The organism is Kineococcus rubinsiae (assembly GCF_011839805.1).
Classification (GTDB): domain Bacteria; phylum Actinomycetota; class Actinomycetes; order Actinomycetales; family Kineococcaceae; genus Kineococcus; species Kineococcus rubinsiae.
The window spans coordinates 1-115,343 of record NZ_VWPY01000004.1 but is presented as its reverse complement, the minus strand read 5'-3'; the positions used below and the strand labels follow the sequence as shown (position 1 = coordinate 115,343).

Sequence of the window (115,343 nt, the reverse complement as noted above, 5' to 3'; positions counted from 1 at the left end):
GGCGGCCAGGTCGATGAGCGGGCTGCGCTCGGGCGTCGGCGGCTCGGCGGCCGTGACGACGTCGTGCCCGCGGCGCTGCATGAGCTTCAGCAGCCGCACGACGTGCTCGCTGACGAGGTCGACCTTCAGCGTCCACGAGGCGTTGGTGTACCCGAGCGCGAACGCGAGGTTCGGCACGCCCGAGAGCATCATCCCCTTGTAGACCACGCACGCCGCGGGGTCGACGTCGCGGCCGTCGACGGCCAGCCGGATGCCGCCGAGGAACAGCAGGTCCAGGCCCGTGGCCGTGACGACGACGTCGGCCGGCAGCTCCTCGCCCGAGGCGAGGCGGATCCCGGTCTCGGTGAAGGTGTCGATGGCCCCGGTGACCACGGAGGCCTTCCCGGCGCGCACGGCCTTGAACAGCTCCCCGCCCGGGACGAAGCACAGCCGCTGGTCCCACGGGTCGTAGGACGGCACGAAGTCGCGGTCGACGTCGTAGCCGGTGGGCAGCTGGGCCGCGACGCGCTCGCGCAGCAGGCGCCGCACGAAACCCGGGGCGCGGCGGCTGAGCTGGAACGTCGCCGTGGCCGCGGCGATGTTCTTCCACCGCACCAGGGGGTAGACCACCTTCTCGGGCAGCCGCCCGCGCAGCCGGTCGGCCAGGGCGTCGCGGCGCGAGAGCGACAGCATCCAGCTGGGAGAGCGCTGCAGCATCGTCACGTGCTCCGCCTCGCCCGCGACCGCGGGCACGATCGTGACGGCCGTCGCGCCGCTGCCGACGACGACGACGCGCCGCCCGGCCGTGACCAGGTCCGCGGGCCAGTGCTGGGGGTGCACGACGGTCCCGGTGAACCGGTCGCGCCCGGGCAGCTCCGGTTCGTAGCCGTGGTCGTAGCGGTAGTACCCGGTGCAGGAGAACAGGAACCCGCACGTGAGCTCGACCGTCTCGGTGCCGTCCTCGGTGGTGCGCTCGACCTCGACGCTCCAGCGGCCCTCGGCCGTGGAGAACTCGGCGCGGACCACGCGGTGGCCGTAGCGGACGAGGCGGTCGACGCCGAACTCCCGCGCGGTGTCCTCGACGTAGCGGCGGATCGAGGGGCCGTCGGCGATGGCCTGCGGCGACGTCCACGGCCGGAAGCTGTAGCCCAGCGTGTACATGTCGGAGTCCGAGCGGACCCCGGGGTAGCGGAACAGGTCCCACGTCCCGCCGATCGCCGCGCGCGACTCCAGGACGGCGAGGCTGCGCTGCGGGGACTCCCGGCGGAGCCGGCACGCGGCGCCGATGCCCGACAGGCCCGCCCCGACGACCAGCACGTCCACGTGCTCTCGTGTCATGGCGTCACTCTTCAACGCCGCGTCGAGACTGTCAACAGGGTGTCGAACGATAGGCTGCGCAGGTGCCCGCCGACCCCTCGCCCGACGTCTCGGCGCCCGCCGTCGCTGCCCCCGACCCCGCCCCGGCAGCCCCGGCCGAGCCGGGCCGCGGCCGGCGCACCCCGCGTCCCAGCGGCGACGACCGCGAGCGCGCGATCCTCGCGACGGCCGAGCAGCTGCTGACCCGGCGCCCCTACGCCGACGTCTCGGTGGACGAGCTGGCCCGCGGTGCGGGCATCTCCCGCCCGACGTTCTACTTCTACTTCCCGTCCAAGGAGGCGGTGCTGCTCGCGCTGCTGGACGCCGTGGTGGCCGAGGCCCGGTTGCGACGCGACACCGCGCTGCGCCACCCCGCCCCCGACCGGGAGGGCCGCTGGCGCCAGGTCATCGCCAGCGTCCAGGAGCCCTTCCGCTCCCACCGCGCCGTCACCCTCGCCGCGGCCGAGGCCCGCGCCTCCAGCCCCGCCGTGCGCGACGTGTGGAGCGCCCACATGGAGCGCTTCGTCGAGGAGGCGGCCGCCGAGATCGACGCCGAGCGCGCCCGCGGCGCCGCCCCGGCCGGGCTGCCCTCCCGCGACCTCGCCACCGCCCTGAACTGGATGAACGAGCGCGTCCTGCACACCACCTTCGCCGGGCACGGCCCCGCCGTCGCCGAGGCCGACGTCGTCGACGTCCTGCTCGGGGTGTGGCTGCGCGCCATCTACGGCGAGCCGCACCCGCGGTAGGGCCCACCCGCGACCGCGGTCGCACCCCAGGAGGCGCCCACGCCCTAGACTCACCGGTCGTGTCCGTCATCTCCCGTTCCGAGGTCGAGCACCTCGCGCGCCTGGCGCGCATCGACATGACCGACGAGGAGCTGGACCGCATGGCCGGTCAGCTCGGCGCGGTCCTCGACGCCGTCGCGCAGGTCGCCTCCGCCGTCACCGACGACGTCCCCGCGACCTCGCACCCGGTGCCCCTGACCAACGTCACCCGGCCCGACGTCGTGCGTCCCGGCCTGAGCGCCGCCGACGCCCTCGCCGGCGCTCCCGCGTCCGAGGACGGCCGGTTCCGCGTGCCCCAGATCCTCGAGGAGGACGCGTGAGCAGCAGCGTGAACGAACTGGTGCACTGGAACGCCTCGCGGCTGTCCGAGGCGCTCGTCGCCAAGGTCGTGTCCTCGGAGGAGGTCACCCAGGCCCACCTCGACCGCATCGCGGCCGTCGACGGCCCCGCCGAGACGGGCGTGCACGCGTTCCTGCACGTCGCCGCCGAGTCCGCGCTGGCCCGCGCCCGCGAGATCGACGCCGACCGCGCGAAGGGCGCCGTCCTCGGAGCCCTGGCCGGGGTGCCGATCGGGGTCAAGGACGTCCTGACCACGCGCGGCATGCCCACCACGTGCGGCTCCCGCATGCTCCAGGGCTGGGTCCCGCCGTACGACGCGACCGTCGTGCGCGAGCTGCACGCCGCGGGGCTCGTCGTCCTCGGCAAGACGAACATGGACGAGTTCGCGATGGGCTCGACCACCGAGCACTCCGCCTACGGGCCCACCCGCAACCCCTGGGACCCGACCCGCATCCCCGGCGGGTCCGGCGGCGGTTCCGCCGCGGCGCTCGCCGCGTTCGAGGCCCCGCTGACCATCGGCTCCGACACGGGCGGCTCGATCCGCCAACCCGCGGCCGTCACCGGCACGGTCGGCGTCAAGCCCACCTACGGCGGCGTCTCGCGCTACGGCCTCGTCGCGCTCGCGAGCTCCCTGGACCAGGCCGGGCCGTGCGCGCGCACCGTCTTGGACACCGCCCTGCTGCACGCCGTCATCGCGGGCCACGACCCGTACGACTCGACCTCGATCCCCGCCGACGTCCCCGACGTCGTGGGCGCCGCGCGCCAGGGCGCCTCGGGCGACCTGACCGGCGTCCGCGTCGGGGTCGTCACCGAGCTCTCCGGCGAGGGCTACGAGGCGGGCGTCACGGCGCGCTTCACCGAGGCCGTCGCGCTGATGCGCGAGGCCGGGGCCGAGGTCGTCGAGCTCAGCCTGCCGAACCTCGTGCACGCGCTGGCCGCGTACTACCTGATCCTGCCGAGCGAGGCGTCGAGCAACCTCGCCAAGTTCGACGGCATGCGCTACGGCCTGCGGGTCACGCCCGAGGGCGAGCACGTGACGGCCGAGCAGGTCATGCGCGCCACCCGCGCCGCCGGGTTCGGCGACGAGGCCAAGCGCCGCATCATCCTCGGCACCTACGCCCTCTCGGCGGGCTACTACGACGCCTACTACGGCAGCGCCCAGAAGGTCCGCACCCTGGTGCAGCGCGACTTCGCGCGGGCCTTCGGCCAGGTCGACGTCCTCGTCTCGCCCACCGCGCCGACCACGGCGTACCGGCTGGGGGAGAAGCTCGACGACCCGCTGGCGATGTACGCCGGCGACGTCGCGACGATCCCCGCGAACCTCGCGGGGATCCCCGGCATGTCGCTGCCCGCGGGCCTGTCCGACGACGGCCTGCCCGTCGGCCTGCAGGTCCTCGCGCCGCAGCAGGCCGACGACCGGCTGTACCGGGTCGGGGCGGCCGTCGAGGCGCGCTTGACCGCGCAGTGGGGCGGACCCCTGCTCGCGCGGGTCCCCGAGTGGAAGGGAGCGACGGCATGAGCGCCGTGGACCAGACGATCCCCTACGACGAGGCCATCGCGCAGTTCGACCCGGTGCTCGGACTCGAGGTGCACGTCGAGCTGTCGACGGCGACGAAGATGTTCTCGGGTGCGCCGACCGAGTTCGGCGCCGAGCCGAACACCCAGGTCGACCCGGTCTCGCTCGGCCTGCCGGGCGCGCTGCCGGTGCTGAACGCGAAGGCGCTGGAGTCCGCGATCCGCATCGGCCTCGCGCTGAACTGCTCGATCGCGAGCTACTGCCGCTTCGCCCGGAAGAACTACTTCTACCCGGACATGCCGAAGAACTTCCAGACCTCGCAGTACGACGAGCCGATCGCCCACGACGGGTTCCTGGACGTCGAGGTCCCGGCCAGCGAGGACGGCACGAAGCCGGCGTTCACCTACCGCGTCGACATCGAGCGCGCGCACATGGAGGAGGACACCGGGAAGTCCCTGCACGTCGGGGGTTCCACGGGCCGCATCCACGGCGCGGAGTACTCCCTCGTGGACTACAACCGCGCGGGCATCCCGCTCATCGAGATCGTGACGCGCCCGCTGACCGGTGCGGGGGACCGGGTGCCCGACGTGGCCCGCGCCTACGTCGCGACGCTGCGGGACCTGCTGCGCGCCCTGGACGTCTCCGACGTGAAGATGGAGCAGGGCTCGCTGCGCTGCGACGTGAACCTGTCGCTGCGCCCGACGCCGCAGGACCCGCTGGGCACGCGCTCGGAGACCAAGAACGTGAACTCGCTGCGCTCGGTCGAGCGGGCCGTGCGCTACGAGGTCGGCCGGCACGCGGCCGTGCTGCTGTCGGGCGCGAAGGTCGTGCAGGAGACCCGGCACTGGCACGAGGACACCGGCCTGACGACGTCGGGCCGGGAGAAGTCCGACGCCGAGGACTACCGGTACTTCCCCGAACCCGACCTGGTGCCGATCGAGCCCGACCCGGCGTGGGTCGAGTCGCTGCGCGCGACGCTGCCGGAACCCCCGGCCGAGCGCCGCCGCCGGCTGACCACCGAGTGGGGCTTCTCCGAGCCGGAGATGCGCGACGTGCTCAACGCGGGTGCGCTGGACCTCGTCGAGGCCACCGTCGCCGCGGGCGCCTCGCCCGCGACGGCCCGCAAGTGGTGGATGGGCGAGCTGGCGCGCCGCGCGAACGTCGAGGGCACCGACCTCTCGGCGCTGCCGGTCACGCCCGCGCAGGTCGCGGAGCTGCAGGGCCTCGTCGACGCGGGCACGCTCACCGACCGCCTGGCCCGCGAGGCGCTCGAGGGTGTCCTGGCGGGGGAGGGGTCGCCGACCGAGGTGGTCGCGTCCCGGAACCTGGCGATGGTCTCCGACGAGTCCGCGCTCATCGCGGCCGTGGACGCCGCGGTCGCCGCGAACCCCGACGTGGCCGACAAGATCCGCGCGGGCAAGGTGCAGGCCGCCGGCGCCCTCATCGGTGCGGTCATGAAGGACATGCGCGGCAAGGCGGACGCGGCCCGCGTGCGCGAGCTGGTCCTGGAGCGCGTCGGCAGCTGACGCTGCGCGCGCACGTCCCGGCCGCCGGTGGTCCCGACCACCGGCGGCGGGCGGGCGTCAGGCGCCGCCGTGCACCAGGGCGTCGATGACGGCCTGCACGGCGGGGGCGACGCGGCCGAAGGCGATGCCCAGCTCCGCGCCGCCGCCGCCGCCGTCGCGGTAGCGGGTGACGGACCCGGGCGCCAGGACCTCCTGCGTGCCGATGACGACCCGCAGGTCCCCGGTCGCCCCGGGCCGCAGCTCGGTCGCGCCCGGCAGCAGGCAGCGCAGGCCGCTGACGCTGAGGTCGGCGAGCGTGGCGTCCACGCGGGTCGAGCCCACCTTGAAGGTGACGCGCCCCGCGACCGGGCGCCGCTCGGCCGTGCGCCGCTCCAGGCGGTCGCCGAGCGAGGCCAGCTCCTGCACCCGCGTGATGGTCGTGCCCAGCGCCGCGTGCAGCGTGTCCACCAGGGCGTACTGCTCGACGGCGACCCCGCTGAGCGCGGCCGTGGCCTCGTCGAGCAGGCCGATGTCCGTGCCGACCTTGCTGATGGCCCGCCCGACGCGCGCGGCGTCGGCGTCCAGCGCCGCGAGGGTCGTGGTGATGGTGCCCGTGGAGCTGGCGGTCGTCGCGGCGAGCATCTTGACCTCGTCCGCGACGACGCCGAAGCCCGCGCCCGCCTCGGCGGCCCGCGCCGCCTCGATGGTCGCGTTGAGGGCCAGCAGCTTGGTCTGCCCGGCGACGCCGGCGATGAGCTGGGCCATCCCGCCGACCTCGGCGAGGCTCGTGCCCAGGGCGACGGCACCGGCGTCCGCGTCGGCCGTCTCCGCGCTGACGCTGCGGGTGACCGCCTCGGTCGTGGCGACCCGCGCCTCGATCGAGCGGGCGCAAGTGCGTACGGCCTCGACGTGCTCGCCCAGCGCGCTCAGCTCGGCCAGGACGGTGGCGGCGCTCTCGTCGATGATCGCCTGCGCGCGCTCGCGGGTGTGCCGCTCGGACGTGCGCTGGTGCTCGAAGCCCTGCTGCAGCTGCAGCTCGCGCTCCTCGTGCGCCTCGCGGAGCGCCTCCCGCTGGTGCAGGAGCGTCAGCCGGGCGGTGGTGAGGGACCGGGCGATGTCGCCGAACTCGTCGCGGCCCGCGGGCAGCGGGCGCTCGGTGAGCTCGCCGTCGGCGAGGGCCGCGACGGCCGCGACGGTCGCCCCGACGTCGCGGCGCGTGCGCCACCCGATCCCGACGGCCGTCCACGTGGCGAGCAGGAAGCCGGCCCCGGCCACGGCCAGGACGACGTCGCGGCGGGTGACCAGCTCGTCCTCGCGGGCCCGCAGCAGGGACTCCAGCGCCTCGGAGGCGCCGGGGAGGGCGGCCTCGGCGGCCGCGACCACGGGCGCGGTGGCCGCGGTGGTGGCGGTGGTGGCGGTGTCCGCGGGTGCGGTGGTGAGCTGCGTCGCGCTCGCCGTCGCGACCGCGGCGACGGCCGCCAGGCGGTCGAGGGCGGCCAGTTCACCGTCGGTCAGGTCACCGGCGTCCGTGGCCCGGCGGGCGGTCTGCACGTCGGCGGTCAGCGCCTGCGCGGCCCCCGCCAGCGCGGCGGCCTGCACGGCGCGCGCCGTGGGGTCGGCGTCCGCGGCGGCGGCCGCGGCCACGAGCAGGTGCGGGACCTGCACGACCTCGGCGTCCATGACGTAGTAGGAGTCGAGGTCGGGGTCGAGGATCAGCCGCGACGCGTTGGCCACCTCGGTCGCGAAGGCGCCCAGCGCCTGCGTCCGCTGCAGCGCGCTCGCCGAGCCGGTGGTGGCGGCGGTGAGGGTGGCGACGGCCTCGTCGAGCTCCAGGCCCGGCTGCGCGGCGACCCCGGCGCGCACGGCCGTGAGGTCCACGGCCTCGCCGCGGGCCGCGGCGGTCATCGCCCGCAGCGCGGGGTCCAGGACCTCCTGCCCGGCGAGCTCCGCGCGGGTGGCCGCCAGCTCACCGCCGACCTCGACCGTGAAGGACCCGGTCGCCAGCAGCCCCGGCAGCAGCAGCAGCGCGGCGAGGACGGCGAGGCGCGGCCCGGTCCGCAGGCGGTCGCTGAGGGAGAGCACCGGGCGCAGGGCCCGCGGAGGCGCCACGGTCCCGGTCTGGTGCGTCGCGACGCTCATGTGCTGGTGCCTTCCCGGACCTTCGGCGGCGGCGCGCTGGTGCACCGTGGCCCTCCCCATCGGCGGGTGCGGCGACGATCAGAGCGGTTCCGCCCCCTCGTCGGCCGGGCGGCGCCGCGGCCGCACGACGCGCTCGAGGAACCGCTCGACGGCGAAGCCCAGGGCGAGGGCCACGACGATGCCCACCGCGGACCCCAGGAGCGGCCGCCCCCGCAACCACCGGCCGGCGACGGTGCCGATGAGCACGGCGTACGTCGCCCAGCTCACGGCCGCGAGCGCCGACAGGCTCGCGAAGCGGCCGCGGGGGAAGGCGACCGCCCCGGCGGTGAGGTTCACGGCGGTCCGGCCGATCGGGACGTAGCGGGCGGCCAGGATGGCCAGGGGTCCCCGGCGCTCCAGCTCTCGGCCCGCCCGGGCGAAGGCGCGCGCGAGGCGGGGGGAGCGGGCCGTCCAGCGCCGCAGCGGGGAGTGCCGGCCCAGGGTGTAGGTGAGGTTGTCGCCGACCCAGGCGCCCACGGCCGCGCACGCGCCGAGCAGCAGGAGGTCCGGGCGGCCCAGGGAGCCGGAGACGGCGGCCAGCGCGATGACGACGGACTCGCTCGGCAGGGGCGGGAGGAACGCGTCGAGCGCGGCGAGCGCCAGCACGACGAGGACGACCCACGAGGCCCCCGCGTGCGCGAGGGCCAGCTGGTCCAGGTGCTCCAGCACGGCCCCTCCCTCCGACGTGCCGACCCTCGCACGCGGGGGCCCGCCCGGCCGCCCCGGGCCCGGCGCCTCAGCCCTGCTGCAGCGCCGCCGGTGCCGCGGGGACGCGGTCGAGCTCGCGCCAGGCCGGCGCGACGAAGGGCAGCAGGGTCACCAGCAGGTAGGCGCCGCCCAGGACGAGCAGCAGCGCCGTCAGCGACCCGCGCTCCAGCCAGAACCCGGCCACCAGGGTGCCCAGCGGCATCCCGGCCCACGCACCGGCTCCGACCACCCCGCCGACGCGGGCGCGCGCCGCGGCCGGCACCCGCTGCAGCTGGGCCGCGCCGAGGATCGGGTTCAGCGCCCCGGCGGCCACCCCGGCGAGGGCGAGCACCAGCAGCAGCACGCCCAGGGAGGGCGAGGTCGCCAGCACGAGGAACCGCGGGCCGCCCGCGAGGAGGAAGGCGACCCCGAACACCGTGCGGCGGGAGAACCGTGCGCCGACGGCGCCGAAGACGACCGCGCCGACGACGGCGCCCCCGCCGAACGCCGCGACGAGCAGGCCCAGGGCCGTGCCGCCGCCCAGGTGGCGGGCGGCGTGCAGGGGCAGCACGACGCTGCTCCACGCCGCGTCGAAGGCGTTGGTGAGCAGGACCATCCCGACGATCGCGCGCAGCAGCCGGTCCTGGCGCACGAAGGCCAGGCCCTCGGCGAGGTCGCGCCGGTAGCCGCGCCACCCGCCGCCGGCCGGGGCCGGGGTGCGCGCGACGGCGGTCGCTCCGGCGGCGGTCGCTCGGACGGCGGGGACGGCGGCGGCGACGAGGAGCGCCGCGACGACGAAGGTGGCCGCGTCCAGCACGAGGACCACGGGGGCCCCGACGGCCGCGACGAGCCCGCCCGCCGCGGGCGCGCCCAGCAGTCGCGCGGCCCGCTCGGCCGCGTCCATCCAGCCGGTCGCCCGCTCCAGCGGCGCTCCGGCGTCGGCGGCGAGCTCGGGGAGCATGGCGTGGCGGGCCGCCTGCCCCGGGGTGTCCAGCAGCCCGGTCGCGACGACGAGCGCGATCAGCCCCGCGAACGGCAGTCCGGTCGTGGCCGCCAGCAGGGGGACCGCGCCGATCGTGACGGCGCCGACCGCGTCGGAGACCACGCTGGTGCGCCGGTAGCCGAAGCGGTCGACGAGGACGCCGCCGAACACTCCGCCCACCACGACGGGCGCGACTGCCGCGGCGCCCAGGACACCCAGCAGAGCGGCGCTGCCCGTGCTCGCGTAGACGTACAGCGGCAGGGCGATGAACGTGGCCGTGTTGCCCGTCGCGCTGACCGTGTGGGCCAGGAGCAGCCACCGCAGCCGCCACGCGGGCGTCACCGCGGGACCCGGGGCACGGCCGCGTAGACCAGCGCGACGCGGTGGGTGCCGGGGCGCTCGCCGTCGGCGGACAGCGCGTCCGAGCGCGCCTGCCACCGGTCGACGAGGGCCTCGAGCTCGTCGCTGAGCTCGCGCAGCTCGGTGGTGGTCAGGCGCAGCTGCCGGTCACCCGTCGTCAGGGCCGCCACGAGCTCGCGGGGCAGCGACGCCTCGGCGTCGAGGTGCTCCTGCAGGACGGCCGCGTGGCGGCGGGCGAACTCCCGGCGCAGCGCCGTGGAGGCCGCGTGCCGCTCGGGGTCGTCGAGGGAATCGGTGGGGGACACGGTCGTCAGCTGGTGCACCGCGCGCCACCACCGCTCGCGCCGGTCGCGCGCCAGGTCGGGGGCCTCCTCGACCAGGCCCGCGTCCACGAGGCGGCCCAGGTGGTAGCTGACGGAACCGGGGGCCTCGTCGAGCACCCGGCTGAGCCCGCCCACCGTCGCCGGCCCCTCGCTGCGCAGCTCCCCGAGCAGCGTGAGCCGGGTCGGGTGCGCGAGCACCCGCATGACGGCGGGGTCGGTCAGGCGCACGGCGCGGGAGTCGTCCACGCGTCGAGGCTAGGTCCACAAGAGCCGTTGTACAAGACTTCTTGTGAACAGCTGGCCTCGTCGTCACCTCTCCCTGGGGCGTCAGTCCATCCCGAGCAGGCGCGCCAAGTTCCCGCCGCAGACCAGCTGGCGCGCGTCCTCGGAGCCCGCAGCCCGTTCCATCTTCTCGAACTCGAAGGTGTAGTCGACGAAGGGCGAATCGGTGCCCCAGACGACCTTCTCGGGTCCGAGGCTCCGGATCGAGCTGGCCACCTCGAAGATCGGCACGCGCGCGGTCTCCAGGTAGAGGTTCGGCGTCTCGGCAGCCACCTCCACGGCCTGGTCGTGCGACCAGAAGGTGCCGCTGTGGGCCATCAGGAACGGGACCTCGGGGTAGGCACGGCAGATGCGGGCGAACTCCGGCGGGGCGTTGTACAGGTCCGAGGCTCCGTGGCAGATCACGACCAGCTCGCGCTCGCGGATGGCCTCGAGCACGGGGCCGACGAGGCCGAGGTCGGAGAGGTGGTAACCGTGGATGGTCGGGTGCATCTTGACGCCCCGGTAGCCCTTGTCGGCTCGTCGGTGCACTTCGGCCACCGCTTCCTCCCGCTGCCACGGGTTCACCGCGAGGAACGGGACGATGCGGTCGGGTGCGGCGGCGCGGGCACGGTCGACGTCGTCGTTGTCGAAGACCCCTTCGACGAAGGGGAAGGCGCAGGCGCGGTCGACGCCGGCAGCGTCCATGCGCTGCAGCAGTTCCTCACCTGTCTGGCTCGCGCCGTGGCGGAAGCCGATGTGGTTGTGGGCGTCCATCGTGGTGACCATCGTGGGTCCTTCCAGGGGGAGGTGGTCAGCGGCTGCTGCGCCGACGCAGCACGCCGAGGGCGAGGGCGAGCAGGATGAGGCCGCCGTTGAGGCCGTAGCGCCACGGGGCGCCGAGGCCCAGCAGCACCAGCCCGTTGGCGAGGAGGGTGACGAAGACTGCGCCGACGACCGTCCAGAGGACGGTGATGCGACCGCGGGGTGAGGCCGTCGCGCCGAGGTAGACGGCGGTGAAGGCGTCGAGGAGGAACGGCTGCGCTGAACCGGGGACGGCGAGTCCGGTGCGCGCGGTGAGCATCAGCCCTCCGCCCGCGGCCAGCAGACTGCACACCACGAAGCCCGAGGCGAAGGTCGAGCGGACCCCGATCCCGGCCAGCCTCGCCGCACGAGCGCTGCTGTCGACGAGGTCGACTCGCCGGCCCCACGTGGTGCGGGTCGTCGCGAACCAGGCCAGGGCTACGACGAGGAGGGCCGCCAGCAGGAGCAGCCGCACCGGTCCCCACGAGTCGGAGCCGAAGACGAGGAACGGCTTGACGAGATCGATCGGCGCGGTGAACAGCTGCTGCGGCGTGCCGTTGTCCGAGACGACGAGAGCGAGGGCGGTGAGCACCAGGTTCAGCCCGAGCGTGGCGACGATGGCCGGGACCCCGAGGTACCCGGACAGCAGGCCGTTGACGACGCCCACGACCAGGCCGACGGCGAGGGCGATCAGGACGGCGGTCAGCGCACCTTCTCCCTGCAGCAGGGCGCGGGCCGCCAGGTAGCCCGCGAGGTCGGCGGTCGCGGCGAGGGAGAGGTCGAGACCCTTCATGGCCATCAGCACGCTCAGCCCGACGGCGAGGACGACCAGCACGGTGGCGTCCACGGCGACCGCGGCGAGGTTGCGCGGGTCGATGAACAACGGCCGGGCCACGGCGATGACGGCCAGCGCCACGAGCATGCCCAGCACCGTGGCGTAGGAGCGCACGACGTCCAGGCGGTGGGAGTGCGGACCCGGGGTACCGGCCGGCGAGCCGCCGGTCCGCATCGCGGTGGGAGTGCTCATCAGAAGATCACCACTTGTCCGAGGTTGCGGTGGCGGGCTACGGCGACGAGGACGGCGAGCAGCAGCACGACGCCCTGCACGGCCCCCAGCCACTGGTCCGACAGCCCGTTGGCGATGAGACCTGCGGCGACGACCGTCACGAACAGCGAGCCGACGGCCGAGGCGCCCGGGTCGAAGAGGAAGGTGCGGGTCAGAGCAGAGCCCAGGAAGGCTGCCGCCAGGGCGGAGACGAGCAGGTCCAGCGAGGCGTCGCGGGCGGTCGACCCGCTGGCGTAGGAAGCCAGCAGCACGCCCGCCAGCCCGCTGAGCGCGGCGCTGAGGACGAGCGCGGTCACCGTGACCCGTCCGGTGCGGACCCCCCGCAGGCGGCTGGTGCGTTCGTCGTCGCCGGCGGCGCGCAGCCGCAGACCCGGTCGCGTGCGCCGCCAGAGGGCGAGGACGGCAAGCACGACGACCGCGGACGTCAGGACGATCCCGGGGACGGGCCCGACGTAGCCCTGTCCCAGCAGCAGGAAGCTCGTCCGCTCCACCGAGACGGCCAGGCCACCGTTCACCCCCAGCGTGATCCCGACCAGGAGGAAGAGCATCCCCAGGGTCGCCACGAAGGACGGGACTCGGAGCAGCGTCGTGACCGCGCCGTTGACCGCGCCGAGCCCGGCACCCACGACCACCCCGGCGAGCACCACGAGCGGGGTGGGCACCCCGGCGACGACGAGTGCCGCCGACACCGAGGCGGTGAGCTGGGCGACGGCTCCGACGGACAGGTCGAAGGCTCCGGCGCCCAGCGCCACGGTCAGGGCCGCAGCCAGCATGACGGGCGTGCCCGCCTGCCGCAGGACGTCCCACGCCCCGGCCGACAGCAGGAAGCCGGGGGAGCCCGCGACCAGGGCCGCCACGACCGCGATCATGGCCAGCCCGACCCCGATCTGGCGGGCCCACGGACGACGGGTGCGGCGGCGGGGTACCGCGACCGGTACCTCCGGTGTGGCCCGGGAACCTGCCGGGGCGGCCGCCGCACGTGCGGTGAGGCCGTCCTCGTCGATCGTGCCGCGCGCGAACTCATCGGTGACGCTCCCGTCGCGCACCACGAGGACGCGGTCGCAGAGGCCGAGCAGCTCCTCGAAGTCCGACGAGACGACGAGGACTGCGGCGCCACCTGCGGCGAGCTCGCCGAGGTGGCGGTAGATCTCCGCCTTCGCGGCGACGTCGACGCCGGCCGTGGGTTCGTCCACCAGGTAGAGGCGGCCTCCTCGGGACAGCCAGCGGCCCACGACGACCTTCTGCTGGTTGCCACCGGACAGGGTGGACACGTCCGCCACCGGAGAGGCGGGCACGATGCCCAGCCGCTGCACGAGGTCGTCGGCCGTCGTGGTCTCGCGTCTACGCGAGAGCACCCCACCACGCGCGTGGTGGGAGAGGCTCGAGGCCGTGAGGTTGCTCCGCACTGCGAGGCCGGGGAAGAGGGCCTCGGTCCGCCGTTCCTCCGGGACCAGAGCCACACCGTGGCGCACGGCGGCGCGGGGGCCGCCCGTCCGCGTCTCGCGGCCGCCCAGGCGCACCGAGCCGGAGCTGCGCCGGTCGCCGAAGAGGGCGAGCAGCGCTTCGCTGGCGCCGGAGCCGACGAGACCGGCGAGTCCCACGACCTCCCCGGCCCGGAGCCGCAGCGTCAGGTCCCGGACGAGCTCACCCGAGCGCAGGCCGTCCACCTCGAGCAGCACGTCACCCGGCGTGTGCGGCACGTCCGGGAAGAGGGCGTCGAGGTCGCGGCCCACCATCGCGGCGATGAGGTCCTCGACGGACATGCCGGCGGCGGGGGAGACGGACGTGCGGCGACCGTCCCGGAGCACCGTCACCTGGTCGGCCAGGGAGGTGATCTCGTGCAGGCGGTGGGAGATGTACAGGACGGCGACACCGTCGCTGCGAGCTGCGCGGATGAGGTCGAACACGGGCGCGGACTCGGCCGAGCCGAGCGCTGCGGTGGGTTCGTCGAGGACCAGCACGCGGGGATCGGCGGCGAGGGCGGCGGCGATGGAGACCTGCACCCGCTGCGTCGGCGTCAGGTCGCCCACGATGTCGTCGGGCAGGCAGTCCGCTCGCACGCGTTGCAGGACCTCGTGCGCCCTGCGCCGCATGGCCGTGCGGTCCAACAGCCCCGAGCGGGTGGGTTCGCGTCCGAGGAACATGTTCTCCGCCACCGTGAGGTGCAGCGCCAGCGGCTGGTCCTGGTAGACGATCTCCAGTCCGAGGCGACGGGCGTCCTCCGGGCCGGAGAGCTCGACGCGCGAGCCGCCGACCTCGACGAAGCCGGCTGCGAGCGGGTTGACGCCCATGAGGGCCTTCACCAGCGTCGACTTGCCGGCGCCGTTCTGGCCCACGAGGGCGTGCACCTCACCGGCGCGCAGTTCCAGGTCGACGCCGTGCAGCACGGTCGTCGAGGCGAACCGGACGACGGCGCCGCGCACGGCGGCGGCGACGGCGGCACCGTCTCCCGCACCAGGTGCGGGGGTTTCGAGGAGTTCGGTCACGGTGTCCTCCTTCAGCCGCGCGGCGACACGGGTTGCATGACGACGACCTGCTGGTCCTGTGGCCACTGCTCGGAGATGCGGTTCTCGTCGAGCTTGACGTCGGCCCAGACCCCGGCGCCGTAGCGCAGCTCGGCGGCGGCGATGCCGTTGTGCCGGGTCGCGACTCAGGCCGTGGTGAAGATGTTCGGTGCCACCGGCTTCCCATCGCGAGCGTCCAGCGCGGCTTGGGCGGCCAGGGTGCCGATGAGCTGGGCGTTCTGCACGACGGTCGCGACGAACGGGCTGTTCGGGGCGTACAGCATGGGGAAGGTGGCGCGGTCCCCGTCGATGGACGCCACGGCTATCTCGGACCGGTCCGCCTGCTGGATCGCCTGCACCGCACCGGATGTCATCTGGTCGTAGGCGCCCCAGACGCCGGCGATGGAACCCTTGTCGGGGTTCGCGGTGAGGACGGCCTGCATCTGCGACTGCACGCGGGCGGGGCTGAAGTCGGAGGGCTGCAGGTGCAGCCGCACCTGCGGGTAGTCGGCCACCATCGCCTTGAGGATGCGAAGTCGGGTTTCCAGGAGCGGGGCGCCGGGGACCCAGAACGCGTAGAGGTCACCGCGGTACCCCATCGCGTCCAGCAGGGACCGGCTCATCATCTCGGCCATGAGGTCCTCGTCGCCGCCGACGTCGGTCACCGCACCGGGCACGGTGGAGCCGACCCCGGCGGTGACCACGACGACGCCCTTCGCCCGCGCCTGGGTCACCACGGGGCTGAGCTGGGCCGGGTCACCCAGCTCGATGAGCAGGACGTTGACGCCCGAGTTCACCAGGGTCTGGATGTTGTTGATCTGCTTGGTGGCGTCTCCGCCGGCGTTGGTCGTCGTCACGGTCGCGCCTGCGGCGCGGAACGACGTGTCGGCGCCGGCGATGATGTCGCGGTTGTAGTCGTTGACGATCTCGCGGGCGGCGATGCCGACCTTGAGCGGTCCGCGCTGGAACGGGACGGCAGCCGGCGCGGCGCTGCCGGCGGCCCGGGGCCCCGCCGCGGACGCGTCGGTGACTGGTCCGTTGAGGGAGCACGAAGAGGCGAGGAGCAGCCCGCCCAGTGCGGTGGCCAGCACGGCGATCCGGCGAGCACCAGAGGTCGCGAGTCGATTCACGTCGGGTCCTTCGGGAGGGGGTGGGGTGTCAGGAGCCGTGCGTCGGTGCTCGTGCGGGGAGCGTCTCCCAGCAGCGAGCGAGCGGTGGAGGTGTCGGTCACCACAGCGTTGGCGAGTCCGCCGGAAAGCGCTGCGCGCAGGGGGTCGACCCGCTCGGGGCCGGCGGCGACGGCGACCCGCAGGGGTCGGGAGCGGATCAGGTCGAGCTCGGCGGACAGCGTCCGCTCGGCCAGCGCCCCGCCCACCGCCCGGCCGTCGGCACCGAAGAAGCGTCCGACCGCGTCGCCGACGGCCCCTCGGGCCTGCAGCTGCTCGAGGTCGCGCTCCTGGAGGTAGCCGTTGACGAAGAGGGGGGTCGTCGGGGACACGTGGCCGACCCCGAAGAGGCACGTGTCGGCTCGCGCGACGAGGTCCAGGGCGCTGCTGATCCCTCGGTCGGCACGCAGGCTGGCGACCGTCGCGGCGTTGTCGACGTAGAGCGGTGCGGCGATCAGCACGGGCCGTGCACCGAGGGCGTCGGCGACGGCGGAGACGGTCTGCGCCGGGTCCATCCGCGTCGGGTCGGTGGGCGAGGCCCCGGCCAGCTGCACGACGGTCACGTCCGGGATGTCGTCAGCGGCACGCCGCAGGGTCCGCAGCACCTCTGCGGTGCGGGCGATCCACTCGTCGGGGTTCGAGCTCCAGCCGAGCCCGACCACCGCCCCGGGGCGCAGCGTGCGGGCGAGGACATCCGCGCACCCCTGCCCGAGGTCGACGTGACCGGTGTCGTCCGCTTCGACCACGACCGCTTCCTGGAGGCCGAAGCGGCTCTCCAGGGCCAGCTCCGTCTCGACCCGGCGGGTGATGCCGGAGACGATCTCGATCCGCACGATCCCCACCGCCCTCGCCTGCGCCACGAGGCGGCCGGCGGTGGCGCGGCTGACGCCGAGATGCCGGGCGATGTCCAGCTGGGTGGCGCCTTCCACGTAGTACATGACCGCAGCGCGGACGAGCAGTCGCTGCTTGTCGACGCTGGGCAGTGGCACAACGAGCTCCTCGGTGAGCATATGCTCATGCATTGCGCATGTGTCACACGACGGTAAGCGTCCTCGCTGGAGCCGTCAAACCGGGTCTCAGCCGTCGCCGGGCGTCCTGGGGAAGATCCGAGTGCCCTGCTGGAGTCCCGCCGAGCGCGGTGGAGGGCCTCGCCGGGGGAGGGCAGGGCGCACTGGCGACCATCTCGGCCGGATCAGCCTGGCCTCACCGGCAGGCGACGGGCGGGGTCGTGTCACGCCGACGTCGCAGCTCGAGGCCGCGGGGAGTGGGCACCGGCGGCCGGGGGCCGCGGTCGTGCAGGGGTCCCTGCACGACCGCGGAGGAGCTCAGGCCTGGCGGATGAGCGGGACGACGTCCTTGGTGAACTGGTCGAGGAAGCGCGACTGGTCGTGGCCGGGGCCGTGGAACACGAGGTGGGTGAAGCCCGCGTCGACGTACTCCTGCACGCGCGCGGCCACGAACTCCGGGTCGGCCGAGACGATCCAGCGCTTGGCGACCTGCTCGATGGGCAGCTCGTCGGCGAGGCGGGCCATCTCCATCGGGTCGTGCACGTCGTGCTTCTGCTCCGCCGACAGCGACAGCGGGGCCCAGAACCGGCAGTTCTCCAGCGCGCGGTCCGGGTCCTCGTCGAAGGACAGCTTGATCTCGATGGTCCGCTCGAAGTCGGGGACGTCGCGGGTGGCCAGCGCCAGGCCCTCCTCGAGCGCCGGGAGCAGGGTCTCGGAGTAGAGGTCCATGCCCTTGCCGGACGTGCAGATGTAGCCGTCGCCCGCGCGGCCGGCGTACTTCGTGACCCCGGGCCCGCCGCCCGCGACGAAGATCGGTACCGGCACCTCGGGCTTGTCGTACACCGTCGCGTTGTGCAGCTGGTAGAACTCGCCCTCGAACTCGACGCGGTCCTCGGTCCACAGCGTGCGGATGAGCCGGACCGCCTCGCGCAGCCGCGCGAAGCGCTCCTTGGTCTCCGGGAAGATCGACCCGACGGCGGTCTCGTTCAGCGCCTCACCGGTGCCGACGCCGAGGATCGGGCGGCCGGGGTGCAGGACGCCGAGGGTCGCGAACGCCTGGGCGATGACGGCGGGGTTGTAGCGCAGCGTCGGGGTCAGGACGCTCGTGCCGAACTGCACGCGCGACGTCTTCGCGGCGACGTGGGCGAGCCACACCAGGGCCGAGGGCGCGTGGCCCTCCTCGTGGCGCCACGGCTGGAAGTGGTCGGAGATCCACACCGAGTCCAGCCCCTGGTCCTCGGCCTGCACCGCGAAGTCGGTGAGCTGGCCGGGGCCGAACTGCTCGGCGGACGCCTTGTAGCCCAGCTTGAGCCGCTGTCCGTGCGTGTCCACCATGGTGTCTCTCCCGAAGCGGTCGTCGTTGGCGAGTGCGTCCGGACGAACCCTAGGTCAGCTGAGCGGGACGCTGACGAGGCGGTCGTCGCCAGGGCGGGGCTCGCCGCGGAACGTGTTGCTGGTCAGCACCCACAGCGAGCCGTCGGGGCCGACCTCAGCCGCGCGCAGGCGGCCCAGCGTCCCGTCGAGGTAGGCGTCGGGGGTCCCGGTCGGGCCGTCGGGGTTCAGCGGCACGCGCCACAGCTTCTGCCCGCGCAGCGCCGCCACGTAGACGGCGTCGGCGGTGACGGCGAGACCGCTGGGGGACGCCTCGTCCGTGGTCCACGTCTGGAACGGGGCGACGAACCGGCCGCCGCCGTCGCCCGGCCCCTCGACCTCGGGCCACCCGTAGTTGCCCCCGGGGCGGATGACGTTGAGCTCGTCGAAGCGGTCCTGGCCGAACTCCGCGGCGATCATGCGGCCCGTGGAGTCCCAGCCGAACCCCTGCGGGTTGCGGTGGCCCAGGCTCCAGGTGCGCGAGCCCGGGAAGGGGTTGCCGTCGGGCACCGCGCCGTCGCGCGTGATGCGGAGGATCTTCCCGCCCAGGGCGTTGACGTCCTGCGCGGCCGGGCGGTTCTGCGCGTCGCCCGTGCCGACGTACAGCAGGTCGTCCGGGCCGAAGCGGATCCGGCCGCCGTTGTGGGTCGTGCCCTTGGGGATGCCCGTGAGGACCGGCACCGGGTCCACGAGACGGCCCCCCTCGTAGGTGAACCGGACGACCCGGTTGTCCTCGCGCGCCGTGTAGTAGAGGAAGACCTGCGCGTCCTCGCCGAACGTCGGGGACAGCGCGATGCCCAGCAGGCCGCCCTCGCCAGCGGGGACGACGTCGGGGACGGCGCCGTCGCGGCCCGTGGAGGGCACCTGCGCCAGCAGCCCCGGCCCGGCCTGCACGACCCGGGCGCTGTCGCGCAGGGTCACCAGGGCGGTCCCGTCGGGCAGGACGGCGAGGTCCCACGGCACGTCGAGGCCGGTCGTGATGTCCTGCGGCGCACCGGGTGTGCCCGAGGCGGTCGCGGCGGGGTCGCCGCTCGCGGACGGCGCACCGGGCGTGGGGGTGGGCGTGCCCGCGGGGCCGGACGTCGACGGGGTGAGCGAGGGAGTGACCGACGGTGTCGCGACCGTCCCGGTCCCCCCGGCGCCGCCGGGGTCCGAGCACCCGGCCAGGAGCAGGGTGAGGGCCAGCGCGACGAGGGGACGGGGTGCGGCGCTGCGGGTCGTGGCGGGCGGGCGCATCCCCCATCCTCACCCGCGCGCCCGGCCGGTGCCCGGCGACCCGCCCGGGGCGGCCACCCGGCCTCCGCGCCGGGCCCGGCCGGCTCGGTAGCGTGCGCGGGTGCCGACCACCGCCGCCCCGCAGCCCCTCGTCGTGAGCCTCCCCTCGGCCTCGTGGGTGTCCTCGGTGGGGGAGGTGCCCGGCGCCGAGCTGACGGTGTGGGACTGCACGGGCACCCCGGCCGGGCCCGCGCCGCACGTCGTCGTGCCGCCGTACCTGGGGCTGCCGCCGCTCACCGACGTGCTCGCGGCGCTGCCCGACCTGCGCGTGCTCCAGCTGCTGACCAACGGCTACGACGGCGTCGCCGAGCAGCTCCCCGACCACGTGACCCTCTGCAACGCGGCCGGCGTCCACGACGCGTCGACCGCGGAGCTCGCGGTGGGCCTGGCCCTGGCGTCCCTGCGCGGCCTCGGCGACGCCGCGCGCGCCATGGCGACGGGCGACTGGGCCGCCGCGCGCCGGCCCTCGCTCGCCGACCGGCGGGCCCTGGTGCTCGGCTGGGGTGGGGTCGGGCAGCAGGTCGCCGCCCGGCTGGCGCCGTTCGAGGTGGCCGTCACGGCGGTCGGCAGCCGCGCCCGGGAGCAGGACGGCGTCCAGGTGCACTCCCCGGACGAGCTGCCCGCCCTCCTGCCGCAGCACGACCTCGTCGTCCTGGCCTGCCCCCTGACGGAGGCGACGAGGGGCCTGGTCGACGCCGCGTTCCTCGCCGCGATGCCCGACGGCGCCCTGCTCGTCAACGTGGCCCGCGGACCCGTCGTGGTCACCGACGACCTCGTCGCCGAGCTCGCGAGCGGCCGGCTCCGCGCCGCGCTCGACGTCACCGACCCCGAGCCGCTGCTGCCGGGGCACCCGCTGTGGAGCGCGCCGGGCGTCCTCGTCACCCCGCACGTGGGCGGCAACACCAGCGCCTTCCGGCCGCGCGCCGTGGCGCTGCTGCGCGAGCAGCTGCACCGGCTGGTCGAGGGCTCCGCACCGCGCAACGTGGTGCGGCCCGGGGCCTGAGGGTTCCCGGCGGGTCAGCGGCACGCGGTCCGCGGTGACGGCACCGGGGCGGGACTGACCGTCGCGCGCGCTCCTTGCGCCCCGACGAGGTGGGGGGTGATCCTGGATCGTGCGGTCGACGGTGCGGGTGTTCGCGGTGGAGCTGGCGTTCACCCTCGTCCTGGTCCTCATCGCCGAGGTGCTGTTCCGCCTGTTCGGGTGGGACCGCTTCTGGGCGCTCGTGGCCGTCTTCCTGACCGGGCACGTCGCCCGGGCAGGGCTGGCGCGCCGGCGGCGCGCGGTCCTCGCGGGCGAGGCGCCGTCCCCGTCGCGCTGACCGCTGCGAGCGCCGTCGCGGGCCCCCGCGGCCCCGGTACGGTCGGGGACGTGCGACGACAGCTCCTGCCGGCCCTGCTGCTCCCCGCCGCCCTGCTCGCGGGGTGCTCCGGGAGCGACGACGCCCCGCCGGACCAGGACCTGAGCGCCCCGACGAGCGCCTCCGCCTCCGACGGCGGTGCGTCGGCGACCCCGTCGGCGGACGCCACCGTCGCCGCACCGCCCGAGGAGCCCATCGCCACGGTCCCCGGCGGTGAGCGCGGCATGGTCGTCGAGCTGTACGAGCTGGAGCGGTCCGGGAAGTCCGTGACCGCGACGATGGCCGTCACCAACGAGGCCCCCGAGGGCTTCCTGCTGGCCCGGCAGTTCGCCGCGACGGCCGAGGACGAGTACCTGGTGTCAGGCATCAGCCTGTTCGACCCCGCCGGGCTCAAGCGCTACCTCGTGCTGCGCGACACCGACGGCAACTGCCTCTGCAGCACCGTCGGCCTCGGCCAGCTCGAGCAGGGGGACCGCGTGTCCTTCACCGCGACCTTCCCCGCACCGCCGAGCGACGTCGACACGGTTACGGTCGAGACCCCGATGGGGGCTCTGCCGTCGGTCCCGATCTCGTGAGGCGGCGTCCGGCGCTGGTGTGCGCGGCGGTGCTCGCGGTGAGCTCCCTCGCCCCGGCCCCGGCGGGAGCCACGCCGGTCGGCGTCCGGGGAGAGGTCCTCGGCGTCGTCGCGACCGTGCTCGACGTGGCTCCCGAGGTCGTCGACGTCGCCGCCCGGACCGCCCAGGGCACCGAGATCGTCCTCGGCACCGACGTCCTCTTCGCGTTCGGCTCCGCCGAGCTGCCCGCGGGGACCGACGCGCTCCTCGCCGGGCTCCTCGAACGGGCGTCGGCGGCCCCCGGGCGCATCACCGTCGCCGGTCACACCGACGGCATCGGTGACGCCGCCTCCAACCAGGTGCTGTCGGAGCAGCGCGCCCGCGCCGTCGCCGACCGCATCGCGCTCCGCGTCGCCGGCGCCGCCGTCGAGAGCGTCGGGTTCGGGGAGACGCAGCCCCTGGTCCCCGAGGTCGACGCGGCCGGCGACGACGACCCCGCCGCGCGGGCCGCGAACCGGAGGGTCACGGTCGTCCTCGGCTCCTGAACCGGTCGGCGCGGCCCGCTCACCCCCTCGTCAGGAGGCGGACGGGACCTGCGCCCCGAGATCGCGCACCGCGGCGTCGAAGCGGTCCAGCACGAGCCGGACCAGCCCGGGGTGCGGGCCCATCGGTGCGGCGACCACGTCGGCGCCCGCGGCGGCCAGCCGGGCCGAGAACAGCTGTGGAGCGCGCCGGGCGTCCTCGTCACCCCGCACGTGGGCGGCAACACCAGCGCCTTCCGGCCGCGCGCCGTGGCGCTGCTGCGCGAGCAGCCGGCGCGTCTCGTCGGAGGCGAGGCGCCGCTCGACGTCGTCCGCCCGGCGGGGGAGCGGACCGGCCTCACCCCTGCTGGCCCAGGTTCGTGACGAGGTTGATGGCCACGGCGATCACCACCGTCCCGAAGAGGTAGGACAGCAGGGCGTGCCCGAGGGCCACCTTGCGCACCGGTGTGCTCCCCAGCTGGGTGTCCGGGACCGCGAAGCTCATCCCCACCGTGAACGCGAGGTAGGCGAAGTCGCTGTAGGCCGGGGATTCCCGCTGCCCGAAGTCGACCCCGCCGTCGGGCCCGTCGTAGTGCGTGCGCGCGTACTTCAGGGCGAAGACGGTGTTGACCAGCGCCCACGAGAGGATCACCACGAGGACGCCGAGCACCACGCTGGCCACGCCGACGGCGTCCTGCGCGGCGGAGCGGACGAGAGCCACCACGACGGCGGCGAGGCTCGCGACCGCCGCGCCCAGCACGACGGTGTCCGTGACCCGGGTCCGCCCCTCCTCCTCCGCCAGCCGCTCGGTCCCCCGCGCGTCGCGGGGCCAGCTGATGCGCCAGACCCAGACCAGCAGGGCGCCGGCCGCGAGGCACCAGCCGACGAGCACCGAGAGCTCGGGCGCCCCCGCGAGGACGGTCGCACCGCCGGCGACGAGGCCCGCACCCAGGCAGGTGATCAGGCGGCGCCACGACAGGATCGTGCCGCCCCGCACGGCGGGAGCCGAGGTCCCGCCCCCGGCCGTCACCGCCTGCTCCCGCCGCCGGAGGACGTGCACCGGCTCCGGCGCCGTCGCGGAGCCGGAGCCGGAGCCGGCCGCGGCCGGTCCGTCAGGCCCCGGGACGGAACACCGCGCGCACGCACCCGTCCTCCTTGTCCTTGAACATCCGGTAGCCCTTCGGTCCGTCGTCCAGCGACATGACGTGGGTCGCGAGGTGCTCGGTCCTCACCTCGTCCCGGCTCATCCGGTCGAGGATCTCGGGGACGTAGCGGTGCCCGTGCTGCTGGGCCCCGGTCAGGGTCAGCGCCTTGTTCATCACGGCCCCGAGGGGGAACTTGTCCACCAGGCCGGCGAACACGCCGAGCGTGAACACCGTCCCGCCCTTGCGGCAGGCGTAGATCGCCTCGCGCACCGCGGTGGGCCGGTCGCTCTGCAGCCGCAGCTGCTGCTTGACCTGGTCGTAGAGGTGCTGGGGGCCGGGGCGGTGCGCCTCCATCCCCACCGCCTCGATGCAGACGTCCGGACCCCGCCCCCCGGTCATCTCCCGCAGCTCGGCGGGGACGTCGGTGTCCGTGTAGTCCAGCGTCTCCGCCCCGACGTGGGTGCGGACCTGCTCGAGCCGGTTGTCGAACCGGTCGATCACCACGACGCGTTCGGCGCCCATGAGCGCGGCCGCGCGGGCGGCCATCTGCCCCACGCCACCCGCACCCCACACGGCCACGACGTCGCCGGGCTGGACCCCCGCCTGGTGCGCGCCCGTCCAGCCCGTGGGCGCGGCGTCGGAGGCGAACAGCGCCCGCTCGTCGGAGACGCCGTCGGGGATGGTGAACGCGCCCTGGTCGGCGTAGGGCACGCGGACGTAGCGCGCGTGGCTGCCCGCCCAGCCACCCAGGGCGTGGGAGTACCCGAAGCAGCCGCCGATGGACTGGCCCCACAGCGCCTCGGTGATCCCCGGGTTGGGGTTGGCGTTGTCGCACAACGACCACAGCCCCTGCCGGCAGTACCAGCACTGCCCGCAGGCGATGAAGGAGACGACGACCACGCGGTCGCCCACGTGGTGCTTCGTCACCCCGCGGCCGACCTCGACGACGGTGCCCATGAACTCGTGGCCGAGCACGTCCCCGGCGCGCATCGCCGGGACGTAGCCGCCCAGCAGGTGCAGGTCCGAGCCGCAGGTCACCGACAGGCCGACCTCGAGGATGACGTCGTGGTCGTTGAGGATCGTGGGTTCGGGGACGTCCTCGACCCCGACCTCGTTCACTCCGCGCCACGTCACCGCCTTCACCGCACACCTGCCCGGGGTGCGGCCTCGGTCCACTTCTCCAGCAGCACGCCGCCGGGGGTGGGTGTCCGCTCGCCGTGCGGGGCGGGATCCACCGCGAGTACCTCACCCACCTCGATGAGCTGCTTCGCCCGGCGCAGGGCCGAGCGCAGGTCCGCCTGCGGATCCCGGCCGCTGAGCCGCTGCGGGAGGGAACCCGCCGGCGGGCGCTCGCGCAGCCGCACCGCCAGCTCGGTGCCCTTCCCGCCGGCGGCCGGGCGGACGCGGACCTCGATCCGGTCGTCGAAGGCGGCCAGGGGGGCGGGCAGCAGGGTGGGGTCCACGTCCGTCACCGGGCGGAACAGGGTCACCGCGAGCCATCCGGACGCCGGCGACCCGCCGGCGGGCCGGTCCGAGGAGGGGGACACGACCGAGCGCACCCGGCGGACGACGCCGCCGCCGGTCCGGGCGGCCACGGAGGCCGCACCGCCGAGAGCGCCGCTCACGACCGGCCTCCCGCTCCGGCGGCCTGCGGGGCGCGGGCGAACTCCGCCACGATGCGCGCGCAGAACGCCGGCAGGTCCTGCGGTGACCGGCTCGTGGTCAGGTTGCCGTCGGTGACGACCTCCTCGTCGACCACCTCCGCGCCCGCGTTGCGCAGGTCGGTGCGCAGGCTGGGCCACGAGGTCAGCCGGCGACCGCGCACGACGTCGGCCTCGACGAGGGTCCACGGCCCGTGGCAGATCGAGGCGACCGGCTTGCCCGACCGCACGAAGTCGCGGACGAAGGCGACGGCCGCGGCGTCCGTCCGCAGCTTGTCCGGGTTGACCGTCCCCCCGGGCAGCAGCAGCGCGTCGTAGTCGTCGACCGAGGCGTCGCCGACGAGCCGGTCGACGGCGAACGTCCCGGCGTCGGCCAGGTCGTTCTCGCGCGCCTGCACCTCGCCCTCGCTGATCGAGAGGACGTCGGTGCGCGCGCCGGCGTCCTGCAGCGCCTGGCGCGGCTGCTCCAGCTCCACCCGTTCCACGCCGTCGGCTGCCAGGACGGCCACGCGTCGGCCGTCGAGAGTCGTTGCCATGTCACGCTCCTGTCGTCGGGTGCAGGACGACCTTGGTCCAGCCGTCGTCCCGCCGGTCGAAGTGCTCGTACGCCTGCGGCGCCTCCTCGAGCGGCAGCTCGTGGCTCACGATGAAGGACGGTTCGACCTTGCCGGCCGCGATGAGGTCGCGCAGCTGCCGGTTGTACTTCTTCACCGGCGCCTGACCGCTGCCGACGTGCTGGCCCTTGAACCAGAACGTGCCGTAGTCGAAGGCGACCTTGCCCTGCTTCGCGAGCTCGTCGTCCGCCCCCGGGTCCTGCGGCACGAAGACGCCGACGCTGCCGATCTTCCCGGTGAACCGCACCGAGGCCACCAGGCGGTTCAGCGTGAGGTTCGCCCGCTCCTGCCCGTCGGGTTCGTGCGCCTGGTAGCCGACGCACTCGCAACCGTTGTCGGCCCCGAGGCCCATCGTCTGCTCGAGGACGGCCTCGACCGGGTCGACCTTCGAGTCGTCGATCGCGATCGCCCCGATCGACTCGGCGAGGCGCAACCGGTCCGGCTGCCGGTCCACGACCATGACCTTGCCGGCCCCGCGCACGGTGGCCGAGAGGGCGGCCATCAACCCCACCGGGCCGGCGCCGTAGATCACCGTCTGGTCCCCGGGCTGGACGCCGGCGAGCTCCGTCGCGTGGTAGCCGGTGGGGAAGATGTCCGCGAGCATCACGTAGTCGGTCTGGCGCTCCTCGGCGTCCTCCCCGAGGCGCAGGCAGTTGAAGTCGCCCCAGGGCACGCGCAGCAGTTCGGCCTGCCCCCCGCCGTACGGGCCCATGTCAGCGAACCCGTACGCCGCACCGGCCATGGCCGGTTCCGGCTGCGCGGTCAGGCAGTAGTTCGTGAGCTGGCGCTCGCAGTTCTTGCAGTGCCCGCAGGCGATGTTGAACGGCAGGACGACCCAGTCGCCCACCCGCACCTTGTCGACGCCCTCGCCGGTCTCGACGACCTGGCCCAGGTTCTCGTGCCCGAACCAGCGACCGGGTTCGAAGTCGGTCCGGCCCTCGTACATGTGCAGGTCCGACCCGCAGATGTTCGCCGAGGTGACCCGGACCAGGACGTCGGTCGCGCGTTCGATCCGCGCGTCCGGTACGTCCTTGACGCTGACCTGCCGCGGCGCCTCGTAGACCACAGCCTTCACGATGCCTCCTCGTCCGAGTCCCCTCCCCGCCTCCGGGTCGGGCAGGGCCCGCAGTCAACCCGCCGCCGTCCGCGTCCGGTATCGGCAGGACTGCCGATACCGGTCCTGCACCAGGTGCGTGCACGGGTGGAGGTGGCGGCGCCCACGCGGTATCACTGGGGGCGGTCACCGTCGCAGCGGGTCCAGCAGGTGGCGCAGCGCGGCAGGGCCGGCCCGCTCCGGCGGTGACCCCGAGGGGGCGCGCGTGCACCCGCACCGAGAGGCAGAGCTGCTGGCCGAGACCGCCGCGTCGGCGGGGACCACCGCGGAGCGCGGGCGGGCCATGCTCGAGGTCCTGCGCCGGGTGGTGCCCTTCGACGGGGCCTTCCTGACGTTCGCCGATCCCCTGGGCGAGGGGTACCACCACCTCGTCGCCGTGGACCTGGACGATCCGACCGTCACCTTCCTCGGCGGCCCGCAGGTGGCGCGCGACATCGAGCTCACCGGGACCGACCGGGAGCGTCCGCCGCTGGGCCCCTCCGACCTGCCCTACGCCGCCGACGAGCTCCCGACGTGGGCGGAGTGCCTCATCCCCGCCGGCATCCACGAGGGCCTGGGGGTGGCCCTCTTCGCCCGCGGCCGCCGACACGTCGGCCACCTCGCCGTGCTGTCGGGCAGCCGGCAGCCCCCGTCGGCGCTCAGCCGCCGGCGCCTGTCGCAGCTGGCGCCGGTCGTCGCCCGCGGGATCGATCCGATGGCGTCGCTGGTCGCCGCCGCCCGTCTGGTCCGCGGCGCCCGGGCCGCCATCGTGCTCCGCGCCGACGGTGGCTGCCAGGAGCTCCCGGGCCTGCCGGCGGACCGTGTCCTGGGGTCGGGTTCGCCGGTGGTCGCGGCTGCGCGGGAGCGCGCCGTCAGGGGTGACGTCTGCTCGTCCTTCCTCTGGCCGCTGGGCGGTGCGCACGCCCCGGACGGGCACGTCCGCGTGACCGTCCTGGCCGCTCCCGAGGACGTGCCCGCGGGCCTGAGCGCGGTGGTCCTGCTGTCACCGGCGACCGGGCTGCGCGGCCTGACCCCGCGGGAGCTGGAGGTGCTCGGGTTCCTGGTCGAGGGGTGCTCCAACCAGGACATCGCCGCCGCGCTCGTCGTGGCTCCGCGGACCGTGGCGACCCACCTCGAGCACGTGCTCGACAAGCTGTCGGCGCCGACGAGGACGCTCGCCGCGGTGCGCGCCGAGCGCGAGGGCCTCTACGTCCCCGCCCCCTGCGGCGGCCGGGTGGCCCTGCGGGAGGCGGCCGCCCGGGTGTGAGGCGGCGGGGCACCTCCTCCGCCCGGCCCTCAGGAGGCCGGCACGGTCTGCGGTGCGAGCTGGGCCACGGCCGTGTCGAAGCGGTCCAGCACGAGCCGGACCAGGCCGGGGTGGGGGCCCATCGGTGCGGCGACCACGTCGGCGCCCGCGGCGGCCAGCCGGGCCGAGAACACGCCGGGGGCGAGCAGGTAGCCGGCCACGGCGACCCGGGACGCGCCCGCGGCCCGCGCCGCGGCGACCGCCTCGGGCACGGTCGGGGTCTGCGCCGAGAGGAACCCCGACGTCACGGGGCGGCCGAGGCGCCGGCCCAGGGAGGCGACGGCGGCGTCGACGTCCGCTGCGGCGCGCGCGTCGGAGGACCCGGCCGCGGCGAGGACGACGGCGCCGTCGAAGTCGGCCAGCGGGGAGCCCAGCGCCTGCTCGAGGCGGTCCACCACCACGTCGGTCACGGCGTCGCCGGGCCCGAGGGCGGGGGCGGCTACCGCGTGAGGTCCATTGTCCCGCAGCGCGTCGGCGATGTCGACGCGCACGTGGTAACCGCTGGACAGCAGCAGGGGGACGACCACCGAGGTGCGTCCGGCGGCGGTCAGCGCGGCCAGGACCGCGCCCAGCTCGGGTTCCTGCACGTCGACGTGCGCGGCGTGGACCTCCAGGCCGGGCCGGGCGCGGCGGACCGCGGCACGCAGCTCCTCGACGACCTCGCGGCCGGCGGCGGAGCGGGTGCCGTGGGAGCAGGCGACGAGGACGGGGTCGTTCACGCGGGGACCTCCACGTCGAGCCGGTACCCCCGCTTGACGAGGGTCTTGACCAGGTCGGCGCTCGGCAGCGCCGTGCGCAGCCGGGCGACGGTGACCTCCACGGCGTGCAGGTCACCGCCGGTCGGCAGCACCGCGAGCAGCTCCTCGCGCGTCACCACGGAGCCCCGGGCCTGTGCGAGGCGGCGCAGCACGGCGAGGGGGCCGGGGGCGAGCTCGAGCACGGTGTCGGCGAGCACCGCGGCCTGCGCCCGCACGACGAGCGTCCCCTGCCGGGTGCGCAGGCAGGCCTGCGGGTGCTCCGCGAGGTGGGCCGTGAGGGTGCGCAGCAGGGCGCCCAGGCGCCAGCGGTCCGGGATGAGCGGTTCGATCCCCTCCGCGCGCAGCGGTTCCGCGGTCACGTCGCCCACGGCGCAGGCCACCACGCCGCCGTCGCGCATCCCGGCCACCAGCTCGTCGAGGCGTCCCGCGGCGCGGCCCGCGGCCAGCAGGGCGACGGCGCCGGGGGCGCTCGTGAACGTGACGGCGTCGAGGCGGCGCGTGGCGACGAGGTCCACGAGGCGGTCGACGGCGGCCGGGTCGTCCGGCGGCAGCCACCGGTAGACCGACACGCCCCGCACGCGGGCGCCGGCCGCGACGAGCGGCGCGAGCTGGTCCTCGTCCGCCGCCCCGTGCAGCTGCACCACGACCGAGCGCCCGGCGACGCCCTCGGACACCATGTGCTGCACCGCCTCCGCGGTCTGCTCCGAGGCCGCCGACCACGCCTCGCGCAGCCCGTTGGCGCGGATGACGCCCGTCGCCTTGGGGCCGCGGGCGATGAGCCGCGCGCGGGAGAACGTCTCCAGCAGCGGCCCGGCCAGCCCCGCGGCGTCGGCGGCCTCCACCCACCCGCGCAGCCCGATGCCCGTGGTGACCAGCACGTCGTCCGGCGGGTCGTCGATGACGTCGCGGGTGTCCGCGACGAGCTTCTCGTCCTCGGTCAGCGGGACGATGCGCATGGTGGGCGCGTGCACGACGAGGGCGCCCTTGCGCTCGAACGTGGCGATCATGTCGCCGGAGCGGCGGTCGCTCGTGACGCCGATCGTGACGCCGAGCAGCGGGCGGACGTCGTTCGCGGTGGGCGGGGACTCGGTGGTGGGCTCGCTCACGAGACGTGACGGTAGAGGTCTCCGGGGTCGCGGGCGACGTGGTCCCCGCGGTCGGGGGCGGGCACCGGGGCGCTCGCGGGCCCCAGGACCGCCGCCAGGTCCACCACGGCCCCGACGACGACGACGGCCGGGTTGCGGACCCCCGCGGCCGCGGCGACGTCGGCGATGCGGTCCAGGCGGGCCGTGGTCGTGCGCTGCCGGGGCGACCAGCCGTCCTCGACGACGGCGACGGGGGTCGACGGGTCCTTGCCGTGGGCCAGGAGCCCCGCCGCGATCGAGGGGAGCATCGAGACGCCCATGAGGACGACCAGCGTCCCGTCGAGGCGGGCCAGGGTGGCGTGGTCGAGCGCGTCGCGGCCGTCCTCGCTGTGGCCGCTGGTCACGGTGACCGAGCGGGCGGTGCCGCGGTGGGTCACCGGGATGCCGGCCGCGGCGGGCACGGAGAACGCCGAGGTGACGCCGGGCACCACCTCGACGGCGACGCCGGCCGCGCGGCACGCCGCGACCTCCTCGCCGCCGCGGCCGAGCACGTAGGAGTCGCCGCCCTTGAGGCGCACGACGGTGCGCCCGGCCTGCGCGGCCTCGACGAGGATCCGGTTGATCTCGTGCTGCGGCACCGGGTGGTGGTCCGGGGTCTTGCCCACGTCGACGACCTCGACGTCCTCGCCCAGCTCGGCGAGGACGGCCGTGGGGGCGAGGCGGTCGACCACGACGAGGTCGGCCTCGCCAGGCGCCGCCGCCCGCGCACGGTCAGCAGGTCCACCTCGCCGGGCCCGCCGCCCACGAGGACCACGCGCCCGGGGCCGGGCCGCCGGCGGCGCAGGGGAGCGGCGCCGGAGTCCAGCCACCGCCCCAGCGCGACGCGGAGCGAGCGGGCGCGGCGGGGGTCACCGCCGGCGCTGACGGACACCGTGACGCCGTCGCGGCGGACGACCGACGGCGTCCACGCTGCGGACGCCTCGGCGTCGTCGGCGCGCACGCACCACGTGCGCTGCGCGTCCGCGGCGGCCGCGAGGGCGCCGTCCACGAGCGGGTCGCCCGTCGCGGTGTGCACCAGCCACGCGCCCAGGACGTCGGCGGCGACCGCCTCGCGGGCCTCCCAGGTCAGCCGGGGCAGCAGGTCGCGCAGGTCCTCGCAGACCTGGGGGGCGACCACGAGCACGTCGGCCCCGGCGTCGACGAGGTCTCGCGCGCGGCGGGCGGCCACGGGCCCGCCCCCCGCCACGAGGACGCGCCGGCCCGCGAGGTCCAGGTGCAGCGGGTAGGGGTTCCTCACGACGCGCTCCCGGTGAGCTGCACGCTGACGGTCCCGTCGGCGTCCACGGTGGCGGCGTGCACCGCGAGGGCGGGCTGGTCGCCGGTCGAGCCGCCCGTCGCCAGGTCGAAGGCGTTCAGGTGCAGCGGGCACACGACGACGCCCTCGTCGATCTGCCCGTCGGCCAGCGGACCCCCCGCGTGCGGGCAGCGCGCCTGCGTGGCGCTGACCCGGCCGCTGCGGTGGCGGAACACGGCGACCTGCTCGCCGGCCACGACGTACGCGCGGCCCTCGCCGACGGGGATCTCCGCCAGCGGGCAGACCCGGTGGCTGGTCGTGGTGGCGCTCACCGCGCGACCTCCGAGATGGCCAGGCCGCCGGGAGCCCCCGCGGGGCGCCGCGGCACCAGCGGCAGGTCGACCAGCGGCAGGGAGGAGCGGAACTGCCCGGGCGTGACGGGCTCCGCACCCTCCTGCCACGGGTCGCGGTAGGCGTCGACGGTCTGCTGCATCCGCTCGTCCAGACCCGCCACGAGGCCGTCGCTGTCGTCGACGAGGACGGCCCGCACGCGCTCCAGCCCGAGCCGCGGGACGAACTCGTACGTGCGCTCCAGCCAGTTGCCCCACTCGCGGTAGAACTGGATGAACCGGCCCGTCAGCGCCAGCACCTCCTCGGGGGAGTCCACCGTCGCGAGCAGGTCGCCCTTGCGCACCGACGCCCCTGCCGCACCGCCCACGTAGACCTCCCAGCGGCCTGAACCCACGGCGACCACGCCCACGTCCTTCACGTACGCCTCGGCGCAGTTGCGGGGGCAGCCCACCACCGCGAGCTTGAGCTTCGCGGGGGTCTCGACGCCCTGGAAGCGGGTCTCGATGTCGATGCCCAGCTTCGTCGAGTCGCCCAGGCCGAAGCGGCAGAAGTCGGTTCCCACGCAGGTCTTCACAGTGCGGAAGCTCTTGCCGTAGGCGTAGCCCGAGGGCATCCCCAGGTCCGCCCACACCTTCGGCAGGTCCTCCTTCCGGATCCCCAGCAGGTCGATGCGCTGCCCGCCCGTCACCTTGATCATGCCGACGTCGTACTTGTCGGCGACGTCCGCGATCCGGCGCAGCTGGTCGGCACTCGTGACGCCGCCCTTCATCTGCGGGACCACGGAGAACGTCCCGTCGCGCTGGATGTTGGCGTGCACGCGGTCGTTGATGAACCGGCCGTCGCGCTCCTCCTCGTCCAGGCCCTCGGGCCACATCATCCGCAGCAGCGAGGTGAGCCCCATCTTCGACTTCGCGTCCTCGGCGCCGCCCGGCGCGAGCTCCCGGAACACCGCAGAGACGGACTTCAGCCGGCGCTCGCGGATCGCGGTCATCAGCTCCGGCTTGGCCAGCGGAACTCCCGGGACGTACCACGAGGCGGACTCGTCGACGGCGAGGTCGCCGCCCGCGGCCCACTGCACGACCTGCTCCACGAGCGTCTTGCAGGACCCGCAGCCCTTGCCCGCGCGGGTCTTCGCCATGACGGCGCCGACCGTCGAGCAGCCGTCGGCGACGGCCCCGGCGATCGTGCCCTTGCTGACGCCGTTGCAGTTGCAGACCTGCGCGTCGTCGGCCAGCTCCGCGACGCCCACGTCGTCGGAGGGCGCGCCGAGGTCGAACAGCAGCGCCATCCGCTCCTGCGGCAGCGGCAGCCCCTGGTCGAAGGCCTGGGTGAGGAACGCCGTCTTGCGCACGTCGCCGAGCAGCGTGGCGCCGACGAGCCGCTCGTCGCGCACGACGACGTTGAGGTAGATCCCGCGGGAGGGCTCGGAGAAGACGACGAACTCGTCGCCGTCGCGCTCGGGCCCGGCCAGGCCCATCGCCACGAGGTCGACACCCGCGACCTTGAGCTTCGTCGACGTCCGGGTGCCGTGGTACTCCGCGTCCGGGCGCGTCCCCGTGAGGTGGTCGGCCAGCACGCCGGCCTGCTCCCACAGCGGGGCGACGAGCCCGTACGTCTGGCCGCGGTGCTGCACGCACTCGCCCACGGCGTAGACGCCGTCCGCAGGCCCCTCGTCGCCGTCCTCGCCGCTGCTGCAGCGCATCCGGTCGTCCACGACGATGCCGCGCTGGACGTCCAGGCCGGAGCGCACCGCGACGTCGACGTTGGGGCGGATGCCGGCCGCCACCACGACGAGGTCCGCGGGCAGGACCGTCCCGTCGGGCAGCTCCACACCCGTGACGCGGTCGGTGCCGCGCAGGCCCTTCGTCCGGACCCCGGTGTGGACCCGGATGCCGAGCGCCTCGATGCGCCCGCGCAGCACGCGGCCCGCCTCGGGGCCGAGCTGCTGGTTCATGAGGTGGCTGGGGGAGTGCACGAGGTCGACCTCGACCCCGTGGGTCGCGAGCCCGTGTGCGGCCTCGAGGCCGAGCAGCCCGCCGCCGATGACGACCGCCCTGCGGTGCACCTTGGCGGAGTTCAGCAGCGCCCGCGCGTCGTCGAGGGTGCGGAACCCGAACACCCCGTCGAGCATCGTCCCGTCGTCGCGGTGCATGCCCTCCATGGCGGGGAAGAACGGCGAGGAACCCGTCGCGATCAGCAGGACGTCGTAGGGCGTGCGGCCGCCGTCGGCGTCGTGCACGACCTTGGCGAAGCGGTCGACGCGGTCGACCCGGACCCCGGCCCGCAGGTCGATGCCGTTCTCGGCGTACCAGGGCAGGGAGTTCAGGAAGATCCCGTCCTCGTCCTCCTCCCCGGACAGCACGTGCGACAGCATGATCCGGTTGTAGTTGCCGTACGGCTCGTCGCCGAACATCGTGATGGCGAACTGGTCGCGCCCCCCGCGCTCGAGGAGCTCCTCGACCGCGCGGGCGCCGGCCATGCCGTTGCCGACGACGACGAGGCGACGGCGGTGTGCGCGCTGCACGGGCAGCTGCGCGGTGCCCGTCTGCGTGCCTGAGCTGGTGAGCGTCACGGGTTCAGACCTCCACGAGTCCCAGGTCGACGACGACGGTGCCGCTGACCCCCTCCGGGGCCGCGACGCGCAGCTCCAGGGTGGAGGGCGCCTCGACGTCCTCCACGATGCGCAGCGGCACGTGGACGGCCCCCTTGGCCGCGATGGGGAACCACCGCATGGCCACCCCGTCGCGCAGCAGCACGACCGAGACCATCTCGTCGCAGGAGTTGCCGCCGCGGAAGTACACGGCTTGCGCGCGCGCCCCGTCGGGCACGGTGTAGCCGTCGAGGCCGGCCAGGGGCACGAGCTTCTCGAGCCCGGCGCCGGTGAACGGGTGGGCCCCCTGCAGGAAGCGGGCAGTGGTCATCGGGTCTCTCCTGGTCTCGGGGCGGCGCTGGTCTCGGGGGTCGCGCGGCGGGGTCAGATGCTGGTGCCGGCGAACCGGGTGGCCAGGCCCCGCACGTAGACGGCCCACGTGACGAGGGCGCACACGGCGTAGAAGCCGATGAACACGACCAGCGCGGGGACGAGCGAGCCGTAGTCGGTGATCGAGTTCGCGAACACGCGGGGGACGATGAACCCGCCGTAGGCGCCGATGCCCGCGGCGATGCCGATGCAGGCCGCGGCCTGCCGCTTGGCCATCGTCATCGCCACCGGGTCCGCGTGGTCGACGCCGGCCCGGAAGATGGCCGGGATCATCCGGTAGACCGAGCCGTTGCCCACCCCGCTGGCGATGAACAGCAGCAGGAAGGAGGCGAAGAAGAACGCGAAGCTGCGCACCGACAGCGCCGCGATGACCCCCACCGCGCCCAGCGCCATGACGCCGTAGGCCGCGATGCTGACGCGGGCGCCGGAGACGCGGTCGGCCAGGCGGCCGCCGTAGGGGCGGGCCATGGACCCGACGAGCGCGCCGAGGAAGGCCAGCGTCAGCGGCACCTGGGCGAAGCCGATGAAGCCCCAGTCGAAGACGACGTCCGGGAACTGGCTCTTGATGAGGGTGGGGAAGACGCCCGCGTACCCGATGAAGGAGCCGAAGGTGCCGATGTAGAGGAACGACACGATCCAGGTGCTGCGGTTGCGCACGGCCGCGGCGTAGCCGGAGAAGTCGGCGCGGGCGCTGGACAGGTTGTCCATCCACCGCCAGGCCAGCACGGCGGCGATGAGGGCCAGCGGGATGATGACGAGCCCCGCGCGGTCGAGGGCGAAGCCCCCGCCGACGACGATGATGATCGGGATGGCGAGCTGGACCACGGCGACGCCGAGGTTCCCGCCGGCCGCGTTCAGGCCCAGCGCCGCGCCCTTCTCCCGCTCGGGGAAGAAGAAGGAGATGTTGGCCATGCTGGAGGCGAAGTTGCCGCCGCCGACGCCGGCCGTGGCCGCCACGAGGACCAGCAGCCAGAACGGGGTGTCCGGGCGCTGCACCACGACCGCGAGGCCCACGCACGGCACGACGAGCAGGAGCGCCGACACGATCGTCCAGTTGCGCCCGCCGAAGCGGGGCACCGCGAAGGTGTAGGGGAAGCGCAGCGTCGCGCCCACGAGGTTGGGGATGGCGATGAGCCAGAACTGCTGGTCCGGGGTGAGCGTGAAGCCGGCCTTGGCCAGCTGCGGCGTCACGATGGTCCAGAGCTGCCAGACGGAGAAGCCTAGGAACTCGGCGAAGATCGACAGCCAGAGGTTGCGGCGGGCGGCGGGCCGCCCGGTGGACGCCCACTGCGCCGAGTCCTCCGGGTCGTACTGGTCGATCCAGCGTCCGCGGCGGGGGACGGTGATCGTCCCGGGCGGGGCGTCGCGGTCGGTGCTGACGGCCATGGTGTGGTCTCCTCGGGCAGCGGGGGTCAGCGAGGCGGTGCAGCGGGCGTCGCGAACGCTAGGCAGGGCGCGTTACAGCGGGTGACCCCCACCGTTGCGGCGGTGTGACGATGTCCTCTCCGGGTCCCGCCGGCGGTGAGAGGTGCCCGCACCCGCGGCGCAACACGGGGGAAACGACCCGGCAACCGCGGCCCCGTCTACTGTGCGCGTGAACGCTGCGAGGGGTCCCGGGAGCGAGGCTCTCACGCAGGTCAAGAGCGCCTGCTCCTACTGCGGCGTCGGCTGCGGGATGGTGCTGGACGTGGCGGTCGACCCCGCCACCGGCCGGCGCCGGGTCGCGGGCGTGACGGGAGACCGCTCTCACCCCACCAACGCGGGCCGCCTCTGCACCAAGGGCGCGACGAGCGCGGAGGTCCTCACGGCGCCCGGGCGGGCCACGACCGCCCTGGTGCGCGAGGAGCGCGGAGCAGCGCCGACCCCGGTCGCGGTCGACGACGCGGTCGAGCGGGTGGCCCGCCGCTTCCGCGAGCTCGCCGCCGAGCACGGCCCGGACGCCGTCGCCGTCTACGTCTCCGGGCAGATGTCGCTGGAGGCGCAGTACCTCGCGACCAAGCTGACGAAGGGGTTCCTCGGCACCCACCAGCTCGAGTCGAACTCGCGCCTGTGCATGGCCAGCGCCGGGACGGGCTACAAGCAGTCCCTGGGCTCCGACGCGCCCCCCGGCTCCTACGACGACTTCGACGCGGCCGACGTCTTCCTGGTCAGCGGCGCGAACATGGCCGACTGCCACCCGATCCTCTTCCTGCGCATGATGGACCGGGTCAGGGCCGGGGCGAAGCTGATCGTCGTCGACCCGCGGCGGACCGCGACGGCGGAGGCGGCCGACCTCTTCCTGCAGGTGCGGCCGGGCACCGACCTGGCGCTGCTGAACGGGCTCCTGCACCTGCTGGCCGCGGGCGGGCACCTGGACGAGGAGTTCATCGCGAGCTCCACGCAGGGCTGGGAGCACCTGCCGGCCCTGCTGGCCGAGTACCCGCCCGACGTCGTGGCCGGCATCACCGGCCTGGCCGAGGCCGACCTGCGGCGGGCGGCCGAGCTCATCGGCGGCGCGGAGAACTGGATGAGCTGCTGGACGATGGGGCTGAACCAGAGCACCCACGGCGTCTGGAACACCAACGCCCTCGTCAACCTGCACCTGGCCACGGGCGCGATCTGCCGGCGGGGCAGCGGCCCCTTCTCCCTCACGGGACAGCCGAACGCCATGGGCGGGCGGGACATGGGCTACATGGGCCCCGGGCTGCCCGGCCAGCGCGTGGTCACCGACGCGGCGGACCGCGCCTTCACCGAGGAGCTGTGGGACCTGGCGCCGGGGATGCTGCGCACCGACGTCAGCTCCGGGACGGTCGACCTGTTCTCCCGCATGGCGTCGGGGGAGGTCAAGGCGTGCTGGATCATCTGCACCAACCCCGTCGCGTCGGTGCCGAACCGCTCCACCGTCGTCGCCGGCCTGGAGGCCTGCGAGTTCGTCGTCGTGCAGGACGCCTTCGCCGACACGGAGACGACCGCCTACGCCGACGTGCTGCTCCCCGCGGCCCTGTGGGCGGAGTCGGAGCAGGTCTCGATCAACTCCGAGCGCACCCTCACGCTGCTGCAGCAGGCCGCCGACCCCGTCGGGGACGCCCTGGCGGACTGGGAGCTCATCGCGCGCGTGGCGCGGGCCATGGGCTTCGGCGAGCACTTCGCGCACGCGAGCGCCGCCGAGGTGTTCGACGAGCTGCGCGCCTTCGCCAACCCGCGCACGGGCTACGACCTGCGCGGGGTCGACCACGAGCGGCTGCGCCGCGGCCCCGTGCAGTGGCCCGCGCCGCCGGACGACGGCGCCGACCGCCACCCCGTGCGCTACCTCAACGACGGGGTGAGTCGGGACCTCCTCGTCCACCCCGACGGCACCGTGCCCGCGCTGGCCTTCGCGACTCCCTCGGGGCGGGCGGTGTTCCACGCACGCCCGCACCTGCCGCCGGCGGAGATGCCGGACGACGACTTCCCCTTCGTCCTGAACACGGGCCGCCTGCCGCACCAGTGGCACACCCTGACCAAGACCGGGAAGGTCGCCAAGCTCAACCGGCTGAACCCCGGGCCGTTCGTCGAGGTCCACCCCGACGACGCGGCGCGCCTGGCGATCGGCGAGGGCGACCGCGTCGAGGTCGCCTCCCGGCGCGGCCGGGCGGTGCTCCCGGCGCGCGTGTCCGACCGGGTGGCCCCGGGCAGCTGCTTCGCGCCGTTCCACTGGAGCGACCTCTTCGGCGAGGACCTCGCGGTGAACGCCGTCACCAACGACGCCGTGGACCCCGTGTCCTTCCAGCCCGAGCTGAAGGTCTGCGCCGTCACCCTGACGCGCGTCGCCGCGGCCGTCCCCGCGCCCCGGACGCCGAGCGCCGACGTCCTGGTGGCCACGGGACCGCCCGCCCTGGACGCCGCGCAGACCCGCTACCTCGGGGGCTTCCTGCACGCCCTCGAGCAGCGCCCGCACGGGGTGCCCGTGCTGCCGGCCTCCGCCCCCTTCGACGCCGACGCCCGGGCCTGGCTCGACGGCTACCTCGCGGGCCTGACCTCGCGGGTGCCGGACGCCCCGGCGGCGGCCGCGCCGGACGTCCTCGTGGCCTGGGCCTCGCAGACCGGCACCGCCGAGGAGCACGCGGCGGCGGTGGCGGCGACGCTGCAGGAGGCGGGGATCGGGGTCGACCTCGTCGCGATGGACGCGCTGGAGCCCGCGCGGGTGGCCGCGGCCGGCACGGTGCTCGCGGTGACCAGCACGTTCGGCGACGGGGGAGCCCCCGACAACGGCGAGGCGTTCTGGTCGGCCCTCGCGGCCGACGGCGCCCCGCGCCTGCCGGGCACGCGGTTCGCGGTCCTGGCGCTGGGCGACTCCAGCTACTCGGAGTTCTGCGGGCACGGACGCCGCCTGGACGGCCGCCTCGCCGAGCTCGGCGGCAGCCGCCTGCTCGAGCGCGTCGACTGCGAACCGGGGGAGGAGGACAAGGTGGAGCAGTGGGGCGAGCGGGTGCTCGCGCTCCTCGCGGCCGCACCGGCCTCGTCCCGCGAGGCCGCCCCGTCCCCTGGGACCACCACCCCGGTCGTGCCCGCGCAGGCCCGCCGGCCCCCGGCGTTCGGGCGTGCGAACCCCTACGCGAGCCAGGTCGTGCGCAACGTCCGGCTGAACGCCCCCGGGTCGTCGAAGGAGGTCCGGCAGGTCGGCTTCGCCCGCACCGCGGAGTTCGCCCACGCGGCCGGCGACTCCCTCGGCGTGTGGCCCGTGAACGACCCCGCCGCCGTCGCGGAGTTCCTGCAGCTCACGGGCATCGACCCGGAGCAGGCGACGACCCTGCCGGACGGTGCGACGGCCGACTGGCGCACGGCCGCGACGCACCACCTGGAGCTGCTGCGCCCGTCGGCGGAGTTCCTGCGCCTGGTGGCCGCCCGCACGCGCGACGACGAGCTGTCCCGCGTGCTCGCGGGCACCCCGGCCGACGTCGCGGCCTGGACCTGGGGACGGCAGACCCTCGACGTGCTGCACCGGTACCCCGCCCGCGCCGAGCCGGCCGAGTGGCGCAACGCGCTGAAGCCGCTGCAGCCGCGGCAGTACTCGATCTCGTCGGCCCCCGAGGCCCACCCCGACGAGGTGCAGCTCACGGTGTCCACCGTGCGCTTCGGGGCCCCGGAGCGCCGCCGCCACGGCGTCTGCTCCGCCTTCCTCGCCGACCGCGCGGACGGGACGGACGTCCGGGTGTTCCTGCAGCCCTCCCCGTCGTTCCGCCCGCCGGCCGACCCGGACGCGCCGCTGGTGATGATCGGCCCCGGCACGGGCGTCGCGCCGTTCCGGGCGTTCCTGCAGCACCGCCGCGCGCACGGCCACCGCGGCCCGAACTGGCTGTTCTTCGGCGAGCGCAGCTCGCAGACCGACTGGTACTACCGCGACGAGTTCGAGGCGCACCGCGAGGACGGCCTGCTGACGCGGCTCAGCCTGGCGTTCTCCCGCGACCAGCCCCAGAAGGTCTACGTCCAGGACCGGATGCGCCAGCACGGCGCGCAGCTGTGGGAGTGGATCGCGGACGGCGCCTGCGTCTACGTGTGCGGCGACGCCTCGCGCATGGCCAGGGACGTCGACGCGGCGCTGCGCGAGGTCGTCGCGACGCACGGCGGGCTGTCGGCGGACGACGCGGCCGAGCACGTGCGCGAGCTCGCCCGCGCGAAGCGCTACGTCCGCGACGTCTACTGAGGCGCACCTCTCAGCTCTCCCGCCGGCCTGAGAGGTGGAGTTCACGGGACGGGTCGGCCGGCGCAACACCGCGGGAACCTCCCGGGCGCAGAGTCGGAGCACCCCCTGGCCGTCACCCCCGTCGGCGGCAGGAGCCGACCCCTCCGGAGGCGTTCGTGGCCCACCTCTTCAGCCCGCTGACCATCAAGGACGTCACCCTGCGCAACCGCATCGGGATGTCGCCGATGACCATGTACCGCTCGGTGGACGGGAAGATGGACGACTTCCACCTCATGTACCTGGGCGCCCGCGCGTCCGGGGGTTTCGGGCTGGTGTTCCCCGAGCAGGTGGCGATCGCCCCCGAGGGCCGGACCACGGTGCACTGCGCGGGCATCTACGACGACGACCAGGTCGAGGGGCACGCCCGCGTCACGGCCATGGTCAGGGGCATGGAGGCGGTCGCCGGCATCCAGCTCGGGCACACGGGCCGCAACGGCAGCGAGGTGCCGCCGTGGGAGGGCGGGTTGCAGCTGCCGCCGGAGCACCCGGACGGCTGGCAGGTCTCCGGTCCCTCCGACGTGCCCTACGGCTGCGGCAAGCGGCCCTACCCCGTGCACGCCCTCACGGTGCCGGAGATCAAGGCCCTGCACCGCAGCTACGCCGACGCCGCCCGCCGCTCCCTGGACGCCGGCTACGAGTGGCTGGAGATGCACTTCGCCCACGGCTACCTGGCGTCGAGCTTCTTCTCCCCGCTGGCCAACCACCGCACCGACGCCTACGGCGGCTCGCTGGAGAACCGCGCCCGGTTCCTGCTCGAGGCGCTCGACGCGGTGCGCGAGGTCTGGCCCGAGCGGCTGCCCCTGACGATGCGCCTGGGCACGGACGACTTCCACCCCGACGGCGTCACGTTCGAGGAGTCCATCACCGCGATCGGCTGGATGAAGGAGCACGGCCTCGACCTGGCGGACATCAGCCAGGGCGGGAACACCGACGAGATGACCGACCCGATCTGGAACGACCCGAGCGCCTGGGTCGAGCGGGCGGCCCGGCTCAAGCGCGAGGTGGGCATCCCGGTCACGACCAGCTGGAACCTCGGGGTCCCCGCGAACGCCGACGCCGCGATCCGCTCGGGCGCGCTGGACCTCGTGCTGCTGGGCCGGCCGGCGCTGGCCAACCCGCACTGGCCCGTGTGGGCCGCGCGGGAGCTGGGGACGACGGAACCCTTCGACCTCGTCCCGCGCGACTGGGGCTTCTGGCTGCAGAACTTCCGCGGCCACGGCCCGAGCGTCGGGTGGCCCGTCGCCGAGGAGCCGCAGGTGGTTCGGCTGCCGGCGCAGGCCTCGCCGGCCTCCGTCGCGGCGGGGAGCCTGCTGGACGCCTGAGCCCCGCCGCGGGGCCGGGTGGGACGCTGGGGGAGTGCTCATCGACCTGCTCGGCCCGCTGCGGGTGCGCGACGGCGCCGGGGCCGAGGTCCCCGTCGCCGGGGCGCGGCTGCGCCGGCTGCTGGCCGAGCTGGCGCTGAACGTCGGCCGGCCCGTCTCGACGGGTCTGCTGGAGGACGTCCTCTGGGCCGGGGAACCGCCCGCGGGGGCGGGCGCCCTGCAGTCGCTCGTGTCGCGGCTGCGGCGCGTCCTCGGCTCGCCCGCCACCGTCGGCGCGGGACCGGCCGGGTACCTGCTGGCGCTGGACCCCGACGCCGTGGACGTCCCGCGGTTCGAGCGCGGGTGCGCGCGCGGGCGGGACCTGCTGCGCGCGGGGGACGCGGAGCGGGCCGCCGGAGAGCTCGCGGCCGCCCTGGCCCTCTGGCGCGGCCCCCTCGACGAGATCGCCGGTTCCCCTGCAACGCAGCGGCTCGAGGGGCTGCGCCGGGACGCCCTCGCCGACCGGGCCGAGGCGGACCTCCGGCGCGGTCGCACCGACGGCCTGCCCGCGGAGCTGGCGGAGCTGCTGCGCGAGGACCCGCTGCAGGAGCGGTTCGCCGCGCTGCGGGTCCGCGCCCTGCACGCCGCCGGGCGCGACGCCGAGGCGCTGGCCGCCTACGAGGAGACCCGTCGCGTGCTCGCCGAGGAGCTCGGCGCGGACCCGTCGCCGGCGCTGCGGGCCGCGCACCTCGAGGTCCTGCAGGGCCCGGTCAGGCCGCCGGAGCGGGCGCCGGTGCCCGCGCTGACGACCTTCGTGGGCCGCGACGCCGACCTGGAGCGCGTGCGGGCGCTGACCGCCACCGCCCGCTGCGTGACGGTCGTCGGACCGGGTGGGGCGGGCAAGACGCGGCTCTCGGAGGAGCTGGCGCGCACCCTGGGCCCGGCGGTGCCCGTGCACGTCGTCCCGCTCGCGCCCGTGGCCGAGGGCGGCGACGTCCTGGCCGCCGTGGTGGCCGCCGTCGGCGCCCGCGACACCGGCCGCGACCACCGCGGTCCGCGCACCGACGCCGCCGATCCGCTCACCCGCCTCGTCGGGGCGCTGGCGGCCGGGCCGTCGCTGCTGGTGCTGGACAACTGCGAGCACGTCCTGGACGACACGGCCGTGCTCGTCGAGGACCTGCTGCGCCGCTGCGCCGCGCTCACCGTCCTGACCACCAGCCGGGAGGCGCTGGGCGTCGAGGGGGAGGTCCTGCACCCCCTCGGGCCGCTGCGCCCGCCCGTCCCCGGCGCGGACCCCGACACCGTGCGCCGCAACGCCGCGGTCCAGCTGTTCACCGACCGGGCCGCGGCCGTGTCCCCGGGGTTCGCGCTCACCGCGGACAACGCCGCCCTCGTCACCGACCTCGTCCGCCGCCTCGACGGGCTGCCGCTGGCGCTGGAGCTCGCGGCCGCCCGGCTGCGGACCACCTCGCTCGCGGAGCTGAACAGCCGGCTCTCCGACCGTTTCCGGCTGCTGACGGGCGGCCGGCGCACCGCGGTGGCCCGCCACCGCACGCTGCGGGCCGTCGTGGACTGGAGCTGGGACCTGCTCGACGAGCCGGAGCGCGAAGTGCTGCAGCGCCTCTCGGTGTTCCGCGCCCCCGTGAGCGTCGAGGCCGCCGCGGCCGTGAGCCGCGACGTCGGCGACGAGGCGGTCGTGGCGGACGTCCTGGCCTCGCTGACCGAGAAGTCGCTCCTGCAGCTGCGTCCCGCCCCGCGCCCCGGCGCGCCCGACCGCCACGCGCTGCTGGAGACCATCCGCGAGTACGGCGCGGAGCGGCTCGCCGCCGCCGGCCGCGTCGAGGAGGTGCGGGCGGCGCGGACGGAATGGGCGACGGCGGTGGGTGCCGCGGCCTCCCTCGGACTGCGCGGGGAGGAGCAGATCGCCTGGTCGCAGCGCCTCGACGCCGAGTCCGAGGACCTGCTGGCCGCCCTGCGCGAGCTCGCCGCGCAGGGCCGCGTGGAGCCGGCGCTGCAGCTCGCGCTGCCCGTGGCGGTGTGGTGGACGGCGCTGGGCCGCCACCCCCTGGCCCGCGACTGGCTCGGGACCGCCCTGTCGGCCGCGGACGTCCGGCCCGGCGACGAGGCCGTCGTGCGCGCCCGCTCGTCGCTGCTCGTGGCGGAGGCGCTCGAGCTCGTGAACCGGTCGGTGACGAGCGAGCCGGGCGGTCCCGAGGGTCCGTCGGTGGAGGACGTCTCAAGCGTGGTGGCGCAGCTGCGGGAGGTCCGGCGCCACGACCCCTCGCCGCTCGTCGTCCTCGTCACGGAGGTCCTGACGATGTTCTCCGCGGGCCGGCCGTGGTCGCAGGACGCCCTGCCGCCGCCGGAGCCGCCGGACCTCGAGGGGGCCGACCCCTGGCTGCGGGCGCTGTACGACCTCGTGCGGGGCTTCGCGGCCGAGAACCTGGGCCGGATCGAGCTCATGGCCGCCTCCGCCGCGAGCGCGGAGCGGTTCTTCCGCGCGGCGGGGGAGAGCTGGGGCCTGTCGGGGGCGCTGCGCCTGCAGGGTCAGGCCCAGGTCTACGCGGGGGAGCTCGTGGAGGCGGTCGCGTCCTTCGCGGAGGCCGCGGACCTCGCGGCGCGCTTCGACGCCGTCGACGACGAGGTGCAGGTGCGCATGCGCCTGGTCGACGTCCTCGTCCGGCTGGGCCGCGCGGAGGAGGAGGCCGCGCAGATGCTGCTGATGCGGCGCCTCGCGCCGCTGGCGGCGGCCCAGACGCGGACGTGGCTGGCGATGGCCGAGGTGTCCGCGGCGCGCCGGGAGGGCCGCCACGACGACGCCCGCGCGCTCGCGGCCGCGCAGGCCGAGGTGCTCGCCCGCCGGCCGGGGTCGGCCGTCGTCTTCGACCACGAGCGCGCCACCCTCCAGACGACGCTCGCGCACGTCCACCTGGACGGTGGGGAGGTCGCGGCCGCCGGTGCGCTGCTGCAGGAGGCCTGGGACACCGCCCGCGGCACGGGGGACATGCCCGTCGTGGCGGGCACGGCGATCGCCGTCGCGCGGTGGTGCGCCGCGGCCGGCGACCCGGTGCGGGCCGCCGAGGTCCTGGGGGCCGCCGCCGTCGTCCGCGGCGCCGACGACCCGGGCGACCCCGAGGTGCGGCGGCTGCGGGAGCACCTCGAGCGCGAGCTCGGCGAGGACGGGTTCGCACCGGCCTTCGCCCGGGGGGCGGGCCTCGACCGCGTGGCCGCGATCGAGCTCGCCGCTCCCGCCCCCGTCTCCTCCGCCGTCGTCTCCTCCGCCGTCGCGGAACCGGTCTGAGCCGGCCGCGGGCTCAGGCGCGGCGGTTGTAGGCCCGCAGCGCCAGGGGGACGAACACCGCGAGGAACACCGCGATCCAGCCGCCCGTCCAGGCGAGGTCGGACGCGACCGGGCCGCCGAGCAGCAGACCGCGCACGACCCCGACGAGGTGGGTGATCGGGTTGACCTCGACGAAGTGCTGCAGCCACCCCGGCATCGTCGAGGAGTCCACGAACACGCTGCTGCCGAAGCTCAGCGGGAGCACGAGCAGGAACATGAAGCCCTGCACCGCACCGGGGGTGCGCACCAGCATCCCGACGAGGACGGACAGCCAGCAGAACGACAGCGCGAACGCCATCGACACCCCGAGCGCCGCGAGCAGCTCCACCGGACCGGTCTGGACGCGGAAGCCGATGAGGAACGCGAAACCCATGAGGAAGCAGAACAGGATGAGGTAGCGCACGACGTCGGCCAGCACCGCGCCCACCAGGGGCGCCGAGCGGCTGATGGGCAGGGACCGGAACCGGTCGAAGACGCCCTTGGAGATGTCGGTGTTGAGGTTCACGCCCAGCGACACCCCGGCCAGGGCGATCGACTGGCCGAGCAGGCCGGGCACCAGGTACTGCAGGTAGGACGTGCGGTCCCCGCCCCCCAGCGCGCCGCCGAAGATGTAGGTGAACAGCACCAGGAAGATGACGGGCTGGATCGTCACGTCGATTAGGGCCTCGGGCGTGCGGGCGGTCTTGACCAGGCTGCGCCCGGCGAGGGCGAGCGCGTGCCGCAGCGGGCGCAGCGGTCCGGCTGCCGCGGGGGCGGCGACGTCGACGGGCGTGGGGGCGGGTCGTTCGGCGATCGTGGTCATGCGGCCACCTCCTGGTCGTTCGCGAGCGGTTGGGGTCCGGTCTGGGTGAGGGCCGAGAACACCTCGTCGAGGGTCGGCAGGTGCAGCGAGAGCTCGCCGACGACGACGCCGCGGGCCGCGAGCCCGGCGACGGCCGCGGTCACGGCCTCGTCGTCGACGACGGGCACCGAGGAACCCCCGGCGGGCAGCGCGACGGGTTCCTCGCCGCTGATCGCGGCGAGCAGCTCGGCGACCTGGGCGCGCTGCGCGGGGTCGGCGGGGGTGACGCTGAGGGTGCGGTTCCCCGCCTGGCGCTTGAGCCCCAGGGGGGTGTCGTGGGCGATGACGCGGCCGTGGTCGATGACGGTGATCTCGTCGGCCAGCTGGTCGGCCTCCTCCAGGTACTGCGTGGTGAGCAGCACCGTGGAACCCTCGGCGACCAGCGAGCGCACGACGGTCCACATGTCCTCCCGCTTGGCCGGGTCGAGGCCGGTGGTGGGTTCGTCGAGGAACACGACGGCGGGGCGGCCGACCAGCGAGGCCGCGAGGTCCAGGCGCCGCCGCATGCCGCCGGAGTAGGTGCCGGCCCGGCGGCCACCGGCCTCGGCGAGGTCGAACCACTCGAGGAGCTCCGCGGCGCGGCGGCGGGCGTCGCGCCCGGAGAGGTCGAGGAGGCGGCCGATGAGCACGAGGTTCTGCACGCCCGTGAGGTCCTCGTCGACCGAGGCGTACTGCCCGGTCAGGCCGATGGTCCGGCGCACGGAGGCGGCGTCGCGGACGACGTCGAAGCCGCCGATGCGGGCGGAGCCGGCGTCGGGGCGCAGGAGGGTGGCGAGGATGCGGACGGCCGTCGTCTTCCCGGCGCCGTTGGGGCCGAGGACGCCGAGGACGCGGCCCTGGCCGACGCGCAGGTCGACCCCGTCGAGGGCCTGGGTGGTGCCGAAGCGCTTGCGCAGCCCTTCGGCTTCGATCGCGTAGTCCGTGGTGGGGGGCATGCGAGGAGGTTCGCGGGGCGGGCTGGCGCGGCGCTGTCACGCCGCTGGCACGGGCTGGCGTGCGCCGGCGGAGCCGTGCCCCGACGCCCTCGACGTCGCCCTCGCCGAGCTCTAGGGTCGTCGCCAGCGTCGCGTGCGGTGGCAGACCGTGTCAGGCATGGAGGCGCCGGACCGCAGGAGTGCGACGTTGACGTCGTCGTCCCCGTCGCCCGCCCCTGTGGGTGAGGGCGAGGAGACCAGGCTGGTGGCCTGGAGCCGTGAGCTGCGCGCAGTGCACGAGCGCCTGCGCGAGGCGCTGGCCGTCACGCGGACCGCGGTGGCGCAGGGCGTCGAGGCGGCCGAACCGGCGACCCGGGAACTGCTGCTGTTCTGCCACGGGTTCTGCGCGGCCCTGAGCGGTCACCACGAGGGCGAGGACCGCGAGCTGTTCCCCGCTCTCGCGCAGCAGCACCCGCACCTGCGCGACACGCTGCGGCAGCTGCAGCAGGACCACTCGATGATCGCGCACCTGCTCGCCGGGCTGCAGTCCGCCGTGCAGCGCACGGCGAGCCCGGCGGAGCTGGACCGCCACCTCGACGGTCTGGCGGCCGTCGTGGAGTCCCACTTCCGCTACGAGGAGCGGCAGCTGCTGCGCGTGCTGGAAGCGCTGGACCTGGACGTCGACGTCAGCGCTGCACTCGGACCGCTCAGCGCCCCTCGACGGCGGCCGCCAGGCGCACCAGCGTCTCGGCCAGGCGGTCGGCGGGGATCCTCGGGAAGCTGATGCGGGCCAGGACCGCGGGGTCGGTGACCGCGGACCAGTCGTACGTGTGGACGACGCGGGTGCGGCCGGGACCCGCCGGGTGCAGGGACCAGCTCCACCGCACCCCGGGCGGGGTCTGCCCGCGCCGCGCGGTCGCCCAGGCGAGGCGCTCCCCGGGCGCGAACTCCACGACGTGGTTCTCGGTCTGGTAGTCGGACAGCTCCGGGTGGCCCACCGCCGTGAGGTCCATGTCCATGACGAAGCTCTGCCCCGCACCGGCGATCGGCCGGGTCTCCTCCGCCACGCGCACGGTGCCGGAGCCGTCGATCTCAGGGTGCCGGCGCGGATCGGCGAGCAGGCCGAACACCGTGGCGGCGTCGGCCGCCACCTCGCGCTCGACGACGATGCGGGACTCCGTTGCGCTGGTCACGACCGGACCCTAGCCAGCCGGTCCACGCGACCGGGCGTCGGTCGGCGGGAGCCGTCGCGCGGTCCTCACTGGACGCCGGTGCGCCGCGAGGGGTTGGCTGGTGGCGAGTCCGGGGCGTCCCGGACCGTGGCTGAGGAGTCCCCGCATGACGTCGGCTGCGCGCACGTTCGCCTCGATCTCGTCGGTCACCCCTCCGCCCGGTGCTCCCGCACGGCTCGGACGCGCCGTCGTGCTGGGCGGGAGCGTGGCCGGCCTGCTCGCCGCGCGGGTGCTGGCCGAGCACGCCGACCGCGTGGTGGTGATCGAGCGCGACCCGGCGACCGACCACCCCGGGGCGCGACGCGGCGTGCCGCAGAGCAGCCAGGTGCACGCGCTGCTGCGCGGTGGTGCCGTGCAGCTGGAGCGGTGGTTCCCCGGCTTCGCCGACCGCGCGGTCGCGGCCGGCGCCCAGCGGGTGCCCGCGGACCGGCTGGCGATCTACACCGACGGGGTCGCCGCGCCCGGCAACTCGGACCTGCTCACGTCGACCCGCCCGTTCCTGGAGCACCAGGTCCGCGAGCTGGTGCGAGGGCTGCCGGGCGTGGAACTCGTCACCGGGCGCGTCACCGGCCTCGACTTGGGCGGCGACGCCGTGACGGGGGTGCGGTACGAGGCCGACGGCGCTCCGCGGCACCTGGCGGCCGACCTGGTGGTCGACGCGAGCGGGCGGGCCAGCAGGGTCTCCGACTGGCTGAGCGCCGCCGGCTGGAACGCGCCGCCCCTGACGCGTCAGGTCACGGGCATCAACTACGCCACGGCGTTCTTCCGGCGCCCGCCCGGCGAGCAGGACGTGTCCGCCGCGGTGGCGCTCGTGACCCCGGAGACGGGCGGGGACCTGGGCGGGGCCACCTTCACCCCGGTGGAGGAGGACCGCTGGATCGTCCTCCTGGCCGGCTTCGGGGAGTGCCGTCCGGGCCGCACCGCCGAGGACATGGTCCGGCGCTGCCGCCAGGAGTTCCCCGAGCCCTTCGGGCGGGTGGCCTCCGGGGAGCTCCTCGGGGACGTCGCCACCTACCGCCAGGGCGACAGCCGCCGCCGGGACTGGGCGGCGGCGGCACGACTGCCCGCAGGCCTGCTGGCGGTGGGGGACGCCGTGGCGTCGTTCAACCCGATCTACGGCCAGGGCATGACCTCCGCTGCGCTGCACGCCTCCTGCCTGTCGAGGTGGCTGCGCTCCGGCGCCGACCTGGGGGCGCCCGCGCGGGCGTTCTTCGCCCTGCAGAAGGTGGTGGTGGACGCGGCGTGGGACCTCTCGTCCGGCGGCGACCGGTCCCGGCCCTCCGTCAACCGTCCGCCGCGGGGTCTGGAACGCGTGACCGCCGGCCTGATCGACCTGGTCGTCGACGCCACCGTGGTGGACCCGGTGGTCGCCCGGGCCTTCGACGGGGTCACGCAGATGGTCGAGCACCCGCAGACCCTGGCCTCCCCGGGGATCCTGTGGCGCTCGCTGCGGGCACGCCGGACGCCGCGACCGCAGCCGACCCCGGCGCTCGAACCCGCGGACCGGCCGGCGTAGCGGACGACCGCCGCTGCCGCCTCCTGCCGGCGGCACCGCTCTCGTCTGCGGACGTCCCGGACCGAGAGGTCAGGACGACGACCGGGCCGCCGGCGCCCGGCTCGCGGCCCACGCCCCCAGCAGCGACACGGCGTCGGCGGTGGGTGAACCCGCCGGGGCCGTGAACGTGATCATCAGCAGTCCGGGGTCCGCTGGGAGCTCGAGCGCCTCGAAGTCCAGGCCGAGGCGGCCGACCACGGGGTGGTCGACGTGCTTGGTGCCGGTCCGGTGCAGGCGCACGTCGTGGGCCGCCCAGCGCTGCCGGAACGGTCCGCTGCGCGTGCTCAGCTCCCCGACGAGGCCGGTGAGGGCCCGGTCGCCGGGATCGCGGCCGGCTTCCGTGCGCAGCTGCGCGACGGCGTCGTCCGCGGCCTGCTCCCAGTCGGTCCAGAACGCCGGGGCGCCGGGGTCGAGGAAGGTGAACCGGGCGTGGCTGACGGGCTGACCGGGGGACCGGGTCGGGCTGGCCCACACCGGGTCGAAGAGCGCCCGGCCCAGGTCGTTGGCCGCGACGGTCTCCAGCCGGGCGTTGTTCACGATCACCGGGACGCTCTCCATCAGGTCCAGCAACCGCTGCACGCCGGGCCGGACCTGCTGCGCCGCCGCCGTGCGGCGGGTTCGACGTGCGGGGCCCGCGGCGCGGGCGAGGTCGGCCAGGTGCGCGCGTTCGGCCTCGTCGAGGCGCAGCGCCCGGGCCACGGCGTCGAGCACGGACTCCGAGACCCCGGCGAGGCCGCCGCGCTCGAGCTGGGCGTAGTACTCGACGCTGACCCCGGCGAGGTCGGCGACCTCGCTGCGGCGCAGGCCCGGCACCCGGCGGGTCCTGCCGTACGAGGTCAGACCGGCCTGCTCGGGGGTGACCTTCGCCCGCCGCGACGTCAGGAAGGCCTTGATCTCGGCGCGGTGGTCCACGCCGTCGAGGCTAGGTGCTCCCGCCGGGGCGTGGGATGGGCTGCCGGTACACCTGAGGCCGGTGACTCCCGCGGTGTCCCGCGAGCGGCTCCACTGGGGACTGCGCCGATCGGCGCAGCGGGCGGCCGGGTCGGAGACGGCTCGGCCCCCGCACGGCAGCGCACCCCTGGAGGGAACCCCGTGACCACCCCCGAGAGCACCGGCAGCGTCTGGTTCGTGACCGGAGCCGGCCGCGGGCTCGGCGTCGACATCGCGCGGGCCGCCCTGGCCGCCGGCCACCGCGTCGTCGCCACCGGCCGCGACGCCCGGCGCGTCGAGTCCGCGGTCGGCGCCCACGAGGACCTGCTCGCCGTCGCCCTGGACGTCACCTCCGTCGAGGCCGCCGCCGCCGCCACCCGGGCCGCGGTGGACCGCTTCGGGCGCATCGACGTGCTGGTGAACAACGCCGGCAACTTCTACGCCGGGTACTTCGAGACCATCAGCGACGCGCAGTTCCGCGCCCAGATGGAGACGAACTTCTTCGGCCCCCTCACCGTGACCCGGGCCGTGCTGCCCGTCATGCGCGGGCAGCGCTCGGGGCAGGTCATCACCGTGACCTCCGCCGCCGGGCTGGTGGGCCAGGAGTTCTGCGCCGCGTACGCCTCCTCCAAGTTCGCCCTGGAGGGCTGGATGGAGTCCCTGCGCTACGACCTCGCCCCCTACGGCATCGCCACGATGGCCGTGGAGCCCGGCTTCTTCCGCACCGAGCTCCTCGTCGAGGGCTCCTCGACGATCTGGCCCGAGCTGGACGTGGCCGACTACGCCGAGCGCACCGCGCAGACCGTTGAGGCCTGGAGGGGCATGAACGGCCGGCAGGGCGGGGACCCCGCCAAGCTCGCCGCGGCCCTGGTCGCGCTGTCCGACGGGCCCGGGCTGCCACTGCGCTTCGTCGCCGGTGAGGACGTCATGGCGGGGGTGGAGGCCAACCTGGCCACCCTCCGGGACCAGGTCGACGCCCAGCGGGAGCTCTCGGCCTCCCTGGCCCACGACGCCTGAGCCGGTCCCGTCCTCAGCGACGGCGGCCGGGGTGGTCGGGCATCCCTAGTGCCCGGAGGAGTCGCCCACCGGGGTCGTCGGGACGGCGGCGGTGCCGCGGGCGGCCGAGATGACCCGCATGAGGTGGTACAGCCCGATCGCGGCGGCCGTGCCGAGCGCGATGCCCGAGAACTGCAGCCCGCCGCCCGGCGACCACGTGTAGTTCGCGATGCCGACGACCAGCGCGACGGCGGCCGGGGTGAGGTTCACGGGGTTGGAGAAGTCGACGCGGTTCGCCACCCAGATGCGGGCGCCGAGGATGCCGATCATCCCGTACAGCAGCGTCGCGGCACCGCCGAGGACGCCCGCGGGCACGGAGGCGACGAGGGCGCCGATCTTCGGCGAGGCGCTGAGCAGCAGCGCCGTCGCGGCCGCGATCCAGTACGCGGCAGTGGAGTACACGCGGGTCGCGGCCATGACGCCGATGTTCTCCGCGTACGTGGTGGTTCCCGAGCCGCCGCCCGCGCCGGCGAGCGTCGTGGCCACGCCGTCGGCGACCAGCGCCCGGCCGGTGAGGTCGTCGAGGTCGCGGCCGGTCATCGCCGCGACCGACTTCACGTGCCCGACGTTCTCAGCGACGAGCACGAGGACGACGGGCAGGAACAGGACGATGGCGCTGGCGTCGAACCTCGGCGCCGTGAACTCGGGGAACCCGACCCACGCCGCGCTGCGGACGCCGTCCAGGTCCACGCCGCCGCGGGCCAGGGCGAACAGGTAGCCGACGACGACGCCGAGCAGGATCGACAGCCGGCCGAGCATGCCGCGGAACAGGACGCTGGCCAGGACGACGACGCCGAGGGTGACGATCCCCGTCACGGGGTCGGAGCGGAACCCGCTGCACGGGCCCTGTCCGAGGACGCCGTCGACGACGACCGGGTCGCACGAGCCCCAGGCCGCGGGGGCGAGGTTCAGGCCGATGAGGGCGACCACGCTGCCGGTGACGACCGGCGGCATGGCGCGCTCGAGCCAGCGGGTGCCCGCGCGGTGCACGACGAGGCCGACCAGCGCCAGCAGCACACCGGTGACGAGCACGCCGCCCGTGGCCACCGAGGGCCCGCCCGAGGCGACGGCCGCGAGGATCGGCGCGATGAACGCGAACGAGGAACCGAGGTAGCTCGGCAGCCGGTTGCGCGTCAGCAGCAGGAACAGCGCGGTCCCGACGGCCGAGAAGAACAGGGTCGTGGAGGCCGGGAAACCCGTGATGGCGGGGACGAGGATCGTCGAGCCGGCCATCGCGACCACGTGCTGCAGGCCCAGCCCGACCGTCCGGGACCAGCTGAGCCGCTCCTCCGGCGCCACCACGCCCCCCGGGCGCACCGTCCGCCCGTCGCCGTGCAGCTGCCAGCCCGTCGTCCGACTGCGTGCCATCGCCTGAGTCCTCCCGAGGGTCCCCGCCCGCGGGCGACCGCCGCACGAGCGGGGGAACTCTAGGGGGCGCCGCTCAGGTGCTCTCGCCCACGTCGAGGCGGTAGGGGACCCGGCGCCGGGTCCCCGGGTCGCCGGGGGCGAGGGTCCCCGCGTGCAGGGCGAGCACGACCTCCAGGGCCGTGCGGGCCACGAGCGGCATGTCCAGGGCGAGCGTCGTCAGTCGCGGGGTGACGAAGCTGCCGATGGCCAGGCCGTCGACGCCGAGCACACGCACCTGGCCGGGCACGTCCACGCCGGCCAGGCGCAGCGCGCGCAGCACCCCGAACCCGGTGACGTCGTTGAAGGCGACCAGGGCGTCCACGTCGGGCACCTCGGTGAGGACGCGGCCCGCGGTCTCCAGCCCGCCGGCGAGGTCGGTGGAGACCGTCGGGACCCGCATCGCGGTCGTGTCGCGGGCCGCGAACGCCGCGACGAACGCCGCCGCGCGGCCGCTGCCGCCCGGCAGGTCCAGGACGACGGGGCGCCGCACGCCGCGCTCGTGCAGGTGCGCGACGGCCTCCACGATCGCGGTGGAGAGGTCGAGGTCGACGCGGCCGTGGGCGGTCTCGTGCGGCCCGGGCGCGATCTCGACGATCGGGAGCTCCGCCAGGCCGTCGGTGCGGGCCGGGACGTGCAGGCCCGTGAAGCTGACGACGGCGTCCACGTCGGCCCCGAAGCGCTCCGTCAGGAAGTCCCCGCCCGCGGGCGCGGCGGCCCGCTCGGCGAGCACGACGTTCCACCCCGCCTGCGCCGCGAGCCGCAGCACGGCCGAGGCGAGCTCGGGGTAGTAGGGGTTCGTCAGGTCCTCCACCAGGAGGCCCAGCGTCCGCGTCGGCGGTTTCACCAGCCCGCGGCCGAAGCGCGAGGGCCGGTAGCCCAGCTCGCGGGCCGCGGCGAGCACCCGCTCCCGGGTGTCCGCGTTGATGCCCGGCATGGCGTTCACCGCGCGGGTGACCGTCTGCCGGGACACCCCCGACGCGGCCGCGACGTCCTTGATCGTCGCGGGCCGCGGCGGGGGCACCGCTCGCCCGGGGGACACCGTCAGTCCTGCAGGTCCAGCCACGCCACCTGGCGCTCGTCCAGGCTCACCGTGAGGCCCGTCATGGACGAGCGGGCCTCGGCGATGGTGCGCGGCCCGAACAGCGGGAACGTCGGGAACGGCTGCGCCAGCACGAAGGCCAGCGCGACGGCGGTCGCGGGGACCCCCAGCTCGGCGCCGAGCTGCTCCGCGCGGCGCTTGCGCTCGAAGTTCTCGTCGCTGTAGTAGCAGCGCACGAGCTCCGCGTCGCTGCGGTCCGCCTCGTCGGCGCGGGCGAAGAACCCGCGGGCCTGCGAGGACCACGGCAGCAGGGGGATCTGCTTGCGGCGCAGCCACTCCTTGGAGTCGGCGTCGGTGACGTGCAGGCAGCCCGCCCACGGCACGTCGTAGGCCTCGGCCAGGCCGAAGTGGTTGCTGAGCACCGAGAACCCGCGCTTGCCGTTGGCCTTCGCGTACGCGTCGGCCTCGTCGACGCGCTGCGGCGACCAGTTCGAGCCGCCGAACACCGTGATGCGGCCCGCGTCGACGTGCTCGTTGAGGACGTCGACGAACTCGCCGGCCGGGACGTCGGGGTTGTCGCGGTGCATCATGTAGATGTCGGCGTAGCCGTGCTGCTGGCGCTCGAGGGACTCCAGCAGCTGGCGCGACAGCGACTCCGGGTCGTTGTGCGGGGTGTGGCAGCCCTTGACGATGACGACGAGGTCCTCGCGGATCCCGCGGTTGGCCACCCACTGGCCGAAGAGCTTCTCGTACTTGCCCTTCCCGTACAGCCACGCGGTGTCGAAGGTGTTGCCGCCCGCGGTGAAGAAGTGGTCGAAGATGGCCGAGGCGTGCGCGAGGTCGGGCTGGTTGTCGCAGCCCATGACCAGGCGGGAGACGCGCTTGCCGAGGCCCTCGATCGTCCCGTACTGCATGACGTTCGCCGGGTCCACGGTCAGCGGCAGGCCCGAGACGGTGGGGATGTCCGCGGTGTCCGCCTCGAAGGGGAACCGCAGCCCGAGGGCCGCGCGCCAGCGGTCCAGCACGACGGCCGTGCCGAGGCTGTCCTCGAGGGAGTTCTGCGGGGCGTCGCCGCCCGCGGCGACCGCGTCGGCCAGCGCGTCGGCCTCCAGCGCGTAGGGGCGGTTCTCCTGGCTCGGCGCGAAGTCGAGGACCTGGGGCTCCTGGCCGACCACGGTCAGCGTCAGGGCGGTGTTCTCCCGGATCGTCCACGGGTCGGCCAGCGAGATCGAGCCCTTCGAGCCGTGGACCGTGACGGTCTCCGGCTCGGCCAGGCGGACGCCGCAGCGCACGGTCGCGGTCAGGCCGCTCGCGAAGGTCAGCGTGGCGGTGGCCCACTCGTCGACGCCCGTGTCGCCCAGGGTGCCGGCCGCGGTCAGCTCCGTGGGCTCGGCGAACGGTCGGCCCGTCGCGGCACCGGCGATCGCCCGCGCCATCGAGACGGGGTAGCCGCCGACGTCGAGGATGCCGCCGCCCGCGAGCTCCGGGTCGAACAGGCGCCCGGTGGGGGAGGAGGTGGAGAAGGCGAAGCTGGCGTCGACGTGGGTGACGTCGCCGATCGCGCCCTCGGCCACGAGCTGCAGCAGCTTCCGGGTCTGCGGGTGGAAGCGGTACATGTACGCCTCGACGACCGTGACGCCCGCGGTGCGCGCCGCGTCGACGACGGCCATGACGCTGCCGGCGTTGGGCGCGAGCGGCTTCTCGACGAGCACGTGCTTGCCGGCGCGCACGGCGGCCAGGGCCAGGCGCGCGTGGGTGGTGTGCACGGTGGAGACGTAGACGGCGTCCACCTCGGGGTCGGCCAGGACCTCGTCGTAGGTGCCGGTCCGCACGTCCGGGCCGGTCTCGGTGGCGAGCGCCTGCGCGCGGGCCGGGTCGGAGCTGCCGACGGCCACGAGCCGGCCGGAGCGGCTCGCGGGGAGCTGGGAGACGAAGCGGCGGGCGATGGCGCCGGGGCCGAGCACGGCCCAGCGGACTGCGGTGTCCATGCGGAACTCCAGGGGGATCGGGGGCCGTGAACGTTCACGACGCGTCGAGACTAGGTGGGTGGTCCGCAGCGGTCAACGGCGGCCGGGGGCGCGGCGGGGGTCCGGCGGGCCGCGGACGCCGTCCTAGACTGCGCGCGTGAGCGTCGACACCCCCGCACCGCAGCAGGCAGGCACCACCACGAGCGCCCCCCGGAGGGCGGCCGGCGAGGCCGACCCCGGCGTGGACATCAAGCCCCGCAGCCGCACGGTCACCGACGGCATCGAGGCGACCGCGTCGCGCGGCATGCTGCGCGCCGTCGGCATGGGCGACGACGACTGGGTGAAGCCCCAGATCGGCGTGGCCTCGAGCTGGAACGAGATCACCCCCTGCAACCTCTCCCTGGACCGCCTCGCGAAGGCCGTCAAGGACGGCGTGCACGCGGCGCAGGGGTTCCCCATGGAGTTCGGGACGATCAGCGTCTCCGACGGGATCTCCATGGGTCACGAGGGCATGCACTTCTCCCTCGTCAGCCGCGAGGTCATCGCCGACTCGGTCGAGACCGTCATGAGCGCCGAGCGCCTCGACGGCTCCGTGCTCCTCGCCGGCTGCGACAAGTCGCTGCCGGGGATGCTCATGGCCGCGGCCCGCCTGGACCTCGCGAGCGTCTTCCTCTACGCCGGCACGATCCTGCCCGGGCGCGCGAAGCTCTCCGACGGCAGCGAGCACGAGGTCACCCTCATCGACGCCTTCGAGGCCGTCGGCGCGTGCGCCCGCGGGCTCATGAGCAAGGGCGACCTGGACACCATCGAGCGCGCCATCTGCCCGGGCGAGGGCGCCTGCGGCGGCATGTACACCGCCAACACCATGGCCGCCGCGGCCGAGGCGCTCGGGATGTCGCTGCCCGGCAGCGCCGCCCCGCCCGCCACCGACCGCCGCCGCGACGGGTTCGCCCGCAAGTCCGGCGAGGCCGTGGTCAACCTGCTGGCCAAGGGCATCACGGCGCGCCAGATCCTCACCAAGGAGGCGTTCGAGAACGCCATCGCCGTCGTCATGGCGCTGGGCGGTTCCACCAACGCCGTGCTGCACCTGCTCGCGATCGCCTACGAGGCCGAGGTCGACCTGACGCTCGCCGACTTCGACCGCATCGCCGGCAAGGTGCCGCACCTGGCCGACCTGAAGCCCTTCGGCCGCCACGTCATGGTCGACGTCGACCGCATCGGCGGGATCCCCGTCGTCATGCGCGCCCTGCTCGACGCGGGCCTGCTGCACGGCGACTGCCTCACCGTCACGGGCCGCACGATGGCGGAGAACCTCGCCGACATCGCGCCCCCGGACCTCGACGGGGTCGTCCTGCGTGCGCTGGACAACCCGATCCACAAGACCGGCGGGATCACGATCCTCAAGGGCAACCTCGTCCCCGGCGGTGCCGTCGTGAAGAGCGCCGGCTTCGACGCCGACGTCTTCGAGGGCACGGCCCGCGTCTTCGAGCGCGAGCGCGCCGCGCTGGACGCCCTGGAGGACGGCACCATCGCCGCGGGCGACGTGGTGGTCATCCGCTACGAGGGCCCCAAGGGCGGTCCGGGGATGCGCGAGATGCTCGCCATCACCGGGGCGATCAAGGGCGCCGGGCTCGGCAAGGACGTCCTGCTCATGACCGACGGCCGGTTCTCCGGCGGCACCACGGGCCTCTGCGTCGGCCACGTGGCCCCCGAGGCCGTCGACGGCGGGCCCATCGCCTTCGTGCGCGACGGCGACCGGATCCGCCTCGACGTCGCCGGCAAGACCCTCGAGCTCCTGGTCGACGAGGCGGAGCTCGCCGCGCGCCGCGAGGGCTGGGAGCCGCTGGCCCCGGTGTTCACGCGCGGGGTCCTCGCCAAGTACGCCAAGCAGGTCCAGTCCGCCTCGGTCGGGGCCGTCTGCTTCTGAGCCCCTCCCCGCCGTGGTCGTGCAGGTGCCCCCTGCCCGACCGCGGCGGGTGTCCGGCGGGCCGTCGTGTCCGGTGGGTGGACGAGCTGTCCAGCATGTGAGACGCGGTGGGCCGCCGGCTGACAGCCCGGCCGTCGGGGGTTACCTTCTCTGCATGCGCTTCCTCGTAGCCGTCGGCCAGCACGCCGGCTGACACGTCTCGGCCGAGCGCGCGACCCCTCGACTTGCCTGCGGGCGGAGGGGTCTTTTCGCGTCCGGCAGCCTGCGGCCGGCGCGTCGACGGCTCACCCGCGAGGAACCAGCGCCACCGCATGAGGAGGACCACCGAGATGCCGAACGCGCAGACCACCGAGGGACTGCCCTTCGACCCCCTGCTGCCCGTCGAGTCGCTGACGGGCGCCCAAAGCCTCGTCCGCTCGCTCGAGGCCGTGGGCGTCGAGGTGGTCTTCGGGATCCCGGGCGGCGCGATCCTCCCGGCCTACGACCCGCTCATGGACTCCCCGCACGTGCGCCACATCCTCGTGCGCCACGAGCAGGGCGCCGGGCACGCCGCCGAGGGCTACGCCGTGGCGACCGGGAAGGTCGGCGTCTGCATGGCCACCTCCGGCCCCGGCGCGACCAACCTCGTCACGCCCATCGCCGACGCGAACATGGACTCCGTCCCGATGGTCGCGATCACCGGCCAGGTCGGCGCCGCCGCGATCGGCACGGACGCGTTCCAGGAAGCCGACATCACCGGCATCACCATCCCGATCACCAAGCACAACTACCTGGTGACCGACCCGGCCGACATCCCGCGCGTGATCTCCGAGGCCTTCCACCTCGCCTCGACGGGCCGCCCCGGCCCGGTCCTGGTCGACGTCGCGAAGTCCGCGCTCACGGCCCGCACCTCGTTCACGTGGCCGGCGTCGGTGGACCTGCCGGGCTACCGCCCCGTGACCCGCCCGCACGGCAAGCAGGTCAAGGAGGCCGCGCGGATGATCGCCGCGGCCCAGCGCCCCGTCCTCTACGTCGGCGGCGGCGTCATCAAGGCCGACGCGTCCTCGGAGCTGCTCGCGCTGGCCGACCTCACGGGCATCCCCGCCGTGACGACGCTCATGGCCCGCGGCGCGCTGCCCGACAGCCACGCGAACAACCTGGGCATGCCCGGCATGCACGGCACCGTCGCGGCCGTCACGGCCCTGCAGAAGTCGGACCTGCTCATCACCCTGGGGGCCCGCTTCGACGACCGCGTCACGGGGCTGCTCTCGAGCTTCGCCCCCGAGGCCAAGGTCATCCACGCCGACATCGACCCGGCGGAGATCGGCAAGAACCGCGCCGTCGACGTCCCGATCGTGGGCGACGCCAAGCTCGTCATCGCCGAGCTCACGACGGCCCTGGAGGCCGAGTTCGAGCGCGGCCGCGCCGACATCTCCGCGTGGGTCGCGCAGACGCACGGCTGGCGCGAGACCTACCCGCTGGGCTACGCCGACTCCGACGACGGCACCCTGGCGCCGCAGCACGTGATCGCCCGCATCGGCGAGATCGCCGGCCCCGACGCGATCTACGTCGCGGGCGTCGGCCAGCACCAGATGTGGTCCGCGCAGTTCGTGAAGTACGAGAAGCCGCGCACGTGGCTGAACTCGGGCGGGCTCGGGACCATGGGCTACGCGGTGCCCGCGGCCATGGGGGCCAAGGTCGGCAAGCCCGACACGGTGGTCTGGGCGATCGACGGCGACGGCTGCTTCCAGATGACCAACCAGGAGCTGGCCACCTGCACCCTGAACCAGATCCCGGTCAAGATCGCGATCATCAACAACTCGAGCCTCGGCATGGTCCGGCAGTGGCAGACGCTCTTCTACTCCGAGCGCTACTCCAACACCGACCTGAACTCGGGCGACCACCACGGCACCCACGCCGCGCCGATCCCCGACTTCGTCAAGCTCGCCGAGGCCTACGGCTGCGTCGGGCTGCGCTGCGACAAGCCGGAGGACGTCGACGCGACGATCGAGAAGGCCATGGCGATCAACGACGTGCCCGTCGTCGTCGACTTCCGCGTGCACCGCGACGCGATGGTCTGGCCGATGGTCGAGGCCGGCGTCAGCAACGACGCCATCCAGTACGCGCGGGGCGTCTCGCCGACCTGGGACCGCGAGGAAGAGGGCGACAACGAGTCCGGTCCCGAGAAGGTGATCTCCTGATGTCCCAGCACACCCTGTCCGTCCTGGTCGAGAACCGGCCCGGTGTCCTGATGCGCGTCACGTCGCTGTTCGCGCGCAGGAACTTCAACATCCACTCCCTCACGGTCGGACCGACCGAGCGCAGCGAGATCTCCCGGATGACCATCGTCGTCGACGTGGAGTCGCAGCCGCTGGAGCAGGTGACGAAGCAGCTCAACAAGCTGATCAACGTCCTGAAGATCGTCGAGCTCGAGGACGAGTCGTCGGTCCAGCGCGAGCTCCTGCTCGTCAAGGTCCGCGCCGACGCCTCCGTGCGCGGCGAGGTCGTCGACACGGTCGTGCTGTTCCGGGCCCACGTCGTCGACGTGTCGCCCGACGCCGTGACGGTCGAGGCGACCGGCAGCCCCGAGAAGCTCGCGGCGCTGCTGCGGGTCCTGGAGCCCTTCGGGATCCGCGAGCTGGTCCAGTCGGGTTCCGTCGCGCTCGCGCGCGGCGGCCGCTCGATCTCCGACCGGGCCCTGCGCTCGGCCTAGACCCCCCTTCCGCACCCACCGCAACACCTGAGGAGACGCACCCGTGGCGCAGATGTTCTACGACGACGACGCCGACCTGTCCAAGATCACCGACAAGAAGGTCGCGGTCCTCGGCTACGGCAGCCAGGGCCACGCCCACGCGCTCTCGCTGCGCGACTCCGGCGTCGACGTCCGCGTCGGCCTCAAGCCGGGTTCCACCAGCCGCGCCAAGGCCGAGGAGGAGGGCCTGCGGGTCCTCACGCCCTTCGAGGCGGCGGCCGAGGCCGACGTCATCATGGTGCTGGTCCCGGACCACCTGCAGCGCGGCCTGTACGCCGAGTCGATCGAGCCGAACCTCACCTCCGGCAAGGCGCTGTTCTTCAGCCACGGCTTCAACATCCGCTTCGGCTACATCAAGCCCCCGGCCGACGTCGACGTCGTCATGGTCGCCCCCAAGGGCCCGGGCCACCTCGTGCGCCGCGAGTACGTCGACGGCCGCGGCGTCCCCGTGATCGTCGCCGTCGAGCAGGACGCGACCGGCGACGCGTGGGACCTCGCCCTGGCCTACGCCAAGGCGATCGGCGGCCTGCGCGCCGGCGGCATCAAGACCACCTTCACCGAGGAGACCGAGACCGACCTGTTCGGTGAGCAGGCCGTCCTGTGCGGTGGCGCGTCGGCGCTCGTGCAGACCGGCTTCGAGGTCCTCACCGAGGCGGGCTACCAGCCCGAGGTCGCGTACTTCGAGTGCCTGCACGAGCTGAAGCTGATCGTCGACCTCATGTACGAGGGCGGGATCGCGAAGCAGCGCTGGAGCGTGTCGGACACCGCGGAGTGGGGCGACTACGTCTCCGGCCCGCGCGTCATCGACGCCTCGGTCAAGGAGCGCATGAAGGACGTCCTGAAGGACATCCAGGACGGCACCTTCGCGCAGCGCTTCATCGACGACCAGGACGCGGGCGCGCCGGAGTTCAAGCGCCTGCGCGCCGAGGCCGAGGCGCACCCGATCGAGGCCACCGGCCGCGAGCTGCGCAAGCTCATGGCCTGGGTGAAGACGGACGACTCCGACTACGTCGAGGGTTCCGCCGCCCGCTGAGCCACCCGCACGCAGGAGGGCCCCCGCACCGTTCCCGGTGCGGGGGCCCTCGTGCGTTGCGGGGTGGACGGGCTCAGCGCCCGCGGCGCCAGCAGTCCGCCGCGGCCAGCGCGCCGGCGATCGCCCGCTGCCCCGTGGGGTTCGGGTGGAGGCTCGAGACCACGTCCTGCGGCACGATCGAGTTGATCCACGACGCGGCCGGGTCGCTCTCGCACGAGGAGTGCCCCGCGAACGGCTTCACGAGGTCGACGTAGGTGGCCCCGGCGCCCTGGGCGCCGGCCGCCACGGCGGCGTTCAGGCGCAGGGTCGCCGCGTTGACGGCCTGGCGGGCCGCCGGCTGGATGACGTCGCAGCGCGGCGACGCGGTGGCGGTCGTCGGGAACAGCAGCGGGTAGCCGGTGACGAGGAGGCGGGCGTTCGGCGCCTTCGCCCGCACCGCGCGGTAGAGCTGCTCCAGCGGCGTGACGCCGCCGGCCGGCGCCGTCGTGAGCGCCTGCAGCGCCGCGGCCGAACCGGCCAGCGCGGTCGCGCACGACGGGGCCCCTGGGATCGTCGCCACCGTGTTGCAGGCCGTGGCCACGCTGGAGAACCCGACGTCGTTGCCCCCGATGCTGAGGGTCACGGTGCGCGTGCGCGGCCCGATCGCGGCCAGCTGCGAGCGCTCGCCCTTGAACCCCTGGACCAGCGTCACGGTCGTGGCCCCGCTGCAGGCCGCGCTCACGTAGCCCGCCGCGCCGCGGCCGGCGTTCCTGCGCACGGCGAGGGCGCCGAAGACCGCGTGCCCGCTGAGGACCGAGCGGTGGCAGCCGTCCGCGCCGCTGTCGCCGAACGCGTTCGTGGTCCACGGCGTCGCGCCGGGGGCGGGAGCCCCCTCGCCCGAGGCGTAGGAGTCGCCGAGGGTGGCGACCTGCGCGCCGCCCGCGGGCAGCCGCCCCTGCGCCTGCGCCGGCCCGGCCGCGGTCACCGCCAGGGCGACGCCGACCGCGCAGGCGGTCAGCAGGGAGGCGAGGGGGCGCCTGGTCGGAACACGCGGGAACTGCACGGGAGGCCTCCGGTTGCTCGTCGTCGAGTCCCGCGATCATGGCAGCGCACGACCCCGCTGCGCAGGGTTTCCGCGATCGCCCACCGGTGTTCCCGGGGCCGGAGGTGCCCGTCCGGCGCGGTGGTGCGACGCTTGCGCCATGAGCAGCCTCAGCGACGACGACATCACCACGACCGGCACCTCCGCCCAGACCACGGGCGGCGACGCGGACGCCGGCGACAGCGACGCCACGCAGGTCGACCCGGCGGGTTCGGACCCGGCGGGCTCGGACCCCGCGGGCGGCGAGGGCGGGGACTCCGACGCCGGCGACAGCGACTCCACCCAGGTCGACCCCGCCGGTTCCGACCCCGCTGGTTCGGACGCCGCGGGCGCGTGACCCTGACGTCCTCCGCCCGCACCGCCCCCGCCGACGACGTCGCGGGGGCGGTGCCGGGTTCCCCGCTCGGCCGCTGCTTCGGGGCGGCCGCCGCGGCGCTGCCCACCGAGCACTGGAACACCGCACCCCTGCTGGTGCGGGCCGCCGAGCGCGTGGCGCAGGGCGGGCGCGCCGACTTCGACGACCTGTTCTCCGCGGCCGCCGTCGACGAGCTGCTGGGCCCCCGCGCCCTGCGCACCCCCTTCTTCACGATGGTCAAGGACGGGAAGGGGCTGCCGCGCAGCAGCTTCACCCGCCAGGCCGTCGCCGGGAACCAGCAGCTGAGCGACCTGCCCGACAGCGACGGGATCGCCCGCGCCTACGCCGACGGCGCGACGATCGTCCTGCAGGCCCTGCACCGCACGTTCCCGCCGCTGGCCGGCTTCTGCCGCGACCTGGCCGCGGAGCTCGGGCACCAGTGCCAGGTGAACGTCTACGTCACCCCGCCCGGGGCGCAGGGGTTCAAGCCCCACCACGACACCCACGACGTCGTCGTGCTCCAGGTCGCCGGGCGCAAGCACTGGACGATCCACCCGCCCGTCGTCGAGCTGCCCGTGAAGTCGCAGCCGACCACGATGCTCGGCCCGGACCCGGTCGCGGGGCGGGCGCCGGTCATCGACACGGTCCTCGAACCCGGGGACGCGCTGTACCTCCCGCGCGGCTGGCTGCACTCGGCGCGCACGGCCGACGACCGCTCGGTGCACCTGACGATCGGCCTGCTGGCCACCACCTGGGCCGACGTCCTCACCGACGCCGTGGCCTCCGCCGGGCACGACGACGTGGAACTGCGCCGCGCGCTCCCGCTGCCCGACGGGGACCTGGACGTGGCGGGTTTCCGCGCCGCGGCCGCGCGCTGGCTCGAGAACCTCGACGACGCCGCGGTCCGGCGCCTCGTCGAGCGCCGTCGTGCCGGGGCCGTCCCCGCCGAGCCCGTCGGCCCGCTCGCCCAGGACGCGACAGTGCGGGCCCTGGCGGCAGACACGCATCTGCGCCGCCGCCGCGGCCTGCGGACGCGGCTGCAGGAGGGTCCCGACGTCGTCGAGCTCGTCCTGCCCGACCGCCGCGTGTCGTTCCCGGGCTGGGTGCGCCCCGCGCTGGAGCACGTCCTGGACAGCGCCACCACCTCACCCGCGCAGGTGGCCGCCGCGGCCCCCGCCCTCGACGTCGGCGACGCGCTCGTCCTGCTGCGCCGGCTGCTGCGCGAGCACGTCCTGCTGCCGGTCGCGGGGGAGTCCTCCTGAGCGTCCTCGAGGAGCTGCCGGCGCAGCGCTTCTCCTGCGCCGCCCGCTCGCAGGAGGACGCCGAACCCGTGCTGGGCACGGCCACGGCGGTGCGGGGCCACCTCCTCGTGGAGGAGCCCGGCCCCTGGGGCGAGGGCGGTGTGCCCGCCTCCCGGCTCGGCGACGAGCTCACGGGGCAGCTGCGCGCCGCCGCCGCCGCCCGCGGCGTCAAGCTGCTGCTCATCCGGCGCCCGGACGCGGCCCGCCGCGACCCCGCGCAGGACCGGCGGGTCTTCCTCGTGGACTGCCGGCGCGGCGGGGCCGGTGTCCTGACGCGCCGGGTCGCCGTGGCCGACCTCGCCGCGGCGGTCGTCGCGGACGACGGCTGGAGCCGGCACGCGGACCCGCTCCTGCTGGTCTGCACGCACGGGCGCAAGGACTGGTGCTGCGCGATGCGCGGGCGTCCGGTGGCCGCGGCGCTCGCCGAGCTCGCCCCCGACGAGGTGTGGGAGTGCTCGCACCTGGGCGGCGACCGGTTCGCGGCGTCGGTGCTCGCGCTGCCCAGCGGGATCCTGCACGGCCGGGTCGACCCCTCCGACGCGGGCGCGGTCGTCACCGCGCTGCGCGAGGACCGCGTGCTCGTCGAGAAGCTGCGGGGGCGCAGCTGCGACCCGGTGCTCGTCCAGGCGGCCGACGTCCTGGTCCGGCGTGCGCGGGGACTGGACGCCGTCGACGCGCTGCGCCCGGCGCGGACGGAGGCCGTCGCAGGGCAGGCCGGCACCTGGCGCGTGGAGTTCCGCTCCGGCGCCGGCGCGCTGGTCGCGGTCGTGCGCGAGGGGCGGGCCCCGGCGCAGCGGCTGACCTGCTCGGCCGCCGTGCCGAACCACGCGCGGACCTGGGAGCTGGTGTCCCTGGACGTCGCGGCCGCCCCCGCGACCGCCGTGGAGCCGGGGCCCGCTCAGCGCTGAGCGGCGAAGCGGTACACGCCCGAGAGGGTCGCGCGGCCGTCGGGGACGGTCGCGGTCTCGCTGCTCCAGCCCACGGTGACCCTGCGGGCGACGGCGCCGAGGAAGGTGACGGGCTTCCCGGGGGCGCAGGCGCCGAAGCTGCTGGGCGGCGGCAGCGCGAACTCCGCCTTCACCGTCGCGGTGTCGCTGTCCCGGCGGTTCCACGGGCCGACCGTCGCCGCCCACTGCTGCGACCCCGGGTCGCTGCTGACCTTGAGGCTGCGCACGCGGGGCAGCCACTCGCCGCCGCAGCGCACGAGGACCTCGACGCGGGTGCCGACGGTCTCCACGACCTCGGCGACGGGCAGCTCGCAGGCGGTGGTGTACTCGGTGGCGCAGTCGGGGATCCCGCCGTAGGCGTCGAAGCCCGCCAGGGTGACCTCGATGATCCCGAACCCGCAGTTCGCCGCGCTGCGCCCGGCGAAGCACTCGTCGGTCATGGGCCGGGTCTGGGCCGGGGGGAACGTCTGCACGCTCGCCGACGTCACCCGCAGTCCGGTGCCGGGGCTCGTGGTGGCGGCCGGCGTCGCGGCGGCCGCGGTCGCCAGGGTCGCGGGCAGGACGGTGAGCAGGCCCAGCACCGCCAGGACGCGTCGTTGCAGCATGTTACCGATGGTGCCATTTGAGTGACGACCGGGCGGGGGGTTCCGCAGAAGTCACCCCCGTCCGGTTGCGAGCGCCCCGGGCCGGTGTTCAGCTGCTGACGGCGGCGACCGGGCGGCCCACAGGGGGAGGGCGTGGCGTGAGTCCTGCGAAGACGCTGCCCACCAAGGACTGCGCCGTCTGCGGCCGCACGATCACCTGGCGCAAGAAGTGGGAGCGCAGCTGGGACGAGGTCCGCTACTGCTCCGACGCCTGCCGCCGCCGCTCCAAGGGCGCGGGGGCCGGCGTGGACGCCTCCCTCGACGCGGCGCTGCGCGAGCTGCTCGCCGCGCGCGCGGCCTCGGCCACCGTGTGCCCCAGCGAGGTGGCCCGCGCCGTGGGCGGCGACGAGTGGCGCGACCTCATGGAACCCGCGCGGGCCGCGGCCCGCCGCATGGTCGCCGCGGGCGAGGCGGAGATCACCCAGGGCGGCCGGGTCGTCGACCCGTCGACGGCCAAGGGGCCGATCCGCGTGCGCCGGGTGCGCTGAGCCGCACCCGCCCCCACCCGGGTGAAGCGCTTGACACCGCACCCGGCGGTGGCGTCCACTGGGCTCACCATCCAGAGCGGCCGAGAGACTTGGCTCGACGACGCCGCAGCAACCGCCCCCCGGGGTTGGTGCTACCGCCAAGCCGATGGAGGAGTTCCGTGGTCCAGCTCGTCGTCGCCCAGCGCCCCGCACCCCTCGTCGCCCCCGTGGTGACGCACCTCTCCCGGCGGTTGCACCTCGACCTGCGCCGCACGGCCGGTGGGACCTGTCGGGGCTGACGCGCCCGCTCCACCGACCCACCGACGTCGCCGCCTGCCCGGCGCCGGCGTCCCGCCCGGCCGCGCTGCCGCCCGCCGGGCGACCCCCTGCTCCCGTCGCGCTGCCCTGCCCTGCTCTGCGCGCGACCGCGTCCCGAGAGGTCCTCCCCGTGTCCCGTCTGCCGTCCCCCGCTCCGTCTCCGGCACCGTCCGCAGCCCCGTCCTCAGGCCTGCCGTCCACCCCTCCCGGCCTGGCCGCCGGCGCGGGGTTCGCCACCCAGCAGGTGCACGGCGGGGACCTGCCGGACGCCGGCTTCGGCGCCCGGGTGGCGCCCATCTACCTGACCGCCGGTTTCGTGTTCGAGAGCTTCGCCGACGCGCGGGCCCGCTTCGCCGGGGACGACGACGGCTACACCTACTCCCGCAACGCCAACCCCACGAACGCGGCCGTGGAGCGGCGCCTCGCGCGCCTGGAGGGCGGGGTCGACGCGATCCTCGTCGGCAGCGGCCAGGCCGCCATCACCGTGGCCCTGCTGGGGCTGCTGCAGTCCGGTGACCACCTGCTGTCCTCCGCCAGCCTCTACGAGGGCACCCGCGGGCTGTTCCGCGAGAACTTCGCCCGCTTCGGCATCGAGGTCGACTTCGTCGAGGACCCGCGCGACCTCGACGAGTGGCGCGCGAAGCTGCGGCCCACCACGCGCGCGCTGTTCGGGGAGTCGATCCCGAACCCCAAGAACGACGTCCTCGACGTCGCGGGCGTGGCCGGTGTGGCGCACGCGCACGGGGCTCCGCTGGTCGTCGACAACACCCTCGCGACGCCGTACCTGCTGCGCCCGCTGGAGCACGGCGCGGACGTCGTCGTGCACTCGGCCAGCAAGTTCCTCGCGGGGCACGGGGCCTCGCTGGGCGGGGTGCTCGTGACGGGTGAGGGGTTCGACCACGCGGCCGTGCCCGGCCGCTCCTCCCACCTCACCGCACCCTCGCGCGCGCTTGCGGGCCGCAGCTGGACCGAGCGGTACGGCCCGCGCGCCTACGTCGAGTACACGCGCGCCGTGATCGCCGCGCGGCTCGGGCCGACCATGTCGCCGCTGAACGCCTTCCTGCTGCAGCAGGGGATCGAGACGCTGTCGCTGCGGGTCGCGCGCCACAGCGCGACCGCGCTGCTGCTGGCGCAGTGGCTGGAGCAGCAGCCCGAGGTCGTCGCGGTCGACCACGCGGGGCTGACCTCCAGCCCGTCGCACGACCTGGCCCGGCGCTACCTGCCCCGCGGCGCCGGTTCCGTGTTCGGCATCACCCTCGCCGGCGGAGAGGCTGCGGCGCAGCGCTTCGTGGACGCCGTCGAGCTGTTCAGCCGGATGACGCACATCGGCGACGTGCGCTCCCTCGTCCTGCACCCCGCGTCCACGACGCACGCGCACCGGACCGAGGCCGAGCGCCTCGCCGGCGGCATCTGGCCCGGGCTCGTCCGGCTCTCGATCGGGCTGGAGGAACCCGAGGACCTCCTCGAGGACCTGCGGCGCGGGCTGGCCGCGGCGCGCACGGTGCTGGCCGCGGACGAGGGAGCCCACGACCGCGACCTCCACGAGGGGGCCGACGACCTCGCCGCGCTCGTGCTCGCCCCCGCGCTGGAGGGCTGAGGCGTGGGCCGGTTGCAGCACTTCGGGTGGTTCTTCTCGCGGGGGTTCGGGCCGCAGGGCTGGGGCCACCCCGCCCAGGACTGGGACTACCGGTGGACGCGGCCGCAGCTGTACCAGCAGGCGGCGCGGGAGCTCGACCAGGCGGGCCTGGACCTCGTGGTGATGGAGGACGCGCTGTCGCTCGGCGACGACGACACGCTGGGCCTGCGGGTGCGCTCCGCCTACGGCGGCCCCAAGCACGACCCGCTCCTGCTGGCGCCCTACCTGTTCGAGGCCACGACGAACCTCGGCCTGGTCCCGACCGTCAACGCGGGCGTCACCCCGCCCTACCTCGCGGCCCGCCAGGCCGCGACGCTGCAGCACCTCTCCGGCAGCCGGTTCGGCATCAACCTCGTGACGGACGTCGGCAGCGCCCGGCACGTCGGGCTCGAACCCCTGCCCCACGGCGCGGCGTACGACCGCGCCGAGGAGTGGATCGACGTCGTGCGCCGGCTCTGGCACAGCTGGGACGAGGAGGCGCTGATCGCCGACCCCGTCTCGGGCCGCTTCGCCGACGGCGACCGCATCCGCCCGTTCCGCCACGCCGGCGAGCACTTCACGGTCGCCGGCCCCCTGAACGCCCTGCCGTTCGAGGACGGCGACCCGGTCGTGGTGTCCCCCGGGGGATCCCCGCGCGGGCTGGCCTTCGCGGGAACCCGCTCCGACGTGCAGCTGGCCCTCGCGCCGCTGGACGCGGGCAGCGTCCGGGACTACCGCGAGAAGGTGCTCGACGCGGCCGCCCCGGCCGGCCGCAAGGCGGGCGACCTGCGCGTCCTGTTCGTCGTCAAGCCCGAGATCGTGCCGAGCGCCGAGGAGGCCGACCGCGTCGTCCACACCTCGCGCCACCCGTCCGAGGCGGTGCTGCGCCAGGTCGCGGAGGGGTTCTCCAGCGACCTCGAGACCGACCTCACCGTCCTGCCGCTCGACGCCCCGGTCGACCCCGCGGTGTTCGGCGACCACGTCTCGCGCGGCACGATCCGCGGGCTGCTCGGCGACGACGGCGCCTCGACCCCGCTGCGGGAGGTGCTCACCCGCAAGGCCCGCAAGGGCCGCGTCAGCGAGCGGGCGGGCTTCGTCGGGACGGCGGAGGAGTTCGCCGACTTCGTCGAGGAGCTCGGCGAGGACGCCGACAACGACGGGTTCCTGTTCTCGGGCGACCTGCACCCCGTGACCGTGCACCGGGTGCTCGACGAGCTGGTCCCGGTCCTGCGCCGGCGCGGCGTGCTGCGCCGCGAGTTCGGCGGTGGGGGCCTGCGGGGCAACCTGTTCGACTTCTGAGGAGCCGGTCGACGCCGGAGGACCGTCGACTCGTCACCACCGCGCGGGTCAGCGGCCCAGCGGAACCCGGTGCACGCCCGGCAGACGCGTGGTCCAGGACGGGACCCCGGCGGCGGCGCCCGTGAACTCCAGGCTCAGCGAGCGCACCACCTCGGCGCCCAGCAGCGTGGCGCCGGGGCCGCAGGCGCCGATCTCCGAGGGGCTGGGCAGGAGGAACGAGAACACGAGCCGCGCCGCGTCGCTGTCGACCCGGCTCGCGGGGGAGACGTCGGAGGGACCGGGACCGGCCTCGACGACGACGGGCAGCGACCGCACGCGGGGGAACCACTCACCCGCGCAGCGGACCAGCACGTCCACCCGCGCGCGGCCCCCGGTGGAGGTCGCCAGCGGCGCCTCGGCGGAGCAGTCGTCCGGGTCGGTGCAGACCGGGACGCCCCCGTAGGCGTCGAACCCGGCGAGCGTCACGTCGAGGACCACGCGCCCGCAGAACGGGTGGTTGAACCCGCCGACGGCGCACTGCTCGTCCATCGGGCGGGTCGCCAGCGGGGGCGTCAGCTCCACCCGGCTCTCCCGCACGGTGACGGCGTCTCCGGCGCCGCGGCCCGCGGTTCCGGTCTGGGCGGGCGCGGCGGTCAGGACGACGGCGAGGGCCGCGAGGGCGGTGGCGCGGAGCGTGCGGGTCACGGCGGTCTCCCCGGGTCGGCGCCCGCCCTGCGCGGGTCGTCACCCAGAGTGGCACGTCGCCACGTCCTGGTGCGGGGTGCGACGGACCGGCTGAGGGGCGCGCGCGGACCGTCCCCTCCACGGTCCGCGCGCGCCCCTCACCCCGCCGTCACCCCGCGATGGCGGCGACCGGCGACGTCCGCGCCGCCCGCCGCGCCGGGAGCACCGAGGCGAGCACCCCGGCGCCCGCGGCGACCGCGACGATGCCCGCGAGCTGCGCCCAGGGCAGCGCGAGGACGACCGGGGCCTCCGCCGACAGGACGGCCGCGGTCCCCGCGAGGCCGTACCCGCTGCCGAGGACGACGCCCAGCACCGCGGCGACCCCCGCCACGAGCAGCGCCTCCCAGGCCAGCTGCGCCCGCAGCTGCCCCCGGGTCAGGCCCAGCGCCCGCAGCAGCCCCGACTCCTGCCGGCGCTCGACGACCGAGAGCGCGAGCGTGTTGCCCACGCCGAGCAGGGCGATGACGACCGCGACGCCCAGCAGACCGGTCACGACGAGCAGGAACGTCCGCAGCAGCTGGTCGTAGGAGCTGCGCTCCGCGACGACGCCGCTGACGCTGCTGCTGGGCAGGCTGTCCGTGACGACGTCGGTGACCGCGTCGACCGCCCGCTCCTGCGCCCGGTCGCCGGCGTCGGCCAGGCGCACCCACACCACGGTCACCGCGGCCGCACCGTCCAGTCGCCGCAGGTCGGCCGCGGTCAGCACGAGGAACTGCTCGCTGTCCGGAGCGACCCGCACCCGCAGCTCCTGCGTCCCGGCGCTGCCGGTCAGGGGCAGGGTGCCGCCGTCGGCGACCCCGAAGGTGTCGGCGGCCGACACGGACAGCACGGCCTCGCCGTCGCGGGGCAGGGGCGAGCGCTGCTGCGAGCGGACGACGCCGGCGGCCGACGCCTCCACCCCCTGCGCGCCCGCGGTCGTCTCCCGCGGCCCGCTGACCTCGCCGGTCGTCACGGGTGAGGTGCCCGCCACCCCGGGGACCGCGGCGATGCGCCCCTGCACGTCGGTGGGCACCGCGTCGGCGCCCTCGACGACCACGTCGGTCGGGTAGCCGGCGACCAGGGCCTGCGTCGCGGTGGCCCGGGTGGACGCCGCGCCGACCACCATGGCCGACGTGAGGGTCACGCCGATCAGCAGCGCCGTGGCGGTCGCGGCCGTGCGGCGCGGGTTGCGCAGCGCGTTGCCCTGCGCGAGGCGCGCCGGGACCCCGCCGAGGGGGCGCACGAGCAGCCCGGCGACCGACACCGCGGCCGGGACGAGGCGCCGCGCGAGCAGCAGCACCCCGAGGAAGCTCAGGGCGCCGGCCCCCACCGCCGCCGTCAGCATGCCCGCGCGGGAGAGCACGACGAGCGCCACCGCCGACGGGACGAGCACGACGAGGCCGAGGGCGAGGCGCAGCGCCCCGGCGCGCGAGCGCACCGGCGGCGGCTGGACGGGGCGCAGGGCGGCCAGGGGGGCGACGCGCGTCGCGCCGCGCGCCGGGGCGAGGGCGGCCAGCACCGTCACGGCCGTGCCCAGCACGAGGCCCACCGCGACGGCGGAGGCCGGCACGACGACCGCGCCCAGCGGGATCGGGGAGGTCGTGCGCGAGACCAGCGCCGAGACCGCCGCCGCGAGGCCGACCCCCGCGCCCACGCCGGCGGCGGACGCGAGGACCCCCACCACGGCGGCCTCGGCGAGGACGCTGCGCGCGACCTGCCCGCTGGTGGCGCCGACGCAGCGCAGCAGCGCCAGCTCCCGGGTCCGCTGCGCCACGAGCACCGCGAAGGTGTTGGCGATGACGAGGGCGGCGACCAGGACGGCCACCGCCCCGAAGACGAGCAGCACGCTCGTGAGGTTGGCGGCGTCGCCCGTGAAGGCGGCCGCGGCCTGGGCGGCCGCCTCGTCGCCCGTGAGGACCTCGGCCGCGGGGACGGCGGCGGTGACCGCGTCGCGCAGGGCGGCGACGTCCGCGCCCGGGGCGGCGGCCACGCGCAGCAGGTCCGCCGTCGCGGCGCCCCAGGTGGTCAGGTCGGCGTCGGAGGCGAAGACCTGGCCGGTCACCCCGGCCCGCGGGTCGCCGCGGAGGTCGACGACGCCGACGACGCGGACCTCCCGGGGCGCGGGCGGGACCGCGTCGACCTCCCCGAGGTCCTCGGGCGTCAGGGTCACGACGGTGCCGACTCCGGCCCCGGTGCGCTCGGACACGGCGATCTCGTCCGGGCCGGTGGGCAGCCGCCCGGCGGACACGCGCTGCCAGCGCAGGCCCGGGTCGTCGGCGAGCCCGGTGGCCACGGCGAAGCTGCTGCCGCTGCGCCCGGGCAGCCGCAGCTGCACCGGGGTGGTCCGGTCGAGCGCGGTCGCCCGCACCCCGGGCAGGGCGGCGACGGCGGTGGCGGCCGCCGCGAGCGGGTCGGGTGCGCCCTCCGCGCGATCGCCGGTCTCCGACAGGACCACCGCGGAACCGCGGTACTGCGCGCCGACGGCGTCCAGGACGCTGGCGCGGGAGGAGGCGTTCAGGCAGAGCGTCGCGACGACGAACCCGACCGCGATGACGATCGCGAGGCAGGACGCCAGCACCCGGCCGGCGTGCGCGCGGACCTGGGCGAGGGTGGTGGTCAGCACCGGCTCAGACCCCCAGGGTGCGCAGGGCGTCGACGACGTCGTCGGTGGTCGGGGCGGAGATCTCCCCGGCCACGCGGCCGTCGGCGAGCAGGACGACGCGGTCGGCGTAGCTGGCGGCGACCGGGTCGTGGGTCACCATCACGACGGTCTGCCCGAACTCCCGGACGCTGCCGCGCAGCAGGCCCAGGACCTCTGCGCCGGAGCGGGAGTCGAGGTTCCCGGTGGGTTCGTCGGCGAACACGACGTCCGGGCGAGGCAGCAGGGCGCGGGCGACCGCGACCCGCTGCTGCTGGCCGCCGGACAGCTCGTGGGGGCGGTGGTGCAGCCGGTCGCCGAGACCGAGGCGCGCGACCACGTCGCGCAGCCACTGCTCGTCGGGACGGCGCCCGGCCAGCTGCAGCGGCAGCAGCACGTTCTCCTGCGCGTCCAGGACGGGCAGGAGGTTGAACGACTGGAACACGAAGCCGATGCGGTCGCGGCGCAGGACGGTGAGCTCGCGGTCGCGCAGCGCCGTGAGTGCCGTGCCGCCCAGGAACACCTGGCCGCTGGTGGCGGTGTCCAGGCCTGCGAGGCAGTGCATCAGCGTGGACTTGCCGGATCCCGACGGCCCCATGATGGCCGTGAACGCGGCCCGGTCGAACGTCACGTCCACCGCGTCCAGCGCCGTGACGGCGGCGTCGCCGCGGCCGTACGTCTTCGTCAGCGCGACGGCCGAGACGGCCGCCTCCGCGGGACGGCGGGGCGGGGGAGCGGTGCGGGTCGGGTGGGGTTCGGGCACGGAGGCCTCCTGCTGCGGTGCGTCCCGGGTCCCCGGGAGGGGTTTCTGCCTACCCCTCGACGCTAGGGACGCAGCGGTTCCCGCGACGTCGGGCCGCACGGTGATCTCCGGCCGGGCCGGTCTCCTCCGGGAGGCGGAGCGCGGCGGGCGCCACGTCATCCCCCGGGGGGAGACCGGCGCCGCCCCGGGTTCAGCCGGTCGTCGTGCCGAACAGCGTCCCGAGCCCGTAGGTGATCGCGGCCGCGGCGCACCCGATCGCCAGCTGCCGCACCGCCCGCCGCAGCGGCGGCCCGCCCGAGAGGAGGCCGACGACGGCTCCGGTGCCGAGCAGCGCGAGGCCGACGAGGACGGTCGCCACGACCAGCGCGGTGCCTCCCGCGAGCCCGAACAGGAAGGGCAGCACGGGGATCACCGCACCGGAGGCGAAGAACAGGAAGCTGGACGTCGCGGCCCCGAGACCCGTGCCGACGGCCTCGTGCTCGTCCTCGACGTCCGCCGCGGGTTCCGGCCGCAGCCCGCCGAGGACCTCGGCGGCGTGCGCCTCGGCCTGCGCCGCGTCCATCCCGCGGGCGCGGTAGACCAGCGCGAGCTCGTTGGCGTCCACGTCGAGGTTCCCGACGGCCGAGTCCGCCTCGGGGTCCGGCGTCGAGGCCTCGAGGAGCTCCCGCTGCGAGCGCACGGACACGTACTCCCCGGCGCCCATCGACAGGGCACCCGCGAGCAGGCCCGCGACGCCGGCCAGCAGCACGGTGCGCTGCCCGGCACCGCCCGCGGAGATCCCCAGGACGAGGGAGAGGTTCGACACGAGCCCGTCGTTGGCCCCGAACACCGCCGCGCGGAACGTCCCCGAGAGCCGGGCCCGGCCCCGGGTCGCGAGCCCGCGCACCACCTCGCCGTGGATGCGCTCGTCGGCCGCCATGGCCTCGGTCGCGTCGGCGTCGTCGGCGTAGGGGGAGCGCGCCTCGGCGCGCTGGACGAGGGCGAGGACGAACACGGAACCGAAGTGGCGCGCCAGGAAGGCCAGCACGCGGGTGCGGAGGTCACCGCGCAGCGGCAGGCCGACGTCGATGCCGAGCAGGTCCTCCCAGTGCGCGGCGTGGCGGCCCTCGGCCTCGGCCAGGGCGAGCAGGATCTCGCGCTCCTCGCCGTGCCGGCGGCTCGCGAGGTCCCGGTACACCGCGGCCTCGGCCCGCTCGTCGGCCAGGTACTGGCGCCAGCGGCGCAGGGTGCGCGCGTCGCGCCTCGGTGCTCCCACGGTGCTCACGCACACGAGTGTCCCGCGCCGGCGGCGGTGCCGGCGCGTCGTCGGCGCTCACCCGGCGCGGACGGGCAGCCGCGCCTCGACCGACCAGCCGTGCGCCGCGTCGGGGCCCGCGGTGAAGCTGCCGCCCGCGGCCAGCACCCGCTCGCGCAGCCCGCGCAGACCCCGGCCGCCGCCGGGCAGGTCCGGGCCCGCGCCCGCCGGGGGTGCGGCGTTCTCGACGCGCACCAGGAGGTCGCCGGCCCCCTCCGGACGCTGGAGGAGCACGCGGACCGTGGAGCCCGGGGCGTGGCGCAGGGCGTTGGTGAGCCCCTCCTGCACCACGCGGAAGGCGACGTGGGCCGGGGCGGCGGCCACGCCCGCGACGCCCTCGACCCGCCAGGTGACGCGCAGCCCGCTGCGGGCGGCGCGGGCGATGGTCTCCTCCAGCTCCCGGAAGTCGGGGCCCGGCCCCGCGCGCTCGTCGGGGGAGTCGCCGCCGAGCAGCTCGACCAGCCGCCGCAGGTCCACCCGGCCCTGCCGCACGGACGCGGCGATGACGTCCAGGGCCTCGCGCGCGTCGTCCGGCGAGGAGTCCAGCAGCCGCTGCCCGGCCGCGGCCTGCACGACGGCCACGCTCAGCGCGTGCCCGACGATGTCGTGCAGCTCGGTCGCGATCCGGGCCCGCTCGTTGTCGACCGAGACGGTCGCGAAGAGGTCCCGCTCGCGCTCCAGCTCCCGCGCGCGCTCGGCGAGCTGCTCGGCCGTGCGCCGCCGCCACCGCAGCACCGTCCCCGCGGCGAACCCCGGCAGCACGAGGACGAGGACGCCCGGGCTGGTGTCGCCGGTGACCGCGTAGACGGCGGCGAGGCAGCCCACCAGGCCGGCCGCGGCCAGCCACGCCGCCCGGCCGCCGAAGCGCTCCGCGGCGAGCGCCGCGAACGCCAGCAGGACGATCAGGACGGTGTCGGGGGGCGAGTACCCCGTGGCCAGCGGACTCAGGACGAGCAGCGGCCCCACGACGACGACCACCGCGGGGTGCCGCCGCCACGCGACGGCGGTGCAGGCCCCCGCGGCCGTGGCCAGGGCCGCCAGCCGGTCCAGTGGCGCGCCGGGCCAGCCGGTTCCCGCGAGCGGGCCCAGCGTCAGGAGCAGGGCGGCGAGCAGCAGGAGCACCGGCTCGGCGCGGCGCACGGGGTCACCCGCTCGTGACCGGGAGCTGCGCGACCACGCGGGCCCGCCCCCGCGCGACCGTGGCGTCCAGGGCGCCCGCGTGCAGGCGGACGCGTTCCCGGGCGCGCGAGACGGCCCCGCGGGTGTCGGTGCCGCGCGTCACCGGCCCGGCGACGGTGACCTCCAGGACGTCGTCGGCGAAGCGCAGCGAGACCGTGACGTGCGCGCGCGCCACGTCGCCCGGCCCGGTGCCCAGCACCTCCAGGAGGTGCTCGACCACCCGGTAGGCCGACAGCTCGACGCTCGCGGGCAGAACCCGGGGCTCGCCGCGGACGTCGAGCTCGACCCCCGGGTGCCCGGCCAGCAGCGCGTCGAGGTGGGCGATCGAGGGCGTCGGGGCCAGCGACGTCTCACCGCCCCGCAGCACCCCGACGACCTCGCGGACGTCGCCCAGGGTGCGCCGGCCCTCCGCCTCGAGGACCTCCAGCGCCTCGCGGGTGGCCCCGGGGGCGCCCGCCGCGGCGCCGGCCTCGGCCGTCGCCTCCAGCCGGCGCAGCCGCTCGCCCAGCAGGGTCTCGAGCTCGGTGGACATCCGCGCCCGGTCGTCGAGGACCTCCAGCGCGGTCCGCTCGTCGCGCACCGCCCGCAGCTCCGCGGTGCTGCGCCGCAGCTGCGCGGCCAGCTCCGAGCGGCTGCGGGCGACCAGGCCCGTCCCCCAGAGCGCCGCCAGGACGACCAGCACCACGGGGAGCAGCTCCGGCCCGGCCGCGGTGTCGCGGACGAGGACCACCGCCGCCAGCAGCGCCGTCAGGCCGAGCGGCACGACCCCGCGCCGGCGGCCGCCCGCAGCGCCGGCGAGGAAGGCGAGCGTGAAGGCCAGCGGCAGCCCGGCTCCGCAGCGCACCACGGGCCCGAAGAGCAGGTCGTGCAGGCCCACCGCCACGACGGCGGTCGCCGTCACGGCGACGAGCGAGCGGCGCCACCACACGAGCGGCACCGTCGCCGCGAGGAACACCGGGAGCATCCACCAGGACTGCGAGCCGGCGCGGGTGGCCGGGTCGTCGTCCTCGACGACCATCACGACCAGGAGCACCACGAGGGTGCTGAGCGCGCCCGCCAGGGCGACGTCGACCGCCCGCACGCGGCGGTCGTCCCACACCACCGCTGCTCCCACCGCCGTCCTCGCGCCCACGGCCGCCGCCCCCTCCCGAGCCAGGTCCTGCGTCACACGCCCGCACGCACCCCGCGGGCGGCGGGGGCAGTCGCCGCGCGGGTGGCGCGGCGCTGCACCCCCCACCCGGCCGCCCACGCCACGCCGGCCAGGACGACGGTGAACGGCAGGACGCCGAATCCTGCTGCCGAGTCCTGCACCAGGACAAGGGCCTGGAGCACGACGCCGAGCAGGAACCCGACGGCGGCCCGCCGGCCGCGCAGCTGACGGCCCACGAGGAAGGCCAGCACGAGCGCCAGGGGCAGTCCTGCGCCGCAGCGGATCAGCCAGCCGAAGGCGAGGACGTGGACGCCCATGGCGGCGGCCGAGACGAGCAGGACGCCCACGACGCCGCGGCGCCACCACAGCACCGGCAGCGTCGTCAGGGCGAACACGGGCAGCAGGGCCCACGAGTGCGAATCGATGCGGGTGGCCTCCCCGGGCCCCGCGAGGACGTTCTGCACCATGAGGAACGCGCCGAGGGCGGTGAGGAGCGCGGCGAGCACGACGTCGGCCGGCCGCACCCCCCGGACGGAGCTGGACATGAGCTTTCCCCTTCCCGCGGAACGACCTTCGCTCCGGTGAGGACGACGCTAGGGAGGGAGCGGGGGTGCGGTCGTCCGCAGCGAGGACGACCTCGCGCCGCCGCGTCCTCCGCGAGGACGACGACGCGACGACGACCTCGGGGACGTCGCGGCGGCGGCGGTGGGGGCCGCCGCGGGGGACGCACCGGAACTCCCCCCTGGCGAGCGCCGGGAGCGCCACACTGGCGCGGTGGTGATCCGGGTCCTGCTGGCCGACGACCAGCGCCTGCTGCGCGCCGGGTTCCGGGTCATCCTCGAGTCCGAACCCGGCATCGAGGTGGTCGGCGAGGCGGCCGACGGCCTGGAGGCCGTGGACCTGGCCCGCACGCTGCGCCCCGACGTGGTCCTCATGGACGTGCGGATGCCGCGCCTGGACGGGCTGGCGGCGACCGAGCGCGTCCTGGCCCTGCCGCAGGGCCCCGGGCAGGAGGCGCCGCGCGTCGTCGTGCTGACGACGTTCGACCTCGACGAGTACGTCGTGCGGGCCCTGCGGGCGGGGGCCTGCGGGTTCCTGCTCAAGGACGCGCCCGCCTCGCGGCTGGTGTCCGCGGTGCGGGTCGCCGCGACGGGCGACGCCCTGGTCGAACCGTCCATCACCCGGCGGCTGGTGGAGCGCTTCGCGGCCGGGACGCCCGAGGGTGCCCCCGGCGAGCGGCCCGCCCGGCTGCGCGGCCTGACCGAGCGCGAGCTGCAGGTGCTGCGGCTCGTCGCGCGCGGGTTGTCCAACGCCGAGATCGCCGCGGAGTTCGTCGTCGCCGAGACGACCGTGAAGACGCACGTGGCCCGCGTGCTCGCGAAGCTCGGGGTGCGCGACCGGGTCCAGGCGGTCGTGGTCGCCTACGAGTCGGGTTTCGTGCGCCGCGGCGAGGCGTCCTGACGGAACGGCTCAGCGGGCGTCGCGCAGCACCTCGCCGGGCTGCACGAGCCCCGCGGAGTAGGCCAGGACGACGGCCTGCACGCGGTCGCGGGACTGCGTCTTGTGCAGCACCCGGCCCACGTGGGTCTTGACGGTCGCCTCGGACACGACGAACCGGCGGGCGATCTCGGTGTTCGACAGGCCGTGGGCCATGCAGACCAGCACCTCCAGCTCGCGGGGCGTGAGGTCCGCCGGCAGGCCCCGCGCGGCCGTGGTCGGTGACCCCGACGCGTCGCGCAGCAGGGGCCCGACGTGCTGCAGGAGACGGCGGGTGGAGCTCGCGGCGATGACGGCGTCGCCGGAGTGCACGGTGCGGACCGCGGCGAGCATCTCCTCCGGCGGCGCGTCCTTCAGCAGGAACCCGCTGGCGCCGGCGCCGATCGCGGCGACCACGTACTCGTCGATGTCGAACGTCGTCAGCACCACCACGCGGGGCGGCTCCGGCTGGGCGGTGATGAGGCGGGTGGCCTCGATCCCGTCCAGCTGCGGCATGCGGACGTCCATCAGCACCACGTCGCACGCCGTCCGGGCGACGAGCTCGACGGCGGCGGCACCGTCGGAGGCCTCGCCGACGACGACCAGGTCGGGCTGGGAGTCGATGACCATGCGGAAACCCGCGCGGACCAGCTGCTGGTCGTCCACGAGCACGACGCGGACCGCGCCCGCGGGGGCGTCGGGGGAGGGGGAGGTCACGGGAACCCTTCGTCGGAGCTGGTCGGAGGCGGAGTCGGAGGTGGTGGTCAGCGGGGACAGGGCAGCGTGGCGGCGACGCGGAACCCGCCGCCGGGGCGGGGGGCGGCGGTCACCGACCCCCCGTGCAGGCGGGCCCGCTCGGACATCCCGAGCAGGCCCTGACCGCCGGGTGCGGCGGGCACGAGCGCGGACGCCCCGCGGCCGTCGTCGTCCACGGCCAGGCGCAGGGCGTCGGCGTCCCAGCGCACCTCGACGTGGGCGGAGGCGGCCGGCCCGGCGTGCTTGAGCACGTTGGTCAGGGACTCCTGGACGATCCGGTAGGCGGCGAGCTGCACGGCCGGGGGCAGGGGGCGCGGCGTGCCCGCGACGTCGACGGTGACGTCGAGGCCGCTGGCCCGCACGCCCTGCACGAGGTCGGGGATGCGGGAGACGTCGGGCTGCGGCGTCCGCTCGTCGCCGGGCCCGGTCCGCAGGACGCCGAGCAGGCTGCGCATGTCGGTCAGCGCCTGCCGGCCCGTCGCCGAGATCGTCTCCAGCGCGTCGACCCCGACCGCCGGGTCGGTGCGCGCGGCGTACCGGCCGCCGTCGGCCTGGGCGATGATCACCGACAGGGAGTGGGCCACGACGTCGTGCATCTCCCGGGCGATGCGCTGGCGCTCGCCGGTCACGGCCAGGCGGGACTCGTTCTCCCGCTCCACCTCCAGCAGCCGGGCGCGCTCGGCCAGCTGCTCGACGTACTGGCGCCGCACCCGCTGGAAGCTGCCCAGCGCCCAGCTGGCGAGGGAGGTGACGGCCGAGAACAGCGCGACGATCGCGAGGACCACGAAGCCCTCGAGGCTGTAGTAGCGCAGCGCCACCAGCGCCGACCCGATCAGGGCCAGGACCAGCCCCCCCAGCGACGCCCACCGGGGCGCGTAGGCCGCGAGCGCGTACAGGGAGAAGAGCACGGCGACGTCGGCGAGCAGGGCCGTGTTCACCTGCTGCAGCTGCAGCAGGCCCCCGACGGCGACGACGACCCCGGACAGGGCGGGCTGCACGCGGCGCAGCGCCAGGGGGGCGCACAGGAGCAGGGCGCAGAACGTGGCGGCGACGCCGTAGGCGCCCGCCTGGTAGAGGCCGACGAGCGTGATGACCGCGGCCAGCGCGCTGTCGACGAGCAGGACGTGGTCGCGGAACCAGGCGCTCGTGCGGTCGACGAGGGTCTCCTGCGGCACCTGCCGAGCGTAGGCGGGCGGGTGCCCGCGCGGCGTCAGCCTGCGGGCGGAGCGCCGCGTCACCCCCGGGGTGGAGGCCGCGGCCGGCGGACGGCGGTGTCCGCATGCCGAGACGCGGTGACCGCATGCTGGATGGTCGTCCGGGTCGCCGCTACCCTCGCCGCTCATGGCGGACACACTGCGACTGGCGGTCATCCCGGGCGACGGCATCGGGACCGAGGTGACGGCCGAGGCCAGGAAGGTGCTGCACGCCGTGCTGGAGGGGACCGGCCAGCGCGTCGAGACCACCGAGTACGACCTCGGTGCGCGCCGCTGGCACGCGACGGGCGAGGCCCTGCCGGACTCGGTGCTCGCCGAGGTCCGCGGCCACGACGCGATCCTGCTGGGCGCCGTCGGTGACCCGAGCGTGCCGAGCGGGGTCCTCGAGCGGGGCCTGCTGCTGAAGCTGCGCTTCGAGCTGGACCACTACGTGAACCTCCGCCCGTCCACCCTCTTCCCCGGCGTCCCGACGCCCCTGGGCGACCCGGGTGCGGTCGACTTCGTCGTCGTGCGCGAGGGCACCGAGGGGCCCTACGTCGGCAACGGCGGTGCGCTGCGGGTCGGCACGCCCCACGAGATCGCGACCGAGGTCAGCGTCAACACCGCCTACGGCGTCGAGCGCGTCGTGCGCGACGCCTTCCGCCGCGCGCAGGCCCGCCCGCGGAAGAAGCTCACGCTGGTGCACAAGCACAACGTCCTCGTGCACGCCGGGCACCTGTGGCGGCGCACGGTCGACGCGGTGGGCGCGGAGTTCCCCGACGTGGCCGTGGACTACCTGCACGTGGACGCCGCGACCATCTTCATGGTCACCAACCCGTCGCGCTTCGACGTGATCGTCACCGACAACCTGTTCGGCGACATCCTCACCGACCTGGCCGCCGCGATCACCGGCGGCATCGGCCTCGCGGCGTCGGGCAACATCAACCCGGACCGCACGGCGCCCAGCATGTTCGAGCCCGTGCACGGTTCGGCGCCGGACATCGCCGGCAAGCAGCTGGCCGACCCGACGGCCGCCGTGCTGAGCGTCGCCCTGCTGCTGGACCACCTCGGCCTCGACGCGGCCTCGCGCCGGGTCGACGGCGCCGTGACCGCCGACCTCGCGCGGCGCGCCTCCGGCGAGGTGTCCGGCCCGCGCAGCACCCAGACCGTCGGCGACGCGCTCGCCGAGCTCGCCACCGCCTGAACCACCACCACCCCGCCGAGACGGGGACCGCCGCACCCCCGTCGAGCGGGGGTCGCGGCGGTACCGTCGAGGCGTCCCGCCAGCCGTCGGCGGGGCCGCACCCGTCGCCCGAGGAGATCAGCGCATGAGCGCCACGACCACCGCCCTGGAGTTCCCCCTCACCGCCTCGTCGGCGACCGTGGCGAGCGCCCGGCGTGCGGAGATCCTCGAGAGCCCCGGGTTCGGGCGGTACTTCACCGACCACATGGCGCGGGCGGTGTGGACGTCCGGCGAGGGCTGGCACGACGCGGGCGTGGTGCCCTACGGCCCGCTGCAGCTCGACCCGGCCGCCGCGGTCCTGCACTACGCGCAGGAGATCTTCGAGGGGCTGAAGGCCTACCGCCACGACGACGGCAGCGTGTGGTCGTTCCGGCCCGAGGCGAACGCGGCCCGCTTCGCCCGCTCCGCGCAGCGCCTCGCGCTGCCCGAGCTGCCGCAGGAGGCGTTCCTCGCCTCGATCGCGGCGCTCGTGCGCGCCGACGAGGCGTGGGTCCCCAGCGGGGGCGAGTCCTCCCTCTACCTGCGCCCGTTCATGGTGGCCACGGAGTCGTTCCTCGGGGTGCGCCCGGCCCGCGAGGTCACCTACCTCGCGATCGCCTCGCCCGCGGGCAGCTACTTCCCGGGGGGGCTGAAGCCCGTGTCGATCTGGCTGTCGGAGAACTACACGCGCGCCGCCCTGGGCGGGACCGGCTCGGCCAAGTGCGGCGGGAACTACGCCGCGAGCCTGTCCGCGCAGGACGAGGCGTCGGCCCACGGCTGCGACCAGGTGTGCTTCCTCGACTCCACCGAGCGCCGCTGGGTGGAGGAGCTGGGCGGGATGAACCTGTTCTTCGTCCACGACGACGGCAGCATCCTGACCCCGGAGCTCACGGGCACGATCCTCGAGGGCATCACCCGCTCCTCGATCCTGCAGCTCGCCGCCGACCGCGGCCACCAGGTCACCGAGCGCCGCGTGAGCGTCGACGAGTGGCGCGAGGGCGTCGCCTCCGGCCGCATCACGGAGGTCTTCGCCTGCGGCACAGCCGCGGTCGTCACCCCCGTCGGTCGCCTCGTCTCCTCCGACGGCGAGCTCGTGCACGGCACCGGCGAACCCGGTGAGGTCACCACCTCGATCCGCAGCGCCCTGCTCGACCTGCAGTACGGCCGCGCCGAGGACCCGCACGGCTGGATGACCCGCCTTGTCTGAGCTGGAGGCGTCCGCCCGCTTCGACGTCTACGACACGACCCTGCGCGACGGCGCGCAGCAGGAGGGTCTCGCCCTCTCGGTGCACGACAAGCTGCTGGTGGCCGCGCACCTCGACGAGCTCGGCGTCGGGTTCGTCGAGGGCGGCTGGCCGGGCGCGATCCCGCGCGACACCGAGTTCTTCGCGCGCGCCGCGAAGGAGCTCACGCTGGAGCGCTCCGTGCTCGCGGCGTTCGGCGCGACCCGCAAGCCCGGGGTCCGCGCGGGCGACGACCCCCAGGTGCGGGCGCTGCTCGAGGCGGGCACGACCGTGGTGACGCTGGTGGCCAAGAGCGACGCCCGCCACGTCACGGCCGCGCTGCGGACCACGCTCGAGGAGAACCTCGCGATGGTGGCCGACACGATCTCGCTGCTGCGCCGCGAGGACCGCCGCGTGTTCCTCGACGCGGAGCACTTCTTCGACGGCTACCGCCACGACCCGGCCTACGCCCTCGCCGTCGTGCGGGCCGCGGCCGACGCCGGCGCGGAGGTCGTCGTGCTGTGCGACACCAACGGCGGGATGCTCCCGCCGTGGGTGACGTCCGTCGTCACCGAGGTGCACGCGGCCGTCGACGTGCCGCTGGGCATCCACGCCCACAACGACACCGGCTGCGCCGTGGCGAACTCCCTCGCCGCGATCGACGCGGGCGCGATCCACGTGCAGGGCACGCTGAACGGCTACGGCGAGCGGACCGGCAACGCCGACCTCGTCACGGTCGTGGCCGACCTCGAGCTCAAGGCCGGCCGCCGGGTGCTGCCGGAGGGCGCCCTCCGCGAGGTCACCCGCATCACCCACGCGGTCGCGGAGATCACCAACGTGCCCCCGGTGAACCGGGCGCCGTACTACGGGGCGAGCGCCTTCGCCCACAAGGCCGGCCTGCACGCGTCCGCGATCCGCGTCGACCCCGACCTCTACCAGCACATCGACCCGCAGGCCGTGGGCAACGACATGCGGATGCTCGTCTCGGACATGGCGGGCCGCGCGAGCATCGAGCTCAAGGGCCGCGAGCTCGGCGTGGACCTCTCCGGCGACCGGGAGGCCCTGGGCCGGCTCACGGAGCGCGTGAAGGCCGACGAGGCCGCGGGCTACACCTACGAGGCCGCCGACGCCTCCTTCGACCTGCTGCTGCGGGAGTACACGACCGGCGTCCGGCCGTCCTTCTTCGACGTCGAGAGCTGGCGGGTCATCACCGAGTCCACGGCGGGCGGCGGTCGTGTCTCCGAGGCCACCGTGAAGGTGCGGGCCGGCGGCGAGCGGGTCATCGCCACGGGCGAGGGCAACGGCCCTGTCAACGCGCTCGACGCGGCGCTGCGGGCGGCGCTGCTGCCCGCCTACCCCGAGCTCGAGACGTTCACCCTGGCCGACTTCAAGGTCCGCATCCTCGACTCCTCCCACGGCACCGACGCGGTCACGCGGGTCCTCATCGAGACCACCGACGGCGTGCGCAGCTGGCAGACGGTCGGCGTCGGCGGCAACATCGTCGAGGCCAGCTGGGAGGCCCTGGTCGACGGCCTCGTGCACGGCCTGCACAGCTCGGGCGTCACCCGCCGCTGACGTCCCGCCGGGCGCGGTGGGCCGATCCCCGCCACGCTGGCCCGCGAGGACGAGGGTCGTCCGCAGGAGGAGTGGTCGTGGACTTCCGGGACGACGCCAGTCTCGACACCGGCAACGTGCAGGACCGCCGCGGCGGCGGTGCGGGGCGCGGGCTCGCGTTCGGGGGCGGTGGCCTGGGCATCGTCGGCCTCATCGTCGTGGTGCTGCTGAACGTCCTCGGCGGGGGCGGCGACGGCGGCGGCACGAACTCCGCCGCGGGCTCCGCCTTCGACCAGGTGGGCGCGGGCCAGACCGTGGACGGCAGCGAGCTCGCCGGCTCCTGCCGCACCGGTGCCGACGCCGACGCGAAGCGGGAGTGCGCGGTCGTCGCGGAGATCGAGTCGATCCAGGACTACTGGGGCGGCCTGCTCGGCAGCCGGTACCAGCCGTCGGACACGGTGTTCTTCTCCGGCTCCACCCAGACCGGCTGCGGCGCCGCGTCGTCGGGGACGGGGCCCTTCTACTGCCCCGCCGACCAGCTGGTCTACATCGACCTGTCGTTCTTCGACGAGCTGCAGAGCCGCTTCGGCGCCCAGGGCGGCAGCTTCGTCGACGCCTACGTCCTCGCCCACGAGTACGGCCACCACGTGCAGGACCTCGTCGGGACGTCGGGCCAGGTGCAGCCGGGGGAGACGGGGCCGACCAGCGGCAGCGTCCGCCTGGAGCTGCAGGCCGACTGCTACGCCGGCACGTGGGCGAACCACGCCACGACCGTCCCGGACGACTCCGGGGCGCCGCTGATCAGCGACATCACCGACGACGACGTCGCGCGGGCGCTGGACGCGGCCGCGCGCATCGGCGACGACTTCATCCAGACGAACCTCGGCGACGGCAGCACCGACCCCGGCTCGTACACGCACGGGACGTCCGAGCAGCGGCAGCGGTGGTTCAGCACCGGGTTCAGCACCGGCGACCCGGCGCAGTGCGACACCTTCGCCGCGACCGACCTGGGGTAGGCGCCCGGACCCGGCCGCCTCCGGGCGCGCCCCTAGGCTGGCGGCCATGCGCATCGCGAGGTTCACCGCCGGCGGTTCCGACCCCCGCTTCGGCATCGTCGAGGGCCCGGTGGGCGAGGAGGAGCTCCTCGTCGTCTCGGGGGACCCGCTGTACGCCGCGCTGGCGCCGACCGGGGAGCGCGTCGCCCTCGCGGACGCCCGGCTGCTCGCGCCCGTCATCCCGCGCAGCAAGGTCCTCGGCATCGGCCGCAACTACGCCGCGCACGCCGAGGAGCTCGGCAACGAGCTGCCCCTCGAACCCCTCGTCTTCACGGTGCCGAACACCTCGGTCGCCGGCCCCGGCGACCCCGTGACCGTGCCGGCGTGGGCGGGCGGAGAGCTGCACTACGAGGGGGAGCTCGCGGTGGTCATCGGCCGCATCTGCAAGGACGTGCCGCGCGAGCGGGTGCCCGAGGTGGTCTTCGGCTACACCGTCGCCAACGACATCACCGCCCGGAACCTGCAGGACCGCGACAAGCAGTGGTGGCGGGCCAAGGGCGCCGACGGGTTCACCCCGCTGGGCCCGTGGATCGAGACCGACCTCGACCCCGCCGACCTGCGCATCACCACGCGCCGCTTCCGCGGGGCCCACGACGTCGGGGAGACCGTCCAGGACGGCCGCACCTCGCTCATGGTCCACGACGTCGCGGCGATCGTCGCCCACGTGACGACGGCCATGACCCTGCTGCCCGGCGACGTGATCCTCACCGGGACGCCGGCGGGCGTCGGGCCGGTCCGGGCCGGGGACCGCACGGAGATCGAGGTCGAGGGCCTCGGGGTCCTCGTCACGCCGTTCGTGGCCCCCTGAGGGGTTCCCCGGGGCCTCCGGGCGCCCCGGGTCGCGGGCGGCGTCGCGGCGCCTGAGGGAGCAGCGCACCGGCGCGCCGCCGTAGGCTGCTCGCGCCATGACTGACGCCACTCCCGCCGCCGCCGCCACCCCCTCCGCGACCGCCCCCTCGGAGGTGCGGGTCCGCTTCTGCCCGTCCCCGACGGGCACGCCCCACGTGGGCCTGATCCGGACCGCGCTGTTCAACTGGGCCTACGCCCGGCACACGGGCGGCAAGCTCGTGTTCCGCATCGAGGACACCGACGCGGCCCGCGACTCCGAGGAGAGCTACGGCCAGATCCTCGAGGCGCTGCGCTGGCTGGGCCTGGACTGGGACGAGGGCATCGACGTGGGCGGGCCCGACGGCCCCTACCGCCAGAGCGGGCGCCGGGAGGTCTACGCCGACGTGATCGCGCGGCTGGTCGCCGCGGGGCACCTGTACGAGTCGTACTCCACCGCGGAGGAGATCGACGCGCGCCACCGCGAGGCCGGCCGCTCGACCGCGCTGGGCTACGACGGCTTCGACCGGGACCTCACGCCCGAGCAGGTCGCGGCGTTCCGCTCCGAGGGCCGCCGGCCGACGCTGCGCCTGCGCGTGCCGGCGAAGGACTACTCCTTCGACGACCTGGTCCGCGGCCGCATCGAGTTCAAGGCCGGGTCCTTCCCCGACCCGGTCCTGGTGCGCGCCAACGGCGAGCCGCTCTACACGCTCGTCAACCCCGTCGACGACGCGCTCATGCGCATCACGCACGTCCTGCGCGGCGAGGACCTGCTGTCCTCCACCGCCCGCCAGCTGGCGCTGTACGACGCGCTCGTGGACATCGGCGCCGCGCACGGCGCCCCGCGCTTCGGGCACCTGCCCTACGTCATGGGCGAGGGCAACAAGAAGCTCTCCAAGCGCGACCCCGAGTCGAACCTCTTCCTGCACCGCGACCGCGGCTTCGTGCCCGAGGGCCTGCTCAACTACCTCGCGCTGCTCGGCTGGAGCATCGCCGAGGACCGCGACGTGTTCAGCGTCGAGGAGCTCGTCGCGGCCTTCGACGTCGCCGACGTCAACGCCTCGCCCGCGCGCTTCGACCAGGCCAAGGCCGAGGCGATCAACGCCACGCACCTGCGCCTGCTCGCGCCGGAGGACTTCCGGCAGCGGCTCGTGCCCTACCTGCAGGCGGCGGGCGTCCTGCCCGCGGAGCCGACCGCGGCGCAGCTCGAGCGCCTCGCGGCCGCCGCCCCGCTGGTGCAGGAGCGCATGACGCTGCTCGGCCAGGCGCCGGGGATGCTCGGCTTCCTCTTCGCCGCCGACGGGGACCTCGTGCTCGAGCCCGAGGCCCTCGCCGCGCTGCGGCCCGAGGCGGCCGACGTCCTCGACGCGGGTCTCGCGGCGCTGGAGGGGCTGGGGGAGTGGACGACCCCGGCCCTGGAGGCCGCGCTGCGCGCCGCGGTCGTGGAGGGGCTTGGCATCAAGCCCAAGTTCGCCTTCGGGCCCCTGCGCACGGCGGTCACGGGACGGCGCGTCTCGCCCCCGCTGTTCGAGTCGATGGAGATCCTCGGCCGCGACTCCTCCCTCGCCCGGCTGCGGCGCCTGCGCGCCGAGCTGCCGGCGGCGTGAGCTCAGCTCCCGCCGGCCGGAGCCGATTTGGGAGCGGGGACGCCAGCCGGTATGGTCGTCCACGCACCCGAGCGGTTCTGCTGGTCGGGAGTTCGCCATGGGGTATGGTGTAATTGGCAGCACGACTGGTTCTGGTCCAGTTAGTCTAGGTTCGAGTCCTGGTACCCCAGCGCTGCGAAGAGCTCCTGAGAAGGTATGCTCTGCACGGCAGTCCGGCCGGTGGGAGACCACCGCAGGACGACAGCTAGGGCCCCGTTGTGTAGCGGCCTAGCACGCCGCCCTCTCAAGGCGGTAGCGCGGGTTCGAATCCCGTCGGGGCTACCTCGCAAGGCCCCCGGTCACCGACCGGGGGCCTTCGTCGTTCCCGGGGCTCGCGATCTCCCGACCTGTCGACCTCCCGGCCCAGGGGCCGGGAGGTCGGGCGCTCACGCGGTCCCGGACGGGAGGCCCTCGGCGGGCCGCAGCGCCGCGGAGAACGACGCGGCGGCCGCGAGGACCGCCTCGGCGTGCCGGCGGCCCGGGTGGCGCCCCAGGCGCTCCGCAGGGCCCGAGACGGACACGGCCGCGACGACCTTCCCCGACGGCCCCCGCACCGGGGCGCTCACCGAGGCCACGCCCGGCTCGCGCTCGCCCACGCTGTGCGCCCACCCGCGCCGGCGGACCCCGGACAGCGTCGAGGCGTCGAACTTCGCCTGGTGCAGCTCCACGGACAGCCGCTCGGGGTCGTCCCAGGCGAGCAGCACCTGCGCCGCGGAGCCCGCGCCCATCGTCATCGACGTCCCGACGGGGACGGTGTCGCGCAGGCCGTGCAGGCGCTCGGCCGCGGCGATGCAGATGCGGTGCTCGCCGTGGCGGCGGTACAGCTGCGCGCTCTCGCCCGTGGCGTCGCGCAGCCCGGTCAGCAGCGGCCCGGCGACGGCCACCAGCCGGTCCTCGCCCGCGGCCGCGGCGAGCTCGGCGTGGCGGTCGCCGAGCACGAAGCGGCCCTGCAGGTCGCGGTCGACGAGGCGGTGGTGCTCCAGGGCGACGGCGAGGCGGTGGGCCGTCGGGCGGGCCAGTCCGGTGGCCGTCACGAGCTGCGCGAGGCTCGCCGGGCCGGCCTCGAGGGCCCCCAGCACCAGCACGGCCTTGTCCAGCACTCCGACTCCGCTACTCTTGTCCACGGAGCGATACTCGCGTCTCAGCATGCGAGACGCAAGCTGGCGGGCATCGCGGGTCGGGAGGAGACACAGGTGGGACGCACACTGGCGGAGAAGGTCTGGGACGACCACGTCGTCCGGCAGGGCGAGGGCAACGAGCCCGACCTGCTCTACATCGACCTGCACCTCGTGCACGAGGTCACGAGCCCGCAGGCGTTCGACGGCCTGCGCCAGGCCGGCCGCCCCGTGCGGCGCCTGGACCTCACGATCGCGACCGAGGACCACAACACGCCCACCGTCGGCATCGACCTCCCGATCGCGGACAAGACCTCGCGCATCCAGATCGAGACGCTGCGCCGCAACTGCGAGGAGTTCGGCGTCCGCCTGCACTCCCTGGGCGACGCCGACCAGGGCATCGTGCACGTCGTCGGCCCGCAGCTCGGGCTCACGCAGCCCGGCATGACCGTCGTGTGCGGCGACTCCCACACCTCCACCCACGGCGCCTTCGGCTCCCTGGCCATGGGCATCGGCACCAGCGAGGTCGAGCACGTCCTCGCCACGCAGACGCTGCCGCTGAAGCCCTTCAAGACCATGGCCATCACGGTCAACGGCCACCTCAAGCCCGGCACGACCGCCAAGGACGTGATCCTCGCGGTCATCGCGGAGATCGGGACCGGCGGCGGCCAGGGCTACGTCCTGGAGTACCGGGGCGAGGCGATCGAGGCCCTGTCCATGGAGGGCCGGATGACGATCTGCAACATGTCGATCGAGGCCGGCGCCCGCGCCGGGATGATCGCGCCCGACGAGAAGACCTTCGCGTACGTCCAGGGCCGCCCGCACGCCCCCACGGGCGCCGACTGGGACGCCGCGGTCGAGTACTGGTCCACGCTCCGCACCGACGACGACGCCGAGTTCGACGCCGAGGTCGTGCTGCAGGGCGAGGACCTCGAGCCCTTCGTCACCTGGGGCACGAACCCCGGCCAGGGCGTCCCGCTGTCCGGCTCCGTCCCCGACCCGGCGAACGTCGGCGAGGACGGTGCGCGGCAGTCCATCGAGCGCGCCCTGGAGTACATGGGCCTCGAGGGCGGCACCCCGATGCGCGAGATCGGCATCGACACCGTCTTCATCGGCTCCTGCACCAACGGGCGCATCGAGGACCTGCGCGCCGCGGCCGAGGTCGTGAAGGGCCGGCAGAAGGCCGACTCGCTGCGCGTGCTGGTGGTCCCGGGCTCGGCGCGCGTGCGCCTGCAGGCCGAGGCGGAGGGCCTGGACCGGGTGTTCCTCGACTTCGGGGCCGAGTGGCGCCACGCGGGCTGCTCCATGTGCCTGGGGATGAACCCCGACCAGCTCGCGGTGGGGGAGCGCAGCGCGTCGACCTCCAACCGCAACTTCGAGGGCCGCCAGGGCAAGGGCGGGCGCACGCACCTCGTCAGCCCGCTGGTCGCCGCGGCGACCGCCGTGCGCGGCACGCTGTCCTCGCCGGCGGACCTCGAGCCCGCCCCCGTCGCCTGAGCCCGACCCGACACCCCGCGCCCGAGAGACCAGGAGCACCCCCGTGGAGAAGTTCTCCGTCCACCGCGGCGTCGGCGTCCCGCTGCGCCGCACCGACGTCGACACCGACCAGATCATCCCCGCCGTGTACCTCAAGCGCGTCACCAAGACCGGCTTCGAGGACGCGCTGTTCGCCGCCTGGCGCGGCGACCCGAACTTCGTGCTCAACCTCGAGCCCTACCGCGCCGGGTCCGTGCTCGTCGCCGGCAACGACTTCGGGACCGGCTCCTCGCGCGAGCACGCCGTCTGGGCCCTGCGGGACTACGGCTTCAAGGTGGTCCTGGCCCCGCGCTTCGCCGACATCTTCCGCGGGAACTCCGGCAAGCAGGGGCTGCTGACCGGGGTCGTCAGCCAGAGCGACGTCGAACTGCTCTGGAAGGCGCTGGAGTCGCACCCCGGCACGGAGGTGACCGTCGACCTCGGCACCCGCACCGCGACCGTGCAGGACCTCACGGTGCCCTTCGAGGTGGACGACTACGTGCGCTGGCGCCTCATGGAGGGCCTCGACGACATCAGCCTGACCCTGCGCCACGCCGACGCGATCACCGACTTCGAGACCCGCCGGCCGTCGTTCAAGCCGGCCACGATCCCGGCCCGCACCGCCTCCTGAGGCCGCCCGGGGGAGCCCCGGAACCGGCGCTGCGGCGCCGGTTCCGGGGCTTCGTCGTTCCAGAGGGGCTGTCCCGCAGCGCTTCTCGCCGACCGTGCCGCGCGGGCGGCGACCGGGTGCGCCACGGCCCACCGTCGAGGCGGGAGCCCGGCGCGGTCCGCCGGGCGGCGCGACTCGCACTGCGCCACAAGGGGATCTGCCACGCACGTGGTGGACGGACGTGATCCGCGGCCGTACCGTTCATCCGTCGGGCTCCTGCTCGGCCCCTGTGCAAGAAGGACAGACAGCCCCTTCCGAGGAGGAGCACCCCCGTGAACAAGGCAGAACTGGTCGACGCTCTCGAGACCCGCCTCGGCGGGAAGCGACAGGCGACCGTGGCCGTCGAGGCCATCGTCGAGATGATCACCCTGACCGTCGCCAAGGGCGACAAGGTGGCCATCAGCGGATTCGGGACCTTCGAGAAGCAGGCTCGCAACGCGCGCACGGGCCGCAACCCCCGCACCGGGGAGGCCGTGAAGATCAAGAAGACCTCCGTGCCGCGCTTCCGCCCGGGCACGGCCTTCAAGGAGGTCGTCTCCGACACGAAGGCGCTGCGCGCCTACACCGCCGGCGCCAAGGAGCGGGCCGCCAGCGGCATCACCTCCGTCGTCCCGGCCGTCGCCGCGACCCCGGCCCGCAAGGCCGCGCCCGCCACGCGCACCTCCGCGGCGAAGTCGGCCGCCCCGGCCGCGGCCCCGGTCCGCAAGACCGCCGCCGCCACCAAGGCCGCCCCCGCCGCGCGCAAGGCCGCGCCGGCGAAGGCGGCCCCCGCCAAGGCCGCTCCCGCGGCGAAGACGACGACGGCCGCGAAGTCCGCCGCCAAGACGACGACGGCGACCCGCGCCACCACGGCGAAGACCGCCACCAAGCGCGCCGCGGCCAAGAAGGCCTGACGCGCAGGCGTCCTCGCGGACGCCGCCCACGACGGAGCCCCCACGACGGAGCCCCCCACCTCGAGCGAGGTGGGGGGCTCCGTCGTCTGCGGGGGTGGGGCTCAGGCGTCGCGGAACGTCTCGATCTGCGCGCCCAGCGGGACGAGCCGCTCGGCGAGCTGCTCGTAGCCGCGGGCGATGATGTCGACGTTGCGCAGCACCGAGGTGCCCTTCGCGGCGAGCATCGCCAGCAGGAGCACCACGGCGGGCCGCAGGGCCGGCGGGCACAGCACCTCGGCACCCGACCAGCGGGTGGGGCCCTCGACCAGCACGCGGTGCGGGTCGAGCAGCTTCACCTTGGCGCCCAGGCGGTTCAGCTCCGTGAGGTAGATGGCCCGGTTGTCGTAGACCCAGTCGTGGACCGTGGTCGAGCCCTCCGCGCTCGCGGCGATGACCGCGAAGAACGGCAGGTTGTCGATGTTCAGCCCCGGGAACGGCATGGGGTGGATCTTGTCGATGGGCGCCCGCAGGTGCGAGGGGTGCACCGTGATGTCGACCAGGCGGGTGCGCCCGTTGGCTGCGGGGTACTCCTCGGTGAGGTCGTACTCCAGGCCCATCTCCGAGAGGATCGCGAGCTCGATCTCGAGGAACTCGATCGGGGCGCGCGTCACCGTCAGCTCGGAGTGCGTGATGATCGCCGCGGTCAGCAGGCTCATGGCCTCGACCGGGTCCTCCGAGGGGGAGTAGTCGACGTCGACGGAGATCTGCGGGACCCCGTGCACGACGAGGGTCGTCGTCCCGATGCCGTCGATGCGCACGCCCAGCTGCTCCAGGAAGAAGCACAGGTCCTGGACCATGTAGTTCGGGCTCGCGTTGCGGATGGTCGTGACGCCGTCGTTGCGGGCCGCGGCCATGAGGGCGTTCTCGGTCACGGTGTCGCCGCGCTCGGTCAGGACGATGGGCTTGCGCGGGGCCACCGACCGGTCGACCACGCCGTGGTAGTAGCCCGTGGTCGCGGTGACGGCCAGGCCGAACGGGCGCAGCGCCACCATGTGCGGCTCCACGGTGCGGGTGCCGAGGTCGCAGCCGCCGGCGTAGGGCAGCTGGAACTCCTCGTAGCGGTGCAGGAGCGGGCCGAGCAGCATGATGATGCTGCGGGTGCGGCGCGCGGTCTCGCCGTCCATGGCGTCCAGGTCCAGGTCGTCGGGGACGTCCAGGACGAGGTCGGCCTCGTTGATCCAGGTGTACTTCACGCCGATGCTGCCGAGGACCTCGAGGATGCGGTGGATCTCGAGGATGCGGGCGACCCCGCGCAGCGTCGTGCGGCCGCGGTTGAGCAGCGCCGCGCACAGCAGCGCGACCCCCGCGTTCTTGCTGGACTTCACGGCGATGCTGCCGGAGAGCTGGGCCCCGCCGTGCACGCGCAGGTGCGTCGGGGTGGGGCGGCCGATGGAGACGATGTCGTCGTTCAGGGCGCTGCCGACGCGCTGCAGCATGTCGATGGAGACGTTCTGCTGACCCTGCTCCATCCGGTGCACCGCGCTCTGGCTGGTGCCCAGGCGCTCGGCCAGCTGGACCTGCGTGAGGCCCCGGTGGCGGCGCGCGTCCCGGATGAGGGCGCCGATCTGGGAGAGGTGGTCACTCGCGGACTCGGTGGAGACTGCCATGGGGCGAGGCTAACTCACAGATGAGATATCGATTGCACGCCAACTCCGCTCGGCGTGTCGTGCCGGGCGGGGACCCCCTAGCCTCACCTGGTGAGCACCGACCCCACCGCCGCCCCGGCCCCCGCACCCGCCCGGGTCGCCGTCCTCGGGGCCGGCGCCTGGGGCAGCGCCTTCGCCCTCGTCCTGGCCGACGCCGGCTCGCAGGTCGTCCTGTGGTCGCGGCGGGAGGAGGTGGCCGAGGAGGTGCGTACGCGCCGCACCAACGCGGCCTACCTCGGCGACGTGCGGCTGCCCGCGGGGGTCGACGCGACCTCCGACGTCGCGGCCGCCGTGGACGGCGCCGACCTCGTGGTCCTCGCCCTGCCCCTGCAGCGACTGCGCGAGCACCTCGACGCCTGGCGGCCGCTGCTGCCGCCCGTGCCGCTCGTGCAGCTGGCCAAGGGCGTGGAGACCGGGACGGGGCGCTTCGGCTGCGAGCTCGTCGCCGAGGCCGCGGGAGTCCCGCCCGAGCGCGTCGTGGCCGTGTCCGGGCCGAACCTCGCCGGGGAGATCGCCCGGCGCGACCCGGCCACCACCGTCGTGGCCTGCCGCGACGAGGCCGTCGCCCACCGCGTCGCCGACGCCTGCAGCTCCGCCGTCTTCCGGCCCTACCTGTCCGACGACGTCATCGGCGTCGACGTCGCGGGCGCCGTGAAGAACGTCGTCGCGCTCGCGGTCGGCATGACCGAGGGCGCCGGGCACGGGGCCAACGCCCGGGCCTCGATCCTCACGCGGGGCCTCGCCGAGACGATGCGCCTCGGCGTGGCCCTGGGCGGGCGCGCGACGACGTTCGCCGGCCTCGCGGGGGTCGGCGACCTCGTGGCCACGTGCGGCTCACCGCTGTCGCGCAACCACCGCGTGGGCCTGGCCCTGGGCCGCGGGACACCGCTGGCGCAGGCCCTGCGCGAGGTCGGCGCCACGGCCGAGGGCGTCACCTCCGCGCCCGCCGTGCTCGAGCGGGCCCGCGCGGCGGGCGTCGAGATGCCGCTGACGGCCGAGGTCGTCGACGTCGTCGCGGGGCGCCGCACGCCCCGCGACGCGGCCGCGCGGCTGCTCTCGCGCTCCCGGACCCTCGACGGGCCCTGAGAGCGGGCCGCCCCCGTCAGGCCTGGGCGGCGTCCGTCGCCGGGGCGGTGTCGGTCGCCGGGGCGGTGTCGGTCGTCTGCGAGGCGTCGAGGGCCTGGGCCAGGTCGCGCCACAGGTCCTCGACGTCCTCGACGCCGACGGACAGCCGCAGCAGGTCCTCGGGCACGACGACGGGCTCGCCGGCGTGGCGGCGGCGGCGCTCGACCAGCGACTCCACCCCGCCGAGGCTCGTCGCCGGCACCCACAGCCGAACGGCGTCGACCACGGCGTCGGCCGCGGCCGGGCCGCCCGCGACCTCGATCGAGACGAGCGCGCCGAAGCCGCTCATCTGCGCCTTCGCCAGCGCGTGGCCCGGGTCGTCGGCCAGCGAGGGGTGGCGCACGCGCGTCACCGCGGGGTGGTCGACGAGGCGGCGCGCCAGCAGGGCCGCGCTGGCCTGCGAGCGCTCCAGGCGCAGCGGCAGCGTCCGGATGCCCCGCAGCGCCAGGAAGGCCTCCAGCGGGCCGGGGACGGCGCCGTGCAGCGTCCGGTGCTGGCGCACCCGGGCCAGGAGGTCCAGGTCGCGCACCACGACCGCGCCGAGGACGACGTCGGAGTGCCCCGAGAGGAACTTCGTCACCGAGTGCACGACGACGTCGACGCCGAGCTCGAGTGGGCGCTGCAGCAGCGGCGTCGCGAAGGTGTTGTCCGCCACCACGACCGCGCCGTGCTCGTGGCCCAGCGCCGCGAGGGCCTCGAGGTCGGCCACCTCCAGCAGCGGGTTCGTCGGCGACTCCAGCCACAGCGCCACGGGACCGGCGGGCAGCGCCTGCAGGGTCGCGCGGACGCCCTCGAGGTCGGTGACGTCGACGTGCTGGACGCGCAGCCGTCCCTGCGCGGCGAGGAGCGCGCTGAGGGCGTGGGTGCCGTTGTAGGCGCCGCGGGGGACCAGGACGGTGCCGTCGGCGGGCAGCAGGTGCAGGGCCGCGCCGACCGCGGCCATTCCGGAGGCGAAGGTGAGCGCGTGGCCGCCCTCGAGGCGGCCGATCGCCTCCTCCAGCGCCGTCCAGGTCGGGTTGCCGAAGCGGCCGTAGCCGAGCTCGCCCGTGCCCATCGCGCCGCCGCCGACGTAGGTGGCGGTCAGGGACACGCCGACGTTCAGCTCGGCGTCGGGACCGCGCGGCGGTCGGCCGGCGACGACGGCCACCGTGTCGGGGGACAGGGCCGGGCGGGCGGCGGGGGCAGGGGTCGGCGAGTCGTGCGCGGGCATGGCAGGACCCAACCACACCGCCGGTAGGGTCGCCGCCGATGAGCAGCCTGAGCGAGGCCCCGACCCCGGTTCCGACCGCCGCACCCGCGCGCCGCCCGCGCGTCGCCGTCCTCTTCGGCGGGCGCTCCTCCGAGCACGCGGTCAGCTGCGTCACCGCGGCCGGGGTGCTCGCCGCGATCGACCGCGAGCGCTACGACGTCGTGCCCGTGGGCATCACCCGCACGGGCCGCTGGGTGCTGGTCGACGAGCACGCCGCGGCCTTCGCCCTCGGCGGGTCCGCGCAGCCCGAGGTGCCCGCCGACGGGGCCCGCGTGGCGCTGTCGCTCGAGGTCGCCGCGGGCGCCCTGGAGGCGCTGGACGCCACGGGCGGGGCCGTCGCCCTGCAGCACGTCGACGTCGTCCTCCCGCTGCTGCACGGGCCCTTCGGCGAGGACGGCACCCTGCAGGGCCTGCTGGAGCTCTCCGACACCCGCTACGTCGGCTCGGGCGTGCTCGCCTCGGCGGCGAGCATGGACAAGCAGGTCATGAAGGTCCTCCTGGCCGGCGCCGGGCTGCCCGTCGGGCCCTGGACGTCGTTCACCGCGCGCCGCTGGGCGGCCGACCCCGACGCGTGCCGCAAGGACGTCGCGACGCTCGGCCTGCCCGTCTTCGTCAAGCCCGCGCGGGCCGGGTCCAGCATCGGCATCACCAAGGTCGACCGGGCCGAGGACCTCGACGCGGCCGTGGCGCTCGCGGTGTCCCACGACCCGAAGGTCGTCGTGGAGGCCGCGCTGGTGGGCCGCGAGGTGGAGTGCGGCGTCCTGGAGGACCTCGGCGGCGGCGAGCCGCTGACGAGCCTGCCCGGCGAGATCGAGGTCCTCGGCGGGCACGCCTTCTACGACTTCGAGGCCAAGTACCTCGACGCGGACTCGGTGCGCCTCACGTGCCCGGCCGACCTGCCCGCCGACGTGGTCGCCGCCGTGCGCCGCACCGCGGTCGACGTCTTCCTGGCCATGGGCGCCGAGGGTCTGGCCCGCGTGGACCTCTTCGTCGACCCCGCGCGCGGGGCCGACGGCATCGTCGTCAACGAGATCAACACCATGCCCGGCTTCACGCCCTTCTCGATGTACCCGCGCATGTGGGCCGAGACGGGCGTGGACTACCCCGAGCTCGTCGACCGGCTGCTGCAGCTCGCGCTGCAGCGCCCCACCGGGCTGCGCTGAGCCTCAGACGCACGCCCGGGTCTGCGGGACCGCCCCGACCGGGGCGGCCAGGTCCACGAGCATCGACGGTGCCCCCGTGGGGTCGCCGCCCGCGAAGCGGACCGTGACCTCGACGGCCGGGTCGCGGCCGTAGGTCAGGAAGCGCACGGCGCGGTCGCTCTGCGCGTCGCGGACCCAGTCGACGCTCGTCGCCTCGTCGGGGCCGATCGGCAGGCACTCCTTGGTCGTGGGACCGATCACGGCCGCGCCGCAGCGCAGCACGACGTCGCGGTCCCCGCCCCAGACGGCCACGCCGGGCGCGCCCTGCGGCACCCGCCCCAGCCCGTCCAGGGACGCCGGCAGCCGCTGGAGCAGCTGCGCGCAGGCCGGCGAGCCGCCCGCGGGCGCGGCCTCGACGGCCGGGGTGCGCGAGAGCACGGCGGTGGCCGCCGCCGCGACCACCGCGACCACCACGACGACCGACCAGATCCGCTGCCGCCGAGTCACCCCGGTAGTGTGACCGCCTCCCGAGGGCGCCCCGACCGCGGGCGCGGACACCGGCGCGGGAGACACGGGCGACGGCGGCGCGGACAGGGGTGCAGGGGTGCGGGTCGGCGACCTGAGCGAGTCGGCGCTGCTGGCGCGGTTCCTGCCCGGCCTGCCGACGCAGGCGCTGCTCGGACCGGGCGACGACGCCGCCGTCCTGGCCGCCCCGGACGGGCGCGTCGTGGCCACGGCCGACGTCCTCGTCGAGCACCGCGACTTCCGCCGCGACTGGTCCACGGGCGCCGACGTCGGCTGGAAGGCCGCCATGCAGAACGTCGCCGACGTCGCCGCCATGGGCGCCGTCTGCACGGGCCTGCTGGTGTCGCTGGGCATGCCGGGGGACCTCGACGTGAGCTGGGTGGACGAGTTCGCCGCGGGCCTCGGGGCGGCCTGCCGGGCCGTCGGGACGAACGTCGTCGGCGGTGACCTCTCGGGCGCCTCCGAGATCGTCGTGGCCGTCACGGCCCTCGGCGACCTCGGCGGGCGGGCGCCGCTGCTGCGCTCCGGCGCGCGGCCCGGCGACGTCGTGACCGTCGCCGGCACCCTGGGCCGCTCGGCGGCGGGCCTGGACCTGCTGCAGCGCGGAGCCACCGCTGACGCGCCCGAGCTCGTGGACGCGCACCGGCGCCCCGTGCCGCCCTGGGCGGCCGGCCCCGCCGCGGCCCTCGCGGGGGCCACCGCGCAGATGGACGTGAGCGACGGCCTCCTGCGCGACGCCGGGCGCCTCGCGAGCGCCAGCGGGGCGGTGCTCGACCTCGACCTGCGCGACGGGGAGCTCGGCCGGTGGGCGGCGGCGCTCGCCGCGGCCACGGGCGTGGCCCCGGCCACCGCCGACGGCTTCGTGCTCACGGGCGGCGAGGACCACGCCCTGCTCGGCTGCTTCCCCGCGGCGGCGGCGCTGCCGCCGGGGGTGCTGGCCGTGGGGAAGGTCCGCGCACCCGGGCCCGGGGAGCGCCCGCGCGTGCTCGTCGACGGCTGGCCGTGGGACGGGCCTGGCGTCGGCTGGGACCACTTCGCCGCGGGCTGACCTCCCGGTGGGCGGGGCCCGGACGTGCAGCGGGGCCGATTCCCCCGGGAGGGAACCGGCCCCGCTGTCTCACACGGTGCTCAAGGGGTCAGCGGGTGACCTTGCCGGCCTTCAGGCAGGAGGTGCACACGTTGAGGCGCTTCGGGGAACCGTTCACGGTGGCCCGGATCCGCTGGATGTTCGGGAGCCACATGCGGTTGGTCCGCCGGTGCGAGTGCGAGACGCTCTTGCCGAAGGACGGTCCCTTGGCGCAGACGTCGCAATGGGCAGCCACGGGAACTCCTGGGGTCGATCGGATGAGGGTGGCGACGCCCCGCACGGGGACGACGCACGGCGCCGGAGGACCGGACACCGCGGACCACCATAGCCGAGCGCGCCGGGTGCCGACGAACCGGTGGTGCGGTCCCCGCCCTGCAGGTGTCAAGGTTGGCTCCGATGAGCCGATGGGAGAAGGTGTCGACCCGGCCTGCGCCTCCCCGTGAGCGCGGGCACGCCTGGTGGGTGCCGCGCGAGCCCGTCGCCGGGACCCGGGTGCTGGGCGTCCTCGCCCTGGGCGGCTGCGTGTACGCGATCCTCAACTCGGTGGTCTCGCCCGAGACCCTGGGGGAGCGGCCCCACGCCTGGCTGATCACCGTGGTGTGCGCGGCGCTGCTCGCGCTCGTCAGCGTCCTGCCCGCGGTGGCCCCCCGGCGGGCCCCGAGCTGGGCGGCCCTGGGGCTCGCCCTCGGTGCGACGGTCATGGTCCTCGTCCTCGACGTCTACACCGACGACACGACGTTCGGCGCGCAGGTCTACCTGGGCTGGCCCGCCCTCTACGCCGCCTACCACCTGAGACGTCCCGCGGCCTGGACCGTCACGACCGCCTGCACGGCGGCCGACGTGACGCTCCTGCTGGCCGTCGACGGGGTGGACATGCTCGTGCGCGACCTGCCCGCCTTCGTGGCCACGTTCGGCTTCATCCCCTGGATGCTCGTCGGCGCCCGCGACCGGCAGGAGGCCATGGTGGCGACGCTGCGGGCCGAGGCCCAGCAGGACGTCCTCACGGGCCTCGCCACGCGGCGCGTCTTCGACGGCGTCCTGCTCGACGAGCTGGCCCGCGACGTCCCCGTGGCGGTGCTGCTGGCCGACGTCGACCGCTTCAAGGACGTCAACGACCGGCACGGGCACGGCGTGGGCGACGGCGTCCTGCAGGTCGTCGCCGAGCAGCTGCGCGCCGCGTGCCGCGAGCAGGACGTCGTCGCCCGCTACGGCGGCGACGAGCTCGCCGTGGTCCTCACCGACGTCGACGCGGCCGCCGTCGCCGGGGTCGCCGAGCGCTTCCGCGCCGCCGTCGAGGGCCTGCGGGTGCCCGCGGGCCCGATGGGCGGGTCGGTGGCGGGCGGGTTCTCCCCGGGCGGGGAGGCGGCCACGCTCGCCGTGACCGTCAGCGTCGGCTTCGCCGTGCACCGGCCCGGCCGCGACGAGGGCTCCGCCCGCGACCTCATGGTCCGCGCCGACGCCGCGCTCTACGCCGCCAAGCGCGGCGGGCGCAACCGCGTCGCCCACGACGACGAGCCGGTCGGCCGCTCGCACCAGCTGGCGCAGTAACCTGCCGGGGTGGACGAGCTGGACGCACCGCTGTCCACGCGCCTGCCCCCGCGCGACGCCGCCCTCCTGGCCACCGAGCTCGAGGTCGAGACCGTCCGCGACCTGCTCTGGCACCTGCCCCGCCGCTACGTCGAGCGGGGCCAGCTGAGCTCCCTGCGCGAGCTGCAGCCGGGGGAGTCGGTGACCGTCGTCGCCGAGGTCGCGAGCGTCTCGGCCCCCCGGATGATGCGCGCCCGCAAGGGCGCCCTGCTGTCCGCGACCGTGGGCGACGGCCGCGACGTCGTCGCCCTCACCTTCTTCGCGGCGCACCCCGGCCAGCTCAACCGCCACGTCGCCGAGCTCGTCGTCGGCCGCCGGGTCCTCGTCTCCGGCAAGGTCGAGGTGTTCAACGGCGCCCTGCAGCTCGCGCGCCCGGACTACCAGCCGCTGGACGACGGCAGCGACGCGGCCGAGCTCGCCGACCGGCCCACCCCGCTGTACCCGGCGACCGGCAAGGCGCCCAGCTGGAAGATCGCCAAGGCCGTCTCGACCGTCCTGGACACGACGTCGGAGATCGCCGACGTGCTGCCCGCCGACGTCGTGCGCCGCGAGGGCCTGCTCAGCCCGCTCGACGCGCTGCGCGCCGTGCACGAGCCGCGCACCAAGGCCGACGTCGGGGCCGGGCAGCGGCGGATGCGCTACGAGGAGGCGTTCGTCCTGCAGACCGCGCTCGCGCAGCGCCGCGCGAGCGTCGCCGGCGAGCGCGCCGTGGCCCGGCCCCCGCGCGGCGACGGCCTGCTGGCCGCCTTCGACGCGCGGCTGCCCTTCGAGCTCACCGACGGCCAGCGCGCCGTGGGCGAGGAGATCGCCGCCGACCTCGCGCGCGAGCACCCCATGCAGCGGCTGCTGCAGGGCGACGTCGGCTCCGGCAAGACGCTCGTCGCGCTGCGGGCCATGCTCGCCGTCGTCGACGCGGGCGGGCAGGCCGCGCTGCTGGCCCCCACCGAGGTGCTGGCCGCCCAGCACCTGCGCTCGATCACCGCGGTGCTGGGCGACCTCGCGCTGGGCGGGCTGCTGGGCGGCGCCGACCTCGCCACCCGCGTCGTCCTGCTCACCGGCTCGATGGGCGCCGCGGCCCGCCGCGAGGCGCTGCTGGCCGCGGCCGGCGGTGAGGCCGGCATCGTCGTCGGCACCCACGCCCTGCTGCAGGAGCACGTGCAGTTCGCCGAGCTCGGCCTCGTCGTGGTCGACGAGCAGCACCGCTTCGGCGTCGAGCAGCGCGACGCCCTGCGCGGCAAGGCGTCCTCGGTGCCGCACCTGCTCGTCATGACCGCCACGCCCATCCCGCGCACCGTGGCCATGACCGTCTTCGGCGACCTCGAGACGTCCGTGCTGCGCGACATGCCGCCCGGCCGCGCCGCCGTCACGACCGTCGCCGTGCCCATGGACAAGCCCGCGTGGGTGGACCGCGTGTGGCGCCGGGTCGCCGAGGAGGCGGCGCTGGGCCGCCAGACCTACGTCGTGTGCGCGCGCATCGAGGCCGGCGACGCCGCGGAGGCCGGCGAGGACGGCGGCGAGGCCCCGCCGCCCGAGCCCGGCCCCGGCGGGAAGGAGAAGCGGCGCCCCGCGGCCGCGGTCTCCGACGTCGTCGCCCAGGTGCGGGCGCACCCCGCCACGGCGGGGCTGCGCACCGAGGTCCTGCACGGCCGGCTGGTGCCCGCCGAGAAGGACGACGTCATGCGGCGCTTCGCCGCGGGCGAGGTCGACGTCCTCGTCGCGACCACGGTCGTCGAGGTCGGGGTCGACGTGCCGAACGCCAGCGTCATGGTCGTCGTCGACGCCGACCGCTTCGGCATCTCCCAGCTGCACCAGCTGCGCGGGCGGATCGGGCGCGGCGGCCTGCCCGGCACGTGCCTGCTCATGACCGAGGTGGGCCCGGGCGGCCCCGCGGGGCAGCGCATCCAGGCCCTGGTGGACACCACCGACGGCTTCGAGCTGGCCCGCACCGACCTCGAGCAGCGCCGCGAGGGCGACGTCCTGGGCGCCGCCCAGTCCGGGCGCCGCTCCTCGCTGAAGCTGCTGGGCGTGCTCGCCGACGCCGACGTCATCGCGGCCGCCCGCCGCGACGCGACCCACCTGGTCGCCGACGACCCGCACCTGGCGGGGCACACTGCGCTGGCGGCGGCCGTCGCCGACCGTGTCACGGGCGAGACCGAGAGATTCCTGGAGCGCGCGTGAGCCAGAAGCAGCAGCCGACCGGGGCGTCCACCCGCCGCAAGCCCGCGGGCGCCAAGCCGGGCGGCGCGGCCCCCGCCGCGAAGACCGCGGGGGCCCCGGCGCGCGGCAAGCCGCGCCGGAAGTCCGGCCCCGCCCTGCTCGAGCTGGACGGCCTGACCGTCGGCTACACCAAGAGCCCCGTGTGCGCGCCCGTCACCGTGCAGGTCGCCGCGGGCGAGGCCGTCTGCCTCGTGGGCGCCAACGGCGCCGGCAAGTCCACGGTCCTGCGCGCGGTCGCCGGCCTGCTCGAACCGCTGGGCGGCGAGGTGCGCCTGCGCGGGTCGGTCGTGGACGAGCGCACGGTGGAGTTCCGCCGCCAGGTCGCGTGCGTCTTCGACGAGGACGCCTGGTTCGCCGAGCTGTCGGTGGCCGAGCACCTCGAGCTGGTGGCGCGCGGGCACGGCGTGCGCGACGTCGTCGCCGTGGTCGACGCCGAGCTCGCCGCCCAGCGCCTGTCCGAGCACGCCGACGAGCTGCCCACCGCCCTGTCCTCGGGGCAGCGCCGCCGCCTGCTGCTGGCCGCGGCCCTCGTGCGCCCCCGCGCGCTGCTGCTGCTCGACGAGCCCGAGCAGCGCCTGGACCCGACGGGCCGCGACACGCTGCTGGAGCGCCTGAAGGCCGAGCGGGACGCGGGCACCGCCATGCTGCTCGCCACCCACGACACGGTGCTGCTGCGCGGCCTGGCCGACCGCGCCGTCGTCATCGACGACCACGTCTGCCGCGTCGTCGACGCCGAGGAGGCCGCGCGCCTGGTCACCGAACCGGTGGCGGGCCCGTGACGCTGCAGCTCGACGGCGACGAGCTGGACGGGGACGACCTGCCCCTGCCGGGTCCCGCGGCCGGCGAACCGCTGCCCACGCGCGCCGAGCTCGTCTCCGAGGCGGCGCCCTCGCGCGCCGCGCGCGGGCTGCGGACCACGGTCTACGACGTCTACACGACCGTCCTGCAGACGGGCATCGGCGGCGGGCTGCTGCTGGGCGCCTCGGGCTCGCTGCGCAACGCCCTGCAGGCCGGGCTGAGCTCCACCGGCGACGGGCCGGGTCTCGTCAGCCGCACGTCCGGCGTCCTGACGTCGGCGGGCCTGGCCGTCGCGGCCGTCCTGGTGCTGCTCGGCGCCCTGTGCCGGATCGGGCCGGTCAGCCTCGGCACCGCGCCGACGGCGTGGTGGACGCCGCTGCCGGTCGAGCGCGGCGACCTGCTGCGCCCCGTCCTGCGCCAGCGCGCGCTCGTCAGCGCCGTCACGGGCGCGGTCATCTGCGGCTGGGCCGGCTCGATCGCCGTCGGCACGTCGCCGGACCTCGGCACGGCCGGCTTCCTGTCCGCCCTCGGCGGGGGCGCCGCGCTCGGCGCCGCCCTGGGCCTGGGCGGCTACGCGCTCGTCACCCGCCCCGCCATCACGGCCGGGACGCGGGCCGTCGTGCGCACGGGCGCGGTCCTCGACGCCCTGGCGCTCGCCGTCGTCGCGGCGCTCGCGGTCTCGGCGCTGGTCGGGCTCGCGGTGGACGAGGTGGCCCCGACCGCCCTGGTCGTCCCGGCCGTGGTCGCCGTCGTGCTCGCCGTGGTCGCGCTGCTCACGGCGGGCGCGCGGTCCTGGCGCGACGTGGGGGCCACGAGCGCGGTGTCGCTGCGCAGCGGCGCCGCGCGGCTGGGCCGGCTCACGTCGTCGGTCCTGCAGGCCGACGTGCGCGAGCTGGGCCGGGCCCTGGCCGCGGACGCCACGGGCCGGCGCCGCCGCCGACGCGGGGCGAGCCGGGTGCCGTGGGCGCGCGGCCCGGCGAGCGCGGTGTGGTCGGCGGACTGGCTGCTGCTGCGCCGCCAGCCCCGCCGCTTCCTGACGGCCGCGGCCTTCGCGCTGGTCCCGCTCGTCGTGGCCGCCGGCACCGGTGCCCCGCGGGGCGTGCTCGCGCTGCTGCTCTGGCTCGCGGGCTACTGGGCCGCCACGACGCTCTCCGAGCCCGCCCGCAGCATGGCGCTGGTGCCGGCCGCGGCCCGCGCGCTGCCCGTCAGCCAGACCCGGCTGCCGCTGCTGCGCCTGGTCCCCGTGGCCGTCCTCATGGCGGTCTGGGGCGCGGTCGCCGTCCCGCTGGCCGCGACGACGTCGGGCCTGGTGCACGGCGAGACCACCGGCACGGCGTGGTGGGCCTGGGCCCTGCTGGGCGCCTTCGCGGGGCCCGGCTGGGCCGGCGCCGCCCTGCGCGGGGCGCTGCGCCCCGACCCGGACCTGTCCCGCCCGCAGGTGTCGACCGCCATGGGCTCGCTGCCGCCGGGCGCCATCGCGGCCGTCTCCACCGGGCCGGACCTCGGGGTCCTCGTCACCGTCCCCGTCCTGCTGGCCGTGCTCTCGCGCGGGGCGTTCCCGCTGCTCGTGCAGGGGCAGGTGCTCGCCTCGGCCGCGGCCGTCGGCCTCGGCTGGTGGTACGCCGCGCACCGGGCCCGCAAGATCTCGTGACCCGCATCGTGGCCGGCGCCGCCGGGGGCCGGCGGCTGAAGGTCCCGCCGGGCGACACCACCCGCCCGACGAGCGACCGCGTGCGCGAGGCCCTGTTCTCCGCGCTCGACGCCGCGGACGCCGTGGCGGGCGCGCGCGTCCTGGACCTCTACGCGGGTTCCGGTGCGCTGGGGCTGGAGGCCGCGAGCCGCGGGGCCGAGCGGGTCGTGCTCGTCGAGGCCGCGCGCAGCGCCGCGGCCACCGCGGGCGCCAACGTGCGCACGGTCGGCCTGCCCGGGGTCAGCGTCGTGACCGAGCGGGTCGAGCGCTTCGTCGCGGGCGCCGGGGCCGTCGTCGCGGACGGCTGGGACCTCGTGCTGCTCGACCCGCCCTACGCCGTCGACGACGACGCCCTCGCCGGGGTCCTCGCCGCGCTGCCCGCGCTGCTCGCGCCCGCGGCGACCGTCGTCGTCGAGCGCTCCACGCGCAGCGGCGAACCGCGCTGGCCGCCGGGCCTCGCGCCGGCGCGGCACAAGAGGTACGGCGAGACGACCCTGTGGACGGCCCACCCGAGCGAGCAGGCGCCGTGAGCGCCGCTGCTAGGTTTCCGGGCGTGCCCCCGACCGCCCGCCGCTGCGTGTGCCCGGGCAGCTTCGACCCGGTCACCCTGGGCCACCTCGACGTGGTGCTGCGGGCCGCGGACCTCTTCGACGAGGTCCACGTGGGCGTCGCGACCAACCCCGCCAAGCGCACCCTGTTCACCGGCCCCGAGCGCGTCGCGCTGGTCCGCGAGGCGCTGGACGCCACGCAGGACGCGCGCGCCGCGCAGGTCGTCGTCGAGGAGGTCGGAGAGGGGCTGCTCGTCGACCACGTGCGCCGCGTCGGCGCCCGGGCCGTGGTCAAGGGCCTGCGCGGCGGCACCGACTACGCCTACGAGCTGCCGATGGCGCTGATGAACCGGCACCTGGCCGACGTCGAGACCGTCTTCCTCGTGGGGGACCCGCGCTTCGAGCACGTGTCGTCCTCGCTGGTGAAGGAGGTCGCCCGCTACGGCGGCGACGTCGCCGGCCTCCTGCCGCCCGTGGCCCGCACCGCCCTGCTCGAGCGCCTGGGCGCCGCGCAGGCCCCACCCCCGTCCGCAACGTCCAGCACGAACGAAGGCAGGTAGTCCCGTGGAGGTGCACGAGAAGCTCGGCGAGCTCGCCGCCCTGGTGTCGGGGGCGCGCGCCGTGCCGCTGTCGTCCTCGGTGGTGGTGGACCGCGAGGCCGTGCTGCGCCTGGTCGCCGAGGTGCGGCGGCTGCTGCCCGCGGAGGTCCAGCAGGCCGGCGACGTCCTCGCGCAGCGCGACGAGGTCCTGGGGGCCGCGCAGGAGCAGGCGGAGCACGTCCTCGCAGAAGCCCGCACGCGCGCGGAGGAGCTCACCGACGCCCAGGCCGTGACGCGGGCGGCGCGCGAGCGCGCCGACCACATCGTGGCCACGGCCCGCGAGGAGGCGCAGCGGCTGCGCACCGACGCCGACGCGTGGTGCGACGCCAAGCTGGGCGACTTCGAGGAGGAGCTCGAGCGGCTGCAGCAGCAGGCCCGCCGCGGCCGCGACCGCCTCAAGGTCCGCAGCCCGGGGGACCCCGACGCCTCCCCGGACGCCGACCGCGGCGCCCACCGCGCCCCGCGCCCGGACGCCGACGCGCCCGCCGGGGACACCGCCGCCGGCTGACACCGACGCCCGCGGGGGCGTCCCCCGCGCGGGGACGACCCGCGATTGGGGAACTGGGCCGGTGCTCGGCTACCCTGGGCACCGGCCTCGACGCTGGTGAGCGGTGCCACTCCCCCCGGGGCAGTGGCGGCGACCACGAGCGGCGGGGCCGTGTGGTGCGAGCAGTGCACGTGGTCCCAGGAGGTCGGAGCAGTGGTGAAGGTGCAGGAGGGTCGTCTCGACCCGAACGCTCCGCTGGTGCTGTCCACGCACGAGCTGGGGCGGCGTCCCGGGTCGATGCGCCCGCTGAAGCTCACGGTGCCTGCGCCCGCAGAGCTGGGCATCGCCGTGATCGGCGTCCCCGAGGGCAGCGACCTCGTGCTCGACCTCCGCATGGAGGCCGTCATGGAGGGCGTGCTGGTCTCGGGCACCGTCAGCGGCGTCGCGGTGGGGGAGTGCTCGCGCTGCCTCACCCCCGTGGAGCAGGACGTCGTGGTCGACGTGCAGGAGCTCTTCGCCTACCCGGGCAAGACTCCCGCCGAGGTCGCCGACGACGAGGACGAGGTCCGCGAGGTCGCCCCCGGCGAGCTGGTGGACCTGGAGCCGACCGTGCGCGACGCGATCGTGCTGGAGCTGCCGTTCCAGCCCGAGTGCGACGGTCCCTGCCAGCAGGACTACGAGATCGGGGTCTCCGAGCAGACCCCGGCCCGCGAAGAACCGGCGGACCCGCGCTGGGCCGCCCTGCAGGACCTGCTGGGCGACCAGCGGTCCGGCGACACCCCGTCCGAGTCGAGAGAGAAGAGCTGACCGTGGCCGTCCCGAAGCGGAAGATGTCCCGCAGCAACACGCGTTCGCGCCGGTCGCAGTGGAAGGCGGCGGAGACGACGCTGACCACCACGCTGGAGCGCGGCCAGGTCGCGTACTCGCGCCCCCACCAGGCCCGGGTCGTCACCGACTCCGCCGGCACCCCGCTGTACCTGGAGTACAAGGGCCGCAAGGTCAAGGACCTCTGAGCCTGTCCGAGAAGCTCGCCGGCGGCCTCCCGGTGGGTGACGACGCGTCCGTCGTCGCCCGCCTGGAGGTCGCTCTGGGTCTCAGCATCGGCGAGGAGCTCCTCGTCCAGGCCCTGACGCACCGCTCGTACGCCTACGAGCACGGCGGTCTGCCGACGAACGAGCGCCTGGAGTTCCTCGGGGACTCCGTGCTCGGGCTCGTCGTCACCGACAGCCTCTACCACCGCCACCCCGACGTCTCCGAGGGCAAGCTCGCGAAGCTGCGCGCGGCCGTCGTGAACATGCGGGCCCTGGCGGACATCGCGCGCGAGCTCGAGCTGGGCTCCTTCGTCCGCCTCGGCAAGGGCGAGGAGACGACCGGCGGCCGGGACAAGTCCTCGATCCTGGCCGACACCCTCGAGGCCGTCTTCGGCGCCGCCTACCTCGCGGCCGGCACGGAGGCCGCGCGGGACCTCGTCCTGCGCCTCGTCGGCCCCCTGATGGACTCCTCGGAGCGCCTCGGCGCGGGCACCGACTGGAAGACGACGCTGCAGGAGGCCACGGCCGCCGCGGGTCTCGGCGTGCCCGCCTACGACATCACCGCCTCGGGGCCCGACCACGCCAAGTCGTTCACGGCCGACGCCGTGGTCAGCGGCACGGTCCTGGGCCACGGCGAGGGCCGCAGCAAGAAGGAGGCGGAGCAGAAGGCCGCTTCCGCCGCCGTGCAGGCGCTGGAGGACGCGACGGCCGCGGCCGCCACCCGCTCCACCCGCGTCCCGGGACCCCCCGCTCCCGACCGGGCCTGAGCGTGCCGGAGCTGCCGGAGGTCGAGGTCGTGCGGCGCGGCCTCGCCGCGCACGTCGTCGGCCGCCCGGTGCGCGAGGCGGAGTTCCTGCACCCGCGGGTCACGCGCCGCCACGTCGCCGGTCCCGCCGACGCCCTGGCCCGCTCGACGGGCGTGGTCGTCGCCGACGCGGTCCGGCGCGGCAAGTACCTGTGGATGCCGCTGGCCGACGCCTCCGGGACCGCGAGCGACGCCCTGCTGGTCCACCTCGGGATGAGCGGGCAGCTGCTCGTCGAGGGCGACGACGCCCCGGACGAGAAGCACCTGCGGGCACGGTGGCGCTTCGCCGACGACGGCCCCCAGCTGCGCTTCGTCGACCAGCGCACCTTCGGCGGCGTGTCCGTGGTGCCGCTGGTGCCCGTGGCCGACGGCGGCCCCGGCGGCCGCGGTGAGCACCCCGAGGCGTCGTGGGGTGCGTTCCTGCCCGCCTCGGTCGCGCACATCGCCCGCGACCCGCTCGACCCGTCCTTCGACGACGCGGGGTTCGCGCGGCGGCTGCGGCAGCGCACCACGGGGCTGAAGCGGGCGCTGCTGGACCAGACCCTCGTCTCCGGCGTCGGCAACATCTACGCCGACGAGGCCCTGTGGCGGGCGCAGCTGCACTACGCGCGGCCCACGAAGACGCTGCCCGCCGCCGCTGCGCTGCAGGTGCTCTCGGCCCTGCGCGACGTCATGGCCGCGGCCCTGGAGGCCGGCGGCACGAGCTTCGACTCCCTCTACGTCGACGTGAACGGCGCGAGCGGCTACTTCGACCGGTCGCTGGCCGCCTACGGCCGGGAGGACCGGCCGTGCCCGCGCTGCGGCACCCCGATCCGGCGCGACGCCTTCATGAACCGCTCGTCGTTCTCCTGCCCGCGCTGCCAGCCGCGCCCGCGCAACGCCCACCTCTGAGCGTGGCGGTGCGCGTCAGCGCACCAGGCGGAAGATCAGCGGGTAGCGGTACGCGCGGCCCTGGCTCGCGGCGATCGCCCCCAGGATGGAGAACACCAGCGCGGCGAGGGCCGGCAGGAACAGCAGGTAGAAGAGCAGGAAGCCCACGCCGAGGGTGACGATCCCGATGATCGTGAACGCGATGGACAGCGCGAACGAGTAGGCGATGAGCGAGATGTTCATGTTCAGCGACTCCGCCGCGTGCTCGCGCACGAACCGGCTGCGGTCCTTGAACACCAGGAAGACGACGAGCGGCCCGACGAACGGCAGCCCCACGATGCTCGCGGCGAGCCAGGACAGGTGCCCGACGAGGCCCCAGGTCCGCTCGTCCTGCACGGACAGCGGCCGGCCGTAGGGCTGGGGGCCGCCGTAGGGCTGCTGCTGCGGCTGCCCGTACCTCTGCTGGCCGTACTCCTGCTGGCCGTACTCCTGCTGCCCGTGCTCCTGCTGGCCGTAGCCCCGCGGCCCGTACCCCTGCGGCCCGGTGGGCTGGCCGTACGGCGGCTGGGACGGGCCGGACGGCTGCTGCGGCTGCTCGCTCACGGGGAACCTCCTGGAGACGGGGTGGGACGCCTCCGACTCTCCCAGCCGCGGGCCCGCCGTGTCCTCCGTCCGGCGTCGGACGCCCGCCTCCGTCAGGAGTCGCGTGCGTCGGCTGTCACGAAGTCGATCAGCTCCTCCACGCGCCCCAAGAGGGCGGGCTCGAGGTCGGCGTAGCTGCGGACCGTGCCGAGGATGCGCTTCCAGCCGTGCGCGACGTCGGCCTGCGTGGCGTGCGCCCAGCCCAGCTCGGCGAGGATGCCGTGCTTCCAGTCCTGCCCGCGGGGGATGCTCGGCCACCGCTGCCAGCCGAGGCGCTGCGGGCGCACGCCCTGCCACACGTCGATGAAGGGGTGACCGACGACGAGGACGTGCGGGTCCTTCGTGACGCCCGCGACGATGCGCGACTCCTTGCTGCCGGGCACGAGGTGGTCGACGAGCACGCCGATGCGCCGGCCGGGGCGGGGCGCGAAGGAGCGCACGGCCGCGTCCAGGTCGTCCACGCCGTCGAGCAGCTCGACGACGACGCCCTCCACGCGCAGGTCGTCGCCCCAGACCCGCTCGACGAGCTCGGCGTCGTGGCGGCCCTCGACGAGGATCCGGGAGGCGCGGGCCGTGCGGGCCGCCGCCCCGGCCACGGCGACGGACCCGCTGGCGGTCCGCGTGGGCGCGGCCGGCGGGGCCGCGGCGCGGGGGGCGGTGAGCCGGACGGGCTGCCCGTCGACCCAGAAGCCCGGGCCGAGGGGGAACGTGCGCCGCTTCGCCTTCGCGTCCTCCAGGACGACGACGTGCACGCCGCCGCTCTTCTCCACCCGCACGACCGCGCCGACCCAGCCGGTCTCCACGTCCTCCACGACCAGGCCGGTGGTGGCCGGCAGCTCCCGCGAGGTGGGCCGCTTCGGGTGCGGGTCGCTGGACAGGACGTCGGTGCCGTAGCGGTCGCTCGAGCTCACGCCGGAACGCTAGCCGCGGCCCGGAGGCCTCCGGGGGTGCCGCGCCGGGTGGCTGCGCAGCGCGCTCCCGCGGCCTGACCTAGACTTGGCACTCGGTCCGGCGGAGTGCCAGCAGTGGCGGAGAGGGGCAGACGGATGAGCGACGACCGCAGGCTCTCGGTGCTGCGCGCCATCGTCGAGGACTACGTCTCCAGCCACGAGCCGGTCGGGTCCAAGGCCCTCGTGGAGCGCCACCAGCTGGGCGTCTCGCCCGCGACGATCCGCAACGACATGGCGGTGCTGGAGGAGGAGGGCTACATCACCCAGCCCCACACCAGCGCCGGGCGGATCCCCACCGACAAGGGCTACCGCCTGTTCGTCGACCGCCTCGCGGCCGTGAAGCCCATGTCCGCGGCGGAGCGGCGCGCCATCCAGACCTTCCTCGACGGGGCCGTCGACCTCGACGACGTCGTCGACCGCACCGTCCGCCTGCTCGCGCAGATCACGCGCCAGGCGGCCGTCGTGCAGTACCCGTCGCTGTCGCGGGCCGCGGTCCGCCACGTGGAGCTCGTGCCCGTCGGCGGCCGCAGCGCCCTGCTCGTGCTCATCACCGACACCGGGCGCGTGGAGCAGCGCGTCATCGACGTGCGCTCCGCCGTCGACACCGAGTCGCTGACGACCGCCCTGGCCGTGCTGCGCACCCGGCTCAACAGCGCCCTCGCCGGCCACCGCCTGGGCGAGGCGCGCGACAGCCTCACCGACGTCGTGCAGGTCACCCCCCAGGCCGACCAGGCCGTCGTCGCGGAGATCGTCGCGGCGCTCGGGGACTGCCTCACGGCGGGGCTGGAGGAGAAGGTCGTCATCGCCGGCACCGCCAACCTCGTGCGCTCGGGCGCCGACCTCTCCGCCTCCCTGGGCACCGTGCTGGAGGCGCTGGAGGAGCACGTCGTCCTGCTGCGCCTGGTCCAGGAGATGACCGAGGACCCGGCGGCCGGCCGGGGCACCCTCAGCGTGCGCATCGGCGCGGAGAACCTGCACCTGGGCCTGGCCGAGACCTCCGTGGTCACCACCGGCTACGGCGACGGCGAGGTCCTCGCCCGCCTGGGCGTCCTCGGCCCGACCCGCATGGACTACCCGACCACCATGGCCGCCGTCGGCGCCGTGTCCCGCTACGTCTCGCGGATCCTGTCCTCGTGACGGCGCCGCGACACCCCGGCCAGCACCCGACCCGACAAGGAGACCTGAGCGTCCTGTGAGCGACTACTACGACGTCCTCGGCGTCAGCAGGGACGCCTCGGCGGAGGACATCAAGCGCGCGTACCGCAAGCTCGCGCGCAAGCTCCACCCCGACGTGACCGACGACCCCGCGGCGGGTGAGCAGTTCAAGGAGGTCTCGCAGGCCTACGACACGCTGTCCAACCCCGACAAGCGCGCCAGCTACGACCGCGGCGGCGGCCAGCAGGGCGGCGCCGGCTTCGGCCAGGGCTTCGGCTTCAGCGACATCATGGACGCGTTCTTCGGCCAGGGCGGGCAGGGTGGCGGCCGCGGGCCGGCCAGCCGCACCCAGCGCGGCCAGGACGCGCTGATCCGCGTCGACATCGACCTCGCCGAGGCCGCGTTCGGCGGGGAGCGCTCCATCCAGGTCGACACGGCCGTGCTGTGCCCGACGTGCAAGGGCTCGTGCTGCCAGCCCGGCACCAGCCCCGCGACGTGCGACATCTGCCACGGCCAGGGCCAGGTGCAGCGCGTCGTGCGCTCCCTGCTCGGCCAGGTGATGACCACGCAGCCGTGCCCCTCCTGCCAGGGCTTCGGCACCGTCCTGCCCTCGCCGTGCCTGGAGTGCTCGGGCGAGGGCCGCGTGCGCGCCCGCCGCCCCCTGACCATCCGCATCCCCGCGGGCGTCGACACGGGCACCCGCATCCAGCTGGCCTCGCAGGGCGAGGTCGGCACGGGCGGGGGCCCGCCCGGCGACCTGTACGTCGAGATCCACGAGCGCCCGCACCCGGTCTTCACCCGCAACGGCGACGACCTGCACTGCACGCTCGAGGTGCCGATGACGGCGGCCGCGCTCGGCGCGTCCATCCCGCTGGAGACCCTCGACGGCCTCGAGGACGTCGACGTGCGCGCCGGCGCGCAGGCGGGGGAGACGGTGACGCTGCGGGACAAGGGCGCCGAGCACCTGCGGGCCACGGGCCGCGGCGACCTCGTCGTCACCCTCGACGTCGCCACGCCGCGCGACCTCGACGAGGAGCAGGAGGAGCTGCTGCGGCGCCTCGCGGAGCTGCGCGGCGAGGTGAAGCCGGCGGGCAAGCTGTCGCCCGCCCACCAGGGCGTGTTCTCCAAGCTGCGCGGCCGCTTCCGCGACCGGTGAGCGGGCCTCGTCGGAACGGGCACCGGTGAGCCGCCCGGCGGGCGGGGTCGCCGAGCGCGTGCGCAGCGGCTTCCGCGCGCGCGTCTCCGGCGACCCGACGGGGGCTCCGGACTGGGTCCGCGACATCGCGCTCGTCGGCGAAGGGCCGGGCTGGTTCGAGCCCGACGGCGTGGTGTGGCGGGTCCACGGCGACCTGTCGACGCTCGTCGGCGGGGTCGTCGCCCTGCTCGGGCAGGGGGCGCACCCGCTGGCGCTCGCGGGCGTGCAGCGCCACTCCAGCTACCAGCAGGACCCGTGGGCGCGCCTGGCGGGCACGGCCCGCTGGCTCGTCGTGTCCACCTTCGGCTCGGCGCAGCTCGCCGAGCGCGAGGCGGCCCGGGTGCGCGGCATGCACACGCGCGTGCGGGGCACCGACGAGCGGGGCCGCGCCTACGCGGCGTCCGACCCGCGGCTGCTGCGCTGGGTGCACCTGGCCTTCACCGACGCGTTCCTCGCGGCGCAGACCGAGGTCGGTCGCGACCTGTCGCGCCGCTTCGGGCCGCGCTGGGCCGACACCTACGTCGCCGAGTGGGCCCGCAGCGCCGAGGCGCTGGGGGCGACGGACCTGCCGTCCTCGCGCGGGGGGCTCGCGGAGGCGCTCGCGGAGCTCGGCCCGGACCTCGAGCCCGTCCCCGGGCACCTGCTGCGCTTCCTCGCCGCCCCGACGGGCCTGGGGCGCACCGAGCAGCTCTTCTACTCCGGCCTCTCCGCCGCGGGCGGTCTGCTGCTGTCGCCGACCATCGCGCCGCTGGCGGGCCTGCCGGGCCGCGACGCCCGCGGCCTGCGGGAGCGGGCCGTGCTGGCCCGCACCCGCTGGCAGCTGCGCGGCCTCCAGGTCGCGCTGGGGCCCTACAGCCCGTCGGAGGACGCGGCCCGGTACCGGATCGGGACGGCCCCGCCGCCCCCGTGGCTTGCCGAGGTCCCGGCCGTCAGCGGACGGTGACCGTCTTGGTGTCCGCCGCGGGAGCCGACCCCTCGCCACCGGACTCGTCCGGCGCCTGCACGGCGATCGTGTAGGTCCCGGCCGGCAGCGGGACGGTGACGGTGAACTCCGCGAACCGGCCGTTCGCCCCGGCCTGCACCGCGTCGCGGGCGACCTCCGCGCCCGAGGCGTCGGTGACCGTGCAGAGCAGCGTGCCCTCGAAGCCCGTCCCGACGCCCTGCACGACGACCTGCCCGGGCGTCGCGGTGCTCGTCGAGGTGATCCAGGCGGGCGCCTGGACGTCGGCCTGCGGGGCGCGGGAGACCGTCCCGGCCACGGCGTGCCCGAACAGCGTCGGCTCCGCGGCCGCGCCCACCTGGATCCGGACGGGCAGGTCCTCGCCCGCCGCGGCGGTGACCGTGTGGACGAGCTGCTGGACGGCGGCCGCGGCCTGCGCCGCCGGGAGCGTGCCGGTCGCGACGGAGCCGTCGAGGTCCACGACGAGCACCCCGTCGACCGAGGTCACGCGGGCGGCGTCGTCGGCGCTCCAGGGGCTCGTGTAGTCGGGGTCGGTGGCCGCCCCGGCGAGCATGGCGCGCAGCGCACGGGTCGCGTCGTCGCCCGCCCCGGGGGCCTTGACGAACTCCCGGAACAGCTTCCCCGAGCCGTCCCCGAGCCAGTAGACGGGCACGGAGGCGGCGCCCGAGGGCAGCGCGGAGGGGGCGGCGGGGGTGCTCGCCGGGCTCGACGTCGCGGGGGCCGCGGCCGCCGTCGACGTCGCGGCGGCGGTCGGGTCCGCGGTCGACGGTGCGGGCGCGGGGGCCGTGCTCGCGGGCGGGGTCGTGGACGCGGCGGCGCTCGGCGCGGCGCTCGCGGCCGTGAGCCGGACGGTGTCGCCCGGGCCGGGGCGGGTCAGCGCGTAGCCGGCGCCCCCGCCGACCACCACGACCGCGGCGGCGGCCGCGACGGCCGTCCAGGCC

102 protein-coding genes, 2 tRNA genes, 1 pseudogene and 1 riboswitch (1 of these 106 running past the window's edge) are annotated in these 115,343 nt (G+C 75.6%); of the genes and pseudogenes, 54 read left to right on the top strand and 51 right to left on the bottom strand.

What is annotated here, in order from left to right:
- A protein-coding gene (locus tag F1544_RS04365; RefSeq protein ID WP_167582463.1) for a flavin-containing monooxygenase crosses the window boundary here: on the bottom strand, positions 1 to 1,317 show its 5' portion. The gene continues 207 nt to the left of window position 1, outside the view; only the first 1,317 of its 1,524 coding nucleotides appear in the window; its start codon is at positions 1,315 to 1,317; its stop codon lies beyond the left edge, outside the window.
- Positions 1,318 to 1,379: 62 nt separating this feature from the next.
- On the opposite strand from F1544_RS04365, the gene F1544_RS25730 reads away from it, so the two are divergent.
- Genes F1544_RS25730 through gatB form a run of 4 tightly spaced genes read left to right on the top strand, consistent with a single transcriptional unit; the run spans position 1,380 to position 5,501 of the window.
- The gene (locus F1544_RS25730) at positions 1,380 to 2,081 is read left to right on the top strand and encodes a TetR/AcrR family transcriptional regulator (RefSeq protein WP_167582461.1); all 702 of its coding nucleotides are present in this window, start codon (positions 1,380 to 1,382) and stop codon (positions 2,079 to 2,081) included.
- A gap of 59 nt (positions 2,082 to 2,140) precedes the next feature.
- Entirely contained in the window at positions 2,141 to 2,440 is a 300-nt protein-coding gene (gatC, locus tag F1544_RS25725) for an Asp-tRNA(Asn)/Glu-tRNA(Gln) amidotransferase subunit GatC (RefSeq protein WP_167582459.1), read from the top strand.
- Complete coding sequence (gatA, locus tag F1544_RS04350; protein ID WP_167582457.1) at positions 2,437 to 3,978, top strand: Asp-tRNA(Asn)/Glu-tRNA(Gln) amidotransferase subunit GatA; 1,542 nt, start codon at positions 2,437 to 2,439, stop codon at positions 3,976 to 3,978. Before gatC ends, gatA begins: the two co-directional genes overlap by 4 nt.
- Positions 3,975 to 5,501 (top strand): Asp-tRNA(Asn)/Glu-tRNA(Gln) amidotransferase subunit GatB, encoded by a 1,527-nt coding sequence (gene gatB, locus F1544_RS04345; protein WP_167582456.1) that lies wholly within the window; start codon positions 3,975 to 3,977, stop codon positions 5,499 to 5,501. The genes gatA and gatB overlap by 4 nt, the downstream gene beginning before the upstream one ends.
- A gap of 57 nt (positions 5,502 to 5,558) precedes the next feature.
- On the opposite strand, the gene F1544_RS04340 is transcribed toward gatB, so the two are convergent.
- From F1544_RS04340 to F1544_RS04290, 11 genes are all read right to left on the bottom strand, one after another.
- The gene (locus tag F1544_RS04340; RefSeq protein ID WP_167582454.1) at positions 5,559 to 7,619 is read right to left on the bottom strand and encodes a methyl-accepting chemotaxis protein; all 2,061 of its coding nucleotides are present in this window, start codon (positions 7,617 to 7,619) and stop codon (positions 5,559 to 5,561) included.
- Between the two features lie 78 nt (positions 7,620 to 7,697).
- Positions 7,698 to 8,327 (bottom strand): DedA family protein, encoded by a 630-nt coding sequence (locus F1544_RS04335; RefSeq protein WP_208971264.1) that lies wholly within the window; start codon positions 8,325 to 8,327, stop codon positions 7,698 to 7,700.
- A gap of 67 nt (positions 8,328 to 8,394) precedes the next feature.
- On the bottom strand, positions 8,395 to 9,669 hold the full coding sequence (locus tag F1544_RS04330) for an MFS transporter (RefSeq protein ID WP_167582452.1): 1,275 nt from the start codon (positions 9,667 to 9,669) through the stop codon (positions 8,395 to 8,397).
- Entirely contained in the window at positions 9,666 to 10,256 is a 591-nt protein-coding gene (locus F1544_RS04325; protein WP_208971263.1) for an ArsR/SmtB family transcription factor, read from the bottom strand. Before F1544_RS04325 ends, F1544_RS04330 begins: the two co-directional genes overlap by 4 nt.
- 81 nt (positions 10,257 to 10,337) lie before the next feature.
- Positions 10,338 to 11,048, bottom strand: coding sequence for an amidohydrolase family protein (locus tag F1544_RS04320; protein ID WP_208971262.1), 711 nt, complete (start codon positions 11,046 to 11,048; stop codon positions 10,338 to 10,340).
- 37 nt (positions 11,049 to 11,085) lie between these two features.
- A complete protein-coding gene (locus F1544_RS04315; protein WP_167582450.1) occupies positions 11,086 to 12,102 on the bottom strand; it encodes an ABC transporter permease in 1,017 nt (338 codons plus the stop codon).
- Positions 12,102 to 14,627, bottom strand: a complete 2,526-nt coding sequence (locus F1544_RS04310; protein ID WP_167582448.1) for an ATP-binding cassette domain-containing protein — start codon at positions 14,625 to 14,627, stop codon at positions 12,102 to 12,104. Before F1544_RS04310 ends, F1544_RS04315 begins: the two co-directional genes overlap by 1 nt.
- A 164-nt stretch (positions 14,628 to 14,791) precedes the next feature.
- Positions 14,792 to 15,775, bottom strand: coding sequence for a substrate-binding domain-containing protein (locus F1544_RS04305; protein WP_167582446.1), 984 nt, complete (start codon positions 15,773 to 15,775; stop codon positions 14,792 to 14,794).
- Positions 15,772 to 16,800 (bottom strand): sugar-binding transcriptional regulator, encoded by a 1,029-nt coding sequence (locus F1544_RS04300; RefSeq protein WP_167582444.1) that lies wholly within the window; start codon positions 16,798 to 16,800, stop codon positions 15,772 to 15,774. The genes F1544_RS04305 and F1544_RS04300 overlap by 4 nt, the downstream gene beginning before the upstream one ends.
- Before the next feature lie 336 nt (positions 16,801 to 17,136).
- On the bottom strand, positions 17,137 to 18,153 hold the full coding sequence (fgd, locus tag F1544_RS04295; protein ID WP_167582442.1) for a glucose-6-phosphate dehydrogenase (coenzyme-F420): 1,017 nt from the start codon (positions 18,151 to 18,153) through the stop codon (positions 17,137 to 17,139).
- 54 nt (positions 18,154 to 18,207) lie between these two features.
- Positions 18,208 to 19,425, bottom strand: a complete 1,218-nt coding sequence (locus F1544_RS04290; protein WP_167582440.1) for a PQQ-dependent sugar dehydrogenase — start codon at positions 19,423 to 19,425, stop codon at positions 18,208 to 18,210.
- Positions 19,426 to 19,525: 100 nt separating this feature from the next.
- Between F1544_RS04290 and F1544_RS04285 the strand changes: the two genes are divergently transcribed.
- The 4 genes from F1544_RS04285 (at position 19,526) to F1544_RS25210 (ending at position 21,921) form a co-directional block, all read left to right on the top strand.
- Positions 19,526 to 20,467 carry a 2-hydroxyacid dehydrogenase gene (locus F1544_RS04285; RefSeq protein WP_167582438.1) on the top strand — a complete coding sequence of 314 codons (942 nt, stop codon included), beginning with the start codon at positions 19,526 to 19,528 and terminating at the stop codon, positions 20,465 to 20,467.
- 109 nt (positions 20,468 to 20,576) lie between these two features.
- Positions 20,577 to 20,783, top strand: coding sequence for a hypothetical protein (locus F1544_RS04280; protein WP_167582436.1), 207 nt, complete (start codon positions 20,577 to 20,579; stop codon positions 20,781 to 20,783).
- Between the two features lie 50 nt (positions 20,784 to 20,833).
- Entirely contained in the window at positions 20,834 to 21,397 is a 564-nt protein-coding gene (locus F1544_RS26130; protein WP_167582434.1) for a hypothetical protein, read from the top strand.
- Positions 21,398 to 21,435: 38 nt separating this feature from the next.
- Positions 21,436 to 21,921 carry an OmpA family protein gene (locus tag F1544_RS25210; protein WP_167582432.1) on the top strand — a complete coding sequence of 162 codons (486 nt, stop codon included), beginning with the start codon at positions 21,436 to 21,438 and terminating at the stop codon, positions 21,919 to 21,921.
- Between the two features lie 30 nt (positions 21,922 to 21,951).
- On the opposite strand, the gene F1544_RS04265 is transcribed toward F1544_RS25210, so the two are convergent.
- From F1544_RS04265 to F1544_RS04240, 6 genes are all read right to left on the bottom strand, one after another.
- Positions 21,952 to 22,131 (bottom strand): hypothetical protein, encoded by a 180-nt coding sequence (locus F1544_RS04265; RefSeq protein ID WP_167582430.1) that lies wholly within the window; start codon positions 22,129 to 22,131, stop codon positions 21,952 to 21,954.
- Positions 22,132 to 22,255: 124 nt separating this feature from the next.
- Positions 22,256 to 22,927 carry a DUF1345 domain-containing protein gene (locus F1544_RS04260; protein WP_208971261.1) on the bottom strand — a complete coding sequence of 224 codons (672 nt, stop codon included), beginning with the start codon at positions 22,925 to 22,927 and terminating at the stop codon, positions 22,256 to 22,258.
- 82 nt (positions 22,928 to 23,009) lie between these two features.
- Positions 23,010 to 24,185 carry a zinc-dependent alcohol dehydrogenase gene (locus F1544_RS26125; RefSeq protein ID WP_167582426.1) on the bottom strand — a complete coding sequence of 392 codons (1,176 nt, stop codon included), beginning with the start codon at positions 24,183 to 24,185 and terminating at the stop codon, positions 23,010 to 23,012.
- A complete protein-coding gene (locus tag F1544_RS04250; RefSeq protein ID WP_167582424.1) occupies positions 24,182 to 24,667 on the bottom strand; it encodes a hypothetical protein in 486 nt (161 codons plus the stop codon). The genes F1544_RS26125 and F1544_RS04250 overlap by 4 nt, the downstream gene beginning before the upstream one ends.
- Positions 24,664 to 25,239 (bottom strand): type 1 glutamine amidotransferase domain-containing protein, encoded by a 576-nt coding sequence (locus F1544_RS04245; protein ID WP_167582422.1) that lies wholly within the window; start codon positions 25,237 to 25,239, stop codon positions 24,664 to 24,666. Before F1544_RS04245 ends, F1544_RS04250 begins: the two co-directional genes overlap by 4 nt.
- A 1-nt stretch (position 25,240) precedes the next feature.
- Positions 25,241 to 26,392 (bottom strand): glutathione-independent formaldehyde dehydrogenase, encoded by a 1,152-nt coding sequence (locus F1544_RS04240; protein WP_167582420.1) that lies wholly within the window; start codon positions 26,390 to 26,392, stop codon positions 25,241 to 25,243.
- Positions 26,393 to 26,636: 244 nt separating this feature from the next.
- On the opposite strand from F1544_RS04240, the gene F1544_RS25720 reads away from it, so the two are divergent.
- The gene (locus tag F1544_RS25720; protein ID WP_308469873.1) at positions 26,637 to 27,677 is read left to right on the top strand and encodes a helix-turn-helix transcriptional regulator; all 1,041 of its coding nucleotides are present in this window, start codon (positions 26,637 to 26,639) and stop codon (positions 27,675 to 27,677) included.
- Positions 27,678 to 27,706: 29 nt separating this feature from the next.
- Here F1544_RS25720 and F1544_RS26120 read toward each other — a convergent pair whose 3' ends face one another.
- From F1544_RS26120 to F1544_RS04200, 7 genes and pseudogenes are all read right to left on the bottom strand, one after another.
- The gene (locus F1544_RS26120) at positions 27,707 to 28,435 is read right to left on the bottom strand and encodes a sirohydrochlorin chelatase (protein WP_167582418.1); all 729 of its coding nucleotides are present in this window, start codon (positions 28,433 to 28,435) and stop codon (positions 27,707 to 27,709) included.
- Positions 28,432 to 29,580, bottom strand: a complete 1,149-nt coding sequence (locus F1544_RS04225; RefSeq protein WP_167582416.1) for a uroporphyrinogen-III synthase — start codon at positions 29,578 to 29,580, stop codon at positions 28,432 to 28,434. Before F1544_RS04225 ends, F1544_RS26120 begins: the two co-directional genes overlap by 4 nt.
- A pseudogene (cobA, locus tag F1544_RS26785) lies at positions 29,577 to 30,856 on the bottom strand (uroporphyrinogen-III C-methyltransferase). Before cobA ends, F1544_RS04225 begins: the two are co-directional and overlap by 4 nt.
- Entirely contained in the window at positions 30,853 to 31,185 is a 333-nt protein-coding gene (locus F1544_RS04215) for a Rieske (2Fe-2S) protein (RefSeq protein WP_167582414.1), read from the bottom strand. The pseudogene cobA and the gene F1544_RS04215 overlap by 4 nt, the downstream one beginning before the upstream one ends.
- On the bottom strand, positions 31,182 to 33,728 hold the full coding sequence (gene nirB, locus F1544_RS04210) for a nitrite reductase large subunit NirB (RefSeq protein WP_373368055.1): 2,547 nt from the start codon (positions 33,726 to 33,728) through the stop codon (positions 31,182 to 31,184). The genes F1544_RS04215 and nirB overlap by 4 nt, the downstream gene beginning before the upstream one ends.
- Before the next feature lie 52 nt (positions 33,729 to 33,780).
- Positions 33,781 to 34,125 (bottom strand): molybdopterin oxidoreductase, encoded by a 345-nt coding sequence (locus F1544_RS04205; protein ID WP_167582409.1) that lies wholly within the window; start codon positions 34,123 to 34,125, stop codon positions 33,781 to 33,783.
- A 53-nt stretch (positions 34,126 to 34,178) separates the two neighbouring features.
- Positions 34,179 to 35,570 (bottom strand): MFS transporter, encoded by a 1,392-nt coding sequence (locus F1544_RS04200; protein WP_167582407.1) that lies wholly within the window; start codon positions 35,568 to 35,570, stop codon positions 34,179 to 34,181.
- Between the two features lie 208 nt (positions 35,571 to 35,778).
- Between F1544_RS04200 and F1544_RS26115 the strand changes: the two genes are divergently transcribed.
- The 3 genes from F1544_RS26115 (at position 35,779) to F1544_RS04185 (ending at position 44,487) form a co-directional block, all read left to right on the top strand.
- Entirely contained in the window at positions 35,779 to 39,846 is a 4,068-nt protein-coding gene (locus F1544_RS26115; protein ID WP_308469871.1) for a bifunctional nitrate reductase/sulfite reductase flavoprotein subunit alpha, read from the top strand.
- Positions 39,847 to 40,001: 155 nt separating this feature from the next.
- Positions 40,002 to 41,207 carry an NADH:flavin oxidoreductase/NADH oxidase gene (locus F1544_RS04190; protein ID WP_308469870.1) on the top strand — a complete coding sequence of 402 codons (1,206 nt, stop codon included), beginning with the start codon at positions 40,002 to 40,004 and terminating at the stop codon, positions 41,205 to 41,207.
- Positions 41,208 to 41,241: 34 nt separating this feature from the next.
- Positions 41,242 to 44,487 (top strand): AfsR/SARP family transcriptional regulator, encoded by a 3,246-nt coding sequence (locus F1544_RS04185; RefSeq protein ID WP_167582405.1) that lies wholly within the window; start codon positions 41,242 to 41,244, stop codon positions 44,485 to 44,487.
- Positions 44,488 to 44,500: 13 nt separating this feature from the next.
- Here F1544_RS04185 and F1544_RS04180 read toward each other — a convergent pair whose 3' ends face one another.
- Both F1544_RS04180 and F1544_RS04175 read right to left on the bottom strand, forming a co-directional pair.
- A complete protein-coding gene (locus tag F1544_RS04180) occupies positions 44,501 to 45,328 on the bottom strand; it encodes an ABC transporter permease (protein ID WP_167582403.1) in 828 nt (275 codons plus the stop codon).
- On the bottom strand, positions 45,325 to 46,302 hold the full coding sequence (locus F1544_RS04175) for an ATP-binding cassette domain-containing protein (protein ID WP_167582401.1): 978 nt from the start codon (positions 46,300 to 46,302) through the stop codon (positions 45,325 to 45,327). The genes F1544_RS04180 and F1544_RS04175 overlap by 4 nt, the downstream gene beginning before the upstream one ends.
- A gap of 217 nt (positions 46,303 to 46,519) precedes the next feature.
- On the opposite strand from F1544_RS04175, the gene F1544_RS04170 reads away from it, so the two are divergent.
- Complete coding sequence (locus F1544_RS04170) at positions 46,520 to 47,065, top strand: hemerythrin domain-containing protein (protein ID WP_167582558.1); 546 nt, start codon at positions 46,520 to 46,522, stop codon at positions 47,063 to 47,065.
- Here the strand turns inward: F1544_RS04170 and F1544_RS04165 are convergent.
- Entirely contained in the window at positions 46,989 to 47,474 is a 486-nt protein-coding gene (locus F1544_RS04165; protein ID WP_167582398.1) for an SRPBCC family protein, read from the bottom strand. The two genes, F1544_RS04170 and F1544_RS04165, sit on opposite strands and share 77 nt — an antisense overlap.
- A 145-nt stretch (positions 47,475 to 47,619) precedes the next feature.
- Between F1544_RS04165 and F1544_RS04160 the strand changes: the two genes are divergently transcribed.
- A complete protein-coding gene (locus F1544_RS04160) occupies positions 47,620 to 49,029 on the top strand; it encodes an NAD(P)/FAD-dependent oxidoreductase (RefSeq protein ID WP_167582396.1) in 1,410 nt (469 codons plus the stop codon).
- A gap of 69 nt (positions 49,030 to 49,098) precedes the next feature.
- Here F1544_RS04160 and F1544_RS04155 read toward each other — a convergent pair whose 3' ends face one another.
- Positions 49,099 to 49,980, bottom strand: a complete 882-nt coding sequence (locus F1544_RS04155) for a helix-turn-helix transcriptional regulator (protein ID WP_167582394.1) — start codon at positions 49,978 to 49,980, stop codon at positions 49,099 to 49,101.
- 180 nt (positions 49,981 to 50,160) lie between these two features.
- Here F1544_RS04155 and F1544_RS04150 point away from each other — a divergent pair, with 180 nt between their 5' ends.
- Positions 50,161 to 51,015 (top strand): SDR family oxidoreductase, encoded by an 855-nt coding sequence (locus F1544_RS04150; protein ID WP_167582392.1) that lies wholly within the window; start codon positions 50,161 to 50,163, stop codon positions 51,013 to 51,015.
- Between the two features lie 45 nt (positions 51,016 to 51,060).
- Here the strand turns inward: F1544_RS04150 and F1544_RS04145 are convergent, their stop codons facing one another.
- The 3 genes from F1544_RS04145 to F1544_RS04135 form a co-directional block, all read right to left on the bottom strand.
- Positions 51,061 to 52,422, bottom strand: coding sequence for a uracil-xanthine permease family protein (locus tag F1544_RS04145; RefSeq protein WP_167582390.1), 1,362 nt, complete (start codon positions 52,420 to 52,422; stop codon positions 51,061 to 51,063).
- A gap of 73 nt (positions 52,423 to 52,495) precedes the next feature.
- Positions 52,496 to 53,500: a LacI family DNA-binding transcriptional regulator gene (locus tag F1544_RS04140; RefSeq protein WP_167582388.1), complete on the bottom strand. Its 1,005-nt coding sequence runs from the start codon at positions 53,498 to 53,500 to the stop codon at positions 52,496 to 52,498.
- 2 nt (positions 53,501 to 53,502) lie between these two features.
- The gene (locus F1544_RS04135) at positions 53,503 to 55,488 is read right to left on the bottom strand and encodes an aldo/keto reductase (protein WP_167582387.1); all 1,986 of its coding nucleotides are present in this window, start codon (positions 55,486 to 55,488) and stop codon (positions 53,503 to 53,505) included.
- A 220-nt stretch (positions 55,489 to 55,708) separates the two neighbouring features.
- On the opposite strand from F1544_RS04135, the gene ilvD reads away from it, so the two are divergent.
- The 4 genes from ilvD (at position 55,709) to ilvC (ending at position 61,158) form a co-directional block, all read left to right on the top strand.
- On the top strand, positions 55,709 to 57,394 hold the full coding sequence (gene ilvD / locus F1544_RS04130; RefSeq protein ID WP_167582555.1) for a dihydroxy-acid dehydratase: 1,686 nt from the start codon (positions 55,709 to 55,711) through the stop codon (positions 57,392 to 57,394).
- 329 nt (positions 57,395 to 57,723) lie between these two features.
- Positions 57,724 to 59,574, top strand: coding sequence for an acetolactate synthase large subunit (locus tag F1544_RS04125; RefSeq protein ID WP_167582552.1), 1,851 nt, complete (start codon positions 57,724 to 57,726; stop codon positions 59,572 to 59,574).
- Positions 59,574 to 60,086 carry an acetolactate synthase small subunit gene (gene ilvN, locus F1544_RS04120; protein WP_167582385.1) on the top strand — a complete coding sequence of 171 codons (513 nt, stop codon included), beginning with the start codon at positions 59,574 to 59,576 and terminating at the stop codon, positions 60,084 to 60,086. The genes F1544_RS04125 and ilvN overlap by 1 nt, the downstream gene beginning before the upstream one ends.
- A 43-nt stretch (positions 60,087 to 60,129) precedes the next feature.
- Positions 60,130 to 61,158: a ketol-acid reductoisomerase gene (ilvC, locus tag F1544_RS04115; RefSeq protein ID WP_167582382.1), complete on the top strand. Its 1,029-nt coding sequence runs from the start codon at positions 60,130 to 60,132 to the stop codon at positions 61,156 to 61,158.
- A 73-nt stretch (positions 61,159 to 61,231) separates the two neighbouring features.
- Here ilvC and F1544_RS04110 read toward each other — a convergent pair whose 3' ends face one another.
- Positions 61,232 to 62,200, bottom strand: coding sequence for an SGNH/GDSL hydrolase family protein (locus F1544_RS04110; RefSeq protein WP_167582380.1), 969 nt, complete (start codon positions 62,198 to 62,200; stop codon positions 61,232 to 61,234).
- A gap of 139 nt (positions 62,201 to 62,339) precedes the next feature.
- On the opposite strand from F1544_RS04110, the gene F1544_RS04105 reads away from it, so the two are divergent.
- The 3 genes from F1544_RS04105 (at position 62,340) to F1544_RS04095 (ending at position 64,803) form a co-directional block, all read left to right on the top strand.
- Positions 62,340 to 62,576, top strand: a complete 237-nt coding sequence (locus F1544_RS04105) for a hypothetical protein (protein ID WP_167582378.1) — start codon at positions 62,340 to 62,342, stop codon at positions 62,574 to 62,576.
- A complete protein-coding gene (locus F1544_RS04100; protein ID WP_167582376.1) occupies positions 62,573 to 63,856 on the top strand; it encodes a cupin domain-containing protein in 1,284 nt (427 codons plus the stop codon). Before F1544_RS04105 ends, F1544_RS04100 begins: the two co-directional genes overlap by 4 nt.
- A gap of 68 nt (positions 63,857 to 63,924) precedes the next feature.
- On the top strand, positions 63,925 to 64,803 hold the full coding sequence (locus tag F1544_RS04095; protein ID WP_167582374.1) for a sucrase ferredoxin: 879 nt from the start codon (positions 63,925 to 63,927) through the stop codon (positions 64,801 to 64,803).
- On the opposite strand, the gene F1544_RS04090 is transcribed toward F1544_RS04095, so the two are convergent.
- Complete coding sequence (locus F1544_RS04090) at positions 64,794 to 65,447, bottom strand: hypothetical protein (RefSeq protein WP_167582372.1); 654 nt, start codon at positions 65,445 to 65,447, stop codon at positions 64,794 to 64,796. The genes F1544_RS04095 and F1544_RS04090 overlap by 10 nt on opposite strands.
- A 137-nt stretch (positions 65,448 to 65,584) precedes the next feature.
- Here F1544_RS04090 and F1544_RS04085 point away from each other — a divergent pair, with 137 nt between their 5' ends.
- From F1544_RS04085 to F1544_RS04075, 3 genes are all read left to right on the top strand, one after another.
- On the top strand, positions 65,585 to 65,974 hold the full coding sequence (locus F1544_RS04085) for a DUF2256 and DUF3253 domain-containing protein (protein ID WP_167582370.1): 390 nt from the start codon (positions 65,585 to 65,587) through the stop codon (positions 65,972 to 65,974).
- Between the two features lie 64 nt (positions 65,975 to 66,038).
- Positions 66,039 to 66,126, top strand: a riboswitch (SAM riboswitch).
- A 335-nt stretch (positions 66,127 to 66,461) separates the two neighbouring features.
- Positions 66,462 to 67,868 (top strand): O-acetylhomoserine aminocarboxypropyltransferase/cysteine synthase family protein, encoded by a 1,407-nt coding sequence (locus F1544_RS04080; protein WP_373368054.1) that lies wholly within the window; start codon positions 66,462 to 66,464, stop codon positions 67,866 to 67,868.
- A 3-nt stretch (positions 67,869 to 67,871) separates the two neighbouring features.
- Positions 67,872 to 69,185: an LLM class flavin-dependent oxidoreductase gene (locus F1544_RS04075; RefSeq protein WP_167582366.1), complete on the top strand. Its 1,314-nt coding sequence runs from the start codon at positions 67,872 to 67,874 to the stop codon at positions 69,183 to 69,185.
- A 48-nt stretch (positions 69,186 to 69,233) separates the two neighbouring features.
- On the opposite strand, the gene F1544_RS04070 is transcribed toward F1544_RS04075, so the two are convergent.
- The 7 genes from F1544_RS04070 to F1544_RS04040 form a co-directional block, all read right to left on the bottom strand.
- Positions 69,234 to 69,869 (bottom strand): hypothetical protein, encoded by a 636-nt coding sequence (locus tag F1544_RS04070; RefSeq protein WP_167582364.1) that lies wholly within the window; start codon positions 69,867 to 69,869, stop codon positions 69,234 to 69,236.
- A gap of 148 nt (positions 69,870 to 70,017) precedes the next feature.
- On the bottom strand, positions 70,018 to 72,510 hold the full coding sequence (locus tag F1544_RS04065; protein ID WP_167582362.1) for an ABC transporter permease: 2,493 nt from the start codon (positions 72,508 to 72,510) through the stop codon (positions 70,018 to 70,020).
- A 4-nt stretch (positions 72,511 to 72,514) separates the two neighbouring features.
- Positions 72,515 to 73,288, bottom strand: coding sequence for an ABC transporter ATP-binding protein (locus F1544_RS04060; protein WP_167582360.1), 774 nt, complete (start codon positions 73,286 to 73,288; stop codon positions 72,515 to 72,517).
- A 190-nt stretch (positions 73,289 to 73,478) separates the two neighbouring features.
- The gene (locus F1544_RS04055) at positions 73,479 to 74,552 is read right to left on the bottom strand and encodes a VIT1/CCC1 transporter family protein (protein WP_167582358.1); all 1,074 of its coding nucleotides are present in this window, start codon (positions 74,550 to 74,552) and stop codon (positions 73,479 to 73,481) included.
- Between the two features lie 48 nt (positions 74,553 to 74,600).
- The gene (locus tag F1544_RS26110; RefSeq protein WP_167582356.1) at positions 74,601 to 75,722 is read right to left on the bottom strand and encodes a sensor histidine kinase; all 1,122 of its coding nucleotides are present in this window, start codon (positions 75,720 to 75,722) and stop codon (positions 74,601 to 74,603) included.
- Between the two features lie 4 nt (positions 75,723 to 75,726).
- A complete protein-coding gene (locus tag F1544_RS04045; protein WP_167582354.1) occupies positions 75,727 to 76,875 on the bottom strand; it encodes a sensor histidine kinase in 1,149 nt (382 codons plus the stop codon).
- Between the two features lie 50 nt (positions 76,876 to 76,925).
- A complete protein-coding gene (locus tag F1544_RS04040; RefSeq protein WP_167582352.1) occupies positions 76,926 to 77,456 on the bottom strand; it encodes a hypothetical protein in 531 nt (176 codons plus the stop codon).
- 229 nt (positions 77,457 to 77,685) lie between these two features.
- Between F1544_RS04040 and F1544_RS04035 the strand changes: the two genes are divergently transcribed.
- Entirely contained in the window at positions 77,686 to 78,372 is a 687-nt protein-coding gene (locus F1544_RS04035; RefSeq protein WP_167582350.1) for a response regulator, read from the top strand.
- Between the two features lie 9 nt (positions 78,373 to 78,381).
- Here the strand turns inward: F1544_RS04035 and F1544_RS04030 are convergent, their stop codons facing one another.
- Positions 78,382 to 79,104: a response regulator gene (locus F1544_RS04030; RefSeq protein WP_167582348.1), complete on the bottom strand. Its 723-nt coding sequence runs from the start codon at positions 79,102 to 79,104 to the stop codon at positions 78,382 to 78,384.
- Positions 79,105 to 79,151: 47 nt separating this feature from the next.
- A complete protein-coding gene (locus tag F1544_RS04025; protein ID WP_308469867.1) occupies positions 79,152 to 80,318 on the bottom strand; it encodes a sensor histidine kinase in 1,167 nt (388 codons plus the stop codon).
- A 166-nt stretch (positions 80,319 to 80,484) separates the two neighbouring features.
- Between F1544_RS04025 and F1544_RS04020 the strand changes: the two genes are divergently transcribed.
- From F1544_RS04020 to F1544_RS03985, 8 genes are all read left to right on the top strand, one after another.
- Positions 80,485 to 81,540, top strand: a complete 1,056-nt coding sequence (locus F1544_RS04020) for a 3-isopropylmalate dehydrogenase (protein ID WP_167582344.1) — start codon at positions 80,485 to 80,487, stop codon at positions 81,538 to 81,540.
- Positions 81,541 to 81,664: 124 nt separating this feature from the next.
- Entirely contained in the window at positions 81,665 to 82,765 is a 1,101-nt protein-coding gene (locus F1544_RS04015) for a branched-chain amino acid aminotransferase (RefSeq protein WP_167582342.1), read from the top strand.
- 1 nt (position 82,766) lies between these two features.
- A complete protein-coding gene (cimA, locus tag F1544_RS04010) occupies positions 82,767 to 84,356 on the top strand; it encodes a citramalate synthase (protein WP_167582549.1) in 1,590 nt (529 codons plus the stop codon).
- Positions 84,357 to 84,433: 77 nt separating this feature from the next.
- Complete coding sequence (ypfJ, locus tag F1544_RS04005) at positions 84,434 to 85,351, top strand: KPN_02809 family neutral zinc metallopeptidase (protein ID WP_167582340.1); 918 nt, start codon at positions 84,434 to 84,436, stop codon at positions 85,349 to 85,351.
- A gap of 46 nt (positions 85,352 to 85,397) precedes the next feature.
- Positions 85,398 to 86,198, top strand: coding sequence for a fumarylacetoacetate hydrolase family protein (locus F1544_RS04000; RefSeq protein WP_167582338.1), 801 nt, complete (start codon positions 85,398 to 85,400; stop codon positions 86,196 to 86,198).
- A 97-nt stretch (positions 86,199 to 86,295) separates the two neighbouring features.
- On the top strand, positions 86,296 to 87,822 hold the full coding sequence (gltX, locus tag F1544_RS03995; RefSeq protein WP_167582336.1) for a glutamate--tRNA ligase: 1,527 nt from the start codon (positions 86,296 to 86,298) through the stop codon (positions 87,820 to 87,822).
- A 98-nt stretch (positions 87,823 to 87,920) separates the two neighbouring features.
- Positions 87,921 to 87,992, top strand: a tRNA-Gln gene (locus F1544_RS03990).
- Between the two features lie 78 nt (positions 87,993 to 88,070).
- Positions 88,071 to 88,143, top strand: a tRNA-Glu gene (locus F1544_RS03985).
- Between the two features lie 104 nt (positions 88,144 to 88,247).
- On the opposite strand, the gene F1544_RS03980 is transcribed toward F1544_RS03985, so the two are convergent.
- Positions 88,248 to 88,985, bottom strand: a complete 738-nt coding sequence (locus F1544_RS03980) for an IclR family transcriptional regulator (RefSeq protein ID WP_167582334.1) — start codon at positions 88,983 to 88,985, stop codon at positions 88,248 to 88,250.
- Positions 88,986 to 89,054: 69 nt separating this feature from the next.
- Here F1544_RS03980 and leuC point away from each other — a divergent pair, with 69 nt between their 5' ends.
- From leuC to F1544_RS26105, 3 genes are all read left to right on the top strand, one after another.
- A complete protein-coding gene (gene leuC, locus F1544_RS03975; RefSeq protein ID WP_167582332.1) occupies positions 89,055 to 90,473 on the top strand; it encodes a 3-isopropylmalate dehydratase large subunit in 1,419 nt (472 codons plus the stop codon).
- A 43-nt stretch (positions 90,474 to 90,516) separates the two neighbouring features.
- A complete protein-coding gene (leuD, locus tag F1544_RS03970) occupies positions 90,517 to 91,122 on the top strand; it encodes a 3-isopropylmalate dehydratase small subunit (RefSeq protein ID WP_167582330.1) in 606 nt (201 codons plus the stop codon).
- Between the two features lie 311 nt (positions 91,123 to 91,433).
- Entirely contained in the window at positions 91,434 to 92,054 is a 621-nt protein-coding gene (locus F1544_RS26105; protein ID WP_167582328.1) for an HU family DNA-binding protein, read from the top strand.
- A 101-nt stretch (positions 92,055 to 92,155) separates the two neighbouring features.
- Here F1544_RS26105 and F1544_RS03960 read toward each other — a convergent pair whose 3' ends face one another.
- Positions 92,156 to 93,700 (bottom strand): helix-turn-helix domain-containing protein, encoded by a 1,545-nt coding sequence (locus tag F1544_RS03960; RefSeq protein ID WP_167582326.1) that lies wholly within the window; start codon positions 93,698 to 93,700, stop codon positions 92,156 to 92,158.
- Positions 93,701 to 93,790: 90 nt separating this feature from the next.
- Here F1544_RS03960 and F1544_RS03955 point away from each other — a divergent pair, with 90 nt between their 5' ends.
- Positions 93,791 to 94,825: an NAD(P)H-dependent glycerol-3-phosphate dehydrogenase gene (locus F1544_RS03955; protein ID WP_167582324.1), complete on the top strand. Its 1,035-nt coding sequence runs from the start codon at positions 93,791 to 93,793 to the stop codon at positions 94,823 to 94,825.
- Between the two features lie 16 nt (positions 94,826 to 94,841).
- Here F1544_RS03955 and F1544_RS03950 read toward each other — a convergent pair whose 3' ends face one another.
- Positions 94,842 to 96,074 carry a trans-sulfuration enzyme family protein gene (locus tag F1544_RS03950; RefSeq protein WP_167582322.1) on the bottom strand — a complete coding sequence of 411 codons (1,233 nt, stop codon included), beginning with the start codon at positions 96,072 to 96,074 and terminating at the stop codon, positions 94,842 to 94,844.
- 38 nt (positions 96,075 to 96,112) lie between these two features.
- Here F1544_RS03950 and F1544_RS03945 point away from each other — a divergent pair, with 38 nt between their 5' ends.
- Positions 96,113 to 97,276 (top strand): D-alanine--D-alanine ligase family protein, encoded by a 1,164-nt coding sequence (locus F1544_RS03945; protein ID WP_167582320.1) that lies wholly within the window; start codon positions 96,113 to 96,115, stop codon positions 97,274 to 97,276.
- Between the two features lie 3 nt (positions 97,277 to 97,279).
- Here F1544_RS03945 and F1544_RS03940 read toward each other — a convergent pair whose 3' ends face one another.
- Positions 97,280 to 97,762: a DUF3515 family protein gene (locus F1544_RS03940; RefSeq protein WP_167582319.1), complete on the bottom strand. Its 483-nt coding sequence runs from the start codon at positions 97,760 to 97,762 to the stop codon at positions 97,280 to 97,282.
- A 97-nt stretch (positions 97,763 to 97,859) separates the two neighbouring features.
- Between F1544_RS03940 and F1544_RS03935 the strand changes: the two genes are divergently transcribed.
- On the top strand, positions 97,860 to 98,828 hold the full coding sequence (locus F1544_RS03935; protein WP_167582318.1) for a thiamine-phosphate kinase: 969 nt from the start codon (positions 97,860 to 97,862) through the stop codon (positions 98,826 to 98,828).
- Between the two features lie 88 nt (positions 98,829 to 98,916).
- Here the strand turns inward: F1544_RS03935 and rpmB are convergent, their stop codons facing one another.
- A complete protein-coding gene (gene rpmB, locus F1544_RS03930) occupies positions 98,917 to 99,102 on the bottom strand; it encodes a 50S ribosomal protein L28 (protein ID WP_167582317.1) in 186 nt (61 codons plus the stop codon).
- Between the two features lie 161 nt (positions 99,103 to 99,263).
- On the opposite strand from rpmB, the gene F1544_RS03925 reads away from it, so the two are divergent.
- The 11 genes from F1544_RS03925 to mutM all read left to right on the top strand — a co-directional run bounded on the left by F1544_RS03925 (position 99,264) and on the right by mutM (position 109,520).
- Positions 99,264 to 100,415 (top strand): GGDEF domain-containing protein, encoded by a 1,152-nt coding sequence (locus F1544_RS03925; RefSeq protein WP_167582316.1) that lies wholly within the window; start codon positions 99,264 to 99,266, stop codon positions 100,413 to 100,415.
- A 9-nt stretch (positions 100,416 to 100,424) separates the two neighbouring features.
- Positions 100,425 to 102,632: an ATP-dependent DNA helicase RecG gene (locus F1544_RS03920; RefSeq protein WP_167582315.1), complete on the top strand. Its 2,208-nt coding sequence runs from the start codon at positions 100,425 to 100,427 to the stop codon at positions 102,630 to 102,632.
- Complete coding sequence (locus F1544_RS03915; RefSeq protein ID WP_308469866.1) at positions 102,629 to 103,450, top strand: ABC transporter ATP-binding protein; 822 nt, start codon at positions 102,629 to 102,631, stop codon at positions 103,448 to 103,450. Before F1544_RS03920 ends, F1544_RS03915 begins: the two co-directional genes overlap by 4 nt.
- The gene (locus tag F1544_RS03910; RefSeq protein WP_167582314.1) at positions 103,447 to 105,120 is read left to right on the top strand and encodes a DUF6297 family protein; all 1,674 of its coding nucleotides are present in this window, start codon (positions 103,447 to 103,449) and stop codon (positions 105,118 to 105,120) included. Before F1544_RS03915 ends, F1544_RS03910 begins: the two co-directional genes overlap by 4 nt.
- Positions 105,117 to 105,689 (top strand): 16S rRNA (guanine(966)-N(2))-methyltransferase RsmD, encoded by a 573-nt coding sequence (gene rsmD, locus F1544_RS03905; RefSeq protein WP_167582312.1) that lies wholly within the window; start codon positions 105,117 to 105,119, stop codon positions 105,687 to 105,689. The genes F1544_RS03910 and rsmD overlap by 4 nt, the downstream gene beginning before the upstream one ends.
- A 23-nt stretch (positions 105,690 to 105,712) precedes the next feature.
- Positions 105,713 to 106,267, top strand: coding sequence for a pantetheine-phosphate adenylyltransferase (gene coaD, locus F1544_RS03900; RefSeq protein WP_308469865.1), 555 nt, complete (start codon positions 105,713 to 105,715; stop codon positions 106,265 to 106,267).
- A 4-nt stretch (positions 106,268 to 106,271) separates the two neighbouring features.
- Positions 106,272 to 106,814: an ATP synthase subunit B family protein gene (locus tag F1544_RS03895; protein ID WP_167582310.1), complete on the top strand. Its 543-nt coding sequence runs from the start codon at positions 106,272 to 106,274 to the stop codon at positions 106,812 to 106,814.
- A 192-nt stretch (positions 106,815 to 107,006) separates the two neighbouring features.
- Positions 107,007 to 107,600 (top strand): YceD family protein, encoded by a 594-nt coding sequence (locus F1544_RS03890; protein ID WP_208971256.1) that lies wholly within the window; start codon positions 107,007 to 107,009, stop codon positions 107,598 to 107,600.
- 2 nt (positions 107,601 to 107,602) lie between these two features.
- A complete protein-coding gene (rpmF, locus tag F1544_RS03885; protein WP_167582308.1) occupies positions 107,603 to 107,806 on the top strand; it encodes a 50S ribosomal protein L32 in 204 nt (67 codons plus the stop codon).
- A 32-nt stretch (positions 107,807 to 107,838) separates the two neighbouring features.
- Positions 107,839 to 108,591 carry a ribonuclease III gene (gene rnc / locus F1544_RS03880; RefSeq protein ID WP_308469864.1) on the top strand — a complete coding sequence of 251 codons (753 nt, stop codon included), beginning with the start codon at positions 107,839 to 107,841 and terminating at the stop codon, positions 108,589 to 108,591.
- Between the two features lie 2 nt (positions 108,592 to 108,593).
- On the top strand, positions 108,594 to 109,520 hold the full coding sequence (gene mutM / locus F1544_RS03875; RefSeq protein WP_167582306.1) for a bifunctional DNA-formamidopyrimidine glycosylase/DNA-(apurinic or apyrimidinic site) lyase: 927 nt from the start codon (positions 108,594 to 108,596) through the stop codon (positions 109,518 to 109,520).
- Between the two features lie 15 nt (positions 109,521 to 109,535).
- On the opposite strand, the gene F1544_RS26100 is transcribed toward mutM, so the two are convergent.
- Together F1544_RS26100 and F1544_RS03865 are read right to left on the bottom strand one after the other, a co-directional pair.
- Complete coding sequence (locus tag F1544_RS26100; RefSeq protein ID WP_167582304.1) at positions 109,536 to 110,102, bottom strand: DUF4870 domain-containing protein; 567 nt, start codon at positions 110,100 to 110,102, stop codon at positions 109,536 to 109,538.
- 92 nt (positions 110,103 to 110,194) lie between these two features.
- On the bottom strand, positions 110,195 to 111,052 hold the full coding sequence (locus tag F1544_RS03865) for a DUF3097 family protein (protein WP_167582302.1): 858 nt from the start codon (positions 111,050 to 111,052) through the stop codon (positions 110,195 to 110,197).
- 135 nt (positions 111,053 to 111,187) lie between these two features.
- On the opposite strand from F1544_RS03865, the gene hrcA reads away from it, so the two are divergent.
- From hrcA to F1544_RS03850, 3 genes are read left to right on the top strand one after another with little or no spacing between them, the layout of a single operon-like run.
- Positions 111,188 to 112,228 (top strand): heat-inducible transcriptional repressor HrcA, encoded by a 1,041-nt coding sequence (gene hrcA / locus F1544_RS03860; protein ID WP_167582300.1) that lies wholly within the window; start codon positions 111,188 to 111,190, stop codon positions 112,226 to 112,228.
- Between the two features lie 55 nt (positions 112,229 to 112,283).
- On the top strand, positions 112,284 to 113,402 hold the full coding sequence (gene dnaJ / locus F1544_RS03855; RefSeq protein WP_167582298.1) for a molecular chaperone DnaJ: 1,119 nt from the start codon (positions 112,284 to 112,286) through the stop codon (positions 113,400 to 113,402).
- A 25-nt stretch (positions 113,403 to 113,427) separates the two neighbouring features.
- Positions 113,428 to 114,384, top strand: a complete 957-nt coding sequence (locus F1544_RS03850; protein WP_167582297.1) for an oxygenase MpaB family protein — start codon at positions 113,428 to 113,430, stop codon at positions 114,382 to 114,384.
- On the opposite strand, the gene F1544_RS03845 is transcribed toward F1544_RS03850, so the two are convergent.
- The coding region (locus F1544_RS03845) for a Gmad2 immunoglobulin-like domain-containing protein (protein ID WP_167582295.1) at positions 114,371 to 115,343 on the bottom strand (973 nt) is incomplete at its 5' end. The two genes, F1544_RS03850 and F1544_RS03845, sit on opposite strands and share 14 nt — an antisense overlap.

What these genes read in the sequence shown, in the direction of transcription:
- gatB (WP_167582456.1), top strand. Translation starts at nt 3,975, where the DNA reads ATGAGCGCCGTGGACCAGACGATCCCCTACGACGAGGCCATCGCGCAG.
- F1544_RS04205 (WP_167582409.1), bottom strand. Translation starts at nt 34,125, where the DNA reads ATGACCACTGCCCGCTTCCTGCAGGGGGCCCACCCGTTCACCGGCGCC.
- F1544_RS04125 (WP_167582552.1), top strand. Translation starts at nt 57,724, where the DNA reads ATGCCGAACGCGCAGACCACCGAGGGACTGCCCTTCGACCCCCTGCTG.
- F1544_RS04015 (WP_167582342.1), top strand. Translation starts at nt 81,665, where the DNA reads ATGAGCGCCACGACCACCGCCCTGGAGTTCCCCCTCACCGCCTCGTCG.
- F1544_RS03945 (WP_167582320.1), top strand. Translation starts at nt 96,113, where the DNA reads ATGAGCAGCCTGAGCGAGGCCCCGACCCCGGTTCCGACCGCCGCACCC.
- F1544_RS04105 (WP_167582378.1), top strand. Translation starts at nt 62,340, where the DNA reads ATGAGCAGCCTCAGCGACGACGACATCACCACGACCGGCACCTCCGCC.
- fgd (WP_167582442.1), bottom strand. Translation starts at nt 18,153, where the DNA reads ATGGTGGACACGCACGGACAGCGGCTCAAGCTGGGCTACAAGGCGTCC.
- F1544_RS03960 (WP_167582326.1), bottom strand. Translation starts at nt 93,700, where the DNA reads ATGGCAGTCTCCACCGAGTCCGCGAGTGACCACCTCTCCCAGATCGGC.
- F1544_RS04320 (WP_208971262.1), bottom strand. Translation starts at nt 11,048, where the DNA reads ATGGACGCCCACAACCACATCGGCTTCCGCCACGGCGCGAGCCAGACA.
- ilvN (WP_167582385.1), top strand. Translation starts at nt 59,574, where the DNA reads ATGTCCCAGCACACCCTGTCCGTCCTGGTCGAGAACCGGCCCGGTGTC.
- F1544_RS04040 (WP_167582352.1), bottom strand. Translation starts at nt 77,456, where the DNA reads ATGTCCAGCTCCGTCCGGGGGGTGCGGCCGGCCGACGTCGTGCTCGCC.
- F1544_RS04180 (WP_167582403.1), bottom strand. Translation starts at nt 45,328, where the DNA reads ATGACCACGATCGCCGAACGACCCGCCCCCACGCCCGTCGACGTCGCC.
- F1544_RS03925 (WP_167582316.1), top strand. Translation starts at nt 99,264, where the DNA reads ATGAGCCGATGGGAGAAGGTGTCGACCCGGCCTGCGCCTCCCCGTGAG.
- F1544_RS04145 (WP_167582390.1), bottom strand. Translation starts at nt 52,422, where the DNA reads ATGGCACGCAGTCGGACGACGGGCTGGCAGCTGCACGGCGACGGGCGG.
- F1544_RS04000 (WP_167582338.1), top strand. Translation starts at nt 85,398, where the DNA reads ATGCGCATCGCGAGGTTCACCGCCGGCGGTTCCGACCCCCGCTTCGGC.
- F1544_RS04290 (WP_167582440.1), bottom strand. Translation starts at nt 19,425, where the DNA reads ATGCGCCCGCCCGCCACGACCCGCAGCGCCGCACCCCGTCCCCTCGTC.
- F1544_RS04315 (WP_167582450.1), bottom strand. Translation starts at nt 12,102, where the DNA reads ATGAGCACTCCCACCGCGATGCGGACCGGCGGCTCGCCGGCCGGTACC.
- F1544_RS04200 (WP_167582407.1), bottom strand. Translation starts at nt 35,570, where the DNA reads ATGGCCGTCAGCACCGACCGCGACGCCCCGCCCGGGACGATCACCGTC.
- F1544_RS04135 (WP_167582387.1), bottom strand. Translation starts at nt 55,488, where the DNA reads ATGGACACCGCAGTCCGCTGGGCCGTGCTCGGCCCCGGCGCCATCGCC.
- gltX (WP_167582336.1), top strand. Translation starts at nt 86,296, where the DNA reads ATGACTGACGCCACTCCCGCCGCCGCCGCCACCCCCTCCGCGACCGCC.
- hrcA (WP_167582300.1), top strand. Translation starts at nt 111,188, where the DNA reads ATGAGCGACGACCGCAGGCTCTCGGTGCTGCGCGCCATCGTCGAGGAC.
- F1544_RS03950 (WP_167582322.1), bottom strand. Translation starts at nt 96,074, where the DNA reads ATGCCCGCGCACGACTCGCCGACCCCTGCCCCCGCCGCCCGCCCGGCC.
- F1544_RS04340 (WP_167582454.1), bottom strand. Translation starts at nt 7,619, where the DNA reads ATGAGCGTCGCGACGCACCAGACCGGGACCGTGGCGCCTCCGCGGGCC.
- F1544_RS04245 (WP_167582422.1), bottom strand. Translation starts at nt 25,239, where the DNA reads ATGGCAACGACTCTCGACGGCCGACGCGTGGCCGTCCTGGCAGCCGAC.
- F1544_RS04020 (WP_167582344.1), top strand. Translation starts at nt 80,485, where the DNA reads ATGGCGGACACACTGCGACTGGCGGTCATCCCGGGCGACGGCATCGGG.
- F1544_RS04160 (WP_167582396.1), top strand. Translation starts at nt 47,620, where the DNA reads ATGACGTCGGCTGCGCGCACGTTCGCCTCGATCTCGTCGGTCACCCCT.
- F1544_RS04090 (WP_167582372.1), bottom strand. Translation starts at nt 65,447, where the DNA reads ATGCTGCAACGACGCGTCCTGGCGGTGCTGGGCCTGCTCACCGTCCTG.
- F1544_RS04175 (WP_167582401.1), bottom strand. Translation starts at nt 46,302, where the DNA reads ATGCCCCCCACCACGGACTACGCGATCGAAGCCGAAGGGCTGCGCAAG.